Annotated in this window: 120 protein-coding genes, 4 tRNA genes and 1 pseudogene (2 of these 125 running past the window's edge); 83 read left to right on the top strand and 42 right to left on the bottom strand. The window is 39.6% G+C overall.

The genetic code is table 11. The annotated features are described in order from the left end of the window. Nucleotides 1-495 carry the 5' portion of a CorC family transporter gene (locus B9T28_RS02550; protein ID WP_086202374.1) on the bottom strand. 336 nt of this gene lie to the left of the window's left edge, so only the first 495 of its 831 coding nucleotides appear in the window; it begins with the start codon at nucleotides 493-495; its stop codon lies off the left edge, out of view. A 184-nt stretch (nucleotides 496-679) separates the two neighbouring features. Here B9T28_RS02550 and tusA point away from each other — a divergent pair, with 184 nt between their 5' ends. After that, nucleotides 680-937 carry a sulfurtransferase TusA gene (gene tusA / locus B9T28_RS02545; protein WP_086202373.1) on the top strand — a complete coding sequence of 86 codons (258 nt, stop codon included), beginning with the start codon at nucleotides 680-682 and terminating at the stop codon, nucleotides 935-937. 107 nt (nucleotides 938-1,044) lie between these two features. On the opposite strand, the gene B9T28_RS02540 is transcribed toward tusA, so the two are convergent. Continuing rightward, nucleotides 1,045-2,757 carry an electron transfer flavoprotein-ubiquinone oxidoreductase gene (locus B9T28_RS02540; protein WP_086202372.1) on the bottom strand — a complete coding sequence of 571 codons (1,713 nt, stop codon included), beginning with the start codon at nucleotides 2,755-2,757 and terminating at the stop codon, nucleotides 1,045-1,047. 207 nt (nucleotides 2,758-2,964) lie between these two features. Between B9T28_RS02540 and B9T28_RS02535 the strand changes: the two genes are divergently transcribed. The 5 genes from B9T28_RS02535 (at nucleotide 2,965) to B9T28_RS02515 (ending at nucleotide 7,391) form a co-directional block, all read left to right on the top strand. Further along, nucleotides 2,965-3,576 (top strand): DUF1285 domain-containing protein, encoded by a 612-nt coding sequence (locus tag B9T28_RS02535; RefSeq protein ID WP_086202371.1) that lies wholly within the window; start codon nucleotides 2,965-2,967, stop codon nucleotides 3,574-3,576. Between the two features lie 44 nt (nucleotides 3,577-3,620). Continuing rightward, nucleotides 3,621-4,499 carry a glutamate racemase gene (murI, locus tag B9T28_RS02530; protein ID WP_086202370.1) on the top strand — a complete coding sequence of 293 codons (879 nt, stop codon included), beginning with the start codon at nucleotides 3,621-3,623 and terminating at the stop codon, nucleotides 4,497-4,499. 112 nt (nucleotides 4,500-4,611) lie between these two features. After that, the gene (locus tag B9T28_RS02525; protein ID WP_086202369.1) at nucleotides 4,612-5,628 is read left to right on the top strand and encodes a DUF4062 domain-containing protein; all 1,017 of its coding nucleotides are present in this window, start codon (nucleotides 4,612-4,614) and stop codon (nucleotides 5,626-5,628) included. Nucleotides 5,629-5,714: 86 nt separating this feature from the next. Beyond that, nucleotides 5,715-6,731, top strand: a complete 1,017-nt coding sequence (hemH, locus tag B9T28_RS02520) for a ferrochelatase (RefSeq protein ID WP_086202368.1) — start codon at nucleotides 5,715-5,717, stop codon at nucleotides 6,729-6,731. A 15-nt stretch (nucleotides 6,732-6,746) separates the two neighbouring features. Beyond that, nucleotides 6,747-7,391 (top strand): MBL fold metallo-hydrolase, encoded by a 645-nt coding sequence (locus B9T28_RS02515; protein ID WP_086202367.1) that lies wholly within the window; start codon nucleotides 6,747-6,749, stop codon nucleotides 7,389-7,391. Between the two features lie 610 nt (nucleotides 7,392-8,001). Here the strand turns inward: B9T28_RS02515 and B9T28_RS02510 are convergent. Further along, entirely contained in the window at nucleotides 8,002-8,181 is a 180-nt protein-coding gene (locus B9T28_RS02510) for a DNA gyrase inhibitor YacG (protein WP_086202366.1), read from the bottom strand. Between the two features lie 84 nt (nucleotides 8,182-8,265). Between B9T28_RS02510 and B9T28_RS02505 the strand changes: the two genes are divergently transcribed. From B9T28_RS02505 to B9T28_RS02495, 3 genes are all read left to right on the top strand, one after another. Further along, nucleotides 8,266-8,934, top strand: coding sequence for a class I SAM-dependent methyltransferase (locus tag B9T28_RS02505; protein WP_171263443.1), 669 nt, complete (start codon nucleotides 8,266-8,268; stop codon nucleotides 8,932-8,934). Then, nucleotides 8,924-10,129, top strand: a complete 1,206-nt coding sequence (locus tag B9T28_RS02500; RefSeq protein WP_086202364.1) for a TIGR03862 family flavoprotein — start codon at nucleotides 8,924-8,926, stop codon at nucleotides 10,127-10,129. The genes B9T28_RS02505 and B9T28_RS02500 overlap by 11 nt, the downstream gene beginning before the upstream one ends. A gap of 75 nt (nucleotides 10,130-10,204) precedes the next feature. Then, nucleotides 10,205-10,615: a GFA family protein gene (locus B9T28_RS02495; protein WP_086202363.1), complete on the top strand. Its 411-nt coding sequence runs from the start codon at nucleotides 10,205-10,207 to the stop codon at nucleotides 10,613-10,615. Between the two features lie 68 nt (nucleotides 10,616-10,683). Here the strand turns inward: B9T28_RS02495 and B9T28_RS02490 are convergent, their stop codons facing one another. Beyond that, the gene (locus tag B9T28_RS02490; RefSeq protein ID WP_086202362.1) at nucleotides 10,684-11,016 is read right to left on the bottom strand and encodes a HopJ type III effector protein; all 333 of its coding nucleotides are present in this window, start codon (nucleotides 11,014-11,016) and stop codon (nucleotides 10,684-10,686) included. Nucleotides 11,017-11,217: 201 nt separating this feature from the next. Between B9T28_RS02490 and crcB the strand changes: the two genes are divergently transcribed. Beyond that, complete coding sequence (gene crcB / locus B9T28_RS02485; protein WP_086202361.1) at nucleotides 11,218-11,598, top strand: fluoride efflux transporter CrcB; 381 nt, start codon at nucleotides 11,218-11,220, stop codon at nucleotides 11,596-11,598. Nucleotides 11,599-11,743: 145 nt separating this feature from the next. On the opposite strand, the gene B9T28_RS02480 is transcribed toward crcB, so the two are convergent. Continuing rightward, on the bottom strand, nucleotides 11,744-13,042 hold the full coding sequence (locus B9T28_RS02480) for an ABC1 kinase family protein (RefSeq protein ID WP_086202360.1): 1,299 nt from the start codon (nucleotides 13,040-13,042) through the stop codon (nucleotides 11,744-11,746). Nucleotides 13,043-13,253: 211 nt separating this feature from the next. Here B9T28_RS02480 and B9T28_RS02475 point away from each other — a divergent pair, with 211 nt between their 5' ends. Further along, nucleotides 13,254-13,463 (top strand): DUF1737 domain-containing protein, encoded by a 210-nt coding sequence (locus B9T28_RS02475; RefSeq protein ID WP_086202562.1) that lies wholly within the window; start codon nucleotides 13,254-13,256, stop codon nucleotides 13,461-13,463. A 63-nt stretch (nucleotides 13,464-13,526) separates the two neighbouring features. Here the strand turns inward: B9T28_RS02475 and B9T28_RS02470 are convergent, their stop codons facing one another. Next, nucleotides 13,527-14,882, bottom strand: coding sequence for an MATE family efflux transporter (locus tag B9T28_RS02470; protein ID WP_086202359.1), 1,356 nt, complete (start codon nucleotides 14,880-14,882; stop codon nucleotides 13,527-13,529). Nucleotides 14,883-14,916: 34 nt separating this feature from the next. Further along, entirely contained in the window at nucleotides 14,917-15,378 is a 462-nt protein-coding gene (locus B9T28_RS02465; RefSeq protein WP_086202358.1) for a DMT family transporter, read from the bottom strand. A gap of 118 nt (nucleotides 15,379-15,496) precedes the next feature. Here B9T28_RS02465 and hemW point away from each other — a divergent pair, with 118 nt between their 5' ends. Next, nucleotides 15,497-16,651, top strand: a complete 1,155-nt coding sequence (gene hemW / locus B9T28_RS02460; protein WP_086202561.1) for a radical SAM family heme chaperone HemW — start codon at nucleotides 15,497-15,499, stop codon at nucleotides 16,649-16,651. Between the two features lie 112 nt (nucleotides 16,652-16,763). Further along, nucleotides 16,764-17,222 carry a hypothetical protein gene (locus B9T28_RS02455; RefSeq protein WP_252053408.1) on the top strand — a complete coding sequence of 153 codons (459 nt, stop codon included), beginning with the start codon at nucleotides 16,764-16,766 and terminating at the stop codon, nucleotides 17,220-17,222. A gap of 453 nt (nucleotides 17,223-17,675) precedes the next feature. Here B9T28_RS02455 and B9T28_RS02445 read toward each other — a convergent pair whose 3' ends face one another. Beyond that, entirely contained in the window at nucleotides 17,676-19,499 is a 1,824-nt protein-coding gene (locus tag B9T28_RS02445; protein ID WP_086202356.1) for an acyl-CoA dehydrogenase C-terminal domain-containing protein, read from the bottom strand. A 326-nt stretch (nucleotides 19,500-19,825) separates the two neighbouring features. Between B9T28_RS02445 and B9T28_RS02440 the strand changes: the two genes are divergently transcribed. After that, complete coding sequence (locus B9T28_RS02440) at nucleotides 19,826-22,084, top strand: hypothetical protein (RefSeq protein ID WP_171263427.1); 2,259 nt, start codon at nucleotides 19,826-19,828, stop codon at nucleotides 22,082-22,084. 56 nt (nucleotides 22,085-22,140) lie between these two features. On the opposite strand, the gene aroE is transcribed toward B9T28_RS02440, so the two are convergent. From aroE to B9T28_RS02415, 5 genes are all read right to left on the bottom strand, one after another. Further along, on the bottom strand, nucleotides 22,141-22,929 hold the full coding sequence (gene aroE, locus B9T28_RS02435) for a shikimate dehydrogenase (RefSeq protein ID WP_086202354.1): 789 nt from the start codon (nucleotides 22,927-22,929) through the stop codon (nucleotides 22,141-22,143). 136 nt (nucleotides 22,930-23,065) lie between these two features. Next, nucleotides 23,066-23,260, bottom strand: a complete 195-nt coding sequence (locus B9T28_RS02430) for a hypothetical protein (RefSeq protein ID WP_252053405.1) — start codon at nucleotides 23,258-23,260, stop codon at nucleotides 23,066-23,068. 318 nt (nucleotides 23,261-23,578) lie between these two features. Beyond that, nucleotides 23,579-24,520 (bottom strand): oxygen-dependent coproporphyrinogen oxidase, encoded by a 942-nt coding sequence (gene hemF / locus B9T28_RS02425; protein ID WP_086202352.1) that lies wholly within the window; start codon nucleotides 24,518-24,520, stop codon nucleotides 23,579-23,581. Nucleotides 24,521-24,666: 146 nt separating this feature from the next. Further along, nucleotides 24,667-25,269, bottom strand: coding sequence for a GTP cyclohydrolase II (ribA, locus tag B9T28_RS02420; protein WP_171263426.1), 603 nt, complete (start codon nucleotides 25,267-25,269; stop codon nucleotides 24,667-24,669). A 146-nt stretch (nucleotides 25,270-25,415) separates the two neighbouring features. After that, complete coding sequence (locus B9T28_RS02415) at nucleotides 25,416-25,931, bottom strand: hypothetical protein (protein WP_086202350.1); 516 nt, start codon at nucleotides 25,929-25,931, stop codon at nucleotides 25,416-25,418. 181 nt (nucleotides 25,932-26,112) lie between these two features. Here B9T28_RS02415 and B9T28_RS02410 point away from each other — a divergent pair, with 181 nt between their 5' ends. The 9 genes from B9T28_RS02410 (at nucleotide 26,113) to B9T28_RS02370 (ending at nucleotide 36,199) form a co-directional block, all read left to right on the top strand. Then, a complete protein-coding gene (locus B9T28_RS02410) occupies nucleotides 26,113-26,745 on the top strand; it encodes a helix-turn-helix transcriptional regulator (RefSeq protein WP_086202349.1) in 633 nt (210 codons plus the stop codon). Nucleotides 26,746-26,991: 246 nt separating this feature from the next. Beyond that, nucleotides 26,992-28,896 (top strand): 1-deoxy-D-xylulose-5-phosphate synthase, encoded by a 1,905-nt coding sequence (gene dxs, locus B9T28_RS02405; protein ID WP_086202348.1) that lies wholly within the window; start codon nucleotides 26,992-26,994, stop codon nucleotides 28,894-28,896. Between the two features lie 121 nt (nucleotides 28,897-29,017). Further along, on the top strand, nucleotides 29,018-29,848 hold the full coding sequence (locus tag B9T28_RS02400; protein WP_086202347.1) for an inositol monophosphatase family protein: 831 nt from the start codon (nucleotides 29,018-29,020) through the stop codon (nucleotides 29,846-29,848). A gap of 784 nt (nucleotides 29,849-30,632) precedes the next feature. Next, entirely contained in the window at nucleotides 30,633-32,546 is a 1,914-nt protein-coding gene (locus B9T28_RS02395; protein ID WP_086202346.1) for a DEAD/DEAH box helicase, read from the top strand. Between the two features lie 409 nt (nucleotides 32,547-32,955). Beyond that, nucleotides 32,956-33,774 carry an ABC transporter ATP-binding protein gene (locus tag B9T28_RS02390; protein WP_086202345.1) on the top strand — a complete coding sequence of 273 codons (819 nt, stop codon included), beginning with the start codon at nucleotides 32,956-32,958 and terminating at the stop codon, nucleotides 33,772-33,774. After that, on the top strand, nucleotides 33,771-34,550 hold the full coding sequence (gene mlaE / locus B9T28_RS02385; protein WP_086202344.1) for a lipid asymmetry maintenance ABC transporter permease subunit MlaE: 780 nt from the start codon (nucleotides 33,771-33,773) through the stop codon (nucleotides 34,548-34,550). Before B9T28_RS02390 ends, mlaE begins: the two co-directional genes overlap by 4 nt. Then, the gene (gene mlaD, locus B9T28_RS02380; RefSeq protein ID WP_086202343.1) at nucleotides 34,550-35,227 is read left to right on the top strand and encodes an outer membrane lipid asymmetry maintenance protein MlaD; all 678 of its coding nucleotides are present in this window, start codon (nucleotides 34,550-34,552) and stop codon (nucleotides 35,225-35,227) included. The genes mlaE and mlaD overlap by 1 nt, the downstream gene beginning before the upstream one ends. 22 nt (nucleotides 35,228-35,249) lie before the next feature. Continuing rightward, nucleotides 35,250-35,882: an MlaC/ttg2D family ABC transporter substrate-binding protein gene (locus tag B9T28_RS02375; protein ID WP_086202342.1), complete on the top strand. Its 633-nt coding sequence runs from the start codon at nucleotides 35,250-35,252 to the stop codon at nucleotides 35,880-35,882. A gap of 29 nt (nucleotides 35,883-35,911) precedes the next feature. Beyond that, entirely contained in the window at nucleotides 35,912-36,199 is a 288-nt protein-coding gene (locus tag B9T28_RS02370) for an STAS domain-containing protein (protein ID WP_086202341.1), read from the top strand. A gap of 64 nt (nucleotides 36,200-36,263) precedes the next feature. Here the strand turns inward: B9T28_RS02370 and B9T28_RS02365 are convergent, their stop codons facing one another. Then, a complete protein-coding gene (locus B9T28_RS02365) occupies nucleotides 36,264-37,277 on the bottom strand; it encodes a magnesium and cobalt transport protein CorA (protein WP_086202340.1) in 1,014 nt (337 codons plus the stop codon). A gap of 157 nt (nucleotides 37,278-37,434) precedes the next feature. On the opposite strand from B9T28_RS02365, the gene B9T28_RS02360 reads away from it, so the two are divergent. Both B9T28_RS02360 and B9T28_RS02355 read left to right on the top strand, forming a co-directional pair. Beyond that, entirely contained in the window at nucleotides 37,435-38,034 is a 600-nt protein-coding gene (locus B9T28_RS02360) for an LOG family protein (protein ID WP_086202339.1), read from the top strand. Nucleotides 38,035-38,073: 39 nt separating this feature from the next. Next, nucleotides 38,074-38,469 carry an NUDIX hydrolase gene (locus tag B9T28_RS02355; RefSeq protein WP_086202338.1) on the top strand — a complete coding sequence of 132 codons (396 nt, stop codon included), beginning with the start codon at nucleotides 38,074-38,076 and terminating at the stop codon, nucleotides 38,467-38,469. Between the two features lies 1 nt (nucleotide 38,470). Here B9T28_RS02355 and B9T28_RS02350 read toward each other — a convergent pair whose 3' ends face one another. The 3 genes from B9T28_RS02350 to recG are packed head-to-tail and all read right to left on the bottom strand — an operon-like array spanning nucleotide 38,471 to nucleotide 41,587. Then, entirely contained in the window at nucleotides 38,471-39,100 is a 630-nt protein-coding gene (locus tag B9T28_RS02350) for a ComF family protein (RefSeq protein WP_086202559.1), read from the bottom strand. A 37-nt stretch (nucleotides 39,101-39,137) separates the two neighbouring features. Next, nucleotides 39,138-39,524 carry a DUF7668 domain-containing protein gene (locus tag B9T28_RS02345; protein ID WP_086202337.1) on the bottom strand — a complete coding sequence of 129 codons (387 nt, stop codon included), beginning with the start codon at nucleotides 39,522-39,524 and terminating at the stop codon, nucleotides 39,138-39,140. Nucleotides 39,525-39,541: 17 nt separating this feature from the next. Beyond that, a complete protein-coding gene (recG, locus tag B9T28_RS02340; protein ID WP_086202336.1) occupies nucleotides 39,542-41,587 on the bottom strand; it encodes an ATP-dependent DNA helicase RecG in 2,046 nt (681 codons plus the stop codon). A gap of 34 nt (nucleotides 41,588-41,621) precedes the next feature. On the opposite strand from recG, the gene B9T28_RS02335 reads away from it, so the two are divergent. Further along, complete coding sequence (locus B9T28_RS02335) at nucleotides 41,622-42,434, top strand: NAD-dependent epimerase/dehydratase family protein (protein WP_086202558.1); 813 nt, start codon at nucleotides 41,622-41,624, stop codon at nucleotides 42,432-42,434. Between the two features lie 64 nt (nucleotides 42,435-42,498). Here the strand turns inward: B9T28_RS02335 and plsB are convergent, their stop codons facing one another. Further along, a complete protein-coding gene (plsB, locus tag B9T28_RS02330) occupies nucleotides 42,499-45,069 on the bottom strand; it encodes a glycerol-3-phosphate 1-O-acyltransferase PlsB (protein ID WP_086202335.1) in 2,571 nt (856 codons plus the stop codon). A gap of 322 nt (nucleotides 45,070-45,391) precedes the next feature. On the opposite strand from plsB, the gene B9T28_RS02325 reads away from it, so the two are divergent. Both B9T28_RS02325 and B9T28_RS02320 read left to right on the top strand, forming a co-directional pair. Beyond that, nucleotides 45,392-46,267: an acyl-CoA thioesterase gene (locus tag B9T28_RS02325; protein ID WP_086202334.1), complete on the top strand. Its 876-nt coding sequence runs from the start codon at nucleotides 45,392-45,394 to the stop codon at nucleotides 46,265-46,267. A gap of 134 nt (nucleotides 46,268-46,401) precedes the next feature. Beyond that, a complete protein-coding gene (locus tag B9T28_RS02320; protein WP_086202333.1) occupies nucleotides 46,402-47,646 on the top strand; it encodes a dicarboxylate/amino acid:cation symporter in 1,245 nt (414 codons plus the stop codon). Between the two features lie 93 nt (nucleotides 47,647-47,739). On the opposite strand, the gene B9T28_RS02315 is transcribed toward B9T28_RS02320, so the two are convergent. The 6 genes from B9T28_RS02315 to B9T28_RS02290 form a co-directional block, all read right to left on the bottom strand. Beyond that, nucleotides 47,740-48,684, bottom strand: coding sequence for a metal-dependent hydrolase (locus B9T28_RS02315; RefSeq protein ID WP_086202332.1), 945 nt, complete (start codon nucleotides 48,682-48,684; stop codon nucleotides 47,740-47,742). A 143-nt stretch (nucleotides 48,685-48,827) separates the two neighbouring features. Next, nucleotides 48,828-49,661: a ribosome biogenesis GTP-binding protein YihA/YsxC gene (yihA, locus tag B9T28_RS02310; protein ID WP_086202331.1), complete on the bottom strand. Its 834-nt coding sequence runs from the start codon at nucleotides 49,659-49,661 to the stop codon at nucleotides 48,828-48,830. An 89-nt stretch (nucleotides 49,662-49,750) separates the two neighbouring features. Then, nucleotides 49,751-50,191, bottom strand: coding sequence for an RrF2 family transcriptional regulator (locus B9T28_RS02305; protein WP_086202330.1), 441 nt, complete (start codon nucleotides 50,189-50,191; stop codon nucleotides 49,751-49,753). 87 nt (nucleotides 50,192-50,278) lie between these two features. Continuing rightward, on the bottom strand, nucleotides 50,279-51,487 hold the full coding sequence (gene hmpA / locus B9T28_RS02300) for an NO-inducible flavohemoprotein (protein ID WP_086202329.1): 1,209 nt from the start codon (nucleotides 51,485-51,487) through the stop codon (nucleotides 50,279-50,281). 149 nt (nucleotides 51,488-51,636) lie between these two features. Next, on the bottom strand, nucleotides 51,637-53,154 hold the full coding sequence (locus B9T28_RS02295) for a helicase HerA-like domain-containing protein (RefSeq protein WP_086202328.1): 1,518 nt from the start codon (nucleotides 53,152-53,154) through the stop codon (nucleotides 51,637-51,639). A 14-nt stretch (nucleotides 53,155-53,168) separates the two neighbouring features. Then, nucleotides 53,169-54,371 (bottom strand): PLP-dependent transferase, encoded by a 1,203-nt coding sequence (locus B9T28_RS02290; RefSeq protein ID WP_086202327.1) that lies wholly within the window; start codon nucleotides 54,369-54,371, stop codon nucleotides 53,169-53,171. 153 nt (nucleotides 54,372-54,524) lie between these two features. On the opposite strand from B9T28_RS02290, the gene B9T28_RS02285 reads away from it, so the two are divergent. The 31 genes and pseudogenes from B9T28_RS02285 (at nucleotide 54,525) to B9T28_RS02135 (ending at nucleotide 71,705) form a co-directional block, all read left to right on the top strand. Continuing rightward, nucleotides 54,525-55,253 carry a type 1 glutamine amidotransferase gene (locus tag B9T28_RS02285; protein ID WP_086202326.1) on the top strand — a complete coding sequence of 243 codons (729 nt, stop codon included), beginning with the start codon at nucleotides 54,525-54,527 and terminating at the stop codon, nucleotides 55,251-55,253. Between the two features lie 273 nt (nucleotides 55,254-55,526). Continuing rightward, on the top strand, nucleotides 55,527-55,838 hold the full coding sequence (gene rpsJ, locus B9T28_RS02280; RefSeq protein WP_004725677.1) for a 30S ribosomal protein S10: 312 nt from the start codon (nucleotides 55,527-55,529) through the stop codon (nucleotides 55,836-55,838). A gap of 60 nt (nucleotides 55,839-55,898) precedes the next feature. Further along, the gene (rplC, locus tag B9T28_RS02275; RefSeq protein WP_086202325.1) at nucleotides 55,899-56,537 is read left to right on the top strand and encodes a 50S ribosomal protein L3; all 639 of its coding nucleotides are present in this window, start codon (nucleotides 55,899-55,901) and stop codon (nucleotides 56,535-56,537) included. Between the two features lie 11 nt (nucleotides 56,538-56,548). Further along, nucleotides 56,549-57,151, top strand: a complete 603-nt coding sequence (gene rplD / locus B9T28_RS02270; RefSeq protein ID WP_086202324.1) for a 50S ribosomal protein L4 — start codon at nucleotides 56,549-56,551, stop codon at nucleotides 57,149-57,151. Beyond that, nucleotides 57,148-57,468 (top strand): 50S ribosomal protein L23, encoded by a 321-nt coding sequence (gene rplW, locus B9T28_RS02265; RefSeq protein ID WP_086202323.1) that lies wholly within the window; start codon nucleotides 57,148-57,150, stop codon nucleotides 57,466-57,468. Before rplD ends, rplW begins: the two co-directional genes overlap by 4 nt. Nucleotides 57,469-57,479: 11 nt before the next feature. Continuing rightward, nucleotides 57,480-58,304: a 50S ribosomal protein L2 gene (gene rplB, locus B9T28_RS02260; RefSeq protein ID WP_086202322.1), complete on the top strand. Its 825-nt coding sequence runs from the start codon at nucleotides 57,480-57,482 to the stop codon at nucleotides 58,302-58,304. 19 nt (nucleotides 58,305-58,323) lie between these two features. Continuing rightward, nucleotides 58,324-58,599: a 30S ribosomal protein S19 gene (gene rpsS / locus B9T28_RS02255; protein WP_004281508.1), complete on the top strand. Its 276-nt coding sequence runs from the start codon at nucleotides 58,324-58,326 to the stop codon at nucleotides 58,597-58,599. Nucleotides 58,600-58,608: 9 nt separating this feature from the next. After that, the gene (gene rplV, locus B9T28_RS02250; protein WP_086202321.1) at nucleotides 58,609-58,938 is read left to right on the top strand and encodes a 50S ribosomal protein L22; all 330 of its coding nucleotides are present in this window, start codon (nucleotides 58,609-58,611) and stop codon (nucleotides 58,936-58,938) included. Nucleotide 58,939: 1 nt separating this feature from the next. Beyond that, nucleotides 58,940-59,756, top strand: a pseudogene (gene rpsC, locus B9T28_RS02245) (30S ribosomal protein S3). Continuing rightward, a complete protein-coding gene (rplP, locus tag B9T28_RS02240; protein WP_086202319.1) occupies nucleotides 59,696-60,109 on the top strand; it encodes a 50S ribosomal protein L16 in 414 nt (137 codons plus the stop codon). Before rpsC ends, rplP begins: the two are co-directional and overlap by 61 nt. Then, nucleotides 60,109-60,306, top strand: coding sequence for a 50S ribosomal protein L29 (gene rpmC / locus B9T28_RS02235; RefSeq protein WP_086202318.1), 198 nt, complete (start codon nucleotides 60,109-60,111; stop codon nucleotides 60,304-60,306). The genes rplP and rpmC overlap by 1 nt, the downstream gene beginning before the upstream one ends. Continuing rightward, a complete protein-coding gene (rpsQ, locus tag B9T28_RS02230) occupies nucleotides 60,303-60,560 on the top strand; it encodes a 30S ribosomal protein S17 (RefSeq protein WP_004725698.1) in 258 nt (85 codons plus the stop codon). Before rpmC ends, rpsQ begins: the two co-directional genes overlap by 4 nt. A 91-nt stretch (nucleotides 60,561-60,651) precedes the next feature. Beyond that, nucleotides 60,652-61,020, top strand: a complete 369-nt coding sequence (rplN, locus tag B9T28_RS02225) for a 50S ribosomal protein L14 (protein WP_067762909.1) — start codon at nucleotides 60,652-60,654, stop codon at nucleotides 61,018-61,020. Nucleotides 61,021-61,031: 11 nt separating this feature from the next. Next, the gene (gene rplX, locus B9T28_RS02220) at nucleotides 61,032-61,349 is read left to right on the top strand and encodes a 50S ribosomal protein L24 (RefSeq protein WP_086202317.1); all 318 of its coding nucleotides are present in this window, start codon (nucleotides 61,032-61,034) and stop codon (nucleotides 61,347-61,349) included. 15 nt (nucleotides 61,350-61,364) lie between these two features. Further along, complete coding sequence (gene rplE / locus B9T28_RS02215) at nucleotides 61,365-61,901, top strand: 50S ribosomal protein L5 (protein ID WP_086202316.1); 537 nt, start codon at nucleotides 61,365-61,367, stop codon at nucleotides 61,899-61,901. 9 nt (nucleotides 61,902-61,910) lie between these two features. Continuing rightward, complete coding sequence (gene rpsN, locus B9T28_RS02210) at nucleotides 61,911-62,216, top strand: 30S ribosomal protein S14 (RefSeq protein WP_086202315.1); 306 nt, start codon at nucleotides 61,911-61,913, stop codon at nucleotides 62,214-62,216. Nucleotides 62,217-62,228: 12 nt separating this feature from the next. After that, nucleotides 62,229-62,624 (top strand): 30S ribosomal protein S8, encoded by a 396-nt coding sequence (gene rpsH / locus B9T28_RS02205; protein ID WP_086202314.1) that lies wholly within the window; start codon nucleotides 62,229-62,231, stop codon nucleotides 62,622-62,624. Between the two features lie 13 nt (nucleotides 62,625-62,637). After that, nucleotides 62,638-63,171: a 50S ribosomal protein L6 gene (gene rplF / locus B9T28_RS02200; RefSeq protein WP_086202313.1), complete on the top strand. Its 534-nt coding sequence runs from the start codon at nucleotides 62,638-62,640 to the stop codon at nucleotides 63,169-63,171. 14 nt (nucleotides 63,172-63,185) lie between these two features. After that, nucleotides 63,186-63,536, top strand: a complete 351-nt coding sequence (gene rplR, locus B9T28_RS02195; RefSeq protein WP_086202312.1) for a 50S ribosomal protein L18 — start codon at nucleotides 63,186-63,188, stop codon at nucleotides 63,534-63,536. A gap of 2 nt (nucleotides 63,537-63,538) precedes the next feature. Continuing rightward, nucleotides 63,539-64,036, top strand: coding sequence for a 30S ribosomal protein S5 (gene rpsE / locus B9T28_RS02190; RefSeq protein WP_086202311.1), 498 nt, complete (start codon nucleotides 63,539-63,541; stop codon nucleotides 64,034-64,036). Nucleotides 64,037-64,042: 6 nt separating this feature from the next. After that, entirely contained in the window at nucleotides 64,043-64,219 is a 177-nt protein-coding gene (gene rpmD / locus B9T28_RS02185) for a 50S ribosomal protein L30 (RefSeq protein WP_086202310.1), read from the top strand. A gap of 3 nt (nucleotides 64,220-64,222) precedes the next feature. Next, nucleotides 64,223-64,663 (top strand): 50S ribosomal protein L15, encoded by a 441-nt coding sequence (gene rplO / locus B9T28_RS02180; RefSeq protein WP_086202309.1) that lies wholly within the window; start codon nucleotides 64,223-64,225, stop codon nucleotides 64,661-64,663. A gap of 45 nt (nucleotides 64,664-64,708) precedes the next feature. After that, nucleotides 64,709-66,028, top strand: coding sequence for a preprotein translocase subunit SecY (gene secY / locus B9T28_RS02175; protein ID WP_171263440.1), 1,320 nt, complete (start codon nucleotides 64,709-64,711; stop codon nucleotides 66,026-66,028). A 20-nt stretch (nucleotides 66,029-66,048) separates the two neighbouring features. After that, on the top strand, nucleotides 66,049-66,165 hold the full coding sequence (gene rpmJ / locus B9T28_RS02170) for a 50S ribosomal protein L36 (RefSeq protein WP_000867907.1): 117 nt from the start codon (nucleotides 66,049-66,051) through the stop codon (nucleotides 66,163-66,165). Between the two features lie 106 nt (nucleotides 66,166-66,271). Next, nucleotides 66,272-66,628 carry a 30S ribosomal protein S13 gene (gene rpsM, locus B9T28_RS02165; protein ID WP_086202307.1) on the top strand — a complete coding sequence of 119 codons (357 nt, stop codon included), beginning with the start codon at nucleotides 66,272-66,274 and terminating at the stop codon, nucleotides 66,626-66,628. 19 nt (nucleotides 66,629-66,647) lie between these two features. Continuing rightward, nucleotides 66,648-67,034 (top strand): 30S ribosomal protein S11, encoded by a 387-nt coding sequence (rpsK, locus tag B9T28_RS02160; RefSeq protein WP_004281491.1) that lies wholly within the window; start codon nucleotides 66,648-66,650, stop codon nucleotides 67,032-67,034. Between the two features lie 12 nt (nucleotides 67,035-67,046). Further along, nucleotides 67,047-67,673, top strand: a complete 627-nt coding sequence (gene rpsD, locus B9T28_RS02155; protein WP_086202306.1) for a 30S ribosomal protein S4 — start codon at nucleotides 67,047-67,049, stop codon at nucleotides 67,671-67,673. 17 nt (nucleotides 67,674-67,690) lie between these two features. Beyond that, nucleotides 67,691-68,698, top strand: a complete 1,008-nt coding sequence (locus B9T28_RS02150) for a DNA-directed RNA polymerase subunit alpha (protein ID WP_086202305.1) — start codon at nucleotides 67,691-67,693, stop codon at nucleotides 68,696-68,698. 18 nt (nucleotides 68,699-68,716) lie between these two features. Further along, nucleotides 68,717-69,082, top strand: coding sequence for a 50S ribosomal protein L17 (rplQ, locus tag B9T28_RS02145; RefSeq protein ID WP_004691290.1), 366 nt, complete (start codon nucleotides 68,717-68,719; stop codon nucleotides 69,080-69,082). A 198-nt stretch (nucleotides 69,083-69,280) separates the two neighbouring features. After that, nucleotides 69,281-70,771, top strand: a complete 1,491-nt coding sequence (locus B9T28_RS02140; RefSeq protein WP_086202304.1) for a flavin-containing monooxygenase — start codon at nucleotides 69,281-69,283, stop codon at nucleotides 70,769-70,771. A gap of 136 nt (nucleotides 70,772-70,907) precedes the next feature. Next, nucleotides 70,908-71,705, top strand: a complete 798-nt coding sequence (locus tag B9T28_RS02135) for an alpha/beta fold hydrolase (RefSeq protein ID WP_086202303.1) — start codon at nucleotides 70,908-70,910, stop codon at nucleotides 71,703-71,705. A 35-nt stretch (nucleotides 71,706-71,740) separates the two neighbouring features. On the opposite strand, the gene B9T28_RS02130 is transcribed toward B9T28_RS02135, so the two are convergent. Next, complete coding sequence (locus B9T28_RS02130) at nucleotides 71,741-72,913, bottom strand: acyl-CoA dehydrogenase family protein (protein ID WP_086202302.1); 1,173 nt, start codon at nucleotides 72,911-72,913, stop codon at nucleotides 71,741-71,743. A gap of 188 nt (nucleotides 72,914-73,101) precedes the next feature. On the opposite strand from B9T28_RS02130, the gene B9T28_RS02125 reads away from it, so the two are divergent. From B9T28_RS02125 to B9T28_RS02105, 5 genes are all read left to right on the top strand, one after another. After that, a complete protein-coding gene (locus tag B9T28_RS02125; RefSeq protein WP_086202301.1) occupies nucleotides 73,102-73,359 on the top strand; it encodes an FAD assembly factor SdhE in 258 nt (85 codons plus the stop codon). 1 nt (nucleotide 73,360) lies between these two features. Then, nucleotides 73,361-73,759 carry a hypothetical protein gene (locus tag B9T28_RS02120; RefSeq protein WP_086202300.1) on the top strand — a complete coding sequence of 133 codons (399 nt, stop codon included), beginning with the start codon at nucleotides 73,361-73,363 and terminating at the stop codon, nucleotides 73,757-73,759. A 542-nt stretch (nucleotides 73,760-74,301) separates the two neighbouring features. Further along, entirely contained in the window at nucleotides 74,302-75,375 is a 1,074-nt protein-coding gene (locus B9T28_RS02115) for a hypothetical protein (RefSeq protein ID WP_086202299.1), read from the top strand. A gap of 91 nt (nucleotides 75,376-75,466) precedes the next feature. Then, nucleotides 75,467-76,048 (top strand): rhombosortase, encoded by a 582-nt coding sequence (gene rrtA / locus B9T28_RS02110; RefSeq protein ID WP_086202298.1) that lies wholly within the window; start codon nucleotides 75,467-75,469, stop codon nucleotides 76,046-76,048. A 446-nt stretch (nucleotides 76,049-76,494) separates the two neighbouring features. After that, nucleotides 76,495-78,687 (top strand): TRAP transporter large permease subunit, encoded by a 2,193-nt coding sequence (locus tag B9T28_RS02105; protein ID WP_086202297.1) that lies wholly within the window; start codon nucleotides 76,495-76,497, stop codon nucleotides 78,685-78,687. Between the two features lie 338 nt (nucleotides 78,688-79,025). On the opposite strand, the gene B9T28_RS02100 is transcribed toward B9T28_RS02105, so the two are convergent. From B9T28_RS02100 to rnr, 5 genes are all read right to left on the bottom strand, one after another. After that, complete coding sequence (locus B9T28_RS02100) at nucleotides 79,026-79,457, bottom strand: hypothetical protein (RefSeq protein ID WP_086202296.1); 432 nt, start codon at nucleotides 79,455-79,457, stop codon at nucleotides 79,026-79,028. A gap of 12 nt (nucleotides 79,458-79,469) precedes the next feature. Further along, the gene (locus B9T28_RS02095) at nucleotides 79,470-79,679 is read right to left on the bottom strand and encodes a YheV family putative zinc ribbon protein (protein ID WP_171263438.1); all 210 of its coding nucleotides are present in this window, start codon (nucleotides 79,677-79,679) and stop codon (nucleotides 79,470-79,472) included. 42 nt (nucleotides 79,680-79,721) lie between these two features. After that, complete coding sequence (locus B9T28_RS02090) at nucleotides 79,722-81,776, bottom strand: M3 family metallopeptidase (protein ID WP_171263437.1); 2,055 nt, start codon at nucleotides 81,774-81,776, stop codon at nucleotides 79,722-79,724. A 66-nt stretch (nucleotides 81,777-81,842) separates the two neighbouring features. Continuing rightward, nucleotides 81,843-82,376, bottom strand: coding sequence for a hypothetical protein (locus B9T28_RS02085; protein ID WP_143222589.1), 534 nt, complete (start codon nucleotides 82,374-82,376; stop codon nucleotides 81,843-81,845). Nucleotides 82,377-82,487: 111 nt separating this feature from the next. Beyond that, nucleotides 82,488-84,935 carry a ribonuclease R gene (gene rnr, locus B9T28_RS02080; RefSeq protein ID WP_086202292.1) on the bottom strand — a complete coding sequence of 816 codons (2,448 nt, stop codon included), beginning with the start codon at nucleotides 84,933-84,935 and terminating at the stop codon, nucleotides 82,488-82,490. Between the two features lie 258 nt (nucleotides 84,936-85,193). Here rnr and B9T28_RS02075 point away from each other — a divergent pair. From B9T28_RS02075 to B9T28_RS02045, 7 genes are all read left to right on the top strand, one after another. Next, nucleotides 85,194-85,285 (top strand) — tRNA-Ser (locus B9T28_RS02075). A 15-nt stretch (nucleotides 85,286-85,300) separates the two neighbouring features. Next, nucleotides 85,301-85,377 (top strand) — tRNA-Arg (locus tag B9T28_RS02070). A 49-nt stretch (nucleotides 85,378-85,426) separates the two neighbouring features. After that, nucleotides 85,427-85,503 (top strand) — tRNA-Arg (locus B9T28_RS02065). A 413-nt stretch (nucleotides 85,504-85,916) separates the two neighbouring features. Continuing rightward, nucleotides 85,917-85,993 (top strand) — tRNA-Arg (locus B9T28_RS02060). A 255-nt stretch (nucleotides 85,994-86,248) separates the two neighbouring features. After that, a complete protein-coding gene (locus B9T28_RS02055) occupies nucleotides 86,249-86,749 on the top strand; it encodes a YcxB family protein (protein WP_086202557.1) in 501 nt (166 codons plus the stop codon). Between the two features lie 45 nt (nucleotides 86,750-86,794). Next, nucleotides 86,795-87,433: a fumarylacetoacetate hydrolase family protein gene (locus B9T28_RS02050; RefSeq protein WP_086202556.1), complete on the top strand. Its 639-nt coding sequence runs from the start codon at nucleotides 86,795-86,797 to the stop codon at nucleotides 87,431-87,433. A 425-nt stretch (nucleotides 87,434-87,858) separates the two neighbouring features. Further along, the gene (locus B9T28_RS02045) at nucleotides 87,859-89,220 is read left to right on the top strand and encodes a trimethylamine monooxygenase (protein ID WP_086202291.1); all 1,362 of its coding nucleotides are present in this window, start codon (nucleotides 87,859-87,861) and stop codon (nucleotides 89,218-89,220) included. 69 nt (nucleotides 89,221-89,289) lie between these two features. Here the strand turns inward: B9T28_RS02045 and B9T28_RS02040 are convergent, their stop codons facing one another. Beyond that, nucleotides 89,290-90,435, bottom strand: a complete 1,146-nt coding sequence (locus B9T28_RS02040; RefSeq protein WP_434057111.1) for a DUF389 domain-containing protein — start codon at nucleotides 90,433-90,435, stop codon at nucleotides 89,290-89,292. Between the two features lie 326 nt (nucleotides 90,436-90,761). Beyond that, nucleotides 90,762-92,006, bottom strand: coding sequence for a YihY family inner membrane protein (locus tag B9T28_RS02035; RefSeq protein WP_086202289.1), 1,245 nt, complete (start codon nucleotides 92,004-92,006; stop codon nucleotides 90,762-90,764). 116 nt (nucleotides 92,007-92,122) lie between these two features. Here B9T28_RS02035 and wrbA point away from each other — a divergent pair, with 116 nt between their 5' ends. Then, complete coding sequence (gene wrbA, locus B9T28_RS02030; RefSeq protein WP_086202288.1) at nucleotides 92,123-92,722, top strand: NAD(P)H:quinone oxidoreductase; 600 nt, start codon at nucleotides 92,123-92,125, stop codon at nucleotides 92,720-92,722. A gap of 69 nt (nucleotides 92,723-92,791) precedes the next feature. Here wrbA and B9T28_RS02025 read toward each other — a convergent pair whose 3' ends face one another. From B9T28_RS02025 to B9T28_RS02005, 5 genes are all read right to left on the bottom strand, one after another. Beyond that, on the bottom strand, nucleotides 92,792-93,157 hold the full coding sequence (locus B9T28_RS02025) for a phage tail tape measure protein (protein WP_086202287.1): 366 nt from the start codon (nucleotides 93,155-93,157) through the stop codon (nucleotides 92,792-92,794). Between the two features lie 201 nt (nucleotides 93,158-93,358). Further along, the gene (locus B9T28_RS02020; RefSeq protein WP_086202286.1) at nucleotides 93,359-94,228 is read right to left on the bottom strand and encodes an acyl-CoA thioesterase; all 870 of its coding nucleotides are present in this window, start codon (nucleotides 94,226-94,228) and stop codon (nucleotides 93,359-93,361) included. Nucleotides 94,229-94,368: 140 nt separating this feature from the next. After that, nucleotides 94,369-94,944, bottom strand: a complete 576-nt coding sequence (locus B9T28_RS02015) for a xanthine phosphoribosyltransferase (protein ID WP_086202285.1) — start codon at nucleotides 94,942-94,944, stop codon at nucleotides 94,369-94,371. 103 nt (nucleotides 94,945-95,047) lie between these two features. Beyond that, the gene (locus B9T28_RS02010; RefSeq protein WP_086202284.1) at nucleotides 95,048-95,752 is read right to left on the bottom strand and encodes a DUF3108 domain-containing protein; all 705 of its coding nucleotides are present in this window, start codon (nucleotides 95,750-95,752) and stop codon (nucleotides 95,048-95,050) included. A 147-nt stretch (nucleotides 95,753-95,899) separates the two neighbouring features. Then, nucleotides 95,900-96,583: a hypothetical protein gene (locus B9T28_RS02005; RefSeq protein WP_086202283.1), complete on the bottom strand. Its 684-nt coding sequence runs from the start codon at nucleotides 96,581-96,583 to the stop codon at nucleotides 95,900-95,902. A gap of 233 nt (nucleotides 96,584-96,816) precedes the next feature. Here B9T28_RS02005 and B9T28_RS02000 point away from each other — a divergent pair, with 233 nt between their 5' ends. Continuing rightward, nucleotides 96,817-97,698, top strand: a complete 882-nt coding sequence (locus B9T28_RS02000) for an energy transducer TonB (protein WP_086202282.1) — start codon at nucleotides 96,817-96,819, stop codon at nucleotides 97,696-97,698. Nucleotides 97,699-97,834: 136 nt separating this feature from the next. Here B9T28_RS02000 and ybeY read toward each other — a convergent pair whose 3' ends face one another. The 3 genes from ybeY to miaB are packed head-to-tail and all read right to left on the bottom strand — an operon-like array spanning nucleotide 97,835 to nucleotide 100,922. Further along, the gene (gene ybeY, locus B9T28_RS01995) at nucleotides 97,835-98,320 is read right to left on the bottom strand and encodes an rRNA maturation RNase YbeY (RefSeq protein ID WP_086202281.1); all 486 of its coding nucleotides are present in this window, start codon (nucleotides 98,318-98,320) and stop codon (nucleotides 97,835-97,837) included. A gap of 36 nt (nucleotides 98,321-98,356) precedes the next feature. Next, nucleotides 98,357-99,430 carry a PhoH family protein gene (locus tag B9T28_RS01990; protein ID WP_086202280.1) on the bottom strand — a complete coding sequence of 358 codons (1,074 nt, stop codon included), beginning with the start codon at nucleotides 99,428-99,430 and terminating at the stop codon, nucleotides 98,357-98,359. Nucleotides 99,431-99,467: 37 nt separating this feature from the next. Next, nucleotides 99,468-100,922, bottom strand: a complete 1,455-nt coding sequence (gene miaB / locus B9T28_RS01985) for a tRNA (N6-isopentenyl adenosine(37)-C2)-methylthiotransferase MiaB (protein WP_086202279.1) — start codon at nucleotides 100,920-100,922, stop codon at nucleotides 99,468-99,470. Nucleotides 100,923-101,230: 308 nt separating this feature from the next. On the opposite strand from miaB, the gene B9T28_RS01980 reads away from it, so the two are divergent. The 4 genes from B9T28_RS01980 to B9T28_RS01965 all read left to right on the top strand — a co-directional run bounded on the left by B9T28_RS01980 (nucleotide 101,231) and on the right by B9T28_RS01965 (nucleotide 105,477). Next, entirely contained in the window at nucleotides 101,231-103,156 is a 1,926-nt protein-coding gene (locus tag B9T28_RS01980; RefSeq protein WP_171263435.1) for a lytic transglycosylase domain-containing protein, read from the top strand. Between the two features lie 29 nt (nucleotides 103,157-103,185). Then, nucleotides 103,186-103,848, top strand: coding sequence for a ribonuclease T2 family protein (locus B9T28_RS01975; RefSeq protein ID WP_086202277.1), 663 nt, complete (start codon nucleotides 103,186-103,188; stop codon nucleotides 103,846-103,848). A 170-nt stretch (nucleotides 103,849-104,018) separates the two neighbouring features. Next, nucleotides 104,019-105,005 carry a malate dehydrogenase gene (locus B9T28_RS01970; RefSeq protein WP_086202276.1) on the top strand — a complete coding sequence of 329 codons (987 nt, stop codon included), beginning with the start codon at nucleotides 104,019-104,021 and terminating at the stop codon, nucleotides 105,003-105,005. Nucleotides 105,006-105,219: 214 nt separating this feature from the next. Further along, nucleotides 105,220-105,477 carry a DUF2789 family protein gene (locus B9T28_RS01965; protein ID WP_086202275.1) on the top strand — a complete coding sequence of 86 codons (258 nt, stop codon included), beginning with the start codon at nucleotides 105,220-105,222 and terminating at the stop codon, nucleotides 105,475-105,477. Between the two features lie 233 nt (nucleotides 105,478-105,710). Here the strand turns inward: B9T28_RS01965 and B9T28_RS01960 are convergent, their stop codons facing one another. Beyond that, a complete protein-coding gene (locus B9T28_RS01960) occupies nucleotides 105,711-106,646 on the bottom strand; it encodes an LpxL/LpxP family acyltransferase (RefSeq protein WP_086202274.1) in 936 nt (311 codons plus the stop codon). A gap of 167 nt (nucleotides 106,647-106,813) precedes the next feature. On the opposite strand from B9T28_RS01960, the gene B9T28_RS01955 reads away from it, so the two are divergent. Then, nucleotides 106,814-107,791 carry an acyltransferase family protein gene (locus B9T28_RS01955; protein ID WP_086202273.1) on the top strand — a complete coding sequence of 326 codons (978 nt, stop codon included), beginning with the start codon at nucleotides 106,814-106,816 and terminating at the stop codon, nucleotides 107,789-107,791. A gap of 262 nt (nucleotides 107,792-108,053) precedes the next feature. Here B9T28_RS01955 and B9T28_RS01950 read toward each other — a convergent pair whose 3' ends face one another. Beyond that, nucleotides 108,054-109,958: an ATP-binding cassette domain-containing protein gene (locus tag B9T28_RS01950; RefSeq protein ID WP_086202272.1), complete on the bottom strand. Its 1,905-nt coding sequence runs from the start codon at nucleotides 109,956-109,958 to the stop codon at nucleotides 108,054-108,056. Between the two features lie 33 nt (nucleotides 109,959-109,991). Here B9T28_RS01950 and B9T28_RS01945 point away from each other — a divergent pair, with 33 nt between their 5' ends. From B9T28_RS01945 to B9T28_RS01925, 5 genes are all read left to right on the top strand, one after another. Then, nucleotides 109,992-110,237, top strand: a complete 246-nt coding sequence (locus B9T28_RS01945) for a SlyX family protein (protein ID WP_086202271.1) — start codon at nucleotides 109,992-109,994, stop codon at nucleotides 110,235-110,237. A gap of 182 nt (nucleotides 110,238-110,419) precedes the next feature. After that, nucleotides 110,420-111,421 carry a hypothetical protein gene (locus tag B9T28_RS01940; RefSeq protein WP_086202270.1) on the top strand — a complete coding sequence of 334 codons (1,002 nt, stop codon included), beginning with the start codon at nucleotides 110,420-110,422 and terminating at the stop codon, nucleotides 111,419-111,421. A 616-nt stretch (nucleotides 111,422-112,037) separates the two neighbouring features. Continuing rightward, nucleotides 112,038-112,487: an ammonium transporter gene (locus B9T28_RS01935; RefSeq protein WP_086202269.1), complete on the top strand. Its 450-nt coding sequence runs from the start codon at nucleotides 112,038-112,040 to the stop codon at nucleotides 112,485-112,487. Nucleotides 112,488-112,517: 30 nt separating this feature from the next. Continuing rightward, the gene (topA, locus tag B9T28_RS01930) at nucleotides 112,518-115,163 is read left to right on the top strand and encodes a type I DNA topoisomerase (protein ID WP_086202268.1); all 2,646 of its coding nucleotides are present in this window, start codon (nucleotides 112,518-112,520) and stop codon (nucleotides 115,161-115,163) included. A gap of 85 nt (nucleotides 115,164-115,248) precedes the next feature. Further along, nucleotides 115,249-115,343, top strand: partial view of a hypothetical protein gene (locus B9T28_RS01925; protein WP_086202267.1) — the beginning only. 664 nt of this gene lie beyond the right edge of the window; the window shows 95 of its 759 coding nt (coding positions 1-95); it begins with the start codon at nucleotides 115,249-115,251; its stop codon lies off the right edge, out of view.

The raw sequence follows: 115,343 nt of genomic DNA, 5'->3' as shown, positions 1-115,343 counted from the left end.
CGTTGAGCCATATTCATCAATCACCACTGCGATGTGGGTTTGGGTATTTTTCAACATCCGCAAAACTTGATCTGAGCGCGCACTTTCAGGCACAAATTGTGGCTGACGCATTAATGCTCGAATATCTACGACAGATGATCGATCGGATAGAAAAGGCAATAAGTCTTTCGCCAGTAAAATTCCGACGACATTATCGGGTTGATTGGCTGAAAACACAGGAAAGCGTGAATGTGCTGATTCAATCAAGACATGTAAAATATCGAACAGTTGATCATCTTCTTGTAAGCTGACCATTGCTGTCCGTGGCGTCATGACTTCACGGACTTTGGTTGCAGGAAGGTCTAACACGCCTTCTAACATTGCAACTGTATCGGGTTCTAAAAAACGACGTGAATCTTGTACTAGTTTTAGTAGTTCATCGCGGGTTTCTGGTGCGGTACCTAACCATTTGCGTAAGCCGCGCATTCCCCACGATGGGCCTGATTCCTCGTGCATGATCTTTCCTAAAGACTCTTATTTCAAAAAAGTAAATTTATCATACCGAAGAAACCACAGAAGTCTATCGCTAAAATGCGGTAATTAGATGAATGTAGATGTCATTTTGATTGTGCTTTTAGATGGGATTCAGACAAATTTAGAATATGTTAAAATCCAAATGAACTTTATTCGAGAATAGACTATGTCTGATCAGGCTATCACCGCTACGATTCAACTCAATACGCGTGGCTTACGTTGTCCAGAACCTGTGATGATGTTGCATCAAGCGGTTCGTAAATCAAAGTCGGGAGATATCGTTGAGGTCTTTGCCACCGATAATTCAACGTCTTGGGATATTCCTAAGTTTTGTATGCATTTAGGACATGAATTATTATTACAAGAAGAACTGTTGGATGATGCAGGCAATAAAGAGTTTCATTATTTAGTGAAGAAAGGCTGAGCAAGAATAAAATATTGATAATAAAAAATCCCCTCGGAAGGGGATTTTTTATTGCATCTTACATATTTGGATATGAGAAGCACTGCTTCGCAAGAATTATCCTAACATTACATGTTCGGGTAATTAGGACCACCGCCACCCTCAGGGGTTACCCAAGTAATGTTTTGCGAAGGGTCTTTAATATCACAAGTTTTGCAATGTACGCAGTTGGCGGCGTTAATTTGAAAACGCTTCGAACCATCATCATTTTCCATGATTTCGTAAACACCAGCCGGGCAGTAACGCTGAGCAGGCTCATCCCATTTTGGTAAGTTTACATTTACAGGAATTGATGCATCGGTTAATTTCAAATGTGCGGGTTGATTTTCTTCATGTACCGTATTCGAAACAAACACAGAAGACAAACGGTCAAAGGTTAGTTTACCATCTGGTTTTGGATAGTTCGGTTTAAATGTTGCTGCATCAACAGTTTTTAACGTACTGAAATCAGGAACTAAGTCATGCAATGTGAATGGGACTTTAAAGATATTTTGATCGATAAAGTTAAATGCACCACCCATCCATAAACCGAATTTGTGCATTGCTGGGCCGAAGTTACGAGAACGATGTAACTCTTCTTTTAACCAGCTGTTGTTGAATTTGTCGGTATATGCCGTCAATTCTTTAGTAAAGAAATCTTCGCCTTCAGTCACACGTGCAACAGCAAGATCACCACCTTTTTCCACACCGGCTTGAATGGCTTCAAATACAGCTTCACCACATAACATGCCAGACTTCATGGCAGTGTGAGAGCCTTTGATTTTGGCGAAGTTTAAGAAACCTGCATCATCACCAATTAAGCAACCGCCTGGGAAGGTCAATTTAGGTAGAGAGTTTAAACCACCTTTGACCACAGCACGTGCGCCATAAGAAATACGTTTTCCACCTTCAAGATATTGCTTGATCAATGGATGCGTTTTCCAACGCTGCATTTCTGCAAATGGATACATGTTCGGATTTTCGTAAGATAAATCTACGATCACACCTAAAGTAACTTGGTTATTTTCAGCATGATATAACCACCAACCACCAGTAGAACCAGTTTCAGTCAAAGGCCAGCCTGAACCGTGCATTACAAGACCGGGCTTGTGCTTAGCAGGATCAATTTCCCAAAGCTCTTTAATGCCGATACCGTAGTGTTGTGGATCTGCATCTTGGTCTAGGTTAAATTTAGCAAGTAAACGCTTACCTAAATGACCACGGCAGCCTTCTGCAAAAATGGTATATTTTGCATGTAGTTCATAACCAGGGGTAAAGTTGTGAGTCGGCTCACCATCTTTACCAATGCCCATATCACCTGTTTGGATGCCTTTTACAGAACCATCTTCATGATAAAGGATTTCTGAAGCAGCAAAACCTGGAAAGATCGAAACTTCTAATTCTTCAGCTTTTGTACCTAACCAACGAACCACATTACCCAATGAAATAACGTAGTTGCCATCATTGTGCATGGTTTTTGGAACCATCCAATGCGGTGCTTCTTGCGACTTTTCAGCAGACATTAAGAAGTATGTTTTATCTTCCGTTACAGGAACATTTAAAGGCGCGCCTTCTTCTTTCCAATTTGGGAAAAGTTCATTGATTGCACGTGGTTCAAGTACAGCACCAGAAAGGATATGCGCACCAACTTCAGAGCCTTTTTCAACCACACATACAGATAAATCTGGGAGGTTGTTTTCAATTGCAAGTTGACGAATTTTGATCGCAGCAGAAAGACCAGCAGGGCCAGCGCCGACGATAACTACGTCAAACTCCATCGATTCACGTTCGATGTGTTCCATGTAGGACTCCTCATATTAGCTAAAGGTGGCAACCGTATTCATTTCATTATTTCAAAAATAAAAAAATCGGTGCTGCCATGAGTATGCTTAATTCATAGGTACAATTCTGATATCGTACCTTTTATAGTGTTGCGCTAGTATAGGTTTAAACCTTGATCTAGCCAATTGGCTGAGTCGTTTTATTTTTTCGTCAGCAAGGTATAAACCATGGTAAATCAAAATAATTCAACATCAGCGGCTCAAGAGCAGCCGAAGGGTGATGATAAAAACTTAATGAGTATTGCACAATACTTAAAAGATGCACAGCTGGGTCACAAAAGGTCAATTCCCCCTTTAGCACAGTGGCAGCCAAAGCATTGTGGCAAAATGGATTTAACGGTAAAAGCCAATGGGGAATGGTGGCACCAAGGTCAATTGATCAAGCGGGAAGCACTTTTAGATTTGTTTAGTAAAGTGCTTTGGAAAGAAGATGGAAAATTCTATCTAAAAACACCTGTTGAACAAATTGAAATTGATGTAGAGGATGAGCCTTTATTGGTCAACCAAGCGGATCAAATTTATCATAATGGTAAAAAATATTTACAGCTGACAACGAGTCACCAAGATGTGATTATTGTTGATGAGCAGCATCCTATTTTTATGCGTGAATACGCTGGCAATATGCGTCCTTATGTTCATGTCCGTTTTGGAATAAATGCATTAATTCAAAGATCTACATTTTTTCATTTAATTGAATATGGCGAATTGCTTGAAAATGCACGTGGGGATGCCATTTTATCTTTGCAAAGTGGTGATTTTTACTTGCAATTGAGTGCTTGAGGTTTAAGCTTTACAAGGTAATTTGACGCGTAGATTGATTGACTATGACCGCTATTCTTCCTCTATATCCGCTGAATGAGCCTATGTCTAAAGCATCGGCAGATGCGCCTATTGGAATTTTTGATTCAGGCATAGGTGGCTTATCTGTTGCGCAAGATATCGTTAGATATTTACCCAATGAACATATTCTGTATTATGCCGATACCGCACATGTCCCCTATGGTCCACGTGATGATCAGGAAATTCGTGAATTAACTGCACAGGCAATTGAATGGTTATATCGCCAAGGTTGTAAAGTTGCCGTAGTCGCCTGTAATACTGCGTCAGCATTTAGTTTGGATTATTTACGCCAGCATTATGGTAATGATTTTCCCATTATTGGTTTAGTACCAGCATTGAAGCCGGCAGTGTTGCAAACACAGTCTAAAGTTGTTTCCGTTTTGGCAACCCCAGCGACATTTCGGGGCAAGTTGATTAACGATGTGATACTGCATTTTGCAGAACCTGCAGGCGTTAAGGTTTTAACGGTGACTTGCTTAGACTTAGTTCCTTATGTCGAGGCTGGACTGCAAAAAAGTCCTGAATGTATTGCTAGCTTGAAAACAGTATTAGATCCAATTGTCGAGCAAGGTGCAGATTATTTGGTACTCGGTTGTACTCATTATCCTTATTTAAAAGAAACAATTCAGGCGCTCTATCAGGATGATTTAACTTTAATCGATTCTGGCGCTGCAGTTGCAAGACAAACGGCACGCATTTTAATTAAAAATGAGTTAATATCAGAGTCGGTTCAAAGATCCAGAACAACGTTAAAATGCTTTGTGAGTGGAAACAATGCCGATGAGTTGAAGCCGATTCTATCGCATTTGATTCATTCAGATATTTCATGGTCAATTGAAAATATTGTTGATAAACTGAGCTAAATGCTGCAGCATACAATTGTTTCATATTATTTTTTTAAGATTAGTGTAGGGCATATAATTCTCAAATCCATTCGGGGATGGTTTTAATTATATGTATGGAATAGGTTTGCCTATGCTCGATAAGCGATATCAAGTATTTATTACGACTTCAGGCAAAGAAATGCAGCCTGAAAGAATGGTGGTTTCCCAGACATTAATTGGTATGGGTTTTTTTTCGTGGGGGCTTGAACAAAGAACTCCATTGAGTACGGCTTTTGCCCGTCGTCAAATTGATGATTGTGATTATGTATTGTTGCTTTTAGGCAGTCAGTATGGAGAGCAATCGGTTTCGGGCGTGGGTTATATGCATTTGGAGTATATTTATGCAGTCACTAAACAAAAGCCAATTATTGTCTTTATGCATGAAAACCCTGAAGCGAGAAGTTTAGAATTACAAGAACAGCGTCCTGAGCTAAAAGAAAAATTTGAAGAATTTAGGCATCAATTACAGAAAGAAGTTGAACAAGTGGTGTGTTATCGCACCTTGAGAGATTTAGAACTTGCAGTTCGTTCCTATATGCCACAAATGTTGGAGCGTAATCCTGTCGTAGGCTGGGTGCGACCGCAGAATATCCAAGTTTTACAAGATGAAATTGACAACTTAAAGTCTCAGTTGGTACGTAGTAAAATTGAGCAAGGCAAGAAAGAAGCAGATCCTTTTTTAACTTTGCCTAAGGTGTCGATTAATGAAGTATTTAATTTTGATTATCGAATACATGTTTATCAGGATGGGAATTTTAAAGAGCTGAATCCTATCCGAGAGACAACATGGCTTGAGTTGGTGAGTATTTTATCTCAAGATTTTAAAGAGCCATTACCCGAAGAGTTTTTTTCTAAAGTATTGAATGACTATTTAAATGCCAAGGGATTAGCCGATGTGCAATTGCTCATGCCGAGAGCACATGCGGTTGCACGAGCACAGATTAATATTCGTGCACTCCATACCATTAAGCAACAAATGCGTAATAATGAATGGATCCTTCCCGTTGGACGAGATGATCGGCAGCGTATGATGTGGAAAATGACCGAAAAAGGCTTAAAATCGATTGAAGTAACTCAGTTGATTGGAAGACGTAACATAAGCATCTAAACATAAAATTTCATGCAGATATTTTGTTTCACTGTTGAGATAAAGTACTATCACTACATGAGATGTATTAAGGTTGCTGTGAATTCATGTCTTGCTCCAAACCCAAAGTCTTGGTGATTGTTGCGAACTTAGGTACGCCAGATGAACCAACTGTTACAGCGGTACGCCGTTTTTTAGCCCAATTTTTATCTGATCAGCGCGTTATTGAAATTCCAAAATTGCTTTGGAAAATTATTCTGTATGGGTTTGTCTTACCTTTTCGACCTCAGCATGTGACGAAAGCGTATGCCCAAATTTGGTCAGAAGATTCACCCATGCGACAAATTTTAAAGCAACAGGTGCAGCAGATTGCTTTCCAGCTGAAGTCTAAAAATGCTGAATTTGATCTTCATATTGTTCCGGCGATGACGTATGGCAATCCAGGGATTGATCAGGTTTTAGAACAAGCACAACAGATACATTATGATCATGTTATCTTATTGCCATTATTTCCGCAATTTTCAGCCACGTCTACCGCACCACTTTATGATGCTTTAGCAAAATGGACGCTGCAACAGCGTAATTTACCAGGTCTAAGTATCATTCGAGATTATTATCAACACCCATTATTTATTCAGGCTTTGGTGAATAGTGTCAAAGAATATCAATTAGTCCATGGTCAAGCTGAAAAATTACTGATGTCTTTTCATGGTATTCCACAACCTTATGCAGATAAAGGTGATCCTTATGCTGATCGTTGTCATATCACGGCACAAAAAGTGGCAACAGCCTTACAATTAAAAGAAGACCAATGGGCGATAAGCTTTCAATCGCGCTTTGGAAAGCAAGAATGGGTTAAACCTTATACCGACCAAATTTTGAAAGATTGGGCTGAGCAAGGTGTGCGCTCTGTACAAATTATGAGTCCTGCTTTTTCAGCAGATTGTTTGGAAACTTTAGAAGAATTGGCGATCCAGAATTCAGCATTATTTTTAAATGCAGGTGGGCAAAGTTATGCCTATATTCCGGCTTTGAATAATCGAGATGATCACATTCAACTCTTGGCTAAATTGGTGCAATCACAATTAGATGCATTGAAAATTACGCTAGCAAACGAAGCGTAAGTTTGAGGAAATAACATGTTACAAGTAAAAATTGTTCCCGTGACCGCATTTGCTCAAAACTGTTCGATTGTTTGGGATTCGGAAAGCAAAGAGGCAGTTTTAATTGATGCAGGTGGTGAACCTGAAAAGTTAAAGAAAGAAGTTGAAGAACTTGGTTTAACTGTAAAAGCACTCTGGCTGACCCATGGACATTTAGATCATGCAGGGGCGGTTGGTGCTTTAGCGAGAGAGTTGAAAGTTCCAGTCATTGGACCGCATAAAGAAGATCAATTCTGGTTGGAGATGATTCAAGAAGTTTCTGCGCGTTATGGATTTCCAATTCCTGAACAGGTCAAAGTTGATCAATGGTTAGAAGGTGGGGAAGTCTTGAAATTAGGCGAAGAGGAATTTGAAGTACGTTTTGCACCCGGTCATACACCTGGTCATGTCATTTTTTATAATCAAAAATATGGCGTACTTTGGACGGGAGATGTACTGTTTAAAGGGTCAATTGGGCGAACGGATTTTCCAAGAGGAAATCATGAGCAACTTATCGAGTCCATTCGACGAGAATGCTTCAGTTTACCGGATGAAACGCAATTTATTTCTGGACATGGCCCGATGAGCACCATTGGTTATGAAAAGCAATTTAATCCATTTGTTGCGGGTAAAGCGGGTTAGTTGAAAGTAGGTCGATGATCAATTTATTTTCTAAGGAAAGGGTTGTGTAATCGCCCTTTCATTTCTGATTTGAAAAGCAATCCAGCGATTGCAAATAAAATTGCAATGCTCAGTAGTGAATAGTCCGCAGTATAGAAACCGAATCCAGCAAAACTCAGGCTCAGTAGAAAAAAATTGCGGTGATTAAAATGAGTGTTTTGTAGCTAATCATAGTCATGATCTTCTTATTAATGTCGGTTCTTTTACAAGAGAATGAATGAAGGATGAAACTTTTTTCTATCCAAATAATAATGAGCCTTTTCCTAAAAAATGATGAATGACGTTGGATTATTTCCAAAAACTACGATAAATATTATTAATTTAAGAGATAAAGTTATTCGATCACTGTAATGAGAATAAGGTTTTGAGTAAAAAGTTTTAAAATCTAAATAGAGAAATATTAAGCTTAAAGAGCATAACAGTTAAATTTAGCATAACTGCCTCATCATTTTATGAGTGGTTGAACTGAACTCAGTATGATGGGCAGATTAATTCCATAATATGGTGGCAATGTAATGCTTTATGGTCTGTTGTTTTCATTAGGTAATTTTTTTTAAATCATCATTGAAGTTTAATCATCATATTCACTGGTATCCGCTTGTGGAGCATCTTGTGTCGGGAGTTTATAGTCGTCATTTGCCCAAGCGCCTAAATCGATCAATTTACAACGTTCTGAACAAAATGGTCGAAATTCATTATTTTCCCATGTGGTTGGTTGCCCACATCTTGGACATGGAAAAGTACGTGGCATGCGGAATATCCTCAAAATAGAATTCAAAAAATAGGAAAGCCCGTCAAGAGTTGATAGACTTGTGTAGATTTTTACTAGTTTGATCTGATTATGCCAATTCGTCAATTTCAAGCACAGCGTATGCATGCTCCCCGTGATTTCCAACCGATTGAGAATAAGCCAGTATGTGTTGAAATAGGCGCAGGAAAAGGGAAACACGCGTTATTATTTTCAGGGCAAAACCCGCAATTTAATTTGATTGCGGTTGAGCGAACCCGTGAAAAGTTTTTGGCTATGCAAAAACAACATCAAATTGAAGGGCAACAGAATTTAACCACATTGCATGTTGATGCTTTACCGTGGGTCGTACATGCGTTATATCCGCATCAGGTACAACAATTTTTTATTTTATACCCAAATCCTGAACCGCATAATTCAGCGCAACGTTGGTTGAATATGCCTTTTTTTGAATTTTTAGTCTCACGATTACAGGTCAATGGCAGCATTACTTTAGCGAGTAACATCCCTGAATATATTACTGAAGCAGAACAACAACTGAAAGAAGTTTGGAATTTACCTTTCGAAAAACAAGTGATTGAGCAAGATTCAGCACGAACCCATTTTGAAATTAAATATTTAGAGCGCGGTGAGTTGTGCCAGCAATTAATCATTACTAAGCCTGAATATTATAAGACTCGGTTTGATGAGTTTCAGCCATTACAGGGGCAAAACTTGAGTGTTGAAAAAATGGTAGAGAATGTGAATGCCGAATAAAAGCATTGCCATTATTGGTGCTGGCCCTGCGGGATTGATGGCAGCAGAAGTACTCAGTCAGTTGAATTATGACGTACATGTGTTTGAGCAGAAGCCATCAGCAGCACGTAAATTTTTAATGGCAGGGAAAACAGGCTTAAATATTTCACATGCAGAGCCGATTCAGCAATTTATACAACGTTATGATCAAGTGGAATGGTTAGCACCGTGGATTAAAAAATGGGATGCTCACTGGGTTCAAAATTGGATGCAGGGTTTAGGTATTAACTCTTATGTAGGCAGTTCTGGTCGTATTTTTCCAGTTGAAATGAAAGCAGCCCCATTACTTCGAGCTTGGTTAAAACGTCTTTTGGAACAACACGTTCAATTTCATTATCGGCATCAAATTTTAGATTTAAACAATCAAACCTTGAAGATTAAAGATTTAGCCCAAAGTTTAGAATATGAGCAAAATTTTGATGCCATCATTTTAGCTTGTGGCGCAGTATCTTGGTCAAAATTAGGCAGTGATGGCGCATGGCAGCGCTGGCTTAGTCAGACTGAAATTGAACCATTTCAAGCCAGTAATGCGGGTGTTGAACGAGCTTGGTCTCAATTTATGCAGCCACTCTTTGGTGAGCCGTTAAAACGAGTCGAAGCTTGGGTGAATCCCTTGCATAAAACTGCGGGCGATATTGTGATTAGCCATTATGGTTTGGAAAGTGGTCTAATTTATAAACAAGGTCGAGCATTGCGGGAACAAATTAAAAATCAACAACCGATGCAATTATATTTAGACTTGTTGCCAGATCAAAGTATTGAACAACTGGCGAAAAAATTACAACCTTCAAAAAAACAATCATTGAGTAATGTCTGGCGTAAAGCTGGGCTGGATCATGTGAAAGCCAATTTAGTCCGTGAGTTGGTCGATAAGTCGATTTGGAATCTATCTGAACGTTTAGCCCAACAGATTAAGAATCTCAGGATAACTTTAGATGGTTTTCGCCCGATTGAAGAGGCGATTAGTTGTGCAGGTGGAGTAAAGTCGGAAGTACTCACAGAGCAGTTGCAATTGAAGTCTAATCCATTCATTTTCTGTTGTGGTGAAATGTTGGATTGGGATGCGCCCACAGGTGGATATTTACTGACAGCATGTTTTGCGACGGGGCGTGCTGCAGGTGAGGGCGTACATCAATATTTGGTCAATAAAAGTTAAAAAAGCCAGTTTAATTTTTATTCAATGAGCTGAATTGTGCTAATTTTATGGCCTACGCATAAAAGAGATACGGTGATGGCTCAAGAAAAATTTTATACAGGAAGTTGCTTGTGCGGTGGTATTCGTTATGAAATTCATGGCGAAATCGGTGATATTGTGGAATGCCATTGTCAACGTTGCCGTAAAGCCAATGGGTCTGCTTTTGCGACCAATGCCCCGATTCAAAAAGCCGATTTTAAATTGCTACAAGGTGAGCACTTACTGAAAAAATATCATTCAACGGCAACAACTCAACGTTGTTTCTGTAGTGAGTGTGCATCACCGATTATCAGTATTAAAACGGAAACGCCCGATACATATCGCCTCAGAATCGGAACATTAGATACCCCTTTACAACAGAAACCGACACAGCATATTTTTACCGCTTATAAAGCAGAATGGGATACGATTTGTGATGGTTTGCCACAATATGCTGAGCGTTCGTAATCTTAAATAAATGCTTCTTAAATAAAAAAGGAATCATGTTTGATCCCTTTTTTATGATTCGTGAAGTGTTACTTCGCTGTTAAAGCTGAGCCTTCAAACTTGATTCCATCCCATCCATTTTGTATAAATTGGTGAATGTTTTGATGATCGACTGCTTCAGGTGTCGCAAGTACAGATGCATAATGTTCTGCAAATAAGTTTAAAGTTTGTTGTTGGTCTAAATGATTTAATTGAGCAAAAGAAAAAACTTTAGCACTACCTTGATTTTCAGTGGCAGTATTGTGTTGCTGACCGTTCGCAAAAGCTGTCGGTGTGTGCTGATAACGTGCTTCAATGAATGCAATGACATCTGAAAATTTTGCTGTGCCAGATTGAAGTTGTTTCAATAATTCTTGAACCATGAGTTTAATTCCTGTTTATTTTAGCTAAACATCATAACCAAAAATGCTTGGAACAGAAATTAGAAATAGTCGGATAGATTTTTATTGAGTGTATAACTGCATTTACTCAGTAATTCATTGTATATCGATTAAACTTGGTGCAGATCATCATAAATAAACTGTGGATAAGATGAGTCTTATACACAAGGAGAGTAATGGGTTATGAATTGGCTTTTGATCGCTTGTGGCGGTGCAATTGGTGCGTGTTTACGTTACGGTGCAGGTCTAGTCGTTACTCAACCACTGAGCCTATTTCCATGGACAACCTGGTCAGTCAATTTACTCGGTTGTTTCTTAGCAGGAGTGTTTTTTGCATTGACCCAATGCTATTCTATTTTGCTGAATGAAACACGTTTATTTTTTATGGTGGGGGTTTTAGGCGGCTTTACCACATTTTCAAGTTTTGGATTAGAGACTTTTCAGTTGATTCGCCAAGGGCAGTTACCCATTGCGCTAGCATATACCGCGTCGAGTGTCATTGTGGGGGTGGTGTGTTTAGCGATGGGTTTTTATCTTTTTCAATTTATTTTAAATACAAAATAAAGCTTCAATCCGCACATAAAAAAAGAAGCCTAAGCAGGAGGAAAGCGCTTAGACTTCAAATGTAATTTTAATGTATAGCGCGAAACTTAAAATAAAATTAACGAAATAGATTAAGTCATATTGATCTGAATGCTGGCTAAATTTTTTAATCTTGAACAGAGACCAAACTTTCAAATACATCCGTTAAATTATCATGTACTTTTAAGTGAATTAAATTCCAATATTGCCCTGAAATAGTACGATTAACCATTAATGTGTCGGGTGATGGTTTAAATACATCCCAATATTTTAAAGATTTTTTGACTAACTTCATGCCATCATGATGTGCAGAGTTTTCAGCAAAATCATAATCTGTGGTCAGTGGACGTAACAATACCTCTAACCATGCATGATAAAGTTCATCTGGGAATTTACCTTTTTCAGCCAGTGCATCCAAAGTGGTTAGGTGTTCTTCAATGCTTACAATATCTTGTTTGCGTGCTGCCCGAACGAGAGCTTTAAAATGAGTAATGATGTCATTAGATAAGGTTTTCACGCCACCAAAATCATAAATAATCACACTACCATCTTCTCTAAAGGCAAAGTTGCCGGGGTGTGGATCACAATGAAAACGTTTTAGAAAGAACATTTGCTGTCCTAGCGCTTGAATGAGACGACGACCGATATCATTGCGAATCTTTAAATCCCAAGTGCTGGCTGTTTCGATACTTTCACCTTTTTCAAGACTTAAAGTTAAAACACGACGGGTCGAATATTCACTATATACCTGAGGAATAATAATTTTACTGTCTAGGGTGTGGTGGAAAGTGCGAAACACTTGCAAATTTTGTGCTTCAATTTCGTAATTAAGTTCTTCGTGTAAGCTGTCTTGAATTTCTTTAAATAAACGGTCTTGTAGTTTCTTATCAACTTTTAATACACCCATTAAGCGCAGTGCTAAACGGACTTGTTTTAAGTCACTTTCACAGGCGGTATCCACCCCTGGATATTGTACTTTGACCACAACTTGGGTGTCATCGGGCAGTGTCGCCAGATGGACCTGTCCGATGGATGCTGCTGCAAAAGGCTGCTCATCAAAGTGTTTAAAGGCTTGAGTTAAAGGCTTCCCCAGTTCTTTTTCGACTTGATGTTTAATTTCCGCGAAGGGCATAGCCGGAGCTTGACGTTGCAGTTTGGCAATGGCTCGAGCGACTTCAGGGGGGAAGATGTCTTTGTATTGTGAAGCAATTTGCCCCACCTTCATTACCGCACCTTTCATCTCCCCTAAAGTATTGGCAATTTGTATACCAATATCTTGAAAGAGTTTACTGCGTGCATCATTTTTTTGTTCTTCATCTGCATTAAAATTACGAATGGAATTCGATACCGTTTTCGTTGCGATACTGGCCGTCATGCTGGCAAGCTTCATAAAACGTCGCCCCGGTGTACTCGCATTTTTTGACATTCGTATTGATCCTTAAACTTGGCTAAAGTTTTTCTATTTCGATCATAGGCGACAATCTACACGTTGCCTACTTTAATTTGTTAAGATATTGTTTATCATTGAATATTTTAAAATGTTTAATAATTAAATCGGATTGTTCATGCGGGATAAAACCCATTGACGTTTAAAACAAGTAAAATTGCTGTCTAAATTTGTGATGCAGAAAGTTGTTATGAAAGTATATCGCTATTTAACTGGTCAAGATGATGTGCAATTTTGTGCGCGCGTGACCAAGGCACTGAATGAGGGTTATGAGTTGTATGGTTCACCGACGATGACCTTTAATGGGGTAGATGTCATTGTTGGACAGGCTGTGATAAAAGATATTCAAGATGAGTCAGAAATACCGCAGCGATTGAGAGATGCTATTGTTCAACAATAATTATCACCTAAGTTGAAAAACCCTCCTTCGAAAAGGAGGGTTATAAAGAGAGAGGAAGAGGAACTAAATATTCAGGCTTAATCTTTTATTATTCATATATAAACGTGTTAGTAATAAGACACATGCCACACTTAGACCGACAATTAAACCAACCCAAACCCCTGCTGCACCCATTTCGGTAAAACGTGCCAGATAAATCCCGACTGGAAAAGCAATGATCCAATACGCAATCATGGTAATCCACATTGGACCTTTAGTATCTTGCATGCCGCGTAAACAGCCCGCAGCACTGACTTGCCATGCATCCATGAGTTGGTAAGCAATCGCAAATAAAATGAGATACATCGCCACTTTGGCCACTTCATAATCTGAAGTATAAATGGCGACAATTTCAGCGCGGAACAACCACATTAATGCCATAGTGATGAACGCAAACACGGTTCCAGTGGCTAAACCGATATGCTGTACTTTGCGCATGGCCAGCCAATTATTTTCACCATAATAGGTTCCAACCCGAATGGTAAGCGCAATCGCCAGTGACATCGGAATCATAAATAATTGCGAAGTGACTGAAATCGCAATTTGATGCGCTGCGATAATGGTGTCACCCAAAGGGCTTAAAACAATTGCTGCGGTACTGAAAATACTGACTTCAAAGAAAATAGCCAAGCCAATAGGCAGACCGAGTTTTAAAATACGTTTAATCCAATAGGCATTGAGTTTTTCCCAAACCACAAACGGTTGGGTTTTTTGATAGCGCGGTGCTTTTAGAATATAGGTGGCGAGGGTGATGAACATTAACCATTGTAAAATAGCAGTGGCAAAACCAGAGCCTGCACTGCCTAAATGCGGTATTGGGCCAATACCATACATAAAAGTAAAGTTTAACGGAATTAACACCACTAGAGCGATCAAGCTGATTGCAGTCACCGGACGTGGATGACCTAAGGCTTCGGAATAGCCTCTTAATGCTGCATACATGGTGACTGCTGGCATGCCAAAACCGATTGCATGTAGGAATAAACTGGCTTTAGGCAATAAGTTTTCAGGAACACCTAAAATCGGCAGTAGCAAAGGCATGGTCTGTAAAAGCAGCATTGCGATGATTCCCAGTACCAAGGCGACCCAAAGTGATTGACGCACAATCGATGGAATTTTTTCAGGGGTACGTGCACCATTGGCTTCGGCAACTAAGGGTGTGGTTGCAATCATGATGCCACTAAACAGCAACATGATGGGAATCCATAAACCGACACCGACCGCAATAGCAGCAAGATCTTGTGCAGATAAATGCCCCGCCATAATGGTATCAATCAGACCAAAACCTGCTTGGGCAAACTGCGTGATGAGGATGGGAATCATGAGATGGAAAAGCCGCTTTAGCTCAAAGCGAGTGGTGATCGTCGTAACATTGGACACAAAAGTACTCGTTTGGGAATGTATAAATATGAATTTAGCGTTGCAGGGTTAACAGAACCCCTGAAAAAATAACCATCGCACCTATAAGGCGTTGCCATGAAATCGCGGTTTTTTCAACGCCAAGCCAGCCGAACTGATCTAAAATCATCGACATAATAATTTGTCCAAAAATGATCAATCCAGAGAAGGTCAGAAAACCGAGTTTAGGTGCAGTAAAAATACTCACGCTAATGGCATATACACCTAAGCATCCACCGATCCACAGATACCAAGGGATGAGGGTGAGGCTATGTAAAGTAGGTTTAGGTGCGGGATGAAAGAACACCACAATCGCAAGTGTCATTGTACCAACAAAAAAAGAGATGAGAGCCGCTTGCATTGGAGAATGCAAATATTCACGTAACTGCGAATTGAGAGCGGTTTGAAAAGTCATCACAATGCCAATCCCCATGGCTAGGGTCAGTAAAAGCAGTAAATGACTGGATATTTTGATCATGTGAAATTCAACTTTACCTTTTTTGAATGAAAATAGTCCAATGCAATTGCATGAGATGAATGAATTGTACTCTTTAAGTCATGTTAAAATAAGCTATTCCTTTGTTCGAGCTTGTTCCTTGGCTGATTTAAATCCTCAAAATATTCCATTGTCTTTATATATTCATATGCCGTGGTGTGTGCGTAAGTGTCCTTATTGTGATTTTAATTCACACGCTGTGCCCGATGGAAAGTTGTCGCTTGACTTAGAGCAGGAGTATTTGCAGGCTTTGGTAGAAGACTTTAAAACGCAGATTGATTTTGCTCAAGGTCGTCACATTCACAGTGTCTTCATTGGAGGAGGGACGCCATCGCTTATTTCGGCCAAAGGTTATGTGTGGTTGTTTGCACAACTTAAGCAGATTATTCCTTTTGAAGCCGGTTGTGAAATCACTTTAGAAGCCAATCCTGGAACGGTTGAACACGACCCTTTTGCAGGTTATTTGGATGCAGGGATTAATCGTCTATCCATTGGGGTGCAAAGCTTTAATACTGATCATCTAAAAAAATTAGGGCGTATCCATAGTAATGATGATGCCGTTAATGCCATTCATTTAGCTAAAGAGGCTGGCTTTGAACGGGTGAATGTTGATTTGATGCATGGCTTACCTGAGCAGACTTTAGAGCAAGCGCTGTATGATTTAAAACTGGCTGTGGAAAATGGTGCAACGCATGTGTCGTGGTATCAATTGACCATAGAACCAAATACGGTGTTCTTTAGAACTCAGCCTGTTTTACCTGTGGATGATGTGTTGGAAGAGATTCAAGCACAGGGTGAAGCCTATTTAACAGCCCATGGTTTTGTCAATTATGAAGTGTCGGCATGGCGTAAAGAAAAACCATCCACACATAATTTGAATTACTGGCAGTTTGGCGATTATTTAGCGATTGGAGCGGGTGCACACGGTAAAGTAACGCAGCCTGATGGCGTGTATCGTTTTCAAAAAACCCGTTTACCGAAAGACTATTTAGCCAAAGTTCCTGCGGGAAATTTACAGTTTAAGCGCATTGAAGATGACGAGATGCCATTTGAGTTTATGATGAATGCACTACGTTTAAACCAAGGCGTTGACGCGAAACTGTATGCAGAACGGACAGGTTTGAGTTTAGCTGGCTTGGACGAACTTTTAAGTTCTTTACGTGCACGAAAGCTGATGGTTGACGATAAAACTCGAATTGCATGTACCGAGCAAGGGCATGTGTTTTTAAATTCGGTGTTGGAAGAGTTTCTGTAAGTATGATGTGAGTAATATGTGCTTTTGCTATGATGATATTTAGATAAATTATGAATAAAAATGTTTGGATATCATCATGAATAAACTACTTATTAAGATCTTATTTGTAATAATGACGACAACAATAATACCTCTCACTAATGCGAAAAATATAGTACCTCAATTTAGCGATTATCCAGTCAAATCTGTTTATGCGGGTATAACAGCGAAATTAGATATTTCAGATTCCAGTGCTCGAATGTTTCGCACCCGCTTAAATGAAGCATTACAACAAAAAGCTGATTTCGCAGGTGAGTATGTCACAACCATGTGGGGGTGTGGTGCGAGTTGTCGTATGTATTCTTTTGTGAGTAAGCGCACAGGGAAGTTGCTACAGGGTGGTTTTGGTGGTGAGGGAAATGCAGAAGATGTTGTCGCAACAAATCCCCGCAGTCGATTGCTGGTGACTCAGGAAGAACACACGAACTATAATTATGAGGTGGACAGCTTAACTGTTCGTTTTTATGTATTGGAAAAGGGCAAGTTGACGTTAATTAAAACCGTAAAACAGGCTGCGGCTCAAGAAAAATAAGTTTGGTTCTAATGTGAATACGGGGTTTCCTACATCTAGTTTTTATATTTCTTTGATTAGGTAAAAGTATTTATAGAAATAAACCAAAGAGCGCCTCAGCGCTCTGTTCTACTTTGCAATGAAAGCTAAAATAGAGTTACTCAACCTGAGTTTTTATAAAACATACTCAGCAATAAGATAGCCTAAACCGATTCCGATAATTGAATAAAATATCATGATGAAGAATACAAAACTTGTTTTGTTCTTCTGTTTTAAAAACTTCATCATTTCAGTATTCCTTATCGAATCTAAGTAATAAGATATTATCTTACTTCACTAAAAAAGTACTATATATTTAAATATGAAGTGGTCTGAATAATCCAATTTCATAACAGACCACTTTGGGTTGATTTTATTCAAAGAATAAAAAAGAGCGTCTTAGCACTCTTTTTTATATATTTAAAATTTTAAGGATTAGTAATCAAAACTAAAATGTTCAGCATCTAAAGACATCATTGTTTTCGATGGATTCACCATTGACTCGGCATGACCTTGAGTACGTGGTAACAATTGTTCAAAGTAGAAATCAGCAAGTTTAATTTTTGCTTTATAGAACTCAGGAACTTCAGCACCAGTACCTGATGCTAATTTTTCAGATGCGACAGCTGCTTGTTGCGCCCAATAAAATGCCATCATGGCATAACCCGAGAACATCAAGAAATCGACAGAAGCAGAAGAAACGATGTCGCGGTCTTTACGTGCAGCCAACATAATACGTACAGTTAAAGCATTCCACTGTGCACAGATCTTGGTTAAGTCCCATGCAAAACGACGCATATATTTATTGGTCGCATGTTGGGCACAGAATTTTAAGATTTCAGCAGTATAGTCACGAATCACTTTACCTTTAGAAGATAATAAAACTTTACGACCAATTAAATCGAGTGCTTGAATGCCCGTGGTTCCTTCATAAAGCGTCGAAATACGTGCATCACGTGCAATTTGTTCCATGCCATGTTCTTTAATATAGCCATGACCGCCAAATACTTGCATACCTAAATTAGATGCTTCTAAACCTAATTCAGTTAAGAAACCTTTTAAAATTGGGGTATAGAAACCAAGTTTGTCATCATATTCATCAAACTTTGCTTGGTTACCTTGAGCCAAAGCATCGGTCATTTTATCTGCAAGCTGTGCTGCATGATAAATCATTGAACGACCACCTTCAGCAATCGCTTTTTGGGTTAAGAGCATACGACGTACATCAGCATGATGAATAATTGCATCGGCAACTTTATCGGTATCTTTTTTACCAGAAAGGGCACGCATAGACATACGGTCTTTGGCATACGGTAATGCACCTTGGAATGACAATTCTGCATGTGCCAAACCTTGAACCGCCGTACCAATACGTGCGGTATTCATGAAAGTAAACATCGCATGTAAGCCTTTGTTTACTTCACCAATCAGGTAACCTGTTGCTTCATCAAAGTTTAAAACAGCAGTTGCTGACGCACGAATTCCCATTTTGTGTTCAATTGAACCACAGCTTACAGGATTACGTTCACCGACACCGCCGTCCGCAGTTGGAAGGAACTTTGGTACAATAAACAATGAAATACCGCGAGTACCTGCAGGTGCATCTGGAAGGCGAGCAAGGACGATATGAATGATATTTTCGGTTAAGTCATGTTCACCTGCAGAGATGAAAATTTTGGTACCCGTAATTTTATAAGTACCATCCGCTTGAGGTTCAGCTTTTGACTTCACTTGACCTAAGTCGGTACCACATTGTGGTTCAGTTAAACACATGGTGCCCGACCAAGTACCCGCAACGAGGTGTGGCATATAGGTATTTTTTTGCTCTTCTGTACCAAATTGCATAATGGTATTCATGCAACCCATGCTTAAACCTGGGTACATGGTGAACGACCAGTTAGCCGTACCCATCATTTCAGATTTAACCAGATTTAAAGACATTGGTAAGCCTTGACCACCGAACTCTTCTGGATAAGACAGACCTTGCCAGCCACCTTGTACAAACTGGTCATAGGCTGCTTTAAAACCTTTTGGTGTAGTCACTTCACCGTTATCAAAGTGACAGCCTTCTTCATCACCCGATTGGTTTAAAGGTGAAAGCACATTTTCACAAAAATCTGCTGCACCTTCTAAGATCATATCAACTGTATCTGCATCTGCATTTTCACCAATGGATAACGTCTTATAGTGTGCAGGATAGTCTAAAACTTCGTTCATTAAGAAACGAATATCACGTAATGGGGCTTTATATGCAGGCATGTGTCATCCTAATTTAAAAATAATTTTTGATTTTCAATCTATGTCTGAATTATTCATTTTTAGAGATATAAATACATTGATAACAGCAACTGAAAAAAATGTCAGAAAGGCGAATTTTAAAGAAAAAATATAAGCTGTATTGGTTGTTTTTTGATAGTATTTAAAAGATTTTTTGTATTGAGTAAATTTTTACTTTCATTTGAAATTATAAATAAATAAGGTGTTATCAGAATATTATGCATTTAAAATATTTAAGTTTATGTCTATTCGGGCTGAGTCTTTCAGCATGTTCAACTCATGTCATAAAATCCAATCAAAATAGTACTGTGAGCCTCGATCAGCGCGCTGCAAAAGGCTTAAATGCGATGTATGACTATCCAAGTTATAATTTTAATGGTCATTTTAAACTTGGATTTGAAAAAGACCAGCCGAAAGCTCAAAATCAATCCCTTGATGCGCGTTTAGAAAAACAAGTAAATGACTATTTGCGCGCACAAAAAATTCACCTAACAGCACAGCAAAAACAAGATTTGTATCATGCAATCGCGCATAAAGAAGATACTGCTTATCGTTCAAATAAATCCAAGGCTTTTGCAGATTTTGCCATTAATTTATTCGATTCTTTGCAGTTTAGTTATGATGGTTCCGTGCATTATAAGCAAAAGATGGCGGCTTTAAATTTAACGGCTAAATACGAAAAGCCGACTTTATTGGTGCAAGCCAAAGTACCGATGATTGTTGATTTTCAAAATTATAAGTTTTACACCAATTATTTTGCCTTAATGCCATATTTGGTCAATTCAGAGAATCAAAGTAATTTTTCCTTTATTGATTTTTCAAAATATAAAGCTGAAATTAATCGTGTCGATGTAAAAAAATTGGCAGATTATTTAAAACAAACCACCAAATTACAATATTCACTGGCGAATCCGAAAGATGTTGAAACGATTGCATTAACATCACAAGATAAGGCTCAAGGTGTAGTTGAAAAAATTCGTCTAAATATGTCTTTAGAAGAAATGATTATGCAAATGCGCTTATTTGACAAAGTTAACCGCAGCTATTTTACCCAATCTGTTTTAGGTCTCACCACAACAGATATGGCAAAAGTGGATGCTAAAACTGTTGATGCACAGGTAGAGCGCAGTGTTATTCAAAATGACGGGGAAGATGATTACGCGACTTCTAAGATGAGTGCAGAAGCAGCAGATGCCTATCGTTCCAGCCAAAAACTTTATAAGTTGGTCAATGCGCAAGTATCACGTTCAACAACAGAGGCATCTGATGAAACAGATTATGCAGTTGCATCAGCTGAAGCTGTAGATGCTGCTGAGGTTTCACAAGGAGATGTGGAGTCTGTCGCAGAGGTAAGCAAAGCTTCCGAAGAGAATTATCTTAGTCGTGCACAATGTGAAACTCTAATGGAGCAAGGTACGAAAGCCATGATGGGTGATATTACCTATTGTCAGGCTGAATATGATGTTGATTTATTGAATAGGTTAAATCCCAAAGCGAAGTCATTCGAAAAACCAGCGATTTTTTCTGCTGAAGCGTCTGAGTTAGATCGTCTTTTCGAACAATATGCGACTCCAGAATTTAAAGATGCACAAGCATTCAAACTACTTTGGGCAAAACATCAGACTGAGATTCGTAAAGTATTGAAAAAGCCTCAACAACAGAATCCGTTTGTGGTCGATGTTGGCTTAGATCAAAAAGGTCGGGCGGTAAAAGTAGATTATGATTTAGCTTATTGGGTTGATGGCTTTGGCCGCTTTAAATTTAAAGCGGATCTTAATGCGTTCAATTATGGCAGTGCGATGCCGATTAATCCGAGTGAGTTAAAAAATGCGAAGTCGATTGAAGAGATCAGCAAAGGCTCGATGTTCGAAAATATGATTAAAGGTATGAGTAAGTCATTTGGTGTTTCAGATCAAGACTTATCAAAATCTACGCAAGTATCTCAGCAATTGTCTTTAGAGGATCAATTAGAACAATTGGGGGTACAGGTTTATGACACATCAAAATCATATATGAAAACCTATCAAGCGGTTTTTATTATGAAACTCACTGCTGAACAACCTGAAATTGTGAAGTCTTATTCAGTTGCAGAATTGAATGAAATTGCCCGTGTGTATGCGTATGGTTATGCGGGTGAAAGTATATTTAATCCACAAGGCAAAGAATTGGTTGAATTGGAGCAATTGGCGAAAAAACATCATCTTGAGTTGAGTGAACAATTTGATGATCGCGTGGGCGATGATGTTTATAGCGTTGTTTTAAAAGTGATGAATGCAACCCAAGATCGCCAAGCGTGGAATAAATTTATTCAGCAATATAAAACGCCCAAAACTATTTTTGAACATTATTATGCTGAGCAATTTCAGAAAGCTGAAGACCTAGATGCCCAAGAAAAGGCATGCTTAACAGCGACTGCGAAAATTTTGGCACAGGCCTTTGATGACTCTAGAAATAACAAACTTTCGCAAAAATCTGTAGAGAAGCTCGATCAAGATAGTTTGGAATATATTGATTATGATTTATATCGAACAACTTACGAAAAAGTACAAAAATCCTTTAAAAAATAAGATATGAAAATATATCTGTCTTAAATAAAAAAACCTCAAATGAGGTTTTTTTATTTTTAGATAAAATCTTTTAAATTGGGCTTAACACCATTCCAAAGATAAAAAGCTTCAATGGCTTGCCCAACCAACATACCGAAACCTTCAGAAGTTGGAACGTGGCGTGCTTTGGCTTGATCTAAGAAACTAGAGGGTTTGTCATAGGCCATTTCATAGGCATGGTTAAATTGTAATGCTTCGGGCAAAACCAATGCATCGCCAGAAAGACTCGCCGAGGTCGCATTGATGACAATGTCAAAATTACCTTGCAATTGTTCTAAGCTACATGCGGAAAGCTCAGCTTCAGGAACAGAATTCTGTAAGTCAGCAACTAATTGTTCTGCACGGATTAAGGTGCGATTAGCAATGACAATTTTTTTTACTCCCGCTTTGACTAAGGGGTAAATTACTCCACGGGTTGCACCGCCAGCACCAATAATCAATAAGGTCGCGTTGGATAAATTCCAATCCAAAGCTTGAATCGCTTCGACTAAGCCTTGTCCATCGGTATTGTCACCATGTAATTTGCCATTTTGCATCCATAGTGTATTAACAGCTTTTGCAATTTTCGCACGTTCACTTAGTTCCGTACACAAGGTGAAAGCTTGCTCTTTAAAAGGAACAGTGACATTCATCCCAGTACCATTTTGAGCAAAAAAATCCTGCACACTTGCTTCAAAACCATCCAGTGGTGCTAAGCGTTTGACATAATTTAGCTCAATACCCATCTTTTTGGCAAAAGCTTGATGTAATTCAGGAGAACGTGAGTGCTCAATGGGGTTACCAATCACAGCAAATTGCTTGCTCATGTCAAAATGTCCGTATATTGAATTTGAATGAGCAACAATATACGTCAAAAGGATTGGGTGCAAAAGATTCAGATTGAAACTGTAGAATAGAAAGGAGGGAAGCAGAAAAAACTTTGGAACTAAATAGAGTTAAAACTTATGGATTACAGATTGCTTCAAGTGCTTCAAGTGTAATAAATGCCATCATGACCACAAGACCTAGACTAAGGAGTACGCCTGATATAATTGATACGCTGTCTGAGAGGGTGTTGTTGGAAAAAATGGTGACAGCAATCGAACATACAATGAGTAGTAACATTGTAAAGGATAATTTAATTTTGTGATTCATCATAAGGCTAAACATAACTAATCCCGATCGCTGATTGAACTGAGCATAGTTTAATGATAGTGCGGAGTACGCCCTATCACGAAATATTAATCTTAAATGCGATGTGTGATTGCAGTTTAAACAGGTCTAAATAATAAAGATATTTAATTGCAGAAAGTTGGTCGTTGAATTGTGAGTAATCATTTCTAAGTTTGAAGGGCATGCCATAATTAAAAGGTAGCTTAGTCAGTTTTTTGTTCAATAAAAAAGAATGAGCGTATCAAATAATAAAATCGCTCTAATTTTGATTTATTCAATACAATTAGAGCGATGCTTTAAAGGTTATTTAAGTTCTTTTAACCAGTCACGTGGTTTTAAGTAATAATCTGCAAGGCGTTTTTCAGGGCTATGCTCATCCCATTCAGGACGATACAACCAACCAGCTAAATTGGGTAAACTCACCAAAATGGATTCAATTCGTCCACCTGTTTGCAAACCAAATAAAGTACCGCGGTCATAGACTAAATTATATTCTACATAGCGACCACGGCGATAAATTTGGAAATCTCGTTGCGCTTCGGTATATGGTTTATCTTGGTTGTTTTGAAAGATCGGTAAGATTGCCTCTAGATAGCCATTAGCGACAGCTTGGATATATTTAAAGCAGGTTTCAAAATCCCATTGATTTAAATCATCAAAAAACAAACCACCCACACCACGTTGTTCATCACGATGTTTTAGGTAGAAATAATCATCACACCATTGCTTATGTTCGCTATAAACGGTGTCACCAAAGGGTGCGCACAAATCATGGGCTTTTTGATGCCATGATAAAATATCTTCATCATTTGGATAAAATGGAGTGAGGTCAAAACCACCACCAAACCACCAAATTGGATCTTGTCCTTCAGGTTCTGCGACAAATAAACGCACATTGGCATGCGATGTTGGTACATTCGGATTTTTAGGATGAATCACTAAAGATACGCCAAGAGCTTGTGCTTTGGCACCTGCAATTTGTGGATGACGCTCAGTGGCAGAAGCAGGTAATTTTGAAATATTGATGTGCGAGAACATCACACCACCTTTTTCAATGACCTGACCATTCTGCAAAACTCTTGAACGACCACCACCACCTTCAGGGCGTTGCCAATCATCAATTTCGAATGTTGCAGTTCCACCGCCTGCATGTTCTTGTTGTTCTAAACTGGCACAAATACGAGCTTGTAAATCGAGGAGAAATTCACGAACGCGTTGAATATCAGCTGAAGTTGGATTCTGCATGATGACCCTCATATGAAAGGTTTAAAGGTGAAAATTCAAGGACTCATTACATCAAAACACAAAACCATAAAAAAAATAAGGGATTTTTGAGTTTTTTATTCAAAATCCCTCATATAGGCGTAATATTTAATTTTTAAAAGCAAGTCTTAAAAGTCATCTTTATTATACATATGTGACATTCGGTCATGTTTGGTCTTTAAATAGTCTTCATTAAATTTATTTAAACCGACGGTAAGTGCAATACGCTCAACTACCTCAATCCCTTGATCGGTGAGGGCTTTAAGTTTTAGCGGATTATTGGTAATCAGCTTGACCTGTTTAATTTGAAGCTGATCGAGCATGATGTTACACATGTCGTATTTTCGAGCATCAGCAGGTAAGTTCAGCAGTAAATTGGCATCCACAGTATCATGCCCTTGATCTTGTAGCGCATAGGCGCGAATTTTATTGGTTAAGCCAATGCCACGACCTTCTTGACGTAAATATAAAATAACGCCTTGTCCAGCAGTATTAATCATTTGCATAGTGTTATGTAGTTGTGGACCGCAATCACATTTTAATGAACCAAAGGCATCACCCGTCAAACATTCTGAATGGATGCGAATCAACACAGGACCCGTTGGAGCACTACTGAGTCCTTTTGATAACGCAACATGCTCTTCACCTGTTTGCGGATCTTGAAACACGGAAATATCGAATTCACCATGTGCGGTTGGTAATTTTGAAGTGGCTACAAACTGGATGGGCACGCTGGCTGACTCCATTGAAAAATGAGTGAATCGCTAAAAGCAATGGATTCGAGGATGCCATATCAGCAGCATCCTCATTTGACTGAACCTATATGGATTCTACACATACTTGATTAAAATCTAAATAAGTGGATGAGAGATAAAAGTTAATTGACTGACGTCAACATAGCTTTGAGTTTTGGATATAGTCCAAAAGACAAGCCAAACACCATGTGGGCTGCCCAATTCCAGAACATAGGCACTTCTCGATGCCAAATATCAACGCCATGTAAGGCATTCATCACAGCAGGAACGAATACATAAGAATCAATCATACTGAATATAGCAACAATTAATCCTAGTCCAATGGAAGCTTGTACTGTTGTGACTTTTAATGTGTTGGCTGCTAGTGCAAAAACACCTCCCCAAACCAGTGCAACTGATTGATGGAGTAATAATCCTGCGATAAAAGCAGCTAAATTGAAACCGTGTAAAGCACTTTCACCAAAGATGGTCGAACCAATCACCTGTACTGGATACAGAGGTCCTTTACCTAAAAATAAGGTAAACACCAACATCACAACCACCGCCATAATTAAGCCTGCGATTTGACTGGTCACCAGTACTGCAACAATATTTTTTCGAGATGATATTGTCCAAGTCGAATCATGTGTTGTGATCATTGTTATTCTCCTTTTTGATATTCTGCTTTTATTGTAGACCTTATGAAATATTTATATGTTAAAACTTGTATAAGTTGCTTTTGTATTATGAAGGGCATACTCTCATTGATAGGCATTGTTTTTAGTGTGTCTGAATTTTAAATAAAAAATAAATGTTGTTGTTGATAGGAATAAGTTCGGCATGATCAAAACACTTGGGCAAACTCAGCAAAACCTTTTACACGCTTTGCATGTACATCCTTCTGGTTTAAGTATGGGGTTATTGGTGGAGTTATTGGAAATTACCCGAACAGCTATTCGGCAGCATATTTTTGCATTGGAAACCCAAGGTTTTATACAAAAAGGGCAAATACAAGCATCTGGGGGGCGTCCTAGTCAGTTTTATCAACTTTCAAGTAAAGGTTTTGATCTATTTCCAAAACAATATGCATTATTTTCAAAGTTTTTATTGAGTGCCGCCTTGGCTGAAAAGGGTGAACATGGTTTATCAACATGGTTGAATCAACTGGGTATGTATGTAGCGCAGGATTTTAAAGCTCAAATGCTCAATGAACGATTACCGATTCGTTTAATTAAAACGGTCAATATTATGAACACTTTAGCTTATGATGCTGCCCTGGTCGAAACAGAGGCTCTGCCTGCCATTGAAGCGAACAATTGTGTATACCATGACTTAGCGCGTGAGTATCCGCAAGTCTGCCAATTTGATTTGGCTTTACTTTCAGAGTTAACCGAAAGTAAAGTGACGCATGAAAAGTGTATGCAAAAAGGCGACCCAGTGTGCCGATTTTGTTTTTCAGACATGCAAAAATAATCTGGAAAACATCGCTTTTTACGCAATATAGATTTATTTTTATATAGGAACTTTTTCTTTTTTATAGAAACAACACAATAATAGTTGATAAACAGTAAGATAATTCAGGATAATCTCCCTTACTCACGAAGATTCAGCACAATTCGCATATGCGGCTGATTTGAAGGTAAATCATATTTAATTGTATGATTGCCCCTATATTAACCCAGCTTCGGATTTGCCAGGCTTAAAAAGGCTCTGCCACGTATGTTGTATACAGAAATACCCACTCTACGCCCTGTTACGCCATTGTTAGACGAGATTAATGCTCCACAACATTTGCGTCAGCTCGAGCAAAGCCAATTGGCACAAGTGGCAGATGAGTTACGTCAATATATTTTGTATGCTGCTGGCCAAAGTGGCGGGCATTTTGGTGCTAACTTGGGAGTGATTGAACTCACCGTTGCACTACATTTTAGTTTTAATACCCCACAGGATCGTTTGGTTTGGGATGTGGGCCATCAAGCTTATCCCCATAAAGTTCTGACAGGTCGCCGTGAACAACTGACCACGATTCGGGCTAAAGATGGTTTGGCTGCCTTTCCTACACGTGAAGAATCTGAATTTGATACCTTTGGGGTAGGTCATTCATCTACGGCTATTTCTGCCGGCTTAGGAATGGCACTTGCGAGTCGTTACCAAAAGCAAGACCGAGATGTTGTCGCCATTGTCGGTGATGGTGCGATGACGGCAGGTATGGCGTTTGAAGCGATGAATGATGCCGTTGCCCATGATGCAGATTTAATTGTGGTATTAAATGACAATGATATGTCAATTTCATGTAGTACTGGGGGTTTTGCCAAACACTTGGCTGCCATTTGGGAGCAAGGGCAGTTCGTCAATATTGACGAGCAGGGTGAGGCCTTTATTCAAGATCATCCAGAATGGGGTTATAACTCTCGTTTACATGCATCGGCTACAGATGCTGCTGATAATTTGTTTAAAGCCATTGGTTTTGATTATTTTGGGCCGTTTGATGGTCATGATGTTGAACAATTAGTGCAAGTATTTAATGCCTTAAAAAAACGTAAAGGGCCACGTTTAATCCATATTTATACGAAAAAAGGTAAAGGGTTTGCACCAGCAGAAGCTGAGCAGATTAAATACCATGCTATAAGTAAAATCAGCGCAAAGGCTTCAAGTGCCAAAGCACCTAAATACTCAGATGTATTTGGACAATGGTTGTGTGATGAAGCTGCGCAAGATTCACGTTTAGTGGCCATTACACCTGCAATGTGTGAAGGCTCTGGTATGGTTGAGTTTGCTCAAGACTATCCTGAGCGTTATTTTGATGTCGCCATTGCCGAGCAACATGCGGTGACTTTGGCAGCAGGTATGGCATGTGAAGGTTTAAAACCCGTGGTTGCTATTTATTCAACCTTTTTACAGCGTGGCTATGATCAGCTGATTCATGATGTGGCTTTACAGAATTTAGATGTAACTTTTGGTATTGATCGTGCCGGCTTAGTGGGTGAGGATGGCCCAACGCATGCAGGCGCTTATGACTATGCTTATATGCGTACTGTACCAAATATGGTGATTATGGCACCGAAAGACGAAAATGAATGTCGTCAAATGTTGCATACTGCATATTTATACAATGGGCCTGCTGCTGTACGTTATCCACGTGGTGTGGGTTTGGGTGTTGAGATTCAAGCGCAATTAACCGAAATACCAATGGGTAAAGCTGAAATTGTGGCAAGTTTTAACGAGCAGTATGAAGAGCATATTAGCCTTCTGGCTTTTGGTAGTCGCGTTGGTGTTGCTATTGTTGCTGCTGAAAATCTGGCCCAGAAGCATGATGTTGCAGTAAAAGTTGTGAATATGCGTTTTGTTAAACCATTAGATGAAAAAATACTTTCTGAATTGGCGGAACATACAAGCTTATTTGTAACGGTAGAAGAACATGCGGTCATGGCAGGTGCTGGTAGTGCAGTAAATGAATATCTGGCACATGCCCAAATTTTAAAACCAATCTTAAATCTAGGTCTTGCTGATAATTTTATGGCGCAGGCGAGTCATGAACAAATGCTGCAAGAGAGTGGATTAGATGCTGAAGGTATCCAACATTCAATCGAAAAAGTCTGGTTAAAGCTGCTGCAAACTGCATAAATACAGTCTCTTAAAACTTTAGCAACATTTTTTCCCCTAAAAGCGCTTACATTTGTTAAAATGCGGGCGCTTTTATGCATTATTCTTTATCAGTTTCTTTCAAATTTGTAGTGGGTGTTCAATGGAACCTATGGTGGTGATGGCTGCGCGTGCGGCTCAGTTAGTTGGTCAAGAGCTTTTAAAGGCACATCAAAATCGTCATAAACTCGATCTACAAGTCGAAGAAAAAGGTATTGATGGTCCTGTTACGCGTGTTGATCGTTATTTAGAAGAATTAACGATTGCGACATTACGCAAAAGTTATAAAAACCACAGCTTTCTTGGCGAAGAGTTTGGTTTACAAGAAGGTCAAGGCCATGATGCTGATTGGTGTTGGGTGATTGATCCGCTAGATGGAACGTTAAACTTTATTAACGGTGTTCCACATTTCTGTATTTCTATTGCAGTGAAACATAAAGGTATCACGCAACACGGTGTCATTTATGACCCAGTAAAAGATGAACTGTTCTCAGCAAGTCGTGGTCGTGGTGCTATGTTGAACCAACGCCGTATTCGCGTAAATGCAAAAGATAGCTTAGAAAACACCTTCCTTTCTGTGGGTCATGCTTACCGTGTGAAACGTAACGGTGAAATTGTTTCTTATGCAAAAAATCATTTTGAATCATTGTTAAAAGTCACTGAAGCCGGTGCTCAATACCGTCGTACGGGTTCTGCTGCATTAGATTTAGCTTATGTAGCTGCAGGTCGATTTGATGGTTATTTCGAATTAGGCTTAAAGCCGTGGGATATCGCTGCGGGTGAGTTAATCGTGAAAGAAGCAGGCGGTACTGTTGTGGACGCACGTGGTGGTTCAGATTCTATGGAAAATGGCCAAGTCATTGCATGTTCAATGAAATTGCTTAAACCACTTATGCAAGCTGTTGTTCCTGCATGGGGTGATGCTGCTAAATAAGTAGCTCGCAATTAAAAAAGCTCTCCAAATTGTGAGAGCTTTTTTATACCCGAAATTTAAAAATAAGAAAAAAACTTCATTTATAATATTTTTAAAATATATTTTAGTTTGCGGGCGGTAATTCATTTTTTGATTTAGCATAAAATAGATATGGACTAGGATTTTATTAAATTAAGAGTTCATTAACGTAGATAGGACTTAAGCAATTCTATAAAAGATGTCATATGTAGAAATTTTATTTAGAAGCTTAGGAGGGAGGGGTGATTATTCTTTCTGAATATGAGGATATCGAACTTGTTGAGTAAATGAATGGTGATTTGTGTATAGAGCCAGTCAGTTGCAACTATTCTTGATTATGCCATCGTGGATGGAACAACGTATAAAAAAGTATTCGAAAATTTAAATTTTAAATGCTTTAAAAACATGTCATTGTATAAAAAATAAGCCACAACACAGGAAAAAACAATAAAACTTGGTGACATTATTAAAAAATCTGCTATACTTTGCTCACGCACTTAAATTCCGTTCATTACCTGAACATCTCTTCTTATCATTGTGTATGCGCGTCCGGTCCAAAGAGAGGACGATATTTCGCGCCCCACTCAATCGTTTAAACGATTCTTTCAGGTTGCGGCTGTAATCATGTGTGCGTTAAATCCACATCGTCGTTACTCGGATCGCCGCTGATCTTTATTTCTTCAGCGATTATTGCTGTGCCGCTTTTTGCCGATGTCCATTAGACTATATTATTAAATGGAGCACCCACATTAGGGTGAATGCCTCTATGAGCAAAACTTTTGCTGACTTTTCATTAGACGAATCTCTTCAAAAGGCCCTTGAAAGCCTAGGTTTTACTGCACCTACAGCAGTACAAGAACAAGCAATTCCTGCTGCTTTAGAAGGTAAAGACCTTCTAGTTTCAAGCCAAACAGGTTCTGGTAAAACTGCTGCGTTCTTACTCCCAACGTTAAATGCTTTAGCTGCAGCTGGTGAAGATGGTCTAGTACCATTTAAAGACCGTATGAAAGCTGTTACACAGCCAAATATTTTAGTAATTTCACCGACTCGTGAACTTGCGCAACAAGTATGTCAAGATGCAATCGCATTAGTACGTCATATGAAAGGCGTTCGTGTTGCTGCGATCATGGGTGGTATGCCTTTTGGTAAACAAATCCAACAGTTAAAAGGTGCACAAGTTGTTGTGGCGACTCCAGGTCGTTTACTTGATCTTGTAAACCGTCGTCAAATTAAATTAGATTTAGTTGATGCGTTAATTGTCGATGAAGCTGACCGTATGCTTGATCTAGGTTTCTCAGATGACCTAGAAGCAATTAGTGAATTAGCTTTAAATCGTAAACAAACATTAATGTTCTCTGCAACATTTGCTCCACGTATTATTAGTCTTGCTTCACGCATGATGAATGATCCAGTGCGTATTGCAATTGAAACAGGTCATTCGACTAATACTGATATTACCCAGACGCTTCATTGGACTGATGGTTTTGAGCATAAGAAAAAATTGCTTACACATTGGTTAAGTGCTGATGATGTAGATCAAGCAGTTGTCTTTGCTTCTACTCAAGAAGATACAGATATGCTTGCTGAAGAACTTGCAGAAGCAGGTCTTTCAGTTGTAGCACTTCATGGTGCTATGCCACAGACTGTTCGTAACCGTCGTTTACGTAGTATTCGTGAAGGTCGTGCAAAAATCCTAGTTGCAACAGACGTTGCTGCTCGTGGTCTTGACGTACCAACAATTTCACACGTAATTAACTTCGGTTTACCAATGAAACACGAAGATTATGTACACCGTATTGGTCGTACAGGTCGTGCAGGTCGTACTGGTAAAGCTATTACACTTGCAACTTACCGTGAACGCGGCAAGATTCGTGCATTAGAAGATTATTTAGAAGCGCGTTTGAACGTTTCTGAAATTGAAGGTCTTGAGCCATCTCCACCTCCTGCACGCGGTAGTCGTGATGGCGGCGGTCGTGGTCGTGATGGTGGTCGTGGCGGTCGTGATGGCGGCGGTCGTGGTCGTGATGGCGGTCGTGGCGGTTTTGGTGGTCGTGATAGCGGTGGTCGTAGTCGTTTTGAAGGCGAAAGTAGCTTCAAACGTCGTGAAGGTGGTGAAGATCGTCCACGTCGTAGCTATGATGACAAGCCTCGTACTGAGCGTCCAGCTTATGCTGGCGGTGATGATCGTCCTAAGCGTGATTTTGGTGATCGTCCAGCGCCACGTCGTGAAGGTGGTTTTGGTGACCGTCCACAACGTTCGTTTGATGATCGTCCTAAACGTGACTTCGGTGATCGTCCAGCGCCACGTCGTGAAGGTGGTTTTGGTGACCGTCCACAACGTTCGTTTGATGACCGTCCTAAACGTGATTTCGGTGATCGTCCAGCGCCACGTCGTGAAGGTGGTTTCGGTGATCGTCCACAACGTAGCTTTGGTGACAAACCGCGTTCTGCAGATGATAACCGTGGTAACCGTGTAGACTATAAAGCAAGTGGTGATCGTCCAGCTCCACGTCGTGATTTTGGTGATCGTCCAGCTCCACGTCGTGAAGGCGGTTTCGGTGATCGTCCACAACGTAGCTTCAGTGAAGATCGCCCACGTCGTAGTTTTGATGATAAACCACGTGGCGAGCGTCCAGCTTTCGGTGGTGAAGATCGCCCACGTCGTAAATTTAACGACTAAGTATTTGCTTCATCCCATAAAAAACCAGTCTTAGGACTGGTTTTTTATTGCAAGGTCAAAAAAATCTGATAGAATAAAAAAATGAGAAGTTGGTCAAATTTTTTTAACAAACAGACAATATGGACAATAAAAATGCCACAAATATATGGTGATGCCAGTGCTGGAGTTGTTATGTTCTATATTTTTTCCTTTTTGCTTTTATCGAATATATTTTATTTTATCTATAGCGTTCTTTCTTAATACCCTACAAATATTTGTATAAAAATTATATAATTATAAAAACAATAGAATCAGATTTCTGCCTAGAAATGATACAATAGCTTAAAACCTTATTATCAATTGATAACAACAAATTGCCGTCTGTTGAGAGTATAGTAAGCGGGCTGTAAAATGCAGGAACTGTTCAGTTATGAGTAATCAAACGCTTCCCGAAGGTCAGGCTTTAATTGAAGTCAAAAATTTAAGCTTTAACCGTGGTGAACGTGTCATTTATGATAATGTAAATCTAAAAATACGTCGTGGCCAAATTACCGCAATCATGGGTCCTTCAGGGACAGGCAAAACTACCTTGCTGCGGTTAATCGGAGGGCAATTGCTCCCTGATCAAGGGCAAATTTTACTGGATGGTATTAATATTGCGAATATGTCGCGGGCAGAGTTATTTTCTGCGCGTGCGCGTATGGGAATGTTATTTCAAAGTGGTGCATTATTCACGGATATGACAGTATATGAAAATGTCGCATTTCCGATTCGTGCACATACCAAACTAACCGAGAATTTGATCTCAGAGTTAGTTGCCTTAAAATTAGAATCTGTGGGTTTGCGTGGTGCAGAGCAATTAATGCCTGCTGAGTTGTCGGGGGGGATGAACCGCCGCGTTGCATTGGCACGTGCGATTGCACTTGACCCCGAATTAATTATGTACGATGAGCCTTTTGCAGGACAGGATCCCATTGTAATGGGAGTGTTGACACGTTTGATTCGATCATTGCGTGATGCATTGGATCTAACGTCTATTATTGTTTCGCACGATGTTTCTGAAACGCTCTCGATTGCAGATTATATTTACGTGGTTGCGGAAGGAAAAGTGCAAGGCGAAGGTACGCCCGATGAACTTCGTGCGCATACATCACCCTTTGTCAGACAATTTTTAACCGGTTCGATTGAAGGACCGGTTGATTATCAATTTAGCCATCAAGCCTATTTGAATAATGAGGTGCGTTCATGAATGCAATTGCCTTATTAGGTAGACGTGTCATTGAGCGTGTTCAAGGCATTGGTGTTGCAACAATGATGTTGCTACAAATTATTTTATCTCTGCCGACGTTGTTAGGTGTAAGACTTTTCATTTATCAGATGTATCGTGTTGGTGTTTTATCACTATTGATTATTGCTGTTTCTGGATTGTTTATAGGTCTCGTCATTGGATTACAAGGTTATTCGATCTTGATCAATGTTGGTTCGGAGTCGATGTTAGGGACCATGGTTTCACTGACTTTGGTTCGTGAACTCGCACCTGTAGTTGCTGCATTGCTTTTTGCAGGTCGTGCAGGGTCTGCATTAACTGCTGAAATTGGTTTGATGAAAGCGACTGAGCAATTATCAAGTATGGAAATGATTGGTGTTGACCCCTTGAAACGTATTGTTTCACCGCGCTTATGGGCGGGTATCGTCAGTTTACCCATGTTATCTGTCATTTTTGCTGCTGTCGGAATTATGGGCGGTAAAATGGTGGGCGTTGATTTCTTAGGTGTGGATGAGGGATCTTTTTGGAGTGGTATGCAAAGTAGCGTACAGTTTGGAAAAGATATCGTGAATGGCACAATTATTAAAAGTGTTGTTTTTGCTGTAGTTTGTACTTGGATTGCGGTCTATCAAGGTTATGCTTGTGAGCCAACATCTGAAGGTATCGCAACGTCTACTACGCGTACCGTTGTATATTCATCACTTTGTGTTTTAGGTTTTGATTTTGTGTTGACTGCGGTCATGTTCGGAGGGGTTTAATGAAATCACGTACTAGTGAGCTGGCCGTTGGTATTTTTGTCATTATCTTTGGTGTTGCTTTGTTTTTCTTGGCAATGAAGGTGAGTGGTTTAGTAGGCACAAATTTAAAAGATAGTTATAGCATGACGGCATCATTTGACAATGTGAATGGTTTAAAGCCTCGTGCGAAGGTTACCATGAGTGGTGTCACCATTGGTCGAGTGGATTCTATTACATTAGACCCTGTGTCACGTCTTGCGACTGTAAAATTTGATTTAGATGGTCAATTGACTAGCTTTAATGCCAAACAGTTACAAGAAGTGGAACGTAATGCTTTGGAAGAGTTGCGCTATAGTGCAGATTACCAAGCCGCGGCACCTGCTGAACAAAAAGCAATGGAACAGAAACTAATTAGCAACATGAAATCCATTACGAGTATTGATGAAGATGCTTACATAATGGTAGCAACAAATGGTCTTTTGGGCGAAAAATATTTGAAAGTCGTGCCAGGTGGTGGACTCAATTATGTCAAACGTGGTGAAAGCATTACCAATACCCAAGGTACAATGGATCTTGAAGATTTGATTTCGAAATTTATTACGGGTGGTACTGGAAAATCAGCTGCTGGTGCATCAGCACCTAAAGATGCCGCAGCTTCTACAGAAGTTAGCGATGCCCAAACGTCATTTGTCGAATAAGTATTAGAGGAGATGTTGAAAAGTGAATATGTTATTAAAACAAACCCTAACAGCAAGTGTATTGGCAACAATGTTGACAGGAACTGCATTTGCAGTACCAGCTGAAGCACCACCTGTTTTTGTAAAGCGTGTTGCTGATGGTTTGATTACGCGTTTAAAAGCCGATCAGGGTAAGTTACAAAATAATCCTGCTGCTGTGAAAGCCATTATTCGTCAAAATCTTGACCCATTTGTCGATGGTCAAGCATTTACGCGTATTGTGATGGGCACTTATGCAACGAATCAAAATAGTACAGCTGCACAACGTGCTCAGTTTGAACAAAATTTCCGTAATACTTTGATTGAAAATTATGGGACGGCTTTCGCAAAATATAGCAATCAGTCATATACCATGCGTCCTTATAAAGCGACGACGAGTAAGAATCCAGTCGTGTCACTCGATTTTAATAATAAAGGTGACAAAATACCGGTGTCTTTCCAGTTGGCTGACCATGGTACGCAGTGGAAAATTCGCAACATTAATGTTTCTGGTATTGATTTAGGTTTGCAATTCCGTAATCAGTTTGCAGCCAATGTACAGCGTAATGGTGGTGATATTGATAAAGCAATCGCGACTTTCAAACCAGATGCAGATGCTGCTGTAAATAAAAAGTAAGTTTGGATCATTGAGATAGGAATCTGTAAGTGATTGAATTTAAAAATCAGGAGTTGCATGTGATTGGGAAAATCACTTTTGATAATGCTGAAAACTATTATTTAAATGGTTTGAAAGTTATTCAGAATGAACAAGCTTTTCCTTTAACTGTAAATTTATCTAAGCTAGAACAAGGCAGTACTCTTACGTTGGCTGTATTGGTGCAATGGCTGCGTCAAACACCTGATGCACAAGGGTTACAGTTTAAGGCTGTACCTGAGAAAATGATGAAAATCATTCAATCTTGTCACCTAGAAAATGATTTACAACTGATTTAATCTCAAGAACATAAAAAAAGCACCTATTGGTGCTTTTTTTATGCGTGTTAAAACATCACCACACTTAAATCCATTTTTTCCATCTAAAGTAGATGAGTGGTCCGACAAAGAATAAAATTAGAATGGCAATCACTGCTATAAAACTCTTAGGGCCATGGGCAAAAGGTAGGACTTCGGTATTCATTCCATAAATACTGGCAATCAGCATTGGGGGAGCAAGCATACTGGGTAAAATCGAGAAGCGACGAATCGTATCGTTCTGTTCAGTATTAATGAAGCCTGAGGTGGTATCGAGTAAGAATCTCACTTTTTGGAATAAAAAGGCATCATGTTCGACCAGAGAGCGTACATCCTCACTCAGTTCTCGAATATCAGCATCATAGATATGACTGCCTAAGGCGCGTGGTCGTGATAAAAAGGTCAGCACACGACGTAAATCAATTAAACAGAGCTGTGCTTTTCCGAGCATATCTTCTTTTTGAGCAAGGCGAGTAATCATATCATCTAGATCAAGAATCTGTTCCCGATGACGTACATTCAGTACTTCAGTTGAATAACTTTCTAAGTCTTTGTGGATATCTTCTAAGATATCCGCAAGCTCATCTAACTTTGCTTCAAGCAGACCCAATAAAATCCAAGTGGGGTCTTTGTAATCGATTTCATAGTCATTGCGACGGGCACGTGCGCGAAATGCGCGGAATGCAACGAGCTTTTCACCACGTAAGGTAAATAGACGATCTTTATGTAAAATAAAGGCCACAGTCTGTACTGTAGCAAGCATATTGGAAGAGTCTTCAGGATCATCTTCGACTTGATAATTTTTATTTTTAGTTAAAAAATACGTGCTGATATGTAAAATACCATCATCATCACGATAAAATCGCGCAGATGAGGAGATGTCTTCTAGTGATTTGAGTGTAGGGAGGTTTTGCTCATAGGCATCGAGTACCCATTCTTGTTCTTCTTGTGATGGAGCAATGAGATCGACCCACACCAACTCTGGATGTAGATCAAATCCTCCATTAATAGTGGCATCTTCTAAACTGCCGCGCTCTGTGGCGTAAAAGGCTTCAAGCATTGTGTCTTTTCTCCTTTACGCAGTCTGTGTTCAATTGATGGGTGTATTTTAGACAAGGATGCAATGAAAAACACTGTTTGCATTGCTTATTTTTTTAAATTTCTCTCATATAGTTTACTTTTACAGCATGACAGAATCACAACAAGGTCGAAGGTATATGAAATCTATTGCTATTTTTTGTGGCTCAGCTTTAGGCACAGATACAATCTTTGCACAAACAGCACGCTTAACGGGTGAAACTTTAGCCAAGCAAGGTAAAACATTAGTCTATGGTGGTGGTCGTTCTGGCCTAATGGGAATTGTTGCGGACAGTGCGTTAGAGGCTGGTGGTCAGGTCATTGGGGTGATTCCACAAGGTTTGGTAGATCGTGAATTGGCACATCCAGATTTGACTGAACTGCATATCGTTAAAAATATGCATGAACGTAAAACCATTATGTCTGAGTTATCGGATGGGTTTATTGCTTTGCCGGGTGGTGCTGGAACGATAGAGGAAATCTTTGAACAATGGACTTGGGCACAGTTGGGTATTCATTTAAAACCATGTGCATTTTTAAATATTGAAGGTTTTTATGATGATTTGATTAAATTCATTCAATTGACCACTCAGAAAGGTTTTTCTAAAGCACGTTTTACCGATGTCTTAATGAATTTAGATTCTATCGATGAGATTTTATCGAGATTTGAAGTTTATCAAGCGCCTGAACCGAAATGGGGTGTGAAAGATCCTGAAGACTTGGTGAAGTTGGATAGATAAATTTCGTTCAAATTAATTTTGAGTAAGATAGTAAAGTAAATGAAGATTATTACCGTTGCAGCAGCAGTGATTTTGAATAAACAGAATCAATTGTTGTTGGTGAGAAAGCAAAATACCGAATACTTTATGCAAGTGGGCGGCAAGTTAGAGCCAAATGAGTTGCCTGAGCACACTATGCTGCGTGAAATTGATGAGGAGATTGGTGGTCAGGCGACAATCCAGCAATTTATTGGTCGTTTTGAAACACTGGCTGCCAATGAAGTGAATCATCAATTGATTAGTTATGTTTATCAGGTTGAGTTGGCGCAATATCCTCAAATTAATGCTGAAATTGCAGAAATGAAGTGGATTGATTTGGATGATCAGCAGACTTTATTGGCGCCTTTGACCAAGGAGATTGTGATTCCTTGGTGTAAGCAAAATTTATCGTATTGAATTACTCTGCAGCGGCAATGCATGCTGCATAAACATGCTGGCAACCCAAGTTTTCCAATGCTTGGGCTAAAGCATGAATGGAGCTTCCAGTTGTAATGACGTCATCAATAATCAACACTTTCCTATATTTACGTTGTTCTGTGATTATCGGCCGAAATTGATGTTCAATATTTTCGAGTCGCTCAAGTCGGGTTAGGCCCTTTTGTGAATGTTGAGCGGTTCGAACTACAGGCTGCCAAACAGGAATATTAAGTTGTTTTGCCATGAGTTTGGCGATGATTAACATTTGGTTATAGCCACGCTGTTGAAGCCGTTCAGTGGAAATGGGCATCGCAACGATGGCTTGGACTTTAGGCAGTTTCAGACTTAATAAACTTTGTGCTAATACGTTTTGATAGTGAAGTTGTTGTTCATATTTATATTTTAGAATGATACGATCCATCGGAAACGTATAGCGATGCGCGACTAAAATTTGTTGTTCATGCCGTTCAATAGACTGTTTGTACCAAGGAAGTTGATTCCAGCAGTCCTTGCAGAGGGAGTGCTGCTGTTGTAAATCAATGCTACAAAGTAGGCAAGGGGAAATGCTTTGTATGCTTTTGTGGAGCAGTTGGTGAATAAATTGGAGCATAGAGTTTTCTTTTTCTTTTGATTTTATAAGGGTTAAATTATGGTACATAGATACCATTAATTTGAAACTCAAACTGATTTTCTTTTTTAAAAATACGAAGATCAAGGATTAAGTCACTGCGACCTTCTTCGACAGTGAATAGATCAATGATAGCAATCCAAAAATCATTTTGCATATATAGACAGACTGATGTATCCCAAGCGTCTTTAGATAAGCTTATAAGATGAGCGCCATAGTTCACAATAGATTCTGCAAGCTCTAAAGCATATTCTAGGTCAATAAACTGGACATCAGGAATAGTATTCAAACGAGCAAAATCTTTATCTTTAAACGCTTCAACAATTAAAACAATCGTGTCTCGCCAAATGGTTGGAATTGGAGATTGAAGCGCTGAATCATATGGAACAGGAATATCTTGTATCACTTCATTTTCCTTATTATTTAAACATACGCATATCTCGGTGCCTCAGGCAACCAGCGTTTGAGCAAGGCTTCTGCATTTTCAGGCGTATCTTGCAAAACTTGTGCTGCAACATAGTGAGCTTGTGCTAAGAGGTGATCATCGCGTTCTAACTTTGCCACACGAAAGCCCAAATCCCCAGTTTGTTTGGTGCCCAGTAACTCCCCTGGGCCACGAATTTCTAAATCTTTTTCAGCAATGATAAAACCGTCATTGGTTTCACGCATGATACGTAAACGTTCCTGCCCATTTTGTGACAGTGGATTTTTATAGAGTAAGGCACAAAAACTGGCTTTAGCGCCACGACCGACACGACCACGTAATTGGTGTAGCTGGGAAAGCCCTAAGCGTTCTGCATTTTCAATCACCATGATGGATGCATTGGGCACATCGACCCCGACTTCAATCACCGTTGTGGCAATTAATAATTGTAATTCATTTGCTTTAAATTGTTGCATGACGGCCTGCTTCTCATCAGCTTTCATCTTGCCATGCACTAAGCCAATATTCAGTTGTGGAAATCGCTCTCTAATCTCTTGATAGGTTGCTTCAGCCGCCTGAGCATCTAAAGTTTCCGATTGTTCCACTAAGGTACAAACCCAATAGGCTTGTTTACCTTCAGCACAATTGCTAGTTATACGGTTGAGCACTTCTTCACGACGATCTAATGGAATGGTTACGGTTTGAATTGGCGTACGTCCCGGCGGTAATTCATCAATCACGGAGGTATCTAAATCACCATACGCCGACATCGCTAAAGTTCGTGGAATAGGTGTTGCAGTCATAACCAATTGATGTGGGGTCGTGTTATTCATACCTTTATTGCGTAAGGCTAAGCGTTGATCAACCCCAAAACGATGTTGTTCATCAATAATCACTAAGCCAAGTTTGGAAAATTCAATTTTGTCTTGAAACAATGCATGTGTGCCGATAATTAGCTTGGCTGTGCCATCTTTAATGCTTTGTTCGGCAGTGGCACGGGCTTTACCTTTTTGTTTGCCAGACAGCCAAGACACGTGAACGCCCAAAGGTTCAAACCATTTTTTGAAATTGAGATAATGTTGTTCTGCTAAGATTTCAGTAGGTGCCATCATGGCAACTTGCCAGCCTTCTTCTAAAGCATGACACGCAGCAAGAGCTGCAACTAAGGTTTTACCTGCCCCAACATCACCTTGAATTAAACGCAGCATGGGTTTGTTCTGCTTTAAATCTTGTATGATTTCTTTGGATACTCTTTTTTGTGCATTGGTCATACTAAACGGTAGTGCTGCTAACAGTTGTTTAGAAAAATCACGGCTGGGTGAGAATGAAGGTGCGGCAATTTGCTGAATAAAGGCGCGGCGCGTGAGTAAACTGATTTGATGTGCGACTAATTCTTCAAAAATTAATCGTTGTTGGGCAGGGTGTGAACCTTGTGTGAGTTGCAGCATATTCGCATCAACAGGCGGCTCATGGATATATTCCAATGCTTGTTTCAAAGCATAACCATTGGTGAATTTTTCAGGTAGTAATTCGGGTAAATCATCGCTATGTGTTTTGAGTGCCTGTTTCACATACTCACGTAATTTAGGCTGGGTTAAGCCATCAGTACTGGGGTAAATAGCCGTCAGTTGGGTTTTAGGCAATGGTGTGTGGGTTGTAATCAATTGGATTTCAGGATGATACAATTCTAGTCCACGTGCACCGACTCGCACTTCACCAAAAATACGTAAGCGATGATCAAGCTTGGCGCGATCCGTCAGTGCTTTATAAACGTGATAAAAACGTAAGGTGACTTTGCCAAAATCATCCTGCAATAGTACAGCCATGGATTTACGTTTTCCCGGTGGAAAATCGACGCCTTTCACAATTCCTTCAAGCAAATAGCTGCGTCCTACGACCAATTGGTGCATAGGAATAAGCGTGCTACGATCTTCATAGTCCCGTGGTAAATGGAACAGTAAATCGTCAGTCGTGAAAATGTTTAACTTTTCAAGTAGTGTTGCAGCGGCATTTCCAAGCCCGTGCAATTGCTGGACGGATGCCATGTGCCCTCAACTGGTTGATTCATCAGGTGTAACAATGCATATTTTATTTATAGGTTATGGTAAAACATCTGCGCGTATTGCAAAACAATTATTTCAGCAAGGCCACCAAATTACCACAGTCAGCCGTAGTTCTAAAGATGATGATTTTGCACAGCATCTAATTCAGGATATTCATCAGCTTGATTTATCGAAAACTCAAGCAATAGATGTGGTTTATGTATTGCTTACGCCATCACGCGATACGGCACAAAGCTCAGTAGATGCTTATCAGCAAACTTATGTGGATTCAGTGCAACCGATTGTGAATGCTTTGCAGCAGCATCCTGTACAACGCATTATTATCGTTTCCTCAACACGTGTGTATGGGAGAAATCACGGTGAATGCATCGATGATGATTCAGAAATTATTCCTAGTGATGAGCAAGGGCAGTTGTTATTGAAAATGGAGCAGTTATGGCAACAGGCTTATCCATGTGAATGTGTGATTGTTAGACCGACAGGAATTTATGGCACTTCTGTGGCGCGAATGGTTAAGCTTGCGGAAACCACAAAAACGTACCCGAATATTCATTGGTCAAATCGAATTCATATTGAGGATTTAGCACGATTTTTAGCTTATTTGATTCACGTGGAACATTTTGAAAAATCCTATATCTGTAGCAATAATCGGCCAACAGCATTACATGAAACGATTCAATGGTTCCAGCGATACCTAAATTTACCTGAATTAGTTGTGCAAAGTGAGCGTGAGTCGGGGAAACAAATTTTTGCGAAAAGAATGTTGGAGAGCGGATTTGAGTTGCAACATCAAGATTATTTTAAAGATTATGCAGCATTATTGCAGTGATTTTTTGATGAAGCTATTTAAGCCAAAACTCCCTTTCCTTTAGATAAAAGGGAGTTTGGATCTATTATTTTTTCTTGCGTTTTAAGCGTTTTTTAGCTTGTTGTGCAGCCACGGCATCGAGTGCTTCTTTTAATTCTTCATCGGTAAATGAAGTAATGTGTTGCAGCATTTGCAAGGTGACATCATCCAAGACTAAATTGGCATATTGTGCGACATTACGGAAGTTCTCATCAAAGATAATCGCACCTTCTTCATTTTTATCGATATAGCCTTGTTGGGTCAGGACTTTAATAAAGCTCTGGAATAAGGATTTATCAAAAAATTCAGGTGAATTAAACTCATACAACACCGACAAGCGCTGACCCAGTAAATGACTCAGAATTTCAACTTGATGGGTTGAAATATTGCCAGAACCGCGTTGGGTAATCAGTGCCAAAGTCATGTAATAACGCTCAAGACTTTGCATGACTGGTGCGGCAAGAACCACAAGTTGATTGTGCTCTTCACTATTGGGTGCAGGGCTATGTAAGAAATTATCTTCATCAATTGAAATTAACTTGGCTTGAACCAAGGCTTCAATATATTTGCAGATTTGCACTTTTAGTTCGTCTTCTTTCCATTTTAAGAACAATTCTGCTTTTAAGAATGGATAAAGGGTCTGAATAACGTTGATTAAATCAGCATGTTTAATTTTGCCATTATGTTCTACCAGTGCAGCAATTAAAGAAGGTAAAACAAAGGTATGTAAAATGTTGTTGCGGAAGTAAGTGAGTAAGATCGCTTGGTTGTCTTCAATCGCAATAATGTCACCGAGTACATGTTGAACCCGTTTAATCAGTTTTAATTTCATGCCATAAGCAATGATTTCTTTACCTGACAGCGGGGTGATTTGACTACGCTCATCGTAAGGAAGTGCCGAAGCCAGCTTACGATAGGTATCTAGCTGCTTAATGCAAATTTTTTCGTCTAAGGTGTGTTTAGGTGTAGCCAGTAAAATTAACGAAAGTAGAGAAACAGGGTTAATCACTACTGCGCGGTTAATATTTTCTAAAATTGTATTAGCTGCACTGTTAACCGTATTAGACACTTCAGGAGGAATTGGGTCATCATTCCGTTCAATTTTGATTTGGTCTGCATTGTGCTCTTTCAGCACATCATCCAAGAATACCGGTTGACCAAAATTGACATGCACTTTACCAAAAATACGCTCAATTTTTCTTAAGGTTTGTAAAATCCCAAAAATAGATTCAGTTTCTTTCGGCTTACCATTCATTTCGCCAACGTAGGTTGCACCTTCCATCAGGCGTTCATAACCAATATAGGTTGGAATAAAAACGATGGGTTTAGCACGGTCACGTAAATGACTATGTACGGTCATTGCTAGCATGCCAGTTTTCGGCGGTAGTAAGCGACCTGTACGTGAGCGGCCACCTTCAATAAAGTATTCTAAAGGTGTATTTCGAGATAAGATGCTATATAAATATTCTTTAAATACAGAGGTATATAGTGCATTTCCGCGGAATGAGCGGCGAATAAAGAATGCCCCACCGCCACGTAATAATTGACCGACAAATGGCATATTCAGGTTATCACCTGCTGCAATGTACGGTACCATTAAGCCACGCTTATAAATGACATAGGATAATAATAAATAATCGATATGACTACGATGACAGGGGGTATAGATAATTTCATAGTCTTTGGCCAGTTCACGCACAGTACTGAAATTATGAACTTCTACACCATCATAGAGCTGTGTCCATAGGCGCGTGAGTGCTTTATCTGCAAAATGCACGGCTGAAGCAGAATAATCAGATGCAATTTCATTCACGAAGCCGATTGCTCGACGTTCGGCTTCAATCATGCTGACTTTAGAGCGGATACTTTCTTTGCGAATCGCATCTTGCACTTCTTGTGATTTAATTAAAGATTGCATCACATTACGGCGATCTGATAAGTCAGGACCTAGCACAATTTCACGTTGGCGATCTAAATATTCATTCAGTTCGCTAATAATATAGGTTGCGGGGGAAAGATTAGGATGATGTTCTTTGGCGTAGTTGACGAGCGCTCGCAGAGATTGTGCTTCATGAAACTCTAAATAAGATTCCCGGCCATGTAAGCCAATGTTCATGAGCTGTTTAACTTTACTTGGTGTTGCCCAAGTATCGGTAAATAGAAGTTTAAACCAAGAGTCTTCTTTATCGGGAGAACGTCCCCAAAGCACGGTGACTGGAACCAATTCAATATCGTATTCAGAATGTTGCTCTAAAAATTCGATGAGACGCAGTAGACGTGGAGGAAGTACATTTGGAGTTTGGCTAAGTAAATGAGTGTCATCTTGATGCTGTAAAAAGAGTACCGCGGCTTTTTCTTTTTGCTCAGCAAGCAGAATTGGGTCTAAGGCTGCTGGTAGCTTTAAGCGGCGTGTTTCACCATCAACCACCAGTGCGTTGCTGCGTGAATAGTTTTGTAAAACGTAGCAGACCACTTTCTTATTTGATTGATCTATATTTTGATTTTCTGAAAGTTGGGTTTCAGCCGGAACCTCTCCGAGCACATGTGGTGTTACCACAAGGTCAAGTAGCTTACTGGAAAACCGACGATACATTTGACCAAAGCCACTCTTGGACATACACACTCCTAGCAAATGACAAATCTCGCATTTCAGTGAATGGGAGAACTCTTGTCTACAGCCCTTTATATAAGCACGGAACAATATGTCATTTTCTGACAAATTGCATCGATATTGTTAGATTTTATCGTTAAAAATCGTATTTTTACTGATTATATCAAATAAGCGAAGTGACATTATAGTCAATCAAATTTTAGTTTTTACTCAAGGTTCTATGGCAGAATGTTGATCAAGAGCGAAAAAATCTCAATAAGTATACATCTGTATGTAAATATGGATTTAGAATATTACTCATGGGCAGATATAAGAGCATAGATTGTATATGAATGACTTAACAAAAGAATTGGTTGAACTTTTAACGTTGGAAAAGTTAGAAGAGCATATCTTTCGTGGGCAAAGCCGCAATTTAGTCGGTAAGCGTGTTTTTGGTGGGCAAGTGCTAGGCCAAGCATTGCGAGCAGCATCATATACTGCAGATCGTCCAGTAAATTCATTACATGCATACTTCTTGTATGGAGGTGATATTAATGCACCAATCATTTATGAAGTAGAAAAATTGCGCGATGGGAAAAGTTTTCTGAGCCGTCAAGTTCGTGCAATTCAGCATGGACGAACAATTTTCTCTGCGATGGTATCTTTTGCAAGCTATGAGGAAGGCTTAAATTATCAAATTGCTGAACCGGAATATCCAGCTGTTGAGGATTTAGTCGCGGAACAAGAGCTGAAAGAGAATTTTGTGAGCTTTGTTCCGGAAAATATTCGTACTGCATTTATGCGACCTCGTCAGGTTGAGATTCGTCCTATTAATGTGACCAATCCATTCCAGCCGCAGCCTGAAGCACCATCTTATGCGCATTATTTACGGACGCATGAGAAATTACCGAAAGCACTGGCAGATGACGTTTCTTTGCATCAAGCCATTATTGCATTTTATTCAGATTACACCTTGATGATGACGGCGCTTCGTCCACATGGCGTCAACTATTTATCACCAAGTTTACAGTGCGCCAGTATTGATCATGCCATTTATTTCCATAAACCAGTACGTGCCGATGAGTGGATGTTGTATGACATGGATGCAACGGTCAGTGCCAGCTCACGAGGCTTGAATTACGGACGCATGTGGCAAAATGGTGAGTTGGTCTGTAGCACCACCCAAGAAGGTTTGATGCGTTTACGTGAAATAGAAACCCAGTAATTATTCTTATTTGTGCATTGAAAAAAGCCATCATGAATGATGGCTTTTTTCCGTTGGTCACAAAATAATGATCGATTCTTCAATAACTAACTGTCATAGTTGCCTAAATAGGACACTAGAAAAAGCAAGTCAAGATGAGCTTAAATACCCAAATTTTTATTGCAGCCGTGATTGGTGTCGCATTTGGTTTTCTTTTAAATTTATTTCCAGAGACTCCATTTTTTACGGTGAGTCTTTATGCTTTAGGGATTGCCAGTAGTATTTTTATTGGTTTATTAAAAATGCTGTTGGTGCCACTCATTTTTAGTTCAATTGTAGTTGGGGTTTCAAACTTAGAAGCGGGCGGGCAATTAAGTCGTGTCTGGAAAATAACATTGGCATGTTGCGTGACTACCACAACACTCGCGTTAATATTGGGTTTAGCATGTGCCCATATTTTTCATGTCGGGCAGGGCGTGGATATTGGCTTATTTAAAGAAGCTATGGCGCAACATCAGAGTCCAGCAACTTTAACCCCAAGTTCATTTTTAACCAATTTTATTCAGAATACCTTAATCAATCCCTTTAAGGCCTTTAGTGACGGTAATGTATTGGCTGTCGTGGTTTTTGCTTTATTTTTAGGTTTGACTTTAGTGCATGGGGGGGAGCGCTTTAAAACGGTTCGAAATATTTCTCGTCAGTTTTTTGAGATTATGATGATGCTGGTTTCTTGGGTGATGAAACTGGCACCACTCGGTATTTGTGCATTATTGGCTAAACTGATTGCAACCGAAGATCTTTCTATATTAAGCCGTTTGGCTGAGTTTGCTGTGGTGGTGACGGGAACCACTATTTTTCATGGTGCAGTTGTATTGCCTTTATTATTGTGGATTTTTGGAAAAATGAATCCAATCACTTTCTTTAAAGGGACACGTGCAGCATTGATTACGGCATTTGCGACCAGTTCGAGTTCTGCAACTTTACCTTTAAGTTTGAAATGTGCACAAGAAAACCTTGGCGTGAGGCCACAAATTGCAGGTTTTGTGGTGCCATTTGGTTCACAGTTAAATATGGATGGAACCGCACTTTATGAAGCTGCTGCTGCTTTATTTATTGCGAATTTAATTGGCTTGGAACTTTCATTCACTCAGCAAATTATTGTTTGCTTAACAGCGATGATTGCTTCGCTTGGTGCACCGGGTATTCCAAGTGCGGGTATGGTGACTATGATTATGGTCTTGCAATCGGTAGGTTTACCTGCTGAAGCGATTGCAATTCTGTTACCAATCGATCGCTTATTAGATACTGTGCGAACTGTCGTGAATGTGCAGGGGGATATGATGATTAGCGTGGTGGTTGATCGACATACCCGAGAGATGGGTGCAAGTGCTGAAACTTAAAATGCAGAGTTTATGAGTCTCTTTGTTTTCAAGCGGTAGTCTACAGATAAGAAAAAAAGCGGAATATTCCGCTTTTTTTTTGGTCTTGAATTATTATGCTACTTTTAATGTCGCACGTTTGGCTGCTGGCGATTGATCTAAGTAAGCAATGGCATCTTCAGTTTTTGCTTCATGCACAGGATCATACCATGGCATTAAATAACCCAATTGTTGTGAAACTATCCAAAATGGATTTGGCATTAAACGATTGTCTTTTTGAGAAATATCATACCATTCGCGCCAGATCCATGGTTTATATACCGCTGGTTTTTGTGCTTTGAAGCGTGGGTCTTGTTTCATAATATGTGCTGCACCATCCACCCATAAACCGAGTACTGCGGCAATCACAATGACACTTTGATAGTAGCGTGAGATATAGCCACCACCTAAATGGCGGTATAAATCGAATGCCACAGAGCGATGTTCTATTTCTTCAGCACCATGCCATTTGACCAAGTCCAACATGTTGATATCAGCCCCCAGTTCTTCCCAGTATTTATTGTAAAGTACATATTTACCCAGTACGCAGGTCATATGTTCAACAGTTGCGACAATGCCTAAGCGGAACAAATCCCACTGATGATCTAAAACTTTTGGCACAGTTAGACCGAGAGGTTGGTCGGCCAAAACTTTACCAAATAAGAAATCCATGACATCCAGATTACGCTGGATATCAATATGGCGAACGGTTAAATATTCTTTATTGGCAGAGCTATGTGCTTGAGCATGCATGGCTTCTTGGCGAATGAAAGCACGCACGTCTTCTTTTAATTTTTCATCCGTAATTTGCGGTAAAACCTTATTGTATAAACGGCAAAACCAAAATTCGCCGGCTGGCAAAATCATATTAATTTCATTAATAAAATAGCTAATAAAGGGTTGGTTTGGAATCCAGTCTACAGGCGTTTCTTTCCAATCAAATTTAACTTTACGTGGTTGAATATGATATTGAATAGACGATCCAATCTTACTGTTTTTTAATCGAGAAAGTAATTTCATCACAGTATCCTAATTGTTTTGATATCATTTTGAGCGTTATATTTTTAGTATAAAAAAATGTCCTAAATTACTATTAGCAATTTAGGACATTCGAATATCAATTGGTGATGATTTTGGTCGGACAATCTGTGAAGTAGGTAAAATTACTCAGATTTTGGTGATGCATCCTGATCTTGAATATCAATCTCTAAATCATCTGTTTCAAATTCATGATGTTCAGATGCTTCAGGAATAGCATCTAAGTCAAAAGCAGAAGGTTGTTCGAGGGTGTAATTTAAACGCCCCGCCATCACACTTGCTAACTCTTCTAAGCCGATTTTGTTTAAAGAAGAAAACAATTGAATAGAGAAGTTGAGCTTCATTTGCTTCAATTGGTTTTGGACGTCTAAAAGAACTTTACTGGCAGGACCGCGATTGAGCTTATCTGCTTTGGTTAAAAGTACATGAACAAAGAGTTGGCGCGAATATGCCCATTGCAACATCATGACATCGAAATGTTGTAAAGGATGGCGAATGTCCATCAATAACACTAAGCCTTGTAAGCTTTGGCGGTGAATTAGATAGCTTTCGAGTTCTTTCTGCCAAACCAGTTTCATCGCTTCAGGTACGGCTGCATAACCATAACCGGGTAAATCGACTAGGCGTTGATCAGGATTGCCTAAGCTAAAAAAGTTGATCATTTGGGTACGACCAGGTCTTTTTGAAGCACGTGCCAATTGTTTTTGATTGGTCATAGTGTTAATTGCACTTGATTTACCTGCGTTTGAACGTCCAGCAAATGCAATTTCATAACCAGTATCTTCAACACAAAGATCAAGCTTTGGCGCACTCATCAGAAATTCAGCGCTGTGTAACCAATTTAAAGATGAAACTGAATATTCTGTAATCGCAGAGTCAACTTTTTTCACATAACTAATTTTTTGCTTTGGGGCGTGAGCCACCTTGGTATTTTTTGACTTACCACTGCTGCGATGCATAATTCAACTTCAATAAAATGATCTACGAAATACATTATAAAGGAAGTCGGTTATTCAAGCGAACTTTGTGCAAAAAAGCTCTGTAAAGTTTAAAGATTAATTAGCTCAATGAATGTTGGATTGTGGTCTTGAGACGAAGAGTTTTGGATTACATTGGCAACGGTATAATGATCTAGATGTTGGTAAAACTGAGTCATTGCATCATCGAGAATACTTTTTAAGCCACAATCACGTCTAAATACGCAGGGTGGGGTATTACATTCAACAATGGGAGCATCCCCTTGCAGTGTTCGGACGAGGAGTCCAAGCCCAATATTTGCAGTTTCAGGATTCAAGCGAATACCGCCACCTTTACCACGCGAGGTAATCAGCCAGTTTTGTTTTGCCATGAAATGGACAATTTTGACTAAGTGATTTTGCGAAACATGCAAGTCTTTCGCAATTTCTGCAATGGTATAAGGGGTGTCTTTGGGTTGTGAGATATACATTAAAATACGCAGAGCATAATCAGTAAATTTATTTAGCTGCATGATAATACGGGTGTTTAAGGTAAAAAATTAGGGTTAGTCTAGCATAACAAGACTAACCCTCTCTTTATTTAATGTGGGTGGAGCAGATTAGTGATGAACGCCACCTGTGCCAAACGCTTCACTGTGAATGTTTTCAGCAGGAATACCACGCTCGACCAAAGCTTTTTGCTGTTCTGCCATGAATGGCATTGGACCACATAAGTAGTAATCTGCATTTACAGGAAGTAAAGCAGCATCCATTGTTGCTAAGTCTAAACGACCAGCCACATCATAGTCCTCACCTATAACATCACCGCTATGTGGGAACTCATAAGCTGTAAATGTGCTGAGACGTGGGAATTTAGTTTTTTGCTCTAGAATATGTTGTTTCATCGCATGTACTTGGCTACTGCGACATGCATGAATAAAGCTAGCCGGTTGAGGCATGTCTAAAGTCACCAATTGGTTAAGCATTGCAATCATTGGGGTTAAACCTACACCCGCACTAATGAAGACATTACGTTTGCTACTATCAATCAGGTAGAAGTTACCTGTTGGAGCAGACACTTCAATTTCTGAACCTTCAGCTAAGCCATGTAAAGTATTTGATACCCAACCACTTGCCAAATCACCTTTTTCATCTTCACGTTTAACTGAAATACGTAAATAGTCTGCTTGTGGACTTGTCGATAGCGTGTATTGACGTGGTTGTTTTAAGCCTAATGCTTCAACAAATACGCGCACTGAAATATATTGACCCGCTTCATATTTAGGTAATGCACCACCATCGACTGGTGCAAGATAGAAAGAGGTAATTTCTTCGCTTTCATTCACTTTTTTAGCGATTTTAAATTTACGCCAGCCTAACCAGCTGCCTTGAGTTTGTTGGTGCTGTTCATAAATCGCTTTTTCAGTACTGATAAATAGATCGGCCAGTTGCCCATAAGCTGCAGCCCATGCGTCAATTAATGGATCTTCCATCGAAATAGTTAATACTTCACTAATTGAATGTAATAGGTTTTCACCGACAATGTTGTAATCAGGTGCTTGAATATTCAGACTGACATGTTTATGGGCAATCAGTTCAACCACAGGCAAAAGTACAGAAGGGTCTTCAATATTTTCAGCATATGCTAAAACAGCACCAGCCAAGGCTTGAGCCTGTGCACCACTACGTTGATGCCCCATATTAAAGGTTTCTTTTAATTCAGGATTATTGCCGAGCATGCGGTTATAAAAATAACCGGTAAGTGCTACACCATTTTCGCGAAGAACAGGAACTGTTGCTTTTACAAGGTCAATTTGCTGTGGAGTCATGGCAGATCTCTCATGGCTGTTATTTATAAGGTGTATTTACAATACATTTTATAGGGTGCGTTGTAAATACACTTTATAAAAAACCATAAAAAAATTATGGAATAATTCAATATCTCATAATTTTAAAAATCTTGATAGGGAAGAGGGGGTTATTTTCCTCCAAAAAGAGAGCCGAGTAGCCCACGGATAAGTTTTTGTCCCGTAGGTCCACCTAAGCTACGTGCTGCACTTTTTGCAAATGTTCCTACGATATCTTGTGTTAGTTTGGCTCTTTCACGTGCTGTACGTTCTTCTTCTTTTTGTTGAGCTCTTAATTGGCGTTCTTGTTCTTTGCTTTGTTCTAAAGCTATTTGCGCAGTATTCTGCTGTTGTTCGCTTTCAGTTATTTTACGTTGCAGCATTTCATATGCACTTTCTCGATCAACGGCCTGTTCGTAGGCACCTGCTAAGATACTTTGTGCCATTATAGTGTGGCGTTCTTCAGAGCTAATCGGATTGAATGATGAATAGGGTGGCATTACCCAGCCACGCTCTACAATTTGTGGCGTACCTTGTTCATCTAAGCAACTAATCAGGGCTTCTCCAACCGCCAGCTCAGTAATTGCCTGATCTACTTTCAATTCAGGATTGCTACGAAATGTATCGGCTGCCGTTTTTACTGCTTTTTGATCTTTAGGGGTGAAAGCGCGTAAAGCATGTTGTATTCGATTTCCTAATTGTCCTAAAACGTTTTCAGGAATATCCAGTGGGCTTTGTGTAATAAAATAAATGCCAACACCTTTAGAGCGAATTAAGCGCACTACTTGTTGGATTTTTTCTTGCAGAGCGGGGCTAGCATTATCAAACAGTAAATGAGCTTCATCAAAGAAGAATACTAATTTAGGTTTATCTAAGTCCCCAACTTCTGGTAATTTTTCAAATAATTCAGAAAGCATCCAGAGTAAAAAAGTTGCATAGAGTTTAGGGGTATTCATGAGTTTATCGGCTGCAAGTAAGTTGATATAGCCATGCCCTTGAGTATCTGTCTGAATAAAATCTAGAATATTTAAACTCGGTTCACCAAAAAATTGATCAGCACCTTGGTCACCTAAAGCCAATAAATTACGTTGAATCGCACCTAAACTTGCAGGGGATAGGTTGCCATATTCTGCCTTTAACTCCGATGTATGCTCACTCACATAGGTGAGCATGGCTTTTAAGTCCTTAAAATCAATGAGTAATAACCCCTGATCATCTGCTACACGAAAGACGGCAGACAGTACGCCTTCTTGGGTATCATTTAAATTCAGCATTTGCGCTAAAAGCAATGGGCCAATTTCTGAAATAGTGGTTCGGATGGGGTGTCCTTGCTGACCAAATAAATCCCAAAAAATGGTGGGTGCAGCGGCAAAAGGAATGTGATCAATTCCTAAACTTTGAATGCGCTCGTCAAATTTAGGATTGCTTGAACCTGCTTTGGCGATGCTGGAAACATCACCTTTCGCATCGGCTAAAAATACCGGTACACCAATTCGAGAAAAACTTTCGGCCAGTACTTTTAAGGTAATGGTTTTACCTGTACCTGTTGCACCTGCAATTAAACCGTGACGATTGGCAAACTGTGGGTACAAAACGATATCTTGAGTTCGGTCTGAGGTTTTTTTAGCAATAATAATTGGTGAGCCCATATCATTTCCTATTCTTAGTTTGGTATTTTTATTTGCAGTTGTTTTAATGCGTTTTCTATATCTTGAATTAAATCTGCCGGATGTTCTAGCCCTATACAAAAGCGAACCAATAAACCTTGTTGTAAATGTGTATGTTCTAATGCACGCATAGTGGTTAAATCATAAAGCATGACTAAGCTGATGGGTCCTCCCCAGCTAAAACCCAATTTAAACAATTGCAATGCATCACAAAATTTCCTGATGTCTTGCATGGTATATTTAGGTTTAAAAATAACGCTGACTAGGCCTGCGCTCAGGTTCTCTTTGCAAACATCGTTCCAGTAATGATGCCCCGCAGATAATTCATTGGCAGGGTGTAAGACTTGTGCAAATTCTACTTGTTTGTTTAACCAATGTAATAGGGTTAAAGCACTGTTGGATTGTTGGGTATAACGAATGTGCATAGATGCCAAACTGCGCTGGATTTGTGCGGCATCATCGCCAGAAATCGCAATGCCTTGGATCGCATGCATACGAAACAGTTGTTGCTGGAGTTTTTTGTCTTGGGTGACGACAGAACCCATTAAAATATCACCACCACCACTTGGATATTTAGTCAGTGCATGGATTGTTAAATCAACGCTTAAATGTTCAGAGCTGAAATCAAAAGCATTAAAAGCTAAGCCTGCACCCCAAGTATTGTCTAAGGCTGTTAAAACATTGGCTTGTTTAGCTTTTTTAACTAAATTGATTAAATCAGGAAATTCTAAAGTGACTGATCCAGCAGCTTCTAACCAAATAAGTTTAGTTTGCGCTGAAGGTTGAAATGTATTCGCATCTATGGGGTTGTATACTTTAACGACAATCCCATAGCGCGTTTCTAAGTTACGTAAATGCTCCATATTGGGACCATAAGTATTATCAGCGACCCAAACCTCATCACCATGACTTAAAAAGCAAGAATTAACTAAGTTGATGGCAGACAATCCACTTGGACAAAGTAGGCAATAATCACCACCTTCAATTTGAGCAATATTGTCAGCTAACGTAAATGTGGTTGGTGTGCCATGGGTGCCGTAACTATAATCATAAGCATCTGTCCAGTGTCGATTAAAGAGCGCATCGGTATTTTTAAAAATAATGGTAGAGGCGCGAAATACTGGAGGTTGAACAGTTGAAATATATTGTGGTGCTTTGCGTGGTGCGTGGACTAGATTGGTTTGCGGATGTTTTTTCACAAAATAACTCAAAATATTCAGTAGGGAGTAATTTTATAAACTAAGCATAATCTTAGGTGAAGGCAAAGCATAAAATTGTGAATATTTATCAATCAAACCAATGTTGGCTTTATTTTTGCAAAGTTTTACCTATATCAATAAAACAAGGTCTAAATAATGAAAAAATTAAAGGTGCATTATTTTCAACATATCGCTGGAGAAGGATTTGGAAGTTGTTATCCCTACTTAAAGGCGATGGGGGGAGAAATAAGCGCCACGGAATTTTTTGCACTGCCCAAAGAGTTGAATATTGATATAGATGCATTGCCAAATATCGCGGACGTGGACTTGCTGATTATTATGGGGGGAGCCATGAGTGTGAATGATGAAGCTAACTTTCCGTGGTTAAAAATAGAAAAAAGATGGATTCGCCGTTATCTTGCGTCACAAAAGCCTGCCATAGGGCTATGTTTGGGGGCTCAGTTAATTGCGAATGCTTTGGGGGCGCGTATTACTAAAAATCCTATTCCAGAATTGGGATGGAGTGCTGTCCATAAAACTGTACATATCGATGATACGACTTTTCCGTTGCCGAATGATTTAGAGGTCATGCAATGGCATCATGAAACCTTGGAGCTACCTAAGGGGGCAATCAGGCTTGCGGAAAGTAAAGCGTGTCTGAATCAAATCTATCAGATTGGAAAAAATGTTTTAGGCTTTCAATTTCATCCAGAAATTACCCCCGAAGGATTAAGTTTGTTTATAAAGCATGAAGAGGAGCTGAATAGTTTTCATGAGTGTGCTGCCCAACAGCTTCCTTTATTGAGGCAGACTCAAAAGCAACGATTCACTGCTGGAAATCAGATGCTTCATCGAGCGATTGACTATGTATTAAGGGCTTAATATATGAGGTGTTTGCTGAGTATATTGATAACAGTAAAGATTAAGAAATAATGTAAAAAGGTAGAAATAAGTTTGCTTAACAGTTAAACGATTGTTATAATGAGCGACCCTTCAATAGGAGGGTCTAAATGGCGAAGAAAGTCATTTAGATATCGTGACAGTCGTGGCATCGATCATGACCTTAGTGATTTTCACTGCCTTTGACACTTACTTTTTATAGGGTGAGATGCGTCAGAGGTGATTCTTTATATATTTGGCTTGGAGTTAACTGGTATGTCTAACCAGAGAATTCGTATCCGTCTTAAGTCTTTTGATCATCGTCTGATTGATCAATCTTCTCAAGAGATCGTAGAAACCGCTAAGCGTACTGGAGCACAAGTGTGTGGTCCAATCCCGATGCCTACTCGCATCGAACGCTTCAACGTTCTTACTTCACCGCATGTAAACAAAGATGCGCGTGATCAGTATGAAATCCGCACTTATAAGCGCTTGATTGATATCGTTCAACCAACAGACAAAACTGTTGATGCGTTGATGAAGTTAGATCTTGCAGCTGGTGTTGATGTTCAGATCGCATTGGGTTAAGGCTTTCGGTTAATTAACGCTCTTAAGTTAATTAAGCCGCTTTTTTAGAGGTTTATGCACATGGCTATTGGTTTAGTCGGTCGCAAGTGCGGTATGACACGTATCTTTACAGATGCTGGTGTCTCTGTGCCTGTTACAGTGATTGAGGTTGACCCTAACCGCATCACTCAAATCAAAACGCTTGAAACTGATGGTTATCAAGCGCTTCAAATCACTACTGGTGAACGTCGCGAATCTCGCGTAACTAACGCTCAGAAAGGTCATTTCGCTAAAGCGGGTGTTGCTGCTGGTCGTCTAGTTAGTGAATTTCGTGCAACAGAAGCTGATCTTGAAGGTCGTGAAGTTGGTGGAACTATCGGTGTTGATTTGTTCACAGTTGGTCAAGTTGTTGACGTAACTGGTCAATCAAAAGGTAAAGGTTTTCAAGGTGGTGTTAAGCGTTGGAATTTCCGTACGCAAGATGCAACACACGGTAACTCACTATCTCACCGTTCTTTAGGTTCTACAGGTCAAAACCAGACTCCTGGTCGCGTGTTCAAAGGCAAAAAAATGGCTGGCCATTTAGGTGCTGAACGCGTAACAGTACAAGGTCTTGAAGTTGTATCTATTGACCTAGAGCGTTCGATTCTAGTTGTTAAGGGTGCGATTCCTGGTGCTACTGGTGGCGACGTTATCGTTCGTCCTACGATCAAGGCCTGAGGGGAAATAACGTGAATTTAAATACTGTTTCCGGCTCTGCTGTTGAATTGTCTGAAGTTGCTTTCGGGCGTGAGTTTAATGAAGCTCTTGTACACCAAGTTGTTACAGCTTATTTAGCTGGTGGTCGTCAAGGTTCTAAAGCTCAAAAATCACGTGGTGATGTATCTGGCGGTGGTCGTAAACCATTCCGTCAAAAAGGTACTGGCCGTGCACGTGCTGGCTCTATTCGTAGCCCAATCTGGGTTGGTGGTGGTAAGACTTTTGCTGCTCGTCCACAAGATTGGTCTCAAAAAGTTAACCGTAAAATGTACCGCGGTGCAATGCAATGTATCTTAGCTGAACTTGTTCGCCAAGATCGCCTTATTTTAGTTGAAGATTTTGCTGTTACAGCGCCAAAAACTAAAGAATTGCTTGCTAAGCTTAACGACTTGAACGCTACTCGCGCATTAATCGTTACAGAAGCTGTAGATGAAAATCTGTATCTTGCTGCTCGCAACCTTCCGCATGTAAATGTGGTTGATGCTGCTGCAATTGATCCAGTAGGTTTGATTGCGTTCGATAAAGTTGTTATGTCAGTTGCTGCTGCTAAGAAAATTGAGGTAGAACTCGGATGAACAACGAACGTATCTATCAAATCCTAAAAGGGCCTGTATTTTCAGAAAAAGCTCAAGCTTTAGGTGAGGCTGCTGGTGTTCAAGTTTTTAAAGTTGCACTTGATGCAAACAAACTTGAAATCAAAAAAGCAGTTGAGCAACTCTTTGGTGTGGAAGTTGTTAAAGTTAACACAACGATCACTAAAGGTAAGACTAAACGCTTTGGTAAAACATTAGGACGTCGTTCTGATGTTAAAAAAGCATACGTCACCCTGAAAGCTGGCCAAGATGTTGAAATGGCTGACTTGGGCGATACCGCTGAAAGCGCAGCGGAATAAGGACGAAATTTATGCCTATTCAAAAATGTAAGCCAACGTCTCCAGGACGTCGCTTTGTAGAGAAAGTCGTTCACGACCATCTTCACAAAGGCGCACCGTACTCTCCGTTGGTTGAAGCTAAAAAACGTACTGGTGGTCGTAACAATAACGGTCACATTACAACTCGTCATGTTGGTGGTGGTCATAAACAAAACTACCGTCTTATTGACTTCAAGCGTAATAAAGATGGCATTCCAGCCACTGTAGAGCGTATTGAATACGATCCTAACCGTACTGCACACATTGCTTTAGTTTTGTATGCTGATGGTGAGCGTCGTTATATCATTGCAGCTAAAGGCTTGCGTGCTGGTGATAAAGTACAATCTGGTAACGATGCTCCAATTCGTCCAGGTAACTGCTTACCACTTCGTAACATGCCTATTGGTTCTACTCTTCACAACATCGAACTTAAAATCGGTAAAGGCGCGCAGTTAGCTCGTTCAGCTGGTACTTCGGTTCAGTTGTTGGGTCGTGACGGTTCTTACGCTATTGTTCGTCTACGTTCTGGCGAAATGCGTAAAATTCACGTTGAATGCCGTGCAGTTCTTGGTGAAGTTTCTAACCAAGAAAGCAACCTTCGTTCACTTGGTAAAGCAGGTGCATCTCGCTGGCGTGGCATTCGTCCTACCGTACGTGGTATGGCAATGAACCCAGTTGACCATCCACATGGTGGTGGTGAAGGGCGTAATAAAGGTATTCAACCTGTAAGCCCATGGGGTCAAAAAGCTAAAGGGTACAAGACACGTACCAATAAGCGTACGACTAAGATGATTATTCGCGACCGTCGCGTTAAGTAACAAGTAAAGGAATCTGACAATGCCTCGTTCTCTGAAAAAAGGCCCATTCGTCGATGCGCACTTGTTCGCTAAGGTTGAAGCGGCTATCGCGGCTAATAACCGTAAGCCGATCAAAACTTGGTCGCGTCGTTCGATGATCCTCCCGGATTTTGTTGGTTTAACAATTTCTGTCCATAATGGTCGTAACCATGTTCCGGTAATTGTATCTGAACATATGGTTGGTCATAAACTCGGTGAATTCGCGCCAACTCGTACCTATCGTGGTCACGGTGTTGACAAGAAATCTAAACGTTAAGGTGCTATGATGGAAGTTACTGCTAAATTACGCGGTGCCGCTATCTCGGCACAAAAAGCACGTTTGGTTGCAGATCTAATCCGTGGCAAGTCTATTGCTCACGCGCTTAATATCTTAAACTTCAGCAATAAAAAAGCTGCGGCGATAGTGAAAAAAGCTTTGGAATCTGCTATTGCAAACGCTGAACATAATAACAGTTTAGATGTAGACGACCTTAAAGTTTCTACGATTTACGTTGATGAAGGCACTAGCCTTAAGCGTATTATGCCACGTGCTAAAGGCCGTGCAGATCGTATTACTAAGCGTACTTGTCACATCACCGTTAAGGTAGGGGTTTGATATGGGTCAGAAGGTTCATCCAATCGGTATCCGCCTAGGTGTTGTGAAACGTCATAACGCTAACTGGTATGCGAGTCCGAAACAATACGCTGAATATTTGCTTAAAGATCTTCAAGTTCGTGAGTTTTTGAATAAAAAACTTAAAAATGCGATGATCAGCAATATTCTTATCGAACGTCCTACAGGTGCTGCTAAAGTAACTATTAGCACTGCTCGTCCAGGTATCGTAATCGGTAAAAAAGGCGAAGATATTGAGAAATTACAGCGTGAACTTACTCAAATTATGGGTATTCCAGCGCAAGTAAGTATCAGCGAAATCGATCGCCCAGATTTAGACGCTCGTTTAGTTGCTGAAGCAATTGCTTCTCAATTAGAGAAACGTGTAATGTTCCGTCGTGCTATGAAGCGTGCGGTACAAAACTCGATGCGCTCTGGTGCTAAAGGTATCAAAGTTGAAGTTTCTGGTCGTTTAGGTGGTGCTGAGATTGCTCGTACTGAGTGGTATCGTGAAGGTCGTGTACCTTTGCATACACTTCGTGCAGACATCGACTACTCATCTGTACGTGCTGAAACAACTTACGGTACGATTGGTGTTAAAGTTTGGGTATTCCGTGGTGAGATCTTAGGTGGCATGAAACAAGTCATGAACCCTGCTCCTGCTGAAGAACGTCCAGCTAAACGCGGTCGCGGTCGTGGTGAAGGTCAGGAGCGTCGTGGTCGTCGCAATGATCGTTCTGCTGAAAAAGGAGAATAATCCATGTTGCAACCTAAACGTACTAAATTCCGTAAGATGCAGAAAGGCCGTAACACTGGTCTAGCACATCGCGGTAGCACAGTATCTTTTGGTACCATCGCACTTAAATCACTTGAACGTGGTCGTATGACTGCGCGTCAAATTGAGGCTGCGCGTCGTACTATTAGCCGTCGTGTTAAACGTGGTGGTAAAATCTTTATCCGTGTATTCCCAGACAAGCCAATTACTCAAAAGCCTCTTGAAGTGCGTATGGGTAAAGGTAAAGGTTCTGTGGAATATTGGGTTTGTGAAATCAAACCAGGTAAGATCCTGTACGAAATGGAAGGTGTGAGCGAAGAATTAGCACGTGAAGCGTTTGCGCTAGCGGCTGCTAAACTTCCGTTTAAAACCACTATCGTGACTCGGACGGTAATGTAATGAATACTAAAGATCTACGTGAAAAATCGGTAGAAGAGTTGACAACTTTGCTTGATGAGCAACAGTTAAACCAATTCCGTCTTCGTATGGCAAAATCAACTGGTCAATTGGGTAAATCGCACGAAGTTGCACTTACTCGTAAGACTATTGCTCGTATTAAGACCCTCCTTACCGAAAAACAGGGGAACGGACAATGAGTGAGCAAACAGTTCGCACGTTAACTGGCAAAGTCGTAAGTGACAAAATGGACAAGTCTATTGTTGTTCTTATTGAACGCCGCGTTCAACACCCGTTGTATGGCAAATCAATCCGCCGTTCAACAAAATTACACGCTCATGATGAGAATAACACCGCTAAAACTGGCGATGTTGTAACCATTAAAGAAAGCCGCCCAATTTCTAAAACTAAAGCATGGACTTTGGTTGAAGTTATTGAAGCAGCTGCTGAGTAATTAGACGTTCTTGTTGCATCATCGGTCAATTTCGAGTACTCTTTGAGCCCTTGAAATTGCGACCGGTGTTGCTCGGTTTTGGAGTAGGGCAATGATTCAAACCGAAAGTATGCTCGACGTAGCAGACAACAGTGGTGCTCGCCGCGTACAATGTATTAAAGTACTTGGTGGATCGCACCGTCGTTATGCTTCTGTTGGCGATATTATTAAAGTTACTGTAAAAGAAGCAATCCCACGTGGCCGTGTTAAAAAAGGTGACGTGATGAATGCAGTTGTAGTTCGCACTAAATTCGGTATTCGTCGTCCGGACGGTTCAGTGATCCGTTTCGATGATAATGCTGCAGTTATTTTGAACACGAACAAAGCGCCGATTGCAACTCGTATTTTTGGACCAGTGACTCGTGAACTTCGTACTGAACAGTTCATGAAAATCATTTCATTGGCTCCTGAAGTTCTATAATAGAGGCAATCATGGCTAAGATTAGAAAAGGCGATCAAGTAATTGTGATCGCAGGTAAAGAAAAAGGCAAACAGGGTACTGTTCTGTCGGTTTCTAATGACCGAGTTAAGGTTGAAGGCCTTAATTTAGTGAAGAAGCATCAAAAGCCGAATAAAGTAACTGGCGCTGAAGGCGGTATTGTTACTCAGGAAGCTTCGCTTCATATCTCGAATGTGGCGATTTTTAATGCTACAACCCAAAAGGCTGACCGTGTTGGTTACCAAGTGATTGAAGGCGTGAAAACTCGCGTTCTTAAGTCAAATGGTGAATCAGTGGCGGTAGCGAAGTAATAGGTTGAAACGGCGATGGCCAGACTTAGAACACGTTATAACGAAGAACTCAAAGCTCAGTTGAAAGAAACTTTAGCTCTTGAGAATGTAATGCAAATTCCACGCATTACTAAAATCACCATTAATATGGGTGTTGGTGCGGCTTCTGCTGATAAGAAATTATTAGACGGCGCATTATCGGACATGCAAGCAATTGCTGGTCAAAAACCAGTACTTACACTTGCGCGCAAATCAATCGCTGGTTTTAAAATCCGTGATGGTTGGCCAATTGGTTGTAAAGTTACTTTACGTGGCGACCAAATGTACGAATTCTTAGACCGTTTGATCGCGATCGCAATCCCTCGTATCCGTGACTTCCGTGGTTTCTCATCGAAATCATTTGATGGTCGTGGTAACTATTCGATGGGTTTAAAGGAACAAATCATGTTCCCTGAAATCGATTTCGATAAGATTGATCGTATTCGTGGTATGGATATTACCATTACTACGACTGCTCGCACCGATGACGAAGGCCGTGCGCTTATGCGTGCATTCGGCTTCCCGTTCAAATAAGAGGTCGATATGGCTAAGAAAAGTATGATTAATCGCGAGTTAAAACGCGAAGCTACTGTTGCTAAATTTGCTGCAAAACGTGCTGAATTAAAAGCAACGATTGCAAATGTAAATGCTAGCGAAGAAGAGCGTTTTGAAGCGATGATGAAGTTTCAAGCATTGCCGCGTAATGCATCACCGGTACGTCTTCGTAACCGTTGTGGTTTAACTGGTCGTCCTCACGGTTATTTCCGTAAGTTCGGTCTAAGCCGTAACAAATTACGTGAAACAGTAATGCAAGGTGATGTACCTGGCGTTGTTAAGGCAAGCTGGTAAGGAGCGACTATAATGAGTATGCAAGATACCGTTGCCGACATGCTAACACGTGTTCGTAACGCACAAACGGCTAAAAAACAAACAGTTTCTATGCCGAATTCTAAGTTGAAAGTTGCAATTGCAAACGTACTTCAACAAGAAGGTTATATCTCTAGTGTAGAAGTGGCTGCTAATGAAGGCAAACCTACATTAACGATTACTTTAAAATATTTTGAAGGCAAACCAGTTATTGAAACTGTGAAACGCGTAAGCCGTCCAGGTCTACGTCAGTATCGCGGTAAAGATAAGCTACCGAGCGTTAAGCAAGGTTTAGGTGTTGCAATTGTTTCTACAAGCAAAGGCATCATGACTGATCGCGCTGCACGTGCTGCAGGCATCGGTGGTGAAGTTATTGCTTTTGTTTCTTAATAGGTGATTCCTCATGTCTCGTGTGGCTAAAGCCCCAGTAACTGTACCTAATGGTGTAACAGTTACTCAGAACGGCCGGCAGGTCGAAGTGAAAGGCAGCAAAGGTACATTGTCTTTCAACCTGCATGCGCTGGTCGAGCTTAAACAGGAAGAAGGTACACTTCAACTTGCTCCAGTTAAAGAGTCGAAAGACGCTTGGATGCAAGCTGGTACTGCTCGCGCTGTTTTAAATAACCTTGTAAAAGGTGTTAGCGAAGGTTTCGAACGTAAGTTACAACTTATTGGTGTCGGTTATAAAGCTGCGGTTAAAGGTGATACTGTCAACCTTAACCTTGGTTTTTCACACCCAATCGAATACAAACTTCCTGAAGGCGTAACTGCTGAAACTCCAACTGCTACTGAAATCATTTTGAAATCAGCAAGCAAACATGTGTTGGGTCAAGTAGCTGCAGATATCCGTTCATATCGTAAACCTGAGCCTTATAAAGGTAAAGGTGTTCGTTATTCGGATGAAGTTGTTCTTCGTAAAGAAGCTAAGAAGAAATAAGGCGCGAGGTTCTTATGAACGAAAAGAAACAAACCCGTTTGCGTCGTGCGAAAAGCACACGCTTGCACATCCGTGCATTGGGTGCGACTCGTTTGTGTGTAAACCGCACGCCGCGTCACATCTATGCGCAAGTTATTTCAGCCGATGGTGGCAAAGTATTAGCGCAAGCTTCTACTTTAGATGCATCTTTGCGTAGTGGTACTACAGGTAACGTTGATGCAGCAACTAAAGTTGGTGCATTAGTCGCAGAGCGTGCGAAAGCAGCTGGTGTTACTAAAGTTGCATTTGACCGTTCTGGTTTCAAATATCATGGTCGTATCAAAGCCTTGGCTGATGCTGCTCGTGAAAACGGCTTGGAGTTCTAATCATGGCTAAAGTTGAACAAAACGAAGGTTTCGTTGAGAAACTGGTTGCCGTTGATCGTGTAGCCAAAGTTGTTAAGGGTGGTCGTATCTTCTCTTTCACAGCATTGACTGTGGTTGGTGATGGTAATGGTCGTGTAGGTTTTGGTCGTGGTAAAGCACGTGAAGTTCCAGCTGCTATTTCTAAAGCACTTGAAGCTGCTCGTCGCAACATGATTACAGTTGATCTTGCAGGTACTACTCTGCAACACCCTGTGAATGCTCGTCATGGTGCAAGCCGTGTGTATATGCAACCTGCTTCTGAAGGTACTGGCGTAATTGCTGGTGGCGCTATGCGCGCTGTTCTAGAGGCTGCTGGTGTACATAACGTACTTGCTAAATGTTACGGTTCTACTAATGCTGCTAACGTAGTTAACGCAACTTTTAAAGGTTTGCGTGATATGACTTCTCCTGAGAAAGTCGCTGCGAAACGTGGTCTTTCAGTAGCACAAATTCAAGGGTAATCAATCATGAAAACGATTAAAGTTACCCAGACTAAATCTGCTTCGCATCGTTTGAAAAATCACAAACTTTGCCTACAAGGTTTAGGTCTGCGTCGTATTGGTCATACTGTAGAAGTTCTAGATACACCTTCTAATCGTGGTATGGTCAACAAAGTTTACTATATGGTTAGTGTAGAGGAATAAGCCATGACTCTGCGTTTAAATGAGCTTGCACCTGCTGAAGGTGCAAAACGTGACAGCCGTCGTTTAGGCCGTGGTATCGGTTCTGGCGTTGGTAAGACCGGTGGCCGTGGTGTCAAAGGTCAAAACTCACGTAAAAGTGGTGGTACACGTCCAGGTTTCGAAGGCGGTCAAACTGCGTTATATCGTCGTTTGCCTAAATTCGGTTTCACTAGCCAATTGGCTTTGAAAACTGCTGAAGTACGTTTGTCTGAACTGACTAAAGTTGAAGGTGATATCGTTTCTCTTGAAACTTTAAAAGCTGCGAACGTAGTACGTAAAGATATGATTCGTGCTCGTATCGTTCTTTCTGGTGAAATCACTCGTGCATTCACTATCCAAGGTGTTGCATTGACTAAAGGCGCTAAAGCTGCTGTTGAAGCTGCTGGCGGTAAAGTCGAGGAGTAATCGCGAGTGACTATGTCTCCTAGTTCTACAGGTCATGTTAACATGATGAAAGGCCAACCATTTCATGTGAAATACCGTGAAATCATTCGTCGATTAATGTTCTTAGTTGGCGCATTAGTGGTCTTTCGACTAGGAACGCATATTCCTCTACCAGGTATCGATAATGTCGCTCTAGCACATTTTTTCAAAGCTAATGAAGGTACTTTTTTAGGTTTGTTTAATATGTTCTCGGGCGGGGCATTGGAGCGAATGTCTATTCTGGCGTTAGGAATTATGCCGTACATTTCTGCATCAATTATTGTGCAGCTGATGTCGACTGTTGTTCCTTCGCTGGAAGCATTAAAGAAAGAGGGCGAGCAGGGTAAGCGTAAGATTAATCAATATACGCGTTATGGCACACTATTACTTGCATTGGTGCAAGGTATCGGAATGTGTGCAGGGCTGATTAGTCAAGGAATTACTTTGACTTCAGGTCTTGCATTTTATATTCCAGCGCTAACTTCGTTAGTTGCAGGTACCATGTTCTTAATGTGGTTAGGGGAACAAATTACCGAACGTGGTGTTGGTAATGGTATCTCTATGATCATTTTTGCAGGGATTGTGGCAGGGCTTCCAAACTTAGTGATCCAATCATTTTCTTCAGTTGAAAATGGTCAGTCAAGCTTAATCGGTTTAGCTGTTTTTGGTTTACTCTCTTTGGCGGTTCTTGCGGCTATTATTTTTATTGAGAAAGCTCAACGTCGTATACCTGTAAACTATGCTCAAAAGCAGCAAGGGCGTCGCGTATTTACTGCACAGCAAACACATTTGCCATTGAAAATTAATATGGCAGGGGTAATTCCAGCAATTTTCGCAAGTTCGTTATTGTTGTTCCCTGCTAGTTTAGGTCAATGGTTAGGTAGTGCTGATCCAAATGCAGGAATCGTGAAGCGTTCGCTACAAGATTTGGCATTAGTGTTATCGCCTGGACAACCTTTGTATTTGGTGCTCTTCGGTGCGTTAATTATCTTTTTCTGTTATTTTTATACGGCACTAGTATTTAGTCCGAAAGAAGTAGCAGAAAACTTGAAACGCAGCGGAGCTTATGTACCTGGTATTCGCCCAGGTGAGCAAACTGCTCGTTACTTAGATCATATTCTTAATCGTTTGACGTTTATTGGTGCAATCTACATTACAATCATTTGCTTAATGCCAATGATTTTGCAGAGTTCTTTTGGTATTCCATTCCATTTGGGTGGTACCTCTTTGCTAATTGTGGTTGTCGTTGTGATGGACTTTATGGCTCAGCTACAAGCCCATCTTACTTCTCACCAGTATGATGATCAAACGTTAATGAGAAAAACGACTGCTCATCCTAAGGGATAAGCGCACTTAGAGGTTTCATTATGAAAGTTCAAGCTTCTGTAAAGAAAATTTGTGGTAGCTGTAAAGTTATCCGTCGTAATGGGGTTATTCGCGTAATTTGCAGCGCAGAACCTCGTCATAAACAGCGTCAAGGTTAATTTAATTTAGACCTGTTGATTTCAGTAGGCAAATTAGGTTATTATCCGCCCCTCAAGATTTTTGCGGGGCGGTTGATTATCTTTGCTGCCTTTTTGGAGAAAATGAATGGCTCGTATTGCCGGTGTAAACATTCCGGATAACAAGCATGCTGTTATCTCTCTTACGTATATCTTTGGTATTGGCCGCCATACTGCTAAGAACATCTTAGCTGCTGTTGGTATTGCTACTACTACTAAGATCCGTGAATTAGATGATGCTCAGCTTGATGCGATTCGTACAGAAATTGCTAAGGTTCCGACCGAAGGTGATTTACGTCGCGAAATTTCCATGAACATTAAACGTTTAATGGATTTAGGCTGCTACCGCGGTCTTCGTCATCGTCGCAGCTTGCCTGTCCGTGGACAACGCACCAAAACTAACGCTCGTACCCGTAAAGGTCCGCGCAAACCTATTAAGAAATAAGATTTCTGGAAGCTAAAAGATGGCTAAAGATACTCGCGCACGCAAGAAGGTCACTCGTACCGTCTCTGAAGGTGTTGCACACATTCACGCTTCTTTTAATAACACCATTGTGACTATTACCGATCGTCAAGGTAATGCACTGGCTTGGGCTACCTCTGGTGGACAAGGCTTCCGTGGATCACGTAAATCAACTCCGTTTGCTGCTCAGGTAGCTGCTGAAGTTGCTGGTAAAGCTGCTTTAGACTACGGTTTGAAAAACTTGGACGTCCTTGTAAAAGGTCCTGGTCCTGGTCGTGAATCTGCGGTTCGTGCTTTAGGTGCAGTGGGTTATAAAATTAACAGCATTACCGATGTGACGCCTATCCCGCACAACGGTTGTCGTCCACCTAAAAAACGTCGCGTCTAAGGAGAATCATTCATGGCTCGTTATATTGGTCCAAAATGCAAACTCTCTCGCCGCGAAGGGACAGACCTGCAACTTAAATCAGGCGTTAAACCGTTTGACGTTAAGACTAAAAAACATGCTAAAGCTCCTGGCCAACACGGTGGAGCTCGTGGTAGCAAACAATCTGAGTACTCACTACAATTACGTGAAAAACAAAAAGTACGTCGTATGTACGGTGTGTTAGAGCGTCAATTTAGTAATTACTATAAAGAAGCTGCTCGTGTTAAAGGCGCAACAGGTGAAAACTTGTTGAAATTGCTTGAAAGCCGCCTAGATAACGTTGTTTATCGCATGGGTTTTGGTTCTACACGTGCAGAAGCTCGTCAGCTTGTATCTCATCGCAGTATTACTTTGAATGGTCGTCGTGTTAACATTGCGTCAATTCAAGTTAAAGCTGGTGATGTGATTGCAGTTCACGAAGGTGCTAAACAACAATTACGTATTAAAAACGCAATTGAATTAGCTACTCAACGTGGAACGCCTTCTTGGATGGAAATTGACCATTCTAAATTAGAAGGTACGTTCAAAGCTGCACCAGATCGTTCAGATTTACCTGCTGAAATCAACGAAAGCTTGATTGTAGAATTGTATTCTAAATAATCCTTGAGGTAGCAATAATGACGCGTACTGCAAACGAGTTTCTAACTCCGCAAGCGATCAAGGTCGAAGCGGCAAGCGGGACCTCGGCAAAAGTGATTCTGGAACCGTTAGAGCGTGGCTTTGGTCATACTCTGGGTAATGCTTTACGTCGCATTCTATTATCTTCTTTACCTGGCGCAGCTGTGGTAGAAGTTGAAATAGAAGGTGTCGAGCACGAGTACAGTACTTTAGAAGGCTTGCAGCAGGACATCGTCGAGCTCTTGCTGAACCTTAAAGGATTGTCTATTAAGCTGTTCGATCAGAACGAAGCATATTTAACATTGGAAAAACAAGGTCCTGGTGATGTAACTGCCGCAGATCTTCGTTTACCGCATAATGTTGAAGTGGTTAACCCTGATCATTTGATCGGCACATTGAGTGCTTCAGGCTCATTAAAAATGCGCCTGAAAGTTTGTCAAGGCCGTGGCTATGAAACTTCTGACTCACGTTTCCCAGAAGGCGAGACTCGCCCTGTAGGTCGTTTACAGTTAGATGCTTCTTATAGTCCAATCCAACGTGTTTCTTACACCGTAGAAAATGCGCGTGTTGAACAACGTACGGATCTTGATAAATTGGTCATTGATCTTGAGACTAACGGTACAGTTGATCCAGAAGAAGCGATCCGCAAAGCGGCAACAATTTTGCAACAACAAATTGCAATTTTTGTTGATCTTCAGAAAGATCAAGCTCCTGTTGCTCAGGAACCTCGTGAAGAGGTTGACCCAATCTTGCTTCGTCCAGTGGATGATCTAGAGCTAACTGTTCGTTCTGCTAACTGTTTGAAAGCAGAAAATATTTACTACATCGGTGATTTGGTTCAACGTACTGAAGTAGAGTTGTTAAAAACTCCTAACTTAGGTAAAAAATCGTTAACTGAAATCAAAGATGTTCTGGCTTCAAAAGGCTTACAACTCGGCATGCGTTTAGAAAACTGGCCACCAGCTAGTTTACGTATGGACGATCGTTTTGCCTATCGTAGCCGTTAATTAAGTAGGACTATCACCATGCGTCATCGTAATAGTGGTGTGAAATTAGGCCGTACAAGCAGTCATCGTAAAGCGATGTTCCAAAACATGGCTAATTCTTTGTTCGAGCATGAGTTGATTAAAACAACTGTGCCTAAAGCAAAAGAATTACGTCGTGTTGCTGAGCCTTTAATCACTTTAGCTAAAAACGATACTGTTGCAAACCGTCGTTTGGCGTTTGCTCGTACTCGTTCAGCAGCAACTGTTGGTAAATTATTTACCGTTCTTGGCCCTCGTTACAAAGAACGTAACGGCGGTTATCTACGTGTGCTTAAAGCGGGCTTCCGTGCAGGTGATGCTGCACCGATGGCTTACGTTGAGCTTGTAGATCGCGAAGTAAAATAATGCGTTACTGAATAACTTTGGTTATTCTTAAAAAAGGCCGGTTAATTAACCGGCCTTTTTTACATCTATTGTTAGACAATTTTTCTCATCTGTCCTGATTTGATATGAATTCTGTCAGAAAAATACAAACTTGACATTGTGTATTGTCAGAATTATGCTTTAATAAAAATGAAACTATGAAAAGGTTATAAAAAGAACATGGAAAAGCAAGTTGATATTCTCATTGTTGGTGCGGGTATTTCTGGTTTAGGAACAGCTGCACATCTCACAAAAAATTGCCCACAACGCCAGTTTGAAATTATTGAGCGACGTGAAAGCTTTGGTGGTACTTGGGATTTATTTAAATATCCGGGTATTCGTTCCGATTCAGATATGTCAACTTTTGGTTTTAATTTTAAACCGTGGCAGAAATCTAATGTGCTGGCTGATGGAGCATCCATTAAAGGTTATTTATCGGAAGTGGTCGATGAATTTAAACTTAAACAAAAAATTCATTTTAAACATCGAGTTTTGTCTGCAAATTATGATTCTTCCATTAGTAAATGGGTGGTACAAATTGAAGATAACAACCAAAAGCAGCAGACTTGGATTGCCAATTTTGTCTTAGGCTGTACTGGTTATTACAACTATGATCAAGGGTTCCAACCCGATTTTCCAAACCAAGAAGCATTTAAGGGGCAGATGATTCATCCTCAGCATTGGCCTGAAAATTTAGATTATGCGGGTAAAAAAGTGGTGATTATTGGTAGTGGTGCAACTGCGATTACCTTGGTACCGGCTATGGCAAAAGGCGGTGCTGAACATGTCACCATGCTACAACGTTCACCGACGTATATTGCTTCCATTCCATCGGTCGATTTTGTCTATGACAAAATGCGTAAAATCCTACCGGAAGATGTAGCTTACAAATTGACTCGGGCACGTAATATTGGCATGCAACGAGGTATTTATGCACTTGCACAAAAACAGCCTAGGCTGTTGCGTAAATTGTTATTAAAGTCGATGGAGATGCAGTTGAAAGGTAAGGTGGATATGAAGCACTTTACCCCAACGTATAATCCTTGGGATCAACGTTTATGTGTTGTGCCTGATGGTGATTTATTTAAAACGTTGCGTTCAGGTAAAGCGAGTGTTGAAACGGATCAAATTGAGCAGTTTACTGAGACAGGTATTCAACTTAAATCAGGAAAACATTTAGATGCTGATATTATTGTGTCTGCTACAGGCTTAGAAATTCAAATTCTGGGTGGGATTAAAGCAACCATCGATGGGAAGCCTTTAAACACCTCAAAACATATGTTGTATCAGGGTGTTATGGTGAGTGATGTACCAAATATGGCCATGATTATTGGTTATATTAATGCATCATGGACGTTGAAAGTTGATATTGCTGCGGATTATATCTGTCGTTTAATTAACTATATGGATAAAAAAGGCTACGATGTAGTTATTCCACAAGGTGATGCCACTGAGTTGTTAGAAGACACAGTCATGGGAAGTTTGAGTTCGGGCTATATTGCTCGTGCTATTGATGTGATGCCTAAGCAAGGTAAACATGCACCATGGAAAGTGACCAATAATTATTTGGCGGACCGGAAAGAATTAAAGCATGCTTCGTTTGAAGATGATGTACTGAAATTTCACAAGCAGTCATCAGATACTTCGCGTAAACCGAAATTAGTGTCATAACATTCATTTATTCTAAAAGGGGCTTCGGCTCCTTTTTTTAATGGTGAGAATATAGAAATAAAATACAGACTGAAGGGTTTCGTTTTTACTTGAAGATCTATGATAAAAATAAACTAAAGAATAAGGAGGAAGGGCATTGGATCGCTTAGAAATAAATGAAAATTTTTTGCAGTTAGAGCAGGGACAGATTTTTATTAAACAATGGAAATCTCAACAAGCTATAGATATGAATAAAGCCCCTATCATTTTATTTCATGAGTCATTAGGTAGTGTAGATTTATGGCGTAATTTTCCTGAAAAATTAGCAATCGCAACACAACGAGAGGTAATTGCGTATGATCGCTTAGGGTTTGGAAAATCTACAGCTCGGCATGAAGCACTGGATTTTGACTTTGTGAGACAAGAAGCCAAGGATGTTTTACCTGCATTATTGCCGTTTTTAGGTTTAAAGGATTTTATGGTGATGGGGCATAGTGTGGGTGGCGGAATGGCGACCATCTGTGCAGCTTTATATCCTTTACAGTGTAAAGCTTTGATTGCTGAATCGGCTCAATCTATGGTTGAGGAGCTGACTTTGGATGGTATTCGTCGTGCCAAAGTTGCTTTTGCAGATGAGAAGTTTCTGAATCGCTTAGCGAAGTATCATGGTGATAAAACACAATGGGTCTTGGATGCATGGACTGAAACTTGGCTATCACCTGAATTTGTAACATGGGATTTGGAAGCTTATTTAACTCAAGTGCATTGCCCATTGTTAGTCATACATGGTGTGGCTGATGAATATGCAAGCCTAGCACAGCCGAAGCGTTTTGTTGATTTGGCTCAAGGTGAAACAACGTTGTGTTTAATTGAGGAATGTGGGCATTTTCCACATCAGGAAAAGTCAGAACCGGTATTGCGTAGTATTCAAAATTTTTTAGAAAAAATAGATTAAAAAATGGGGCTAAAGCCCCATTTAAATTGTGCAATTTAGAGTGAGCGTGAAATCAATTCTTTCATGATTTCATTGGTTCCTGCATAAATTCGGTTAGCACGGTTATCAATATAAGCACGTGCAATTGGGTATTCAAGCATGTAACCATAACCGCCATGTAACTGTAGGCATTCATCAACTACAGTTGAAAACATATCGGAAATTTTATATTTTGCTGCCGCAGCAGCATCTACACCGAGTTGCTCATCAAGTTGTAGTTCCATGCAGCGGTCTAAATAGGCACGGCTAAAATCAATTTCTGTGCGTAATTCTGCCAATTTAAAGCGTGAGTTTTGGAAGGTGCCAATTGGCTTGCCGAAAGCTTTACGGTCTTTAGTGTATTGTACCGTATGGGCAAAAGCGGCTTCAGAGCCTGCCTGACAAATAATGGCCACCAACATACGTTCCCAAGCGAGCTCTTTCATTAGCATGATAAAGCCCATGCCTTCCATACCTAATAAATTTTCTTTAGGAACACGGACGTTATCAAAGAACAATTCACAGGTATCTTGTCCCTTCATCCCAATTTTATTCAAGGGTTTACCCTTAGAGAAACCAACACGGTCTGCTTCAACCATAATCAGTGATAAATTGGCAGAGCCTTTCTCATTACTTCCCGTTTTACACACGACAATGGCCATATCGCATAAATAACCATTGGTAATAAAAATTTTAGAGCCATTAATAACGTAATCATCACCCTCTAGAACAGCGGTAGTACGTACACCTTGTAAGTCTGAACCTGTACCTGGCTCAGTCATCGCGATTGCTGTAATGACCTCCCCTGATGCCATTTTAGGTAACCATTTTTTCTTTTGATCCTCATTACCAAAGTTGTTGACATAGTTGGCAACAATGTCGGAATGTAAAGAAAAACCGGTAGATGAGTCCATGGCGTAGGCTTGTTCTTCAATTAAAATCATGCTGTAAAGACGATCTACACCATAACCGCCATATTCTTCAGGCATGGTCGCACAGAGTAAGCCCATTGCACCGGCTTTATTCCATAAATCACGGTCTACATGTTGTTGTGTTTCATATTTTGCAATATTTGGAACCACTTCTTTTTCATAAAATTTACGCACAGTTTCACGGAATGCTTCATGTTCAGCATTAAATAAAGTGCGTGGTAACATATTCGGTAATGGACGAACTAAGCCTGATTGCATTGTTATTGTTTCCATATGCATTGTTATAGAGTTAGGCTAAAACTATGATAAGTACAGAAAAGGTACAATGAGATGAATGCTCATTTATCCAGAATAAATGAATAATTTGGTCATTCATTGGATTTAGTTTAATTCTACTGAGCCTATCGGGTACACTAAGTTTAGTTTTTATCAATGGGGTTAAAGGTATGTTTGAACAACTCACTTTAGAAGAACGTAAAGTTATTTATCGTGCACGTCGCGGTTTAAAAGAAATAGATGTATATTTTGATCCCTATGTTAAACAACATTATTTACAAGCAGATGCTGCTGAAAAAGCAATGTTTGCTGAGTTGATTGAACAAGAAGACCCAGATTTATTAGACTGGTTTATGGAAGTGACTGAGCCACCACGTCCGGAACTGAAAGATTTTATTGTTAAACTCAAACATTATGTGCATGGTTAATATGGATTTAGCTGATATTCATCGATGTTATAAGCTGAAACCTAGCCGATTATCGGTTTTGTTTCAGTTTTTTTTATTGATGATTATTTTGATTGGTCTGTATCAGGTGGTGACAGGCATGGTTTTAGTCTGTGCTTTGGTTATTGCTGTGGTGGCTTATTTTGTATTTATACAGCGAGATCAGATTGAGCAACTGGAACAACTCGATCATTCTGAATGGACAATATCTTTTCAGAAATCACAAGCGAAGCAAACCGTATACATCGATAAAATGATTGATCATCACATTTATATTGTGATTTATTTTCAATCCAAAAATCTTAAACCGATGATCATTTGGTATGATCAATTAAGCCAATTATCTTGGAAAAGCTTAAAAATGCGGGTTGAATTAACTTAATTGTCTAACAATAGAAAGATTTTTTAATTTTTAAAAGTAATATTATTCAATGAGTTATACTTTAATAAAGTAAATTAATCTAAATTGTCTAACTGGTTAATGGAAATAATTAACTTGTATTCTTTTGTCCGACAATTATACGGTCATATTTTCAATTAAACCTGTACATTAAACAGACCAACAGCGAATGAGGAATTTCAGATGAGCGAAATTCATACCTATTGGTTTCTAGTGGTCGCTATTGTTTTAGCGATTGTAGTAGGAAGACTAGGAACTATGCTGAGGGAACAGATTGAGAAAACTCGAAACAAATAAACTCTTTTGGGAGTTTACCGTTTAATAAGTAGCATGTGCAGAACCGTCGCAGTGCTACTTTTTTTTGCCTAAAATTTGCATTAAACTCAATTTGGGTCAATTTTTTATAAAACGATAAATGACAGACTATAAAATTAAAATTAGAGTAAATACTCTTTAATTCGGATTGTGCATCTGATATTTTAATCAAAAAGGGAATAAACACAATTATATAGAGGACAGGAAGTATGTCTAAAGTCCATAAATTTAGCCAATTGCTCGTTACAGCGGTTGTTGCTTCATCTATTTTATCCGGTTGTTCGTACGTGGTTAAAACGGGTGCAAATGTCGCTTTAGGTTTTAGTGAACAACATATTGTGCCACCTATTTTAGCTGGTGGTGATGTCGATATGGCGTGTAATTCGGGTAATGCCTTAACACCTGCAATTATGGCAACCAAAGATATGGGGGCAGACCCCACCCGTATGGCTGTTTTATTATATTCTGCTGCTGGTATGTGTGCTGAAAATCGTGCCTTAGATGCCGAACTGCGTTATATGCGTGCATCGAAAGAAGGTAAGGTTTCAGAGGCACAAGATGCACGAGTAGAACAAAAGCGTTGGGCACGTCTTGCAGCAGAAAGACAATATACAGGCTATCAATTATTTGCAGAGCGTTGGCAGGCAAAATATAAATACAAATTGGGTGATTCTTGCCCAACGATGCGTAAAGACATAGATCAGACGGTGTATTTATTGGGGATGTTGAGTGGCCTACAGTCCATGACCAATGATATTAACTCGGGTGGTCAGGCCAATGTACCTAAAGACATTGCTGCTATTGTTGAGCGTGGTTTAGCATGTCTAGATAATAATAAATACTGGGGTGCGCCAATGGCGACACGTGCGGTGGTTTGGATATTATTGCCAGGTGCAGATGCAGGTAAGCCAGATCCATATCTTACGTTGCAACAATCGATGCAGATTGGCGAGCAAAAAGGTGTTCGCTTAGCGCATGCATTGAATGCTGTTGCTGCACAAGCCAGTGGTGATGATGTTAAGATTCGTGATGCACTACGAAAATATGCAGCATCTAGAGAGGATGATAAGCCGGTTAATCCTGAATTCCGTTTAGTTGATGCAATGGCTGGACAAATGATTCAAGGTGTTGCGGATCGATACTGGACAGAACATACTGGAGTACGGGCTGCTGATGATGGCATGACCACATTCTGGGATGATCAAGTTTCTGCAGGGGATGATGAGCTTTTTGAAGCTCCAGCAACGGATGGGGAATCTGCTGATGCTGCACCGCATTCATGACCTGAATCAGGTATGTATTTCGATGTAATAAGAATAAAAAGAGAAGTTGTCGTTTAGATAATTTCTCTTTTTTAATTCATGAGTACAGTTTATGAATGATAAAGCGTTGATTAAAAGAATCCTATTTCTAGCGATTGCGATGAGTTTTTCTGCTTGTTTACAGGTATTTCATCAATTTTTTATTTATTGGCGATTTTCTTTTTTTAATGAACCGTGGCGTTGGTGGACGGCACATTGGGTGCATGTTGGCTGGACACATTATTTTTTAAACATGTTGGCTTTTGCCTGTTTGCCTTTTATTTTTCCACAAGTTAAAAATCGGCATTTGATTGGTTTGCTGTTAATTTTACCGTTATTTATCAGCTTTTGTTTTTATTATTTTTATCCAAATGTTGAAGCTTATGCTGGACTTTCTGGGGTATTACATGGCTTGTATGTGGCTTGTGCGATGTATTATTTACAATTCAAAAAAGAACGAAAATTCTCAACCATTGTTTTATGTTTAGTATTGGCAAAAATTATTTGGGAAAATACCTTTGGTTCCTTACAAACGGCTGAATTAATTGGCAGTCCAATACTTGTTGAAGCCCATTTTTTGGGTGCAATCGGTGGTTTATGTGTAGCAGTCATTTATTTTTCGATACGTTATGTTCAAAGAGCATCAAGCAAGTAAAAAGAATTTTTGAATATAGTTTAAAGCTAGAAGAAGGGTGGAATAGGTGAGTCTAAATCAAGTGCTTTGAGCTAATTCACACCATTGTCTTAGAAAGCATTGCAGTCTATTTTATAAAAATCACATCGAATGCTTTAAAATCTATAAAAAGTGATAAAAATCTGTATTTTAATTTGATTCATGGCTAAATCAAGGTATCTTACTACACATACAAACTCTCATTCTAATTGTGAGTAAGTATCTGAAACTTTGATGATATTGAATAAGTTGGCATAAAGTGTCGAAAAAAAATCGCACATAGTCATGTCAATGTTCTGTAATTTAAGTCACATTCAAAATGTAATATCAGGAATGGATATTGGGTAATGGATTTTACCCGAGACCAAAATAAAAGATGAGCTGTACAAGATCTTGTATGGTGGCAACATATAAAAACTGGAATAACAATGCAAGAACCTGTAAATAAAAGATCGGGATTAGGTCTACTCAGTTATCTCTGGAATGAGTGGTTCTCAACCTTTTCTATCCTTATTCTTCTACTGCTGACCCTGATTATTGGGACAGGAGATATGATTCATGGCCAATTGTTACGTATCGGGGAAAGCCTATACGGTAATGAAAAAATAGGAATGCAATATTCCTTTTTAAGGGCTGAACCAGAGAAGCCAAGCTGTGATCGCCATCCAAATACTGAGGCACTTGTACAGCAACAAATGCACGCCAATTCAAAAGATGAGTTTTCAGATATTTTTGGAACGTCTTCTGAAGCTGATGTCCGTCAATCGATTTTGGCAGCACAGCAACAGTGTGAAGAAAAATATGCATTTTATGAAAAATCCATGAATTATCTCAATGAACATACGATGATTCGTCCGTATCGCAATTTCGAAACGGGTTTCTTTTGGATTTTCAAACATGGTACTGAAAACAAGGTCATTATTTTATTATTGATGGTGGTGATTTCATCCATTACTGCATCACTAAAAATGCACCATATTGGTTTACGTCCAGCCAAGACCAAACTTGATTTCCGTGTTTATAGTTTCATGATGGTGTTGGGTAATGGTTTACTCAGTTACTCCGTCATTAGTCAATATCAATCTGTACTCAACTCTGGTGTGGTTTCTACCTTTGAAACGCTGGCTGTGTATTGGTTATGGATGATTTTATTCATCAGTTTAACCATCATTAGTATATTTCAATTTTTTAGAATTCCAGCCACAGCCACCGATGGTGGGAAAATTGGTTTAGCCTTACTCAGCACGCCGTTATATGCGTTTATGGCTGTGTTAACAGGAATTGCATTTACCTTCTTCATGGATTATCCAATGGGGCAAGGGATTTATTTGGGGCAATTGGTTGAGTTCTCAGGCATCTTCCTTAATCTTGCACTATTTATTTGGGCCGGGATGTTGTTGACCCAAACACGTGTAATGGATTTATTCCTTGCCGTTCTGCGACCATGGAATTTAGCACCTGAAACTTTAACTTGGTTAATCTTAATTGGTGCGGCCATTCCAACTGCCTATACCGGTGCTTCGGGTATTTTCGTAATCGCGGCGGGTGCAATTATTTATAAAGAAGTTTGGAACTCAGGTGCTCGCCGTCAATACGCACTTGCAGTATCGGCAATGTCTGGTTCTTTAGGTGTGGTGTTACGTCCATGTCTATTGGTGATTTTGATTTCAATGCTGGATAGTCGTCATGTAACTTCAGATGAATTATTTGACCATGGTATTTATGTATTCTGGTTAACTGCTTTGATCTTCTTGGGGGTTTCATTATTCCTTGCAGAAGACAAATTCCGTATTAATTCACCGAAAGTTGCATTACCTGGGATGATGCGCGCATTTGTTCCTGTGATTCCCTATATCGCGATTGTTTTTGCAATTGTCGGCTTATATAAATTTGGTCTTGATACACAAATGGACGAATTTACTGCGCCGGTTATTTTACCAATTATGCTATTAGGCTTTATCTTATTTGACAAAATGTTTGGTGATCGTTTACCGATTCCTGAAAATAATACGTTGGCTTTACAGCATGAAAAAGAGTCAGCCTATTTAAAAGAGCATGGTGATACTGCAGATCATAAACGTGGTTTTGGTGGTGCGATTCGTTTTGCAACCTCTGAAAGTGTCGGGCACATTGGTGCATTGATTTTGTTAATGGCCTTGTCTGCAAGTATGGGTGGCTTAATTGAGCGTAGTGAAATTGTTACGATGGTTCCAACTCATCTGGGCAGTATCGTGATTACACTTGGTTTCATGGCATTACTGCTTGCAATTATTGGCATGTGTACCGATCCATTTGGTGCGGTGATTTTGGTTGCTGCAACCGTTGCACCCGTAGCTTATGAGAATGGTATTCATCCAATTCATTTCTGGATGATTGTACTGGTTGCATTTGAATTTGGTTATGTGACACCACCTGTGGCACTGAATCACTTGCTGACGCGACTGTCGGTAGGAGATGAAGAGGTCGCCGAGGCAGATGCTGAAGCGAAAGCCAAGTACACCAATTTCTATTATCGTTATGAACGTTGGTTGTTACCGATTATCGTGTTGTTCTCTTCATTGTTATTGGTCACCTTCGTACCTTATTTTATGAACATGTTCGATTGGTACGCCAATAAATAAAATTGAAAATTTAAAAAAGCACCTTCGGGTGCTTTTTTATGAACTGGATAATGAGGAATCCGTGAAAATAATGCTGTTAAGTTTTAAATTAAAATAAATATTTTTAACTACATAAATAACGCCCATAGTCTATATAAGCATGTTTGTTCTATTGCGGCAAATTATGAGGGAGGATATCAGCACTTAACTGATATTGGGTGCTCAGACTAAGACAATAAAAATAGGGAGATTTTACCGTTATTATTGTTCCTGTATAAATGCTCTGAAACAAATGTATGTCTTAGACAAAAAAAGCCCTAACATGATGTTAAGGCTCCATTGCTCTAGCTAAAAGGTGTTTATTTATGGGCTTGAGACAGCTGTTGCTCTAAAAGCTTGATTTGCTCTTCTTTCAATTTAATCAGTTGATCCGCATCAGTATGTTGTGCTTTGAGCGTTTGTTCTTGTTCGTCTAATTGCTTTTGAATATCTTCCAGTTTTGCCACTTCTTCTTTGGCTGCAGTGTCATTTTTAGGCACTTCATCTTTTAAGATTTTCTCATCAACCAAAGTAGACGTACTCGGTTCAGATATGGTTTGTTCAGCAGATTGTGCTAAAGGCGGTGCTGAATTTTGCACTTGAGCTGCTGGTACCTTATTTGGCACGGACTGTGTTTTTTGTTCAGTTGTATTACTCATCCACAGATAAGTAATGACTAATAGGATAATTGCAACAAGTCCCCCAGCAATCATCCAGATTAATTTAGAGTTTTCTCTATGATCAAATGGCATTGATGAACCTATTTATTTTGTTTGACGAGGCTTAAATTGAATTACCCCAACTTCATCGGGTGTGGCTGGCTCTTCCGGTGCATCTACATGTGTAGGGCGATTTTCAGAATATCCACATTCAATACATTCAATCCATTCATCTGTTTGAGTGGAAAGCATAACGATACGATCTGCAGCTTCACATTTTGGACATTTTGCACCGGCAATGAAGCGACGTTTAATATTCATTATACTAACCATTCAAAAATAATGATGGCGCCTAGTTTAAGCGTTTTTAGAGGCTTTCGTCCAACCTTGATGACGTAGCAAAGCATCTATTTTTGGTTCGCGTCCGCGGAAATTGATAAATGCATCAAGTGCTGTATCTTTTCCGCCAACTGCTAGAATAAACTGTCTAAACTCATTTCCGGTGTGTGTATTAAAAACCCCTTCTTGTTCGAAACGATCAAAGGCATCACTGGCTAAAACTTCAGCCCATTTATAGGAATAGTAACCAGCTGCATAACCACCCGCGAAAATATGACTAAAACTATTTTGGAAACGGTTATAACTGACGGTCGGTAATACCGCGAATTTATCGCGGATATCATCTAAAGTTGCTTGGATTTGCTGTGCATTTAAAGCAGGGCTAAGTTTATGAATCGTTAAATCGAACAGGGCAAATTCGATTTGACGCAGGGTTTGCATACCAGATTGGAAGAAGCGTGCATCTAATAATGCTTTGAGTAATTCTTTGGGTAAAGTTTCTTTGGTTTCGATATGTTCACTTAAACAATCTAGACTGTCTTTATCCCAAGTCCAAAATTCCATAAATTGGCTTGGTAGTTCAACAGCATCCCATGCCACGCCGTGTGTGCCTGCAACCGAAATATTATCTACTTCAGTTAACATATGGTGTAGGCCGTGTCCAAACTCATGAAAAAGCGTGTTCACTTCATCATGCGTTAATAGCGCAGATTGCCCACCAACAGGGGGAGTAAAGTTACCCACCATGTAGCAAATTGGTTTTTGTAAACCATGTTCAGTTTGCATGCGAGAACGGAAACCACTCATCCATGCGCCGCCGCGTTTTCCACTGCGTGCATACAAATCGAAATAGAATCCTCCAATGACGGTGCCTTGGTCTTCGAGTTCATAATAATGTGCATCTGGGTGCCATACTGGGGCATCACGTTCAATGATATTAATGCCATATAAACGATTGACGACATTGAATAGACCTTGGATCACTCTTTGCGCAGGGAAATAGGGCTTAAGTGATTCTTGGGACAGATTAAATTGCTGTTGTTTCAGCTTTTCAGAATAGTAGGTGCTATCCCACGGTTTTAAATCATCAATACCATCTTGCTGTGCAATTTGTTTCAGTTCAGCAATTTCGTTTAATGCAGGGACGCGGGCGTGTTCCGCAAGTTCGACCAAGAATTGATGCACCGTTTCAACATCAGGTGCCATTTTACTGGCCAGCGAATATTCTGCGTAATTATTAAAACCTAACAGCTTGGCCATTTCCTGACGTAAGCGAAGAATTTCTTCCATGACTGGTGTATTGTCAAAACTTGGATAGGCAGATTGTTCTGAAGCACGTGTTACATATTCTTTGTAAAGTTCTTCTCTCAGTTCACGATCATCGGCATACGTCATAATTGCTAAATAAGATGGAATATCTAGAGTTGCAACAGCTTGATCTAATTCTCGTTGTTGACCATATTGTTTTAATAGCTCAACGCTGCTTTGTGGTAAACCTTTGAGCTGATTTTCATTCAGTGGTTTACTAAAAGCTTGAGTCGCATCTAATACATGATTGGAAAAGTCAGAAGAAAGTTGCGATAAGCGTGCTGAAATTTCAGCATAACGCGTTTTTTCCTCACCTTCTAATGCAACCCCAGAAAGTTTAAAGTCGCGTAAAGCCAGTTTAATTGCACTTTGTTGTGCAGTGGGTAAAGTGTCAAAGAGGGAGGCATCATAAACATGTTGATAGGTTTGATAAAGGGGAACATGTTGACCAAGTGCGGTGTAGTATTCACTGAGTGTGGGTAAAAGTGATTGGTATACTTCACGGGTTTCTGGATTATTCATTACCGCATTGAGATGTGACAAAATGCCCCATGCTTCACTCATGTTATTTTCAAGCGTATCAATTTTTTCTAAAATATTCAGTTGTGCTTGGATGCTATCTGGCACTTGAGCCAATTCGGTTAAGAAGTTCTGACCATTTTGAATTGAATTTTCGATATTTTGTTTTAAGGTATCTAAAGTGATTTGATCAAATTGTGGTACAGGCAAGGTTGCCTTTTCTAATGTCATGTCGATATGCCAAATGATTTTCTAAGTTATAGATAGATGTAGGGCTTGCGGTAAAGGAAATCAAGTTAAGATTCAGATTTATTATGTTTTGTTTGTGGTTTTTGAATTGAGTTGAACATGATCGATTGATTTAACAATAGTCCCCATTGAACTTTGTATAATGGTGAGATGTAACGTGATCTGCTGATTTTGATACTGCTGAAATTCCTTGGGCTTGATGTTGAAAATGGGTAAGTATCTATACGATGTCCGAAAAAAATAATGGGTATCACCTTTAAAAGAACTTTTTGTCACGTTTGCTTGCTGAACGACGACCTGATTTTCACCAAACATGGCGGTATAGGTCATCGGGATGATGTGAGAAAGATTCATCCAAAAGATAAAAATGAAAATTGCCGGAAGAATCAGTAAGCAGTAGAGTTTTGGTCTTTTACGGAAATTTTTCCAATGATGCGGAATAAACCATTGTTGTTTTTGATTTAAATGGATGAAATAGAGCAATATGCCTATATAAAGCACGACTGAGATTGATAAGGTATAAATTTCGATGGTTTTTGTTGGCGAAAAATTACTGAATAATAGAGTAGTCGTTCCACTGATTATTAAAATCAACATGATCAGTATTAGATAATTATGATAGTAATATTTCGTTATTTGAATCATGGGCACACATTATTATATTTTATGGATTATAAATAAAAAGAGAGCCGAAGCTCTCTTTAATTTTTAATCTAATTTAGCTTTCGCATTAGATTTTTTCTTTTTGATTTTTTTCTTCTCTTTATCTTTTACTTTCGTTTCAGATTTAGCAGAAGCTTTTTTACTTGGTTTCTTCGTTGCAGAACGCGGTTTATCTGATGCTTTCTTTTTACGAATAGGTTTTTCGCCACTGTCACTTGCATTCGATAATGCTGGTTTATCCGCTCTAGTTTTTGAAGGAGCAGATGGTGAAAAAACTTCTTCTTGAGCTGTAGATTTCGCCACACGTGGTGCGCGACTGCGAATTGCACGACCAGCATGTGTTAACTGCTGAATCAATTCAAAGTCAATCTTACGATCGCCAAGGTTAACGGCAGCCACTTTAATCTTCACTTCATCGCCAAGACTGAAAGTCTGACCACGATTCTGGCCGACTAAACTTTGACTGGCTTGATCATAAACAAAATAATCATCACCCAATTGGCTGACGTGAACCATACCATCAACATAGAGATCTTTGAGGGTCACGAATAAGCCAAATTCAGCCGTGGCACTAATTACACCGACAAACTCTTCGCCTAAATGCTGTTGCATATAGTGGCATTTCAACCAAGTTGTGACAGAGCGTGAAGCTTCATCTGCACGACGTTCAGTCTGTGAAAAATGCTCACCAGCATTGTCTAAAGCAGCACCAGAAAGTGGATAAGGCTTTTGTTTTAAATGCGCTTTAATTGCGCGATGTAATAACAAGTCTGGGTAACGACGAATTGGTGAGGTAAAGTGGGTATAGGCTTCATAAGCCAAACCAAAATGGCCTGCATTATTTGCGCCGTAATAGGCCTGCATCATTGAGCGTAGCAATACCGCATGAATACTCGGTGCATCAATACGATCTTTGGTCGCAGCAATCACACGTTGATAATCTTGTTGAGTTGGCTGTTCTGGGAAGGGCAAACCGAGTAATTTCACAAATTCACGCACTTTTTGAATACGTGCAAATTCGGGTGGCTCATGCACACGGTAGAGCATTGGAATTTCATGTTCTAATGAATATTCCGCAGCCGCAACGTTTGCCAACAACATGCATTCTTCAATTAATTTATGTGCTTCATTACGCGTGCGTGGCAAAATTTCTTTAATTCCACCTAATTCATCAAAGGTCATATAGGTTTCAACGGTTTCGAATTCCATGGCATGGCGTTCGGCACGTAAACCTTTTAGGGTTTGATAAAGTTGGAACAGTGTATTTAATGATTTACGCACATCGCGATCTTCAGGAATAGCGGTACTATCACCCTCAAAATAGTTCGCCACTTGTGTATAGGTTAGACGCGCTTTTGAATGCATCACGGAAGGATAGAACTGGAATCCAGTTACTTTTCCTGCGCGAGACAAGGTCAAATCACAGACCATACATAAACGATCAACATGCGGATTTAAAGAGCATAATCCATTAGATAATGCTTCTGGCAACATGGGTAATACAAAGTGCGGGAAGTATACTGATGTACCGCGTTCTTGAGCCTCATCATCTAGAGGTTTGCCAACGCGAACATAATGGCTAACGTCGGCAATAGCGACGACCACACGATAGCCACCACCGGCACGTTTTTCTGCATATACAGCATCGTCAAAGTCACGTGCATCTTCGCCATCAATGGTAACGAGGGCTAAATCACGCAGATCGATACGACCTTCACGGTCTTTTGCATTCGGTTCTTTAAAACTTTCTGCTTCTTTAAGCACTTCTTCAGGGAATTCATACGGTAAGCCAAATTCCAAAATCGTTTGTGGAATAATGATTTCGGTATCTGCTTTGTCCGCCATGGATTGAATAATATGACCTGTCGCAAACTCTTCACGCGTCGGATAGTCATCAATTTCAACACGCAATGCATCGCCTATATTGGCTTTGGCATGTTCGATCAGTTCTTTTTCTAAAGTAATCGGTTGGTGTGCATTGGGATGACTCGGTTGAATAAAATATTCACCGTCATGAATTGCAAGTTTACCGATCAGTTGTTTGACCCGACGTTGTGTAATCTCGTTAATATAGCCCCAAGCTTTACCTTTGCGATCCACTGAAGTTTGGCAGACCTTAATGCGATCACCATGAAAAACTTGGCGTAATTCACGTTCAGGTAATAACATTTCATCTTTTTTGCCATCTAAACTGGCAACACCAAAACCTTTGTTGTTGACATATACAGTTGCATCTACAGTGGGTTGGTCTGCCATCAGCTGGAATTTGAATCCATCTTTCATCAGCTGACCATCACGGACCATGGCACTTAAACGATGACTGAGTGCTTCTATACTTCTTTCATCTGCAATATTAAAGTGTTCCACCAAGTCTGTATGAGAGAGTGGTGTTTTCTGTTGTTCGATCGTCTCTAAAATAAGAGTACGACTCGGAATAGGATTATCGTAACGTTCAGCTTCCGCTTTGGCTTCAGGATCGATCCAATTTTTCATAATGTCTTTGGCTTCATGTCAGAAGATTATGTTTAGCATAAGTCATGCAGAGTGAGACTGCACGTAAATGATTGCAATATTGTGTTTTCTGTTCGAATTTTAGAGTTAAGCAGGGGCGTGCAGCATAGTTTTATGTACAAAAACATTGAGAAAAGCCGAAAATCGTTTAAAAAATAGATGATTGATTAAAAAAAGCAGATTTTTTGCAAATGTGACTTGAAGAATGGGTGTTTAGTTTGTATTATGGCGGCTCGTTACGGTGAGGTGGCCGAGTGGCTGAAGGTACTCCCCTGCTAAGGGAGCGTGGGTCTTAAAGCCCACCGAGGGTTCGAATCCCTCCCTCACCGCCACGAATAATTTGAAATGCGCTCATAGCTCAGCTGGATAGAGCACTTGGCTACGAACTAAGGGGTCGGGAGTTCGAATCTCTCTGAGCGCACCAATCAATTATTCATGTATGTAACGAACGCCGTTAAAGGCAACACAAGTTTGCGCTCATAGCTCAGCTGGATAGAGCACTTGGCTACGAACTAAGGGGTCGGGAGTTCGAATCTCTCTGAGCGCACCAACTTGAACAATCAACCGCTTTTTAGCGGTTTTTTTGTGTCTAAAAAATTAACGTATTCTTGTTTTTTGAAGTTTTCGATAAATGAGCCATGTTCATATTGGCTGAGCCAAATTTTTTAATATTCAGCTGTAAAACCAATATTACTGACTCAGGTTATGCAATATACAGGCAGATCATGCTTGTGTGATGACTTAAATATTGAACTAGAGTGGAAAGTGAGCCAGTCATTTTCTGTGTTGGGTTGTCTGAAAAGATCAAACTTATTCAATAGTGCATAAAGTGCGATTGATTTGTGCTGAATAGTTAGTCAAAAACTTGCTGGGCGTCCAAATACTAAGCACTTGGTCTGCTGAATGTAAAAAAAGCCTTACTAAAAACATAAAAAGGCGTATAATGCGTTCCATCAAGACGTCGCGCTCATAGCTCAGCTGGATAGAGCACTTGGCTACGAACTAAGGGGTCGGGAGTTCGAATCTCTCTGAGCGCACCAACTTGATCAAGACTGAAAAACCGCATTAAATGCGGTTTTTTTGTGCCTGTGGTATCCGTATATTTTAAATTTATGCATTTCTGTAAATACTTTTTTTAACTACAAGAATATTTCGAATCATCTCGATAACCTCACATTATTCATTCCAAAGTGTGTCTAGCAAACTACCTTGAAAACTTTGCATCCATTATGAAGAAAGTCATAAATTTGGTGTAATATCTTGGCATCTTGAATATGAAATGTGCTGAAGAAACTATGTCAGACAATACGCCTGCATTAGCGATACGTTATTACCTAAATTTAGAAGAATCACAAGATGGCTTTAAATTGGCCACTTTTGGTAAAAAACAATTCACACGATTTTTAACACCATTGGTGAGTTTGGCAATCTTACTGTGGGGTTTCTATTTGGGGATGAATGGAGTAGGGCGATACTATATTGCGTTGGGTAGTTTTTTCTTGGTCTTGCAAGCGGTGATGCGTTATTGGTTTTTACCAATGATGTTTAAGCGTCAATTTATAAAATATCAGTTTGGTAAAAGTGAACAAGGTATCGAACTGTTCCAGGATTATGCTGAGCTTTTTAGTAGTGGCCGTCCCAAACAAAAGTTTAATTATTCGGAAGTACAAAGCTTTGTGGTGGGTAAATTGACCTATATGATCGAATTAAAAAATCGTACCGTAGTTATTGTACCTAAGCGTGCTTTTGCATCGACGACAGATCAAACGGTATTTGAAAATACATTTAAAAAATAATCATCGCGTTTTAATTGTGTCCAAATGAAATCAGAAGGGAAGATTATGAGTACAAGTCCATCTAAAATTGTCTGTGTTGGTCGCAGCTATGCAGATCACGCCAAAGAATTAGGCAATGCCATTCCTGATCATCCAGTTTTATTCATTAAACCACCGAGTAGCTTAGTTTCATTGGAAGATGGAATTTCATGGAATCCAGCTTGGGGGGATTGTCATTATGAATGTGAGTTTACCTTGCGGATTGATCAAACTTTAAAAGGTGAAACTGATCCACAGAAGGCACTTGAGGCAGTGGGTGCAGTGACTTTAGGTTTGGACTTAACACTACGCGATCTACAAGATGACTTAAAGACAAAAGGTCAACCTTGGGAGCGTGCTAAAGCTTTTGATGGTTCTTGTATTTTGGCTGATTGGGTGGATTTAAAACAAGTTAAAGCTTGGGATCAGGTGACGTTTGATTTAAAAGTAAATGATGAGGTGCGTCAAAAAGGCGATACAGCATTGCTCATTTTTAATATTGGTCATCTTCTAGCAGAGATTAGCCAAGTGTTTACTTTAGAGGTTGGCGATGTAGTGATGACGGGTACACCAGCAGGTGTAGCTGCATTGGCTGCAGGTGATCAACTGACGATGACTTTAAATGGTCAAACTCAAGATTTTATTTGGGAAACATTTGTAAAATAATTTTTAAGAAAATTTAAATAAAATTAAAGCGATGGATTAAATTCTATAATTTAGTCCATTTTTTATGCATATTTTTTATTGAAAATTAAAAATGCAAGACGTTATTCTAAAATGTAACCAATTGTTATTTATAAAATTGATTGATTTGTGTGAAATAAATCAATATTTATGATATTGTGTGATTTCCTTGTGAGTATTTTTTCTTCTCTGAAGAGCTATTTGAGTATTATAAATTATTCATTTTCTTGTCTCTTCATCTCACATTCTTAAAGTATCCTAATCTAAATGATAGCGTTTATCGCTGAAATTATGGTTCTACATTATTATTTTAAAGTTATAAATGGTTCTTTATAGAATCATAATATTTATTAGACCTATCAAAAGCAGGAGCTTTTTCACAGAACTCAAAACTAATGGAGATCGCAATGACTCGAATTGCAATTATCGGAGCAGGCCCGAGTGGCATGGCTCAACTAAGGGCATTTCAATCAGCAAAAGCCAAAGGTCAACAAGTTCCAGAAATTGTATGTTTCGAAAAACAAAACGATTGGGGCGGTTTATGGAATTACACTTGGCGTACAGGTGTAGACCAACACGGAAATCCAGTACATGGCAGTATGTATCGTTACTTATGGTCGAATGGGCCGAAAGAAGCGCTAGAATTTGCTGATTACACATTTGATGAGCATTTTAAAAAGGCCATCGCCTCTTATCCACCTCGCGCAGTACTTTGGGATTATATTAAAGGTCGTGTGGAAAAGGTGGGTGTTAAAGATCAAGTACGCTTTAATACGACGGTGAATAATGTTGAATTTAATTCTGATAACCAACAATTTACTGTGGCTGTACATGATCATTATCAGAACCAGACTTATGCAGAGCAGTTTGATTATGTAATTGTTGCTTCTGGACATTTCTCTACACCAAACGTCCCTGAATTTAAGGGGTTTAATATCTTTAATGGTCGAATTTTACATGCCCATGATTTCCGCGATGCGGTGCAATTTAAGGATAAAAACATTCTGATTGTCGGGAGTAGTTATTCTGCTGAAGATGTAGGTTCCCAGTGCTATAAATATGGGGCAAAGCATATTTATAGTTGTTATCGTAGTCAGCCTATGGGCTATAAATGGCCGAAAAATTGGTCGGAAAAACAAAAATTACTACATGTAGATGAAAATACAGCTTATTTTGCTGATGGCACTTGTGCCCAAGTTGATGCCATTATTTTATGTACAGGTTATTTACACCATTTCCCTTATATGGCTGAAGATTTGTGCTTAAAAACGCATAACTGTTTATATCCTGAAGGTTTATATCAAGGTGTAGTGTGGGAGAAAAATCCACGTCTCTTTTATTTAGGGATGCAAGATCAATGGTATACCTTCAATATGTTTGATGCTCAGGCATGGTATGTCCGCGATCTTATATTGCAACAGCAGACACTGCCTACCCAAGCAGAAATGCAACAACATACACAGCAATGGGTTCAGAAAGAACAAAAGCTAAAAAATGCAGAGCAAATGATTAAGTTTCAAGGTGATTATATTAAAAAATTAATTGCTGAAACGGATTATCCAAGTTTCAATATTGATGCGGTTAATGACATTTTTATGCAATGGAAAAAACATAAAAAAGAAAATATTATGGGGTTTAGGGACAAGGTTTATCGTTCAGTCATGACTGGTAAAATGGCGAAACCACATCATACGTCTTGGTTATATGCATTGGATGACTCTCTGGAAAGTTATTTAGACAATGATAATCATGAGCCAAAAGCAATGTAATAAATATTAATCCTTGAACTAATTAGCAAGACCTCATTTATTGGGTCTTGCTTGTACTTTTTTCATATATTAATTGACTCTATCTACTGAGAGTTCTTGTGCGTCTTGAGCATTCAGATTGACGGTATTGATCGGGCGTGTTTGTATAATATGTACAGGAATAAATCGAATTTGTAGATAAGATGGATGACCTTTACGATCTTTGGCGAGTTGAGTATTGATCTTTTCAATTTCAGTAGCTGTTGGTGCTGTATCACCACGAATACTGGCGCGAACTAAGGTGAAATCTTCTTGCTGATCAAATTGAATGATATCGATCACATTATTATTTACATTTAAATTTTGATAAATTTGTTGTTTGATCTGAGTTTCATAGAGTTGTTTATGAACAGATTGAATGAGATTAAAGCTTAAATAAATTGCCAGAATAAACAGGATAATCAAACTAAGACTATTTCGTTTAATAAATCCCCAGATGCTATTGATGTCATCATCTGAGCCACGTCTAAAGCCTGCGATCCATAAAACTAAAGAAGAACTGACTTGAATGGCAACCATATTGGTAAATGCCAGTAAAAAGGCATTGGCTGAATTTGGCAGTTGAGCATGTGCCAATAAAATACCACTTGCAACTAATGGTGGAACCAATGCCGTTGCCACTGCAACACCTACTACGGCAACAGATAGGCGAGGTGAAATAGCCGCAAAAGCACCTGCTGCTCCACCTGCTAAGGCAATCATTAAGTCAATAGTTGTCGGTTTCGTACGTGCTAAAATTTCATTGGTGATAGGGAGATCAAAATGGATGAGCCCCATAATAATACCAATGCTATAAATCATTATTACACCTAAAGCTAAGGTGCTTAAAGATGTTTTTAATAATAACCAACGAGCATCAATGAGGGCGAGTGCGATTCCCGAAATGGGGCCTAACATCATGGCAACGAGCATTGCACCAATAACTACGGCAGTCGAGTCACCGAGTAAGCCATATCCAGCAATAACTGCGGCCAAGGCATTCATAATAAAAAATGTTTTACTTGGCAGTGCATCCGCTTGAATATTTAAGCGAACTTGTTTGTGGTCTATTTTTCTTGAGTTTTCGCGTAAAGCTTGCTTGTATCGCAGCTTTTCTTTTAATTGCTCGTATTTGTTTTGATCAGGGTTATGCTCATCAATAATAATGGTTGGCATATCTTGTTGTTTTTTGTTCATCATTTTCTCAATGAAATGAATCTTGCTCTGGAGTATAGCAAATTTATATTTATATCGTTTTTGAAACTGATTCAGCGTTCAGGCTATCTAAAGTTTAAAGATCTTTATAAAACAGTAGATGTATTGCAATAGTCGACGTATTGTATTGCTGTTTTTTATCATGAATGTTGATAATTATTTTAATTTTTGAGCCTGCAACTGTATTAGATAATAGCTGTTGTGATGATTGGTTGGGAAAGACTGTTAAGAGTGTGCTTGAATGGTTGGTGTAAAAAGTTAGTACTCAATTTAAACATTTTATATCGGCTCGAATTGAGTACAAATTCTTATTGATCTTCTAAAATTGTCGCCAGTGGAATAGAAAGCTTTGCTGCTAAATATTGATCAGATTCAATAAATAAAGGGCCTAAGCGTTGCATCCAGATATCCTCATTATGAATGTTTTGAATATCTTCATGACGTGGCAAGGTATAAGGCAGAGATTTATAGAACGACCAAAAATCCACTTGATTCAGGTTGCGGACTAAAACATATTCATTATTATCGGTACGTCTGACTAAATTTTGTTGTTCAAGTAATAAGACATAAGTCGGCCAGCGACCAATTTCGGCACGTCCTAAAATATTTAAAGCTTCAGCGTCGGTAATGGTTTTTCCAGTTTTTTGTTTTTGATAAAATAACTCTAAAATAGCTAACAGCATCAATACGGGATGTCGAGCTTGTGCTTTACCTGTATGAAATGCAGTCAGTGCATAACTGATTTCAACGCCAAGTAGCACCACATTCCATGACATGAAAATCCAAAGCAGAAAAATTGGGATTGCTGCAAATGCACCGTATATAATGGTATAACTGGTGAAGTTGGTCATGACAAAACCAAAAAGATTTTTTAATAATTCGAACACAATTGCACTAAACAAACCTGCAATAGCAGCAGCTTGAACGGGAATACTGCGATTCGGAATGGTCCAATATAAAATAAAGAAACCCAGTACTGTTAGGGCAAAAGAAAGAATCCAAAAGATAAAAGTGCCATCTACTTGATAACCTGAAAAATTATTACTTAAGATGTTCATTGAAGCAAGTGTTGATGAAATGACAAAAGCACTGCCCAGTAGAATGGGGCCTAAGGAAATAATCGTCCAATAGCGCATAAAACCGAGAATGCCATTGCGGGTTTCTTGTACACGCCAGATTCGATTAAACACGGTTTCAATGCTGGTCAGCATCATGACGGTAGTGACGAATAAAAATAGCACCCCAATGATGGTTAAATTGCTCGATTTTTCGGTAAAGGCATTAAACGCTTTATCAAAGGCAATAGTCGTTTTTGGTAAAAAATTACTATAAATCAATTGTTGTAATTGTTGTCGTGCGGGCTCTAAGGCTTTTATCGAAGAGATAATGACCAAGAAAACCGTTAACATCGGTACCACTGCAAATAGAGTGGTGTAGGTCAGTGAGCCAGCTTGTTCGCGACACCGATCTGCCTCAAAACGACGGATGACATAAAGAATGAATTGAAACCAAGTTTTACTATAAAAAGGAAGTTTTCGAAGTAGATCTACCATAAATCATGAGTCTCAATTTATTTTCAGCATTTTTATTCAATTTTATAGTAACAGCATAACCAAAAAATTAGAAAAATAACGTATAGTTTTGTTTTTAAAGTTTGATTATAAAGAAAATGCAGCCTTACGTTCTGGTCTTATATTACAGTAAATATGGTTCTACGAAAGAGATGGCACACCTCATTGCAAATGGTATTGAAGCCGCTGGAGTCATGGTTAAAATACGTACTGTGCCTAATATTACAACGGTGGTGAGGCAAGCCGAAGCGAGTATTCCTGAGGATGGTGATATTTATTGTAGTTTGGATGATTTAGCACATTGTTCAGGTTTAGCCTTAGGTTCACCTACACGTTTTGGCAATATGGCGTCTGAAATGAAATATTTTTTGGATCAGACCACGAGCCTTTGGTTAAATGGGGCTTTACATAATAAACCTGCTTGTGTCTTTACTGCTTCTGGTTCTATGCATGGTGGGCAAGAAAGTACATTATTAAGTATGCTTCCACCATTATTTCATCATGGCATGTTGATTATGGGGCTAACCAATGCCCATCCTGCCTTATCGAATACCAAGTCAGGTGGTACGCCGTATGGTGTCAGTCATGTGAGTGGTCCACGGCATGATTTGGGCTTAAGTCAGGATGAGAAGGCGCTTTGTGTCGAACAAGGCAAACGATTAGGCGATATGGTGAAAATGCTGACAAGCAGCAGATAAGCCTTCATGTAAGAAAGTTAGTGAAGATGACTAACTTTCTTGATGCTATTTGTCAATTTATTCAAAGCATTAGATTTTTTCTTTAAACCGATACTTACATTTTAGGCACTGATAGTCCAAGAAGATATTTTTATCTACGACTTCACCCGCTTTTTTACCAAAGCGATGTCCTAAAAAGCCACCTGTAATTCCGACACTAATTGCACCAATAAAAGTGCCTACTGTGCCGCCCATAATCACACCTAAAGGGCCAGCTATTGTTCCAATGGCAGCACCAATAGATGCACCAGTTGCCGCTCCGCCCACAGTTCCCGCTGTTGTACCGGCTGCTGAAAGTAAAACCCCACCCGTTTTCTGTAGCAATTGTTCATGGTCACGTTTTGCAACATGAGTAGAACCGCATTTGGGGCATGCTACTGTTATTTCATCCGTCATTGATCTTTACTCATGCAAGACAAAGTCCTTTTGTGCTTCGTCAGATTTATTGTGTTGAAAATATCACAACTGATGCTGATTTTAGCTGATTCGAGTCAAAAGTATTTAACTGGCTTGTAATGATTAAAATTAAATCATGGTTGTTATCAGGTCAGTGGTAAAAGCTCTAATTAGATTTTGCTGCATGCATAACATTCTATTTTAGGGTAGTGAACGTAAATCGCGCATTAGACTTTCTTGAATGACGCTACAAACCAGTTTGCCATCTTGCCACATACGACCGAAATTGAGTCCTCTAGATTGGCTAGAAATAGTGGCATTCATATCATAAAGTAGCCATTCATCTACTTTAAATTCATGATGAAAATAAATAGTATGATCTAGGCTGGCACTCCTGACATCACCTGTTGCATAACTTACACCATGTGGTCTCAGGGATGCGGTAAGAAGATTATAGTCAGAATAATAGGCCGCAATGGCTTGGTGCATCATGCTGGAATTTAATTCATCGGGGATCGTTTCAAAAGTTTGAAAGTATTCCGCATAATTTGTTTCTGATGGAATAGGTTTGAATGGATTAAAGGGTTGTACGGGATGTATTTTTACATGAAATTGCCGCATGAAGATTGAATGCATGGATTCTGGAGCATCGTCAAAAATCATTTGTTTAAGTTGTTGTTCTGATTCGAGTTCATCTGGCGAAGGATAATGAGGTTGTTCAACTTGATAATTTAAGCCTTCTTCAAGATATGCAAAGGAAACCATCGCCGAAAATATAATTTGACCGTCTTGTAAGGCATGCACTTGGCGAGTAGCAAAACTTTTGCCGTCTCTTAAATTTTCTACCTGAAATAAAATCGGTAAATCGGTTCGACCACTACGAATAAAATAAGCATGTAAAGAATGGGCAGGGCGATCAGTTGTTTTTGAGGCTGCAATTAAAGCTTGCCCAACTAGTTGTCCACCCATTAAGTGGCTTCCAAACAGCCGTGTATTTTGTCCTTGAAAAAGATAGTCATCCAACTGTTGTACATTGAGTAGATCAACTAATTTTTGAGTGATTGATCTCATTTATTATTTACCTGAGTTATATCTTTATTTGAACAATATAGCTGAGGGTTTTATTAAAATGAAAGATTAATCAGATATGCTCATGATCAAAAAAAAGTATAAAAAAGAGCGCCTAATGCGCTCGATTTTATTGAGTTACTTTATTCTTGAACAAAAGTAACTGTACCATTAGCAAGTGATTCAACACGAGCCAAAGACTCAACACGGTAGCCTTTTTCAAGCAACAAATCACGGCCTGGTTGGAATGATTTTTCGATCACAATCCCAATACCGACAACTTTTGCATCGGCTTGATGGATTAAATCGGCAAGACCTAAAGCAGCTTGACCATTTGCAAGAAAGTCATCAATCACTAAAACTTTATCATCCGCAGAGATATGTTTTTTAGAAATTGCAATGGTACTTTCAGTTTGTTTCGTGAAAGAGAATACTTTAGAGCGATATAAATCGTCTTTTAAAGTTAAAGATTGGTATTTACGTGCAAAAATTACTGATACACCAAGCTCTAAACCCGCCATCACAGCAGGCGCAATACCAGAAGCTTCAATGGTAATAATTTTGGTAATACCGGCATCTTTAAAGAGACGCGCAAATTCTTGACCAATTTGTTGCATCATTACGGGATCAATTTGGTGGTTTAGGAAAGAGTCAACTTTCAAAACTTGATCAGATAGAACGATACCTTCAGCTAAGATTTTCTGTTCTAGTGTATGCACGGGGAGAATCCTCTAGGGGCAAGGTGCTTTTTCAAGCAAAGGCGTATTTTAAAAAGCACCGCAAAAAATGCAAGCTCAAATTGACCAAAAAGTGAAAATTTGCTTATTTTTTGTACCCTGTGAGTAATAAACTATAAGAAGTTTTATCATCTTGGTGTGCCATCTTCACTGGAAGATAGTCGAGTTGCGGTGCTAACCAAAAAGTTGAGCTTTTCGCCTTGTTATCATGTGATAAAACCACTTTAACTGTGTTGTATGTTCCAAATGGCGTTTTGATTGATTCAGTCCCTTGTTTGACAAAGCGACGAGCATCTAAACCCTTGGCATCTGCAATAAGATAGGTTGATTTTAAGCCGCTACCTTTTAAATCTTCACGGACTTGTAATTCTGCATTGAGTTCATCTAAAGCCCCCGCTTTCCATTCAAAAGAACGAACCTTGTCTTTTTTCTTGGTATTAATGGTTTTGGTACTTGGATTAAAATTAATGGTCATCGTGTCATTGTGAATTAAAATTTTACTGGTACGACTAAAACTATTGGATGCAATTTGACCATTGTTAAAACTAAAACGGCTGGTTTCGCTAGCTGAAGCAATTGCCGCTGCCGTAGCACTAAAAACATAGGTCCAATTATTGCCTGTTTTACTTAAGACACGTGTTGCGGTACCCATATTTTTACCATTGTATGAAAATTGGTAATTGGCTTGAAAAGGGCTCATGGCAAGTGCAGTGTTGGAAAAACCAACCATTAAAAGTGCAGTTGATAGGCTGGTTGCTAAACTCAATGTTTTAAAAATAGGTTTTGCCATTGGAGGAGTGTCCTATGCATTTAATTTATGCTGAATACAATGAATATATTATGCAACTCAATTGAGTAGAAATATTCAGGTTTTGAATCAAAACTGTATATTTATGTTATTTAAGTCAATATCGCTTTTTCTGACCTAAAATATGTTTTATTTCTGTTGGATAGGCGTGACACGACTATCACTAAAGTCATCGTCAATATCTTCATCGTCAAATGATTTTGAGGTCGAAAGTTTGCTCAATACGGCAGCTAAATTAAGATTACCCAGCAGGATAAGTTCAGTTTCTCTCAGTTCCGCATGATTGATATGTACTTTAGTTAAAGCATCAATAACAGAACGGTTTTTGCCTAACCAGCGATTTAAGGATAAATGTAATAGCTCATCTTGAACTTTGACAATATTATATTTTTCTAAAATAGGCCCTAAAGGGTCTTTTTTTAATACTTTTTGATAAAAGAATAGACCACAATTCGCTGCAATTTTCATCCAGCGTTTGGGGAAAGTCGCTTCAATCACCTCAGTATTACCAATTTGTTCAAAGACAATCAATTGAATATCTTTGTTCATTTCCATTTGAATCAGTTTTAAATCAACCGATAGAACTGTATAAATACCTTTAATGCTAATTGTGGCGTATAAACGTAACCAATCGTCATGTAAATCTGCATGTAAATCTTTTAACAAGTAGACATTGTCAGTCACAAACCGCTTCAGTGTGGCATTTAGAAAGACTTGAGAGACTGGGAACTCACGCTCTTCTTCTATGAAATCTTCAGCCTTTTGGTATACTTGTCGAATACGTTTAGCAATATTGGTAAGCAGCGTCGGCATAAGTATTTACTCAGATCATCGTCATTCTATGAGGCGGTCATCTTGTCGATTTGTTTGAAATTTCCAAGATCAGCAATTGCAGTTTAGCAAAAATCAATGCACCATTTTTAATGATTTAAAATATCTGTTGATTATTTTTGAGATACAGCTCAATAAGCTGTGAATATGTAAGAATATACGTGTTTTAAGTGATTTGGAATGTTTAAAGTAGGGCATCTTGTCGGTTTAATGTCATGATAAAAAATAGTGTTGTTCAACTCAAACCATTTGAATATTGGTGGCAAGATTCGCTTTTTATAGGAGCTGTATCTGCGGCAGTCATACTGCATGTGATTTTTTTATCATTACAGTTTGCTATGCCACAAGAAAATGATGCGGCAAGTCGTGAAGTAACCATATCAATCCGACCAAGCGCTGAAAAAGTCAAAGATGCAGACTTTTTAGCACAAGCCGATCAACAAGGTTCTGGGCGATTCCACGAAGCACATCGGATGTCGAGTGATATGCCCGCACAGTCGCAAGACCAGAGTGCAGGAGCGCAACAACTTCAGAGTTTAGAAAAAGTTCAACAACAACGTGAGTTGAAGTTTGATGAAAAAGTCTTAATGACTGTACTGAGCTGGCAAAAGCAGGCGGCACAAAATGAGCGTAAAAAAGCCATGGAGGAATTGCAAAGCCAATTCCAAGCCAAAGCTGCCATGGTTGCGAGTTTAGAGGCACAATATTTACAAAATCAGCAAAACTTTAGTCGTCAGCAAAAAATTAAAACCGTGGATGGTGTTCAAGCCAAACAGGATGCATCTGCGAGCTATTTAGAAAAATTTCGTGCAAAAGTCGAATTATATGGGAACCGCTATTATCCAGATGAGGCAAAATCTCAACGCTTAGCGGGTGAGGTGCGTTTAATGGTGATCTTGAATGCATCTGGCGGTATTCGTGCGATACGACTCATTGAAAGCTCAGGACATCCTGTTTTGGATGAAGCTGCTAAAGCATCGGTGCGTAAAGGGGCACCATTTGGAGCATTTGATACTGCGATGAAAGATATTTCTGAATTACGGATTGTTCGAACTTGGCGTTTTAATCCTGCAGATGCAGAGTTTGAAGTACGTTAATTGATGGTTGAACGTTGTATAGCATTATTTTTGGCTAGATATTTTATCTCTAGATTGATGGTTTTTAATGCTCTTCATATATAAAGCGATCTCACATCAAGTCGAGATCGCTTTGAACTAACTAGAAGGGATGGATTTAGCAGTCTTGTATTTGATAAGGATTCTGAAATCCTAATTTAGCTAAAATCTGAATTTCTAATGCCTCCATTTCTTCCGCATCTTCTTTTGATGTTTCATGATCATAGCCCATTAAGTGTAATGTGCCATGTACGAGCATGTGCGTGAAGTGCTCAATCGGTGTTTTGTTCTGCTCAATTGCTTCTTGTAAAACCACAGGAATTGAAATGACCAAATCACCAATGGGAAATGTATCTAAAATTTGTGCCATTTCATCAGGCAAGTCACTTGGGAAAGACAACACATTGGTTGGTTTGTCTTTACCACGATATTGAAGATTTAGTTTATGGCTTTCGTCATTGTCGACACAGGCAATACCCATTTCACAATCACTTTGTGTATCGATATAACGTAGTGTCGTTTCAATGACTTTCTTTAAATACGCCCGTTTGAGCACCAATTCGGGTGCTTCAAACGACTGTTGTAACGATAGGCTAAGTTTCAAAAATAGTCCTTAAGTATTGTCCTGACTGTGCTGTGGTTACTCATGATGTTGAGCATCTGCAGCAGAATCATTTTCAGAAATTAAAGCGTCTTGCCGTGCTTTACGCGCTGCGCGTGCTTCAGCAGTTAAGCGGTGTTGTTCACTATCCCAACCTTCGTAGGCTTCTACAATTTTCTGTACCAATTGATGGCGAACCACGTCACGAGAGTGGAAGTGAGTAATGTGAATTTCTTTGACGTTTTCCAGAACACGCAGGCAGTGTGCTAATCCAGATTGTTGACCACGAGGTAAGTCAACTTGAGTAATATCGCCGGTGATCACTGCACGTGAGCCAAAGCCTAAACGAGTCAGAAACATCTTCATTTGTTCAGGTGTGGTATTTTGTGCTTCATCTAATATAACGAAAGCATGATTAAGGGTACGACCACGCATATAAGCGAGGGGAGCCACTTCAATGACTTGGCGCTCAATGAGTTTAGCGACTTTTTCGAAGCCGAGCATTTCATATAAGGCATCGTAGAGTGGGCGTAAATAGGGATCAATTTTCTGACTTAAATCACCCGGTAAAAACCCCAGTTTTTCTCCCGCCTCAACAGCAGGGCGAACCAAAAGAATCCGCTGAATTTCATTACGTTCTAATAAATCTACGGCAGCAGCAACAGCCAAATAGGTTTTACCTGTTCCAGCTGGGCCAATACCAAAAGAAATATCACTGTGTAAAATACGCTGTACATAGCGTTGTTGATTCGCGCCACGCGGATGAATTCGGCCTTTGCGCGTTTGTAGCCACACATGCTCTAGACCATTTTGATTAGAGTCGGACTCTAGTTCACGATCCGTTTGACTGCCTTGAATCAACAAATGTAGGGTATCTGCACTTATTGGTAGCGAGACTTCAGTTTCTTCATATAAATGATGTAATAAACTTTCAGCTCGCTCAACGGCATCTATTTCACCATCAATCACAAACTGATCACTACGCTGTGCAATTTTCACAGCCAAGCGTTGTTCAATTTGTTTCAGATGACCGTTATATGCACCAAGCATGTTTTTTAAACGGTCAACTGAAATACCTGGAAAAGCTACTGTACGTTGAATCGTTGCAGTCAAGAGATATCCTTTTTTAAATAAAGTCTATGTCCTTACATTACGTCACGTCAGGCTCTAGATTCAAGAGTTCACCATAAACTAAATTGAGGGTCTTAATTTCGGTAATCTCAATTTCGGCAAAGCGTCCAACCCAATTGGCATCACCAATAAAGGTAACTAAACGTGTATTGTCTGCTGTTCCGACCAATAAATTAGGATCTTTGTTAGAAACATTTTCAATGAGTACACGCTGAATGGTACCGAGCATAGCATCTGTTTTATCAATGCTTGAACGCTTAATCCATTGTTGAACTTTAGACAACCGTTCTTTTTTCACAAGTTCAGGCGTGTCATCCGGAAGTTCTGATGCAGGCGTACCTGGACGTTTCGAGTAGATAAAACTATATGAATGATCAAAATCTAAATCTTGAATAAATTGATAGGTTTCCGCAAAGTGCGCATCGGTTTCCCCAGGGAAGCCAATAATGAAGTCACTCGATAAATGCATATCAGGACGAACTTTACGTAATTTTGCAATTTTTTCGATATAGACATCAATGGTGTGATTACGTTTCATGGCTTGTAACACATCATTCGAACCGCTTTGAACGGGTAAATGTAGATGTGAAACCATTTGCGGTAAGTCACGGTAGCATTGAATCAGATCATCATTAAATTCAAGTGGGTGCGATGTCGTGTAACGTAAACGACCAATCCCTGGGATTTCAGCCACAAGACGTAGTAGGTCGGCAAAGGTGCAGATTTCACCTTCAAAAGTTTCGCCACGGTAGCCATTGACGTTTTGACCAAGCAGGGAAATTTCACGCACGCCTTTTTCAGCTAAGACTGCAATTTCAGCCAGAACATCATCTAGTGGGCGAGACACTTCTTCACCACGAGTATAAGGTACGACACAGAATGAGCAGTATTTAGAGCAGCCTTCCATAATCGAAACAAAAGCTTTGTGGCCTTCAACACGTGGTTCAGGTAGGAAGTCAAATTTTTCAATATCTGGGAATGAAATATCCACTAAGCGGATTTTATCTTTTTTCGGTTTTTCAATCTGTTCACTATGCTGATCAAGCATTTGTGGCAAGCGGTGCAATGTCTGTGGGCCAAAGACCATATCGACATAAGGGGCACGTTTTTGAATATTGTCACCCTCTTGAGAGGCAACACATCCACCCACCCCAATCACTAGGTCGGGATTCTTTTCTTTGAGTTTGCGCCAACGGCCTAATTCAGAAAATACTTTTTCTTGGGCTTTTTCCCGAATGGAACAGGTATTCATCAATAGAATATCGGCTTCACTGGCATTGGTGGTTAAGACGTAACCGTGAGAATCACCTAATAGATCGGCCATACGATGACTGTCATACTCATTCATCTGACATCCTTGCGTTTCGATATACAGTTTTTTGACTGCACCGTCGGCTGGGATGTGCTGTGGCTGGATAACAGTGTTTTCTGAGGCAGCTTTGGCATCATTGGGAATGAAGGTTTGAACCGTCATGGAGGCATTTATCCTATATTAAGGGAAAATCTATTTATATGATTGAATCAACCAATTGGATTGACCCAATAAAAGCCCCGTATTTTACAGTATTTAACGTGAAAGGAATAATAAATATATTGCTTCATTTTTATACGGAAATGTAGTGAAAAAAGGATTTGATTAATAGAATTGAATCATAAGGTTACATAACACAACAGTAGAATTGAGTTAAAATACTTAAACTACAGGAAAAGATTGCCACCATCAGCATGGCGAGTTGAGAGTAAAAAGTGTTAAAGCAGCAACTTCATCAATATAAAAAAACGATCACTTGTTTGAGTAGTTTCTTACTTTTCGGGTGTTCTCCATTTACTCAAGCTGCTGAAGAGCAGTTTAATGATGCTCTACGTGCTGCAAATTCTGGAAATACAGCCTTATTGGATGAATATCAGGTTGCTATGCAAAATGATGCTTTGGGTTATTATCCTGAATATTGGAAATTAAATAATAATTTAGCTTTTCAGTCTGCAAGTGCAATTACCAGTTTCGCGCAACGCTATCCACAGTCTGCTATGGCTGAAAAATTAGCGGCAGATTATGTCGAAGAAAAAGTTAAAATTGCAGATTTTAGTGGTGCTCAATCCGTTTTGGCTTATGTAACGAATCCCGATCAAGCTGAAAGTTGTGCTGTGGCACAAGTGCGCGCTAAATCGGGTGATTCATTGGTTTATGCTGAATTTAAAGACGTTTGGTTAGCCACCAATAGCCAACCTGAATCATGTAATGGTTTGGGACGTTTAATGTTATCGAGTCCACTGCTGACGACCCAAGATCGTCAGCAAAGACTCTATGCACAATTGCGAGCGGGACAATCGGGTCAAGCACTTGCAACTGCACAAAGCCTAGGAATAACGTTATCACTGGCGCAGTTAAATCAAATTCAAGCCAATCCAGTGAGTTATTTATGGTCAGCACCCAAAAATAATGTTCAAGATTATGCATATATCGTATTTGCTTTGGGGCGTGCAGCAGATACTGATTTAAATACAGCACTACAATCGATTCCTCGATTAGTCCAAGATGCTCCTGTGGATGTTCAAAAATATATGTATCGTACTGTTGCCTATATTGGCGGTACGACGGTCATGAAAAATAATTTCAATCGTGAAGTTCTGAATAATTTCGATGCCAGTTATGGCATACCTTTTAGTGCAGAAGAAGCTGAAGTTTATGCACGCCAAGCGATTCGTTTTGGTGCTTGGGAAAGTATTATTCGTGCCATAGACAGCATGAGTGTGACGCAAAAGCAGGAAGATCGTTGGCAGTATTGGCTAGCGCGTGCTTCGGAGCAGCGTAGTGATCGTCAATCCAAACAAGCTGCGCAAGATATTTTCAAACGCTTAGCGATGTCAGGTGATGATTACCATAATTTATTGGCCAGAGATCATCTCGGACAACGTTATAACGCGGCTTTGGATCGTGAACAGCCTTCAGAGCGGGATTTGCAAAAATTAGCTCAGGATATTCATTTCCGCCGTGCATTTGCTTTACGAGATATCAATGCACCAGCTGCATATACCAATAGAGAGTGGAATTGGGCCGTACGCCAAGCTTACTTAAAACATGATGATGGTTTATTGTTGGCAGCTGCAAAACGTGCAACTGACTTGGGCTGGTATGACCGTGCTATTTATGCGGCGGATCGTACGATGACTAAGCATAATTATGCCTATCGATATGCAATGCCACATCAGGGCACTGTAGTCAATCATAGTCGAAATGTGGGGGTTGACCCTGCTTGGGCCTATGGTTTAATGCGACAGGAAAGTCGTTTTGTTACGGCAGCACGCTCACATGTGGGTGCAGGTGGTTTAATGCAAATCATGCCAGATACAGCAAAACAAGTCGCAAAACAAATGGGTGAAACTTATAATCCTGCTGCACTCAGTGACCCCAATACCAATATCCGTTATGGAACTTATTATTTGTCGATGATTCAGGGGCAGCTCAGTAGTAATCCTGTATTGGCAACCGCAGGCTATAATGCGGGTCCTAATCGTGCAAAACGTTGGCAGCCAGATTATCAAGTCCTTTCAGCAGACCAATATACGGAATCTATTCCTTTGAGTGAAACACGTGATTATGTCAAAAATGTCATGACCAATGCAGCGCATTATGGAATTTTATTGGGACAAGGGCCGCAAGCGATTGAAAGTCGTATGCCAACGATTCCAACTCGGAATATTCAATAATTTGTTTTAATTTAATTAGTGTTGAATTGATGATGTACAAAATTTTCCGAAGACTAAAAAAACAAGTATTAGCGTGGATTTTAATCTGTGCGGCTAGTTGTTTTTTTTCTGTTCAGGCAAATGCAACGACATCTCAACTACAAGGTTATGTGATGCAAGTGCAGATGGCCCCTGCGATTTGTGCATTGGATATGAGTAAACAAAAACAAAGACAATGTTTAGAGGGATACTCACTCACGATTACAGGACTCTTGCCAGAAACTAATAGGAATGAATGTACTACCAATACATCGGCTACTTTATCTCCTATACAAGCGAAAGTTGTCGCGCGAGTCATGCCTGATGAAAGCTCTCGAGTTCGACTCTGGCGTAGTATCGGGGGATGTATTCCGATGAGTTCCAGTCAGTATTTTCGTATGGTGATTAATCTGGCAGAGAAACTTAAAATTCCAACAGATTTAACCAGTTCTGAAAATAAAAGTGTGCAGCACACGGCATTAAAAGCTCAATTTTTAAAATTAAATCCGAGTATGCCGAGTAACAGTATTCGTTTCAGTTGCCAAAGCTCAAAATCGAATCCTATTTTGACTGAAATTCAAGTGTGCTACACGGTCAATGGTCAGTATAAACAATGCTCAAATCATATTGTTTCAAATTGCCCGAGTAGTTTCTTAATCAAAGGTACATATTGAGTCAATTCGACACAATTCATTTATATTTCCTATCATACTTTTGTGGAAATACCCGCTCTTTTACATGCATCGCGCGAATGATTGGAGTACAATCTTTGGCGTTTATGATTATTAGATTAAATGGACTAACTATTTAATCGCATTGAATATCCTCAATTGGAGATAATTAGATGAAGCAAGCCGTTCGTGTTGCCGTTACTGGCGCTGCAGGTCAAATTGGTTATAGCTTACTATTTCGTATCGCAAGTGGCGAAATGCTAGGTAAAGACCAACCAGTTATTTTGCAGTTGTTAGAAGTTCCTTTTGAGAAGCCACAAGCTGCGCTTAAAGGCGTAATGATGGAACTTGAAGACTGTGCATTCCCTCTTTTAGAAGGCATGATCGGTACTGATAATCCAGATGTTGCATTTAAAGATGCTGACTATTGCTTACTTGTAGGTTCTCGTCCACGTGGTCCTGGTATGGAACGTGCTGAACTTTTACAAGAAAATGCGAAGATTTTTACTGTTCAAGGTAAATCAATTAACGACCACGCAAGCCGTGACGTTAAAGTTCTTGTTGTAGGTAACCCTGCGAACACGAATGCTTACATCGCGATGAAATCTGCTCCAGATTTAAACCCTGGTCAGTTCACTGCTATGTTACGTCTTGACCACAACCGTGCGCTTAGCCAAATTGCGGCTAAAACAGGTAAAGCAGTTAAAGACATTAAAAAACTTACAGTTTGGGGTAACCACTCTCCAACAATGTATGCTGACTACCGTTTTGCAACGATCAATGGCGAAAGCGTAAAAGACATGATTAACGACCAAGAATGGAACGCTAACGTATTCCTTCCTACAGTTGGTAAGCGTGGCGCGGCAATCATTGAAGCGCGTGGTCTTTCTTCTGCTGCTTCTGCTGCGAATGCTGCAATCGACCATATGCGCGATTGGGCTCTTGGCACAAACGGCGAATGGGTAACAATGGGTATTCCTTCTGACGGTTCTTATGGTATTCCAGAAAGCGTTATGTACGGTGTTCCAGTGACTTGTGAAAATGGTCAATACACGCGTGTTGAAGGCTTAGAAATTGATGCATTCAGTCGTGAACGTATGGATGTTACTCTTGAAGAGTTAGAAGGCGAACGTGCGGCAATTGCTCACTTGTTCAACTAATCTTTAAAGATTAAGTTTCTAAAAAGCACTCCATTTTGGAGTGCTTTTTTATATTTTAAAAAATAAATTATGCATTTGAGTGATTCTCAATTTTTTGAATAAAGCCAAAATACAAATTGAAACAACAAAATGCGGTAGAGCACTATCTTTAAATTTGTACTTCTTATAAGTTAATTAAATAAACAATGACAATTTAAATTATAAGGAGAGCGCAATGCTCGGGAACAATACACCATCCTTAGAACTGTTGTTTGCTCAACTTGGATTACCCTCTAGTCTTGCGGCAATTGAACTGTATGTACGCACACATCAATTGCCTCGGCATTTATCATTACATGAAGCACCTTTTTGGAATAAGTCACAACGTGATTTTTTAATCAGTCATTTGGTACAGGATGATGATTGGGCTATTTGGATTGATGAACTAAATCAACAATTGCATCTAGATGCAGATAAATTACAAATTGCTTAAAAATTTGACTTTAAGTGGTAAATAAAAAAGGGTTAAGTAAAAAATTAACCCTTTGCGTAGCTATCGTGAAACAGTTTTTTTAACTTTGACAGCAGGAATTATTGCTGAGCAACAGTTTTTATAAAAACTCAGTATCTAATTATGCACCGCTTTGAAATTGGAGATCATCAGCGATTTATATGTTGCAGCGGTGCAAGAATAACGTTTCTTGAAAAGCAGTTTGATCATAAAAATTAATAAATTTTTTCGTAACCTTTAGGGCGCGTTTTAAAGCGACGATGAAACCACATATATTGTGTCGGTGCGATACGTAGCTGTTGCTCTATGATTTGATTGACTCGAATAGCATCATCAAGTTCATCATCGCTAGGTAAGTTGGCGACCGCAGGTTCAATTAAAATCCGATATTGAGGGTTGTTAATATCACCATGGCGATAAAAATATAGAGGTATAGCCACAGCTTTCGATATTTTTAATAAACGACGATGTGCTGTCACAGTCGCAGCCGGTGTACCGAAAAATGGTGCCATGACCCCTTGTTTTAAGCCAAAGTCCTGATCTGGACTGTACCAAATAGCATGCCCATCTTTAAGATGTCGAATTAATCCGCGCATATCGTCATGGTCAATTTGATTGGCGTAGATTGTGGCGCGGCAACGATAAATTAACATGTCTAATAATGGATTATTCTGTGGACGGTAAACCACATCCGGTTCAAAATATTGTGAACAAATATAGCCGCCAGCATCTAATAAAGTGCTGTGTGTTCCAAGCAGTAATACGCCATGACCTGCTGCCTGTGCATGGGTAATATGTTCTAAACCTTCAATGCTCACGCGATTGTTAAACCATTGTGGTGAATACCACGCATTCAGTGTTTCAAAAACCCCCAACATCATGTCAATAAACACTTGACGTGCATGTTCTTGAACTTGTTCAGGTGACCATTCTGGAAAACATACTTCTAGATTGCGTACCGTTGTTTTACGGCGTGACTCAAGTCTTTTAAATGCAAGATGACCTAATAATTTCGCTAAACGGTATTGAATCGCCCACGGTAAAATTGCGAGAAGCATCAAAGAAACAATGGCAATCCAAAGTCCCCAATATTGAGGAAGTAGAAATGCCCACTGAAATTCACCGGGTTTGTATTGATGCTTTTTACTCATAGGGACTAGAGATCATAATTTCATTGAAAACTGGGTGAAGTGTAACACGAAGATAAAATGATGTATAAATTGCACAAAGTAGCACTGGGATATTCTGAAGTGAATTTGCTATTTATTTTATAAGAACAAAATTAAACTGGGATCCGATCATCCAAGAGTAATAGGGAATGCGAGATACATATCTAGACACCAGTAAAGCAGTATTAATTTTTTTGGTGGTCTTTGGGCATTTTTTAGAACGAATGATTGGGTGGGGAAATCCTGTTAATTATACGCTGTTAGCAACGATTTATTTTGTGCATATGCCAGCCTTTATTTTTATTTCAGGATCGTTATATAAAGACAAAAATTGGTTTAAAAACATTCTTTGCTTTGTTGCGTTATATTTGCCTTTTCAAATTTTATTTCCAGTATTTGAGGTGTTGTGGACGGGAACATTGCAATTCAATTGGAATGTATTCGTCCGACCTTATTGGGTTTTATGGTATTTAATGGCAATGATGGTGTGGACATTATTGACCCATTTTCTCATTAAAACTAAATTCCCCGTCATCATTGCGGTCGCAATGGCCTTGTGTGTTGGGTTAAGTCCTTGGAATAATTATCAATACTCGATTGGGCGAATTTTTGTGTTTTTTCCATTCTTTATGATGGGATGTTGTTACGGTAAACACATCATTCAATTTATCCAACAACGGAAATTTACCGCTGTAATTGGTTTATGCGTTGCTCTTGGAATAATGACTTTGGTTGACCTAACAAAAATCAACCCATTTTGGCTCTATGGCAGTTTGAGTTATCAACAATTGCAAGTTAGTAGCATGGATGGAATCCTGATTCGTGCGGGCTGTTTGTTGGTTTCTAGTTTGGGCATTTTTGCAATTTTTGTACTGGTTTATTTTATGGGGCAACGCTTTATTCTGTTCGGTCGAAATACCTTAGCCGTCTATTTATTACATGGTTTTGTCGTGATTTTGATTGCCAGATCTTGGAAATTAGATTTTCATATCAGTATCGAAATATTGATTTGTTTAATTTTTTCCACGATAACCTGCTGGATCTTACAGCAAAATATTTTTGATCAGTTACTGCGAAAGTTATCACTCTGGTTAATGAAACCTACCGAAAAATTATGGCATAAGTAAGCGAGAGTACTCCAAATAGACAACCAGATTTGGGGCGAAAATATGCTGAAGATGATTCATTTAAGTTGATAGGCTGTAATGGTTTTATGGTTATGATTTCGATGAAAAATTATAGAGTTTATATTGAAAAGAATAGTGAGCGTGCTCAGAAATAAGAGCCAATCATTTGAACAAAATCATCTTAATAGTTTTTTATTTCTCCCCCAAAAAAACTCCGTACGGATACGGAGTTTTAATGTCAAAACAGAAAAATGTGTAGCAATTAGCCTTTAGTCATTTCTTCTAAAGTTTCCCAGCGTTCCAATTTTTCCAGTAGAAGATCATCAATTTCAGTCAAACGAGCGGAAAGTTTCATGGCTGCATCTGCATCAGATACAAACAATGAACCATCTGCAAGTTTCGCATTGATTTCAGCTTGCTCTTTTTCAAGTGCTTCCATTTCAGCAGGCAATTGTTCTAATGCACGCTGATCTTTATAGCTGAGCTTCACTTTTTTCGGTGCAGTCGCGGCAGCAGTTGCTTCGGCTTTTGCAAGGGCTTTTTTTACATCACTTTTTTGATCAACCGCAGTTTGATCAGGACGTTGTTCTAAATAGTCCTGATAACCACCGATGTATTCATCGATATGACCTTTACCATCAAAGACCCAAGTCGAAGTCACGACATTGTCCATGAATGCACGGTCATGCGAGATCAGCAGTAATGTGCCTTTATAACCACCGAGCATTTCTTCTAATAGCTCTAAAGTCACCATATCCAAGTCATTGGTTGGCTCATCCATAACGATTAAATTCGATGGCTTAAGGAGCAGTTTAGCTAACAGAATACGGTTACGTTCACCACCAGACAATGCTTTGACAGGAGTACGCGCGCGTTCAGGTGAGAACAAGAAATCTTGAAGATAACTGTAAATATGACGACGACCGCCATTTACATCTACAAAATCCGAACCTTCTGAAATGTTATCTTTAACCGATTTCTCTAGATCCAGTGCATTGCGGAGTTGGTCAAAATAAGCCACTTCAAGCTGTGTACCTGTTTTCACAGTACCGCCATGTTCAAGCTCACCTAAAATGGCTTTGATCAATGTGGTTTTACCCACACCATTGTCACCGACTAAACCAATACGGTCGCCACGCAGCACCAGTGCAGAGAAGTCTTTGATAATTGGTTCTTGGTCGCCAAAAGCAACACTAAGATGTTCGATATCGAAGACCAATTTACCCGAACGATTGGCATCTTGCGTTGCCATGCTCACTTTGCCTTGCTGTGAGCGACGTGCTTTCGATTCTTCACGTAAATCTTTCAACGCGCGAACACGCCCTTCGTTACGGGTACGACGTGCTTTAATACCTTGGCGAATCCAAACTTCTTCTTCAGCTAAACGTTTATCAAACAACGCATTTTGCTTTTCTTCAGCTTCCATTTGCATGGCTTTTAATTCAAGGTAACGTGAATAGTTACCTTCATAGCTGCGCAAAGTACCACGATCCAGTTCAACAATACGTGTCGCAATGCTGTCGACAAATGAACGGTCATGCGAAATAAATAGCAGTGTTAAGTTATTTTGGTCGAGGAGGAATTTCTCTAACCATTCAATACTTTCAACGTCCAAATGGTTGGTTGGTTCGTCGAGTAACAAAACATCAGGTTGAGTCAGTAATGCACGTGCCAATAGTACGCGACGTTTACGACCACCCGATAAATCTGCTAGATCAGCATCAGGATCTAATCCCATTTTGCTTAAGATAGAGTTAACTTTAGTTTCTAAAGCCCAACCATCGACTTGATCGAGTTTATGCTGAAGCTCACCCATGCGATCACAGGCATCCATATCACCCAGTACACACGCATCGCTAGCTTCGTGGTAAGCTCGGAGTATTGTTGCGGCTTCACCTGCACCATCGGCGACAATATCAGCGACTTTACCAGAGTCCATTGGCACGTCTTGTGCCAACATTGAAATGGTAATACCATTTTGTATAGAAACTTCACCACGATCTGGCAGTAAGCTTCCCTCAATCAGCTTGAGTAAAGTAGACTTACCTTCACCGTTACGGCCAATCAAACAAACTCGTTCACCGCGCTCTAAATTGAAGTTCGCGCCGTCGAGCAGGGAGGGTCCGCCAAATGCGAGTTGGACATCCCTTAACGTAATATAGGCCATACTGTTTCCTGAAATCCAAAATGAGGACTTAAAATGACTAAACAAAAAAATCTTAATGATCAGGCGTCATTTTCCGCACCCATAGAAGATTTGCAAGTCCGAATTGCATTTTTAGATGATTTAGTTGAACATTTAAATGAGCAAGTGGCTCGACAAAATGTCGAACTAATTGATTTAAAAAAACAAATTAAGTTTTTGTATCAACGTCTTGAGTCTACTGATTTATCCGATGGAATTGCCGCTTTTGACCCATTGAGTAACCGTCCGCCACATTATTGATTTCTGACTGCATCACCTTTTCTTCGGGGAGGGAGAAATATGTAGTCATATTGAATTTTTGATTCATTATGGTGTTCATTGTCATAAAAGGAATGCTTACATTAAAGTGATGATTTTATTTGACCTTTTTTATAAAGCTCGTTGTAATGTGTACTTTTCGACACACTGTCAATTGTTTAGCCATGCTCAATAAAGTCGTTCTGCTCGATCTTGAAAATAATATGCCGACAGCAAAGATGTTGCGGGATATTATTCAGCATTATTCAACGCTCTATTTATTTAATTGCCAAGGACGGTTTGAATACACACTTGAAGATTTAACTGAATTGGCAAGCTGGATTAGCAGTGGTCAGATCGTGATTTTGGAAACATTGAAGGCACAAGAAAAAGAGTTTGAATATGCGGTTGTTGTCGGTCAGTTAATCGCTTTGCTTGAGCCTGACACACATGTTGAAATAATTTCGGCCATGCCAAGTAGTGAAATATTGGTTCAAATGATGTCGGCATCTGATTTGAGCTGTAGTTTGAGCCGAATTAAACCAGAAAATATTGAGCAAGCATCCAAGTATAAAATTCCAAGCATTGCAACGATCAATGAAAAACCATATTTGCAAATGGTGAAAAGATATTGTGATGCTTTGGGAAAAATGACAGGTAAACCGAATACGGTTGAAAAGTTAAGAAATTCTGTGGGTAATATTCTGCAAGTTGTCCCTGAAAATGCTCAACATTTGGTTGGAATGCTGATTAATTTAAAAATTATTAAACGTGATGAAGAACAAGTCTCTGTACGTAAAAAAGTGTTAAGACAATGGACACAATTGAATTTAGATGAGGAGGCGCCTGAGTCTAAAGTCGAGAGCATTGATAAACTTCTAGAAAAATTACAATCGAATACACACACCATTGTACAGGACGATGAGCAAGCAAATTCTGTACAGAGTATTCAACAGGGATTGTTTAAAAATTTTGAAAAAATCGATCCAATGCAAATTAAAGTGATGCATAAATTACATACGTTAAAATCTGAAAAACCTAAAGATATTTATGCATTGCGTGACTTATTAGAACAAATGTTTCCAAAATCGGATGTCCGTTTATTGCTTAAAGATTTGGTTGAAAAAGGTTATATTTCGTGGAATGGTCGTGCGGTGATTTATAGTCATGAAATGTTCTTGAATTGATTGAATCAGCTTATTTAAAAGTCTCGATGTGTTTTGCATGTTGAGACTTTTTTTATTGATAGAGTTGTAACGTCAGCTTCAATAAAAATTTAGATTGATTGGATGTGTAATAAACCAAGGTGCTTGTGTTGAGCGAATTATTCACAGAACAGTGTTTTGAATAAAATGCAGAGCAATTTGAGATGGTGTAGAACACTATTTTGTGGCTATATTTCTGGGAAGTAGGTTTTACTTCTTATTGATCATTGGATTACAGCAAATCAGTTGTGCGTTTTAGTCAGTGGTAAAAACCTTAGAATCTATTTCAAATCCCGTGTTGTCTAAGCAGTGAAGATTGCTGGAAGAGCATGTCTGAATGATCCAAAAATTTTATCCTGAAGGATTCCCTAAAGTAAATATTCAGTCACAAAACTAGGCTAAATCCTAAATCCTCGACTCGTTTATTCGGCGATTGGATCATGTTTTATGAAGAGGAAAGCATAAAATAAAACTGAGTTTAAGGGAAATTCAGCATAAAAATCAGTTTGAAAAAGCTTATTCAGCATCAATCTGCATTTTAATCTTGCGTTTTATATTCAGCTTATGCAACTCTAATATAGGAATATAAAGGTGAACTATGGAACACACAGGTACTTGGGTTGCGGTAATCATCATTGTTTTTGTGTTGGGCTCAATTTTTGGCTTAAGGGTCAGTCCTAGAGAAAAAGCTTTAGGCTTAATGCGAGAAAAAGCACGGAAAATGGGGTTGCATCCAAGATTGGTGGTTGCACCTGATTGGACAGGCGTACCATTGGCAACAGAAAAACGTGCCAGTATGGTTGCGTATTATAGTGTGTTACTTCCAACGGCTCGTCTTCCATTAATGCGTGCCAGAGTTGAAAATCAAACACTACAAATTATTCAGGGTGATGAGAAATTTAAAGATTTTCCCATTGCATTAAAAGGTATTTATGCTATTGATATGCAAGCTAACTGTGTAGGACTCTATTGGGATGAAGAGTCAGACCTCAGAGCAACACAGCTTGAAGATATGAAAGCCTATTTACATTCTTTAGCTGAAATTTAATTTTTATCATATTAGGAAAAACGGTTCATTATGGCGAATGCTCCTCGGTCCACATCCAAAAGCACCTCCACAGCACAATCTCCTGATGCTGGGAAGAAACGTGCCTTAGTGATTGTGGAGTCGCCTGCAAAAGCGAAAACCATTAATAAATACTTAGGTTCGAATTACATTGTAAAGTCATCGGTTGGTCATGTTCGTGACTTGCCAACGGGTGGTTCAAGCAAAAGTACAGAAAAAAAACCTGCCACGCGAACCAAATTGACGGATGAACAAAAAGCTGAAAAAGCTCAGTCCGCGTTAGTCAATCGCATGGGGGTAGACCCAGAGCATGACTGGAAAGCACATTATGAAGTGTTGCCAGGCAAAGAGCATGTGGTTGCTGAACTGAAAAAACTTGCCTCACAAGTCGATGAAATCTATCTCGCAACGGATATGGACCGTGAAGGGGAAGCGATTGCTTGGCATTTAAAAGAAGTGATTGGTGGGGATGAATCGCGTTATCAGCGGGTGGTCTTTAACGAAATTACTAAAAATGCCATTCAGGAAGCGTTTAAGCATCCCTCACGTTTAGATACCGATAAAGTGAATGCTCAGCAGGCACGTCGCTTCCTTGATCGTATCGTTGGCTTTATGATTTCTCCTTTATTGTGGGAAAAAATTGCCCGTGGTTTATCGGCAGGTCGGGTGCAATCGGTTGCAACCAAACTTGTGGTAGAGCGTGAGCGTGAAATTCGTGCTTTTATTCCAGAAGAATATTGGCAAGTTTTTGCAGATACCAAATCATCACGTGATGAGATTCGTTTAGAAGCAGTGAAACAAGGTGGTAAAACCTTAAAATTGCAAAATAAAGCACAAACTGATGCATTATTAAAAACGTTAAAAGATGCTGAATACAAAGTATCTGTTCGTGAAGATAAACCGACCAAAGTTAATCCAAGTGCACCGTACATTACTTCAACGTTGCAACAAGCAGCCAGTACTCGTTTAGGTTTTTCTGTTAAGAAAACCATGACCATGGCACAGCGACTGTATGAAGCTGGTTTTATTACTTATATGCGTACTGACTCAACGTTCTTAAGTGACGATGCCGTCAGTATGGTACGTGGCCATATTGAATCTGAATTTGGTAAAAAATATTTGCCAGTTCAAGCAATTCGCTATGGTAATAAAGCGGGTGCACAAGAAGCGCATGAAGCGATTCGTCCATCTAATGTTGCACTCAAGGGTGATCAGCTTGTCGGTGTAGATCGTGATGCGCAGCGTCTTTATGACTTGATTTGGCGTCAGTTTGTCGCCTGTCAAATGACGCCTGCTGAATATTTGTCATCAACTATTTTGGTGGATGCCAATGGCGTCGAACTCAAAGCTAAAGGTCGTACTTTGGTTTTTGATGGTTTCACTAAAGTACGTGGCGCCAATAAAGCGGAAGATGATGTACTCTTACCTGCGGTTAAAGTGGGTGAAGTGCTCAAACTTGAGAAATTAGATCCATCACAACACTTTACCAAGCCACCGGCACGCTTTACTGAAGCATCATTGGTCAAAGAGCTTGAGAAAAAAGGCATTGGTCGTCCTTCAACGTATGCGGCTATTATTTCTACCATTCAAGATCGTGGCTATGTGAAATTGGATAATCGTCGTCTCTTTGCAGAGAAGATGGGCGAAATCGTGACTGATCGTCTCGATGAAAATTTCAATAATTTGATGAATTATGCTTTTACCGCAGATCTTGAAGGTCAGCTGGACAAAGTTGCTGATGGTGAACGGAATTGGAAAGAGCTGTTAGATAACTTCTACGGTGATTTTAAAAAACGTTTAACCACGGCTCAGGGTGAAAATGGCATGCGCCGTAATCAACCTGTAGAAGTGGCCTCGGTACATTGCAAAGAATGCGATCGTCCAATGCAAATTCGTACTGGTACCACTGGTGTATTTTTGGGATGTTCAGGCTATAACTTGCCACCTAAAGAACGTTGCAAAGGTACATTTAACTTAACCCCAGTCGAATCACTTGCAGCATTATCTGATGATGATAGTGCGGAAACTGCTGACTTAATGTCGAAAAAACGTTGCCCTATTTGTGAAACGGCAATGGACAGTTATGTCATTGATGGCGGTCGTAAATTGCATGTTTGTGGTAATAACCCCGATTGTGCTGGTTTTGAACTTGAAGAAGGTGAGTTCAAAATAAAAGGTTATGATGGCCCAAGTATTCCATGTGATAAATGTGATGGCGAAATGCAGCTTAAAACAGGGCGTTTTGGTCCATATTTTGCCTGTACCAGTTGTGACAATACTCGTAAAGTTTTGAAGAGTGGTCAGCCAGCGCCTCCGCGTGTTGATCCAATTAAAATGGAACACTTACGTTCAACTAAGCACGATGATTACTTTGTTCTTCGTGATGGGGCGGCAGGTTTATTCTTAGCAGCGAGTAAGTTTCCGAAAGTGCGTGAAACTCGAGCACCGAAAGTGGCTGAGCTGCGTTCAGTTGCAGAGCAGCTTGATCCGAAATACCAATTTATTTTGCAAGCACCTGACACTGATCCTGAAGGAAATCCTACTTTAGTGAAGTTCAGCCGTAAAAACCAAGTGCAATATATTGGTTCTGAGAATGCTGAAGGTAAACAAACTAAGTGGAGTCTTGTGTATCAAGATGGCAAATGGATTGAAGCTTAATGCTTTATTCTGTCAAAAATGCTAACTTCGGTTAGCATTTTTTATATGTATTATTTTAAAACAATAATGATAGGGGCTGATCTTGATGTGGAAAAATATTCGAGTGGCATGTTTACTCATCATTTTGGTCATTGTTGCTGTTAATGCATGGCGAGATATGAATCAGGATTGGAATAAACC

Origin of the sequence: Acinetobacter silvestris (genome assembly GCF_002135235.1) — a bacterium.
GTDB classification, from domain to species: Bacteria; Pseudomonadota; Gammaproteobacteria; order Pseudomonadales; family Moraxellaceae; genus Acinetobacter; species Acinetobacter silvestris.
The sequence above is the reverse complement of the archived record's forward strand: the minus strand, read 5'-3'. Positions and strand labels throughout refer to the sequence as shown.

Coding starts and splice junctions, on each gene's coding strand:
- tusA (WP_086202373.1), top strand. CDS start 680: ATGTCTGATCAGGCTATCACCGCTACGATTCAACTCAATACGCGTGGC.
- B9T28_RS02540 (WP_086202372.1), bottom strand. CDS start 2,757: ATGGAACACATCGAACGTGAATCGATGGAGTTTGACGTAGTTATCGTC.
- B9T28_RS02535 (WP_086202371.1), top strand. CDS start 2,965: ATGGTAAATCAAAATAATTCAACATCAGCGGCTCAAGAGCAGCCGAAG.
- murI (WP_086202370.1), top strand. CDS start 3,621: ATGACCGCTATTCTTCCTCTATATCCGCTGAATGAGCCTATGTCTAAA.
- B9T28_RS02525 (WP_086202369.1), top strand. CDS start 4,612: ATGCTCGATAAGCGATATCAAGTATTTATTACGACTTCAGGCAAAGAA.
- hemH (WP_086202368.1), top strand. CDS start 5,715: ATGTCTTGCTCCAAACCCAAAGTCTTGGTGATTGTTGCGAACTTAGGT.
- B9T28_RS02515 (WP_086202367.1), top strand. CDS start 6,747: ATGTTACAAGTAAAAATTGTTCCCGTGACCGCATTTGCTCAAAACTGT.
- B9T28_RS02510 (WP_086202366.1), bottom strand. CDS start 8,181: ATGCCACGTACTTTTCCATGTCCAAGATGTGGGCAACCAACCACATGG.
- B9T28_RS02500 (WP_086202364.1), top strand. CDS start 8,924: ATGCCGAATAAAAGCATTGCCATTATTGGTGCTGGCCCTGCGGGATTG.
- B9T28_RS02495 (WP_086202363.1), top strand. CDS start 10,205: ATGGCTCAAGAAAAATTTTATACAGGAAGTTGCTTGTGCGGTGGTATT.
- B9T28_RS02490 (WP_086202362.1), bottom strand. CDS start 11,016: ATGGTTCAAGAATTATTGAAACAACTTCAATCTGGCACAGCAAAATTT.
- crcB (WP_086202361.1), top strand. CDS start 11,218: ATGAATTGGCTTTTGATCGCTTGTGGCGGTGCAATTGGTGCGTGTTTA.
- B9T28_RS02480 (WP_086202360.1), bottom strand. CDS start 13,042: ATGTCAAAAAATGCGAGTACACCGGGGCGACGTTTTATGAAGCTTGCC.
- B9T28_RS02475 (WP_086202562.1), top strand. CDS start 13,254: ATGAAAGTATATCGCTATTTAACTGGTCAAGATGATGTGCAATTTTGT.
- B9T28_RS02465 (WP_086202358.1), bottom strand. CDS start 15,378: ATGATCAAAATATCCAGTCATTTACTGCTTTTACTGACCCTAGCCATG.
- B9T28_RS02455 (WP_252053408.1), top strand. CDS start 16,764: ATGACGACAACAATAATACCTCTCACTAATGCGAAAAATATAGTACCT.
- B9T28_RS02445 (WP_086202356.1), bottom strand. CDS start 19,499: ATGCCTGCATATAAAGCCCCATTACGTGATATTCGTTTCTTAATGAAC.
- aroE (WP_086202354.1), bottom strand. CDS start 22,929: ATGAGCAAGCAATTTGCTGTGATTGGTAACCCCATTGAGCACTCACGT.
- B9T28_RS02430 (WP_252053405.1), bottom strand. CDS start 23,260: ATGATGAATCACAAAATTAAATTATCCTTTACAATGTTACTACTCATT.
- hemF (WP_086202352.1), bottom strand. CDS start 24,520: ATGCAGAATCCAACTTCAGCTGATATTCAACGCGTTCGTGAATTTCTC.
- B9T28_RS02415 (WP_086202350.1), bottom strand. CDS start 25,931: ATGATCACAACACATGATTCGACTTGGACAATATCATCTCGAAAAAAT.
- B9T28_RS02410 (WP_086202349.1), top strand. CDS start 26,113: ATGATCAAAACACTTGGGCAAACTCAGCAAAACCTTTTACACGCTTTG.
- dxs (WP_086202348.1), top strand. CDS start 26,992: ATGTTGTATACAGAAATACCCACTCTACGCCCTGTTACGCCATTGTTA.
- B9T28_RS02400 (WP_086202347.1), top strand. CDS start 29,018: ATGGAACCTATGGTGGTGATGGCTGCGCGTGCGGCTCAGTTAGTTGGT.
- B9T28_RS02395 (WP_086202346.1), top strand. CDS start 30,633: ATGAGCAAAACTTTTGCTGACTTTTCATTAGACGAATCTCTTCAAAAG.
- B9T28_RS02390 (WP_086202345.1), top strand. CDS start 32,956: ATGAGTAATCAAACGCTTCCCGAAGGTCAGGCTTTAATTGAAGTCAAA.
- mlaE (WP_086202344.1), top strand. CDS start 33,771: ATGAATGCAATTGCCTTATTAGGTAGACGTGTCATTGAGCGTGTTCAA.
- mlaD (WP_086202343.1), top strand. CDS start 34,550: ATGAAATCACGTACTAGTGAGCTGGCCGTTGGTATTTTTGTCATTATC.
- B9T28_RS02365 (WP_086202340.1), bottom strand. CDS start 37,277: ATGCTTGAAGCCTTTTACGCCACAGAGCGCGGCAGTTTAGAAGATGCC.
- B9T28_RS02360 (WP_086202339.1), top strand. CDS start 37,435: ATGAAATCTATTGCTATTTTTTGTGGCTCAGCTTTAGGCACAGATACA.
- B9T28_RS02355 (WP_086202338.1), top strand. CDS start 38,074: ATGAAGATTATTACCGTTGCAGCAGCAGTGATTTTGAATAAACAGAAT.
- B9T28_RS02350 (WP_086202559.1), bottom strand. CDS start 39,100: ATGCTCCAATTTATTCACCAACTGCTCCACAAAAGCATACAAAGCATT.
- recG (WP_086202336.1), bottom strand. CDS start 41,587: ATGGCATCCGTCCAGCAATTGCACGGGCTTGGAAATGCCGCTGCAACA.
- B9T28_RS02335 (WP_086202558.1), top strand. CDS start 41,622: ATGCATATTTTATTTATAGGTTATGGTAAAACATCTGCGCGTATTGCA.
- plsB (WP_086202335.1), bottom strand. CDS start 45,069: ATGTCCAAGAGTGGCTTTGGTCAAATGTATCGTCGGTTTTCCAGTAAG.
- B9T28_RS02325 (WP_086202334.1), top strand. CDS start 45,392: ATGAATGACTTAACAAAAGAATTGGTTGAACTTTTAACGTTGGAAAAG.
- B9T28_RS02320 (WP_086202333.1), top strand. CDS start 46,402: ATGAGCTTAAATACCCAAATTTTTATTGCAGCCGTGATTGGTGTCGCA.
- B9T28_RS02315 (WP_086202332.1), bottom strand. CDS start 48,684: ATGAAATTACTTTCTCGATTAAAAAACAGTAAGATTGGATCGTCTATT.
- yihA (WP_086202331.1), bottom strand. CDS start 49,661: ATGCATCGCAGCAGTGGTAAGTCAAAAAATACCAAGGTGGCTCACGCC.
- B9T28_RS02305 (WP_086202330.1), bottom strand. CDS start 50,191: ATGCAGCTAAATAAATTTACTGATTATGCTCTGCGTATTTTAATGTAT.
- hmpA (WP_086202329.1), bottom strand. CDS start 51,487: ATGACTCCACAGCAAATTGACCTTGTAAAAGCAACAGTTCCTGTTCTT.
- B9T28_RS02295 (WP_086202328.1), bottom strand. CDS start 53,154: ATGGGCTCACCAATTATTATTGCTAAAAAAACCTCAGACCGAACTCAA.
- rpsJ (WP_004725677.1), top strand. CDS start 55,527: ATGTCTAACCAGAGAATTCGTATCCGTCTTAAGTCTTTTGATCATCGT.
- rplC (WP_086202325.1), top strand. CDS start 55,899: ATGGCTATTGGTTTAGTCGGTCGCAAGTGCGGTATGACACGTATCTTT.
- rplW (WP_086202323.1), top strand. CDS start 57,148: ATGAACAACGAACGTATCTATCAAATCCTAAAAGGGCCTGTATTTTCA.
- rplB (WP_086202322.1), top strand. CDS start 57,480: ATGCCTATTCAAAAATGTAAGCCAACGTCTCCAGGACGTCGCTTTGTA.
- rpsS (WP_004281508.1), top strand. CDS start 58,324: ATGCCTCGTTCTCTGAAAAAAGGCCCATTCGTCGATGCGCACTTGTTC.
- rplV (WP_086202321.1), top strand. CDS start 58,609: ATGGAAGTTACTGCTAAATTACGCGGTGCCGCTATCTCGGCACAAAAA.
- rplP (WP_086202319.1), top strand. CDS start 59,696: ATGTTGCAACCTAAACGTACTAAATTCCGTAAGATGCAGAAAGGCCGT.
- rpmC (WP_086202318.1), top strand. CDS start 60,109: ATGAATACTAAAGATCTACGTGAAAAATCGGTAGAAGAGTTGACAACT.
- rpsQ (WP_004725698.1), top strand. CDS start 60,303: ATGAGTGAGCAAACAGTTCGCACGTTAACTGGCAAAGTCGTAAGTGAC.
- rplN (WP_067762909.1), top strand. CDS start 60,652: ATGATTCAAACCGAAAGTATGCTCGACGTAGCAGACAACAGTGGTGCT.
- rplX (WP_086202317.1), top strand. CDS start 61,032: ATGGCTAAGATTAGAAAAGGCGATCAAGTAATTGTGATCGCAGGTAAA.
- rplE (WP_086202316.1), top strand. CDS start 61,365: ATGGCCAGACTTAGAACACGTTATAACGAAGAACTCAAAGCTCAGTTG.
- rpsN (WP_086202315.1), top strand. CDS start 61,911: ATGGCTAAGAAAAGTATGATTAATCGCGAGTTAAAACGCGAAGCTACT.
- rpsH (WP_086202314.1), top strand. CDS start 62,229: ATGAGTATGCAAGATACCGTTGCCGACATGCTAACACGTGTTCGTAAC.
- rplF (WP_086202313.1), top strand. CDS start 62,638: ATGTCTCGTGTGGCTAAAGCCCCAGTAACTGTACCTAATGGTGTAACA.
- rplR (WP_086202312.1), top strand. CDS start 63,186: ATGAACGAAAAGAAACAAACCCGTTTGCGTCGTGCGAAAAGCACACGC.
- rpsE (WP_086202311.1), top strand. CDS start 63,539: ATGGCTAAAGTTGAACAAAACGAAGGTTTCGTTGAGAAACTGGTTGCC.
- rpmD (WP_086202310.1), top strand. CDS start 64,043: ATGAAAACGATTAAAGTTACCCAGACTAAATCTGCTTCGCATCGTTTG.
- rplO (WP_086202309.1), top strand. CDS start 64,223: ATGACTCTGCGTTTAAATGAGCTTGCACCTGCTGAAGGTGCAAAACGT.
- secY (WP_171263440.1), top strand. CDS start 64,709: ATGAAAGGCCAACCATTTCATGTGAAATACCGTGAAATCATTCGTCGA.
- rpmJ (WP_000867907.1), top strand. CDS start 66,049: ATGAAAGTTCAAGCTTCTGTAAAGAAAATTTGTGGTAGCTGTAAAGTT.
- rpsM (WP_086202307.1), top strand. CDS start 66,272: ATGGCTCGTATTGCCGGTGTAAACATTCCGGATAACAAGCATGCTGTT.
- rpsK (WP_004281491.1), top strand. CDS start 66,648: ATGGCTAAAGATACTCGCGCACGCAAGAAGGTCACTCGTACCGTCTCT.
- rpsD (WP_086202306.1), top strand. CDS start 67,047: ATGGCTCGTTATATTGGTCCAAAATGCAAACTCTCTCGCCGCGAAGGG.
- B9T28_RS02150 (WP_086202305.1), top strand. CDS start 67,691: ATGACGCGTACTGCAAACGAGTTTCTAACTCCGCAAGCGATCAAGGTC.
- rplQ (WP_004691290.1), top strand. CDS start 68,717: ATGCGTCATCGTAATAGTGGTGTGAAATTAGGCCGTACAAGCAGTCAT.
- B9T28_RS02140 (WP_086202304.1), top strand. CDS start 69,281: ATGGAAAAGCAAGTTGATATTCTCATTGTTGGTGCGGGTATTTCTGGT.
- B9T28_RS02130 (WP_086202302.1), bottom strand. CDS start 72,913: ATGCAATCAGGCTTAGTTCGTCCATTACCGAATATGTTACCACGCACT.
- B9T28_RS02125 (WP_086202301.1), top strand. CDS start 73,102: ATGTTTGAACAACTCACTTTAGAAGAACGTAAAGTTATTTATCGTGCA.
- B9T28_RS02120 (WP_086202300.1), top strand. CDS start 73,361: ATGGATTTAGCTGATATTCATCGATGTTATAAGCTGAAACCTAGCCGA.
- B9T28_RS02115 (WP_086202299.1), top strand. CDS start 74,302: ATGTCTAAAGTCCATAAATTTAGCCAATTGCTCGTTACAGCGGTTGTT.
- rrtA (WP_086202298.1), top strand. CDS start 75,467: ATGAATGATAAAGCGTTGATTAAAAGAATCCTATTTCTAGCGATTGCG.
- B9T28_RS02105 (WP_086202297.1), top strand. CDS start 76,495: ATGCAAGAACCTGTAAATAAAAGATCGGGATTAGGTCTACTCAGTTAT.
- B9T28_RS02100 (WP_086202296.1), bottom strand. CDS start 79,457: ATGCCATTTGATCATAGAGAAAACTCTAAATTAATCTGGATGATTGCT.
- B9T28_RS02085 (WP_143222589.1), bottom strand. CDS start 82,376: ATGTTGATTTTAATAATCAGTGGAACGACTACTCTATTATTCAGTAAT.
- rnr (WP_086202292.1), bottom strand. CDS start 84,935: ATGAAAAATTGGATCGATCCTGAAGCCAAAGCGGAAGCTGAACGTTAC.
- B9T28_RS02055 (WP_086202557.1), top strand. CDS start 86,249: ATGTCAGACAATACGCCTGCATTAGCGATACGTTATTACCTAAATTTA.
- B9T28_RS02050 (WP_086202556.1), top strand. CDS start 86,795: ATGAGTACAAGTCCATCTAAAATTGTCTGTGTTGGTCGCAGCTATGCA.
- B9T28_RS02045 (WP_086202291.1), top strand. CDS start 87,859: ATGACTCGAATTGCAATTATCGGAGCAGGCCCGAGTGGCATGGCTCAA.
- B9T28_RS02040 (WP_434057111.1), bottom strand. CDS start 90,435: ATGAACAAAAAACAACAAGATATGCCAACCATTATTATTGATGAGCAT.
- B9T28_RS02035 (WP_086202289.1), bottom strand. CDS start 92,006: ATGGTAGATCTACTTCGAAAACTTCCTTTTTATAGTAAAACTTGGTTT.
- wrbA (WP_086202288.1), top strand. CDS start 92,123: ATGCAGCCTTACGTTCTGGTCTTATATTACAGTAAATATGGTTCTACG.
- B9T28_RS02025 (WP_086202287.1), bottom strand. CDS start 93,157: ATGACGGATGAAATAACAGTAGCATGCCCCAAATGCGGTTCTACTCAT.
- B9T28_RS02020 (WP_086202286.1), bottom strand. CDS start 94,228: ATGAGATCAATCACTCAAAAATTAGTTGATCTACTCAATGTACAACAG.
- B9T28_RS02010 (WP_086202284.1), bottom strand. CDS start 95,752: ATGGCAAAACCTATTTTTAAAACATTGAGTTTAGCAACCAGCCTATCA.
- B9T28_RS02005 (WP_086202283.1), bottom strand. CDS start 96,583: ATGCCGACGCTGCTTACCAATATTGCTAAACGTATTCGACAAGTATAC.
- B9T28_RS02000 (WP_086202282.1), top strand. CDS start 96,817: ATGATAAAAAATAGTGTTGTTCAACTCAAACCATTTGAATATTGGTGG.
- miaB (WP_086202279.1), bottom strand. CDS start 100,922: ATGACGGTTCAAACCTTCATTCCCAATGATGCCAAAGCTGCCTCAGAA.
- B9T28_RS01975 (WP_086202277.1), top strand. CDS start 103,186: ATGATGTACAAAATTTTCCGAAGACTAAAAAAACAAGTATTAGCGTGG.
- B9T28_RS01970 (WP_086202276.1), top strand. CDS start 104,019: ATGAAGCAAGCCGTTCGTGTTGCCGTTACTGGCGCTGCAGGTCAAATT.
- B9T28_RS01965 (WP_086202275.1), top strand. CDS start 105,220: ATGCTCGGGAACAATACACCATCCTTAGAACTGTTGTTTGCTCAACTT.
- B9T28_RS01960 (WP_086202274.1), bottom strand. CDS start 106,646: ATGAGTAAAAAGCATCAATACAAACCCGGTGAATTTCAGTGGGCATTT.
- B9T28_RS01955 (WP_086202273.1), top strand. CDS start 106,814: ATGCGAGATACATATCTAGACACCAGTAAAGCAGTATTAATTTTTTTG.
- B9T28_RS01950 (WP_086202272.1), bottom strand. CDS start 109,958: ATGGCCTATATTACGTTAAGGGATGTCCAACTCGCATTTGGCGGACCC.
- B9T28_RS01945 (WP_086202271.1), top strand. CDS start 109,992: ATGACTAAACAAAAAAATCTTAATGATCAGGCGTCATTTTCCGCACCC.
- B9T28_RS01940 (WP_086202270.1), top strand. CDS start 110,420: ATGCTCAATAAAGTCGTTCTGCTCGATCTTGAAAATAATATGCCGACA.
- B9T28_RS01935 (WP_086202269.1), top strand. CDS start 112,038: ATGGAACACACAGGTACTTGGGTTGCGGTAATCATCATTGTTTTTGTG.
- topA (WP_086202268.1), top strand. CDS start 112,518: ATGGCGAATGCTCCTCGGTCCACATCCAAAAGCACCTCCACAGCACAA.